The organism is Deltaproteobacteria bacterium, from assembly GCA_020848905.1.
Lineage (GTDB): Bacteria > Myxococcota_A > Polyangia.
Genome location: JADLHG010000063.1, coordinates 1 through 90,930 on the forward strand (window position 1 = coordinate 1; position 90,930 = coordinate 90,930).

The 90,930-nt window shown below is 70.3% G+C and carries 85 protein-coding genes; 59 read left to right on the plus strand and 26 right to left on the minus strand.

The window, feature by feature from the left end; genetic code table 11:
- Positions 1 to 259 (minus strand): transposase (locus IT371_27460; GenBank protein MCC6751420.1); only part of this gene is annotated, 259 nt, incomplete at its 3' end.
- A 308-nt stretch (positions 260 to 567) separates the two neighbouring features.
- On the opposite strand from IT371_27460, the gene IT371_27465 reads away from it, so the two are divergent.
- The 7 genes from IT371_27465 to IT371_27495 all read left to right on the plus strand — a co-directional run bounded on the left by IT371_27465 (position 568) and on the right by IT371_27495 (position 5,850).
- A complete protein-coding gene (locus IT371_27465) occupies positions 568 to 1,257 on the plus strand; it encodes a metalloregulator ArsR/SmtB family transcription factor (protein ID MCC6751421.1) in 690 nt (229 codons plus the stop codon).
- Positions 1,258 to 1,259: 2 nt separating this feature from the next.
- On the plus strand, positions 1,260 to 1,730 hold the full coding sequence (locus IT371_27470; GenBank protein ID MCC6751422.1) for a YeeE/YedE family protein: 471 nt from the start codon (positions 1,260 to 1,262) through the stop codon (positions 1,728 to 1,730).
- Positions 1,727 to 2,182 (plus strand): YeeE/YedE family protein, encoded by a 456-nt coding sequence (locus IT371_27475; protein MCC6751423.1) that lies wholly within the window; start codon positions 1,727 to 1,729, stop codon positions 2,180 to 2,182. Before IT371_27470 ends, IT371_27475 begins: the two co-directional genes overlap by 4 nt.
- A gap of 12 nt (positions 2,183 to 2,194) precedes the next feature.
- Positions 2,195 to 2,935 (plus strand): MBL fold metallo-hydrolase, encoded by a 741-nt coding sequence (locus IT371_27480; protein MCC6751424.1) that lies wholly within the window; start codon positions 2,195 to 2,197, stop codon positions 2,933 to 2,935.
- Positions 2,936 to 3,012: 77 nt separating this feature from the next.
- On the plus strand, positions 3,013 to 4,215 hold the full coding sequence (locus tag IT371_27485; protein ID MCC6751425.1) for an MFS transporter: 1,203 nt from the start codon (positions 3,013 to 3,015) through the stop codon (positions 4,213 to 4,215).
- Positions 4,194 to 4,808: a methyltransferase domain-containing protein gene (locus IT371_27490; protein MCC6751426.1), complete on the plus strand. Its 615-nt coding sequence runs from the start codon at positions 4,194 to 4,196 to the stop codon at positions 4,806 to 4,808. The genes IT371_27485 and IT371_27490 overlap by 22 nt, the downstream gene beginning before the upstream one ends.
- 199 nt (positions 4,809 to 5,007) lie before the next feature.
- Entirely contained in the window at positions 5,008 to 5,850 is an 843-nt protein-coding gene (locus tag IT371_27495) for a class I SAM-dependent methyltransferase (protein ID MCC6751427.1), read from the plus strand.
- A 191-nt stretch (positions 5,851 to 6,041) separates the two neighbouring features.
- Here the strand turns inward: IT371_27495 and IT371_27500 are convergent, their stop codons facing one another.
- A complete protein-coding gene (locus IT371_27500; GenBank protein MCC6751428.1) occupies positions 6,042 to 6,752 on the minus strand; it encodes a PTS sugar transporter subunit IIA in 711 nt (236 codons plus the stop codon).
- Positions 6,753 to 6,895: 143 nt separating this feature from the next.
- Here IT371_27500 and IT371_27505 point away from each other — a divergent pair, with 143 nt between their 5' ends.
- From IT371_27505 to IT371_27545, 9 genes are read left to right on the plus strand one after another with little or no spacing between them, the layout of a single operon-like run.
- Positions 6,896 to 7,291: a hypothetical protein gene (locus IT371_27505; protein MCC6751429.1), complete on the plus strand. Its 396-nt coding sequence runs from the start codon at positions 6,896 to 6,898 to the stop codon at positions 7,289 to 7,291.
- A 53-nt stretch (positions 7,292 to 7,344) separates the two neighbouring features.
- Positions 7,345 to 8,055 (plus strand): PTS sugar transporter subunit IIA, encoded by a 711-nt coding sequence (locus tag IT371_27510; protein ID MCC6751430.1) that lies wholly within the window; start codon positions 7,345 to 7,347, stop codon positions 8,053 to 8,055.
- 25 nt (positions 8,056 to 8,080) lie between these two features.
- Positions 8,081 to 10,039: an oxidoreductase gene (locus IT371_27515; protein ID MCC6751431.1), complete on the plus strand. Its 1,959-nt coding sequence runs from the start codon at positions 8,081 to 8,083 to the stop codon at positions 10,037 to 10,039.
- Entirely contained in the window at positions 10,024 to 12,015 is a 1,992-nt protein-coding gene (locus IT371_27520; protein ID MCC6751432.1) for a hydrogenase, read from the plus strand. The genes IT371_27515 and IT371_27520 overlap by 16 nt, the downstream gene beginning before the upstream one ends.
- Positions 12,012 to 12,932, plus strand: a complete 921-nt coding sequence (locus IT371_27525; GenBank protein ID MCC6751433.1) for an NADH-quinone oxidoreductase subunit H — start codon at positions 12,012 to 12,014, stop codon at positions 12,930 to 12,932. The genes IT371_27520 and IT371_27525 overlap by 4 nt, the downstream gene beginning before the upstream one ends.
- Positions 12,933 to 12,935: 3 nt before the next feature.
- The gene (locus IT371_27530) at positions 12,936 to 13,577 is read left to right on the plus strand and encodes a hydrogenase (GenBank protein MCC6751434.1); all 642 of its coding nucleotides are present in this window, start codon (positions 12,936 to 12,938) and stop codon (positions 13,575 to 13,577) included.
- A 3-nt stretch (positions 13,578 to 13,580) separates the two neighbouring features.
- Complete coding sequence (locus IT371_27535; protein MCC6751435.1) at positions 13,581 to 15,017, plus strand: hydrogenase; 1,437 nt, start codon at positions 13,581 to 13,583, stop codon at positions 15,015 to 15,017.
- Entirely contained in the window at positions 15,014 to 16,534 is a 1,521-nt protein-coding gene (locus IT371_27540) for a hydrogenase (protein MCC6751436.1), read from the plus strand. Before IT371_27535 ends, IT371_27540 begins: the two co-directional genes overlap by 4 nt.
- Before the next feature lie 8 nt (positions 16,535 to 16,542).
- Positions 16,543 to 17,352: a 4Fe-4S dicluster domain-containing protein gene (locus IT371_27545; GenBank protein ID MCC6751437.1), complete on the plus strand. Its 810-nt coding sequence runs from the start codon at positions 16,543 to 16,545 to the stop codon at positions 17,350 to 17,352.
- A 30-nt stretch (positions 17,353 to 17,382) separates the two neighbouring features.
- Here the strand turns inward: IT371_27545 and IT371_27550 are convergent, their stop codons facing one another.
- Together IT371_27550 and IT371_27555 are read right to left on the minus strand one after the other, a co-directional pair.
- On the minus strand, positions 17,383 to 19,287 hold the full coding sequence (locus tag IT371_27550) for a DNRLRE domain-containing protein (GenBank protein MCC6751438.1): 1,905 nt from the start codon (positions 19,285 to 19,287) through the stop codon (positions 17,383 to 17,385).
- Between the two features lie 141 nt (positions 19,288 to 19,428).
- Positions 19,429 to 20,400 (minus strand): carbohydrate binding domain-containing protein, encoded by a 972-nt coding sequence (locus IT371_27555; GenBank protein MCC6751439.1) that lies wholly within the window; start codon positions 20,398 to 20,400, stop codon positions 19,429 to 19,431.
- Between the two features lie 139 nt (positions 20,401 to 20,539).
- On the opposite strand from IT371_27555, the gene IT371_27560 reads away from it, so the two are divergent.
- On the plus strand, positions 20,540 to 21,862 hold the full coding sequence (locus tag IT371_27560; protein ID MCC6751440.1) for a sigma 54-dependent Fis family transcriptional regulator: 1,323 nt from the start codon (positions 20,540 to 20,542) through the stop codon (positions 21,860 to 21,862).
- A 35-nt stretch (positions 21,863 to 21,897) separates the two neighbouring features.
- Here the strand turns inward: IT371_27560 and IT371_27565 are convergent, their stop codons facing one another.
- Positions 21,898 to 22,611: a tetratricopeptide repeat protein gene (locus tag IT371_27565; protein MCC6751441.1), complete on the minus strand. Its 714-nt coding sequence runs from the start codon at positions 22,609 to 22,611 to the stop codon at positions 21,898 to 21,900.
- Between the two features lie 2 nt (positions 22,612 to 22,613).
- Positions 22,614 to 23,981 carry a protein kinase gene (locus IT371_27570; GenBank protein MCC6751442.1) on the minus strand — a complete coding sequence of 456 codons (1,368 nt, stop codon included), beginning with the start codon at positions 23,979 to 23,981 and terminating at the stop codon, positions 22,614 to 22,616.
- Positions 23,982 to 24,254: 273 nt separating this feature from the next.
- On the opposite strand from IT371_27570, the gene IT371_27575 reads away from it, so the two are divergent.
- From IT371_27575 to IT371_27590, 4 genes are all read left to right on the plus strand, one after another.
- Positions 24,255 to 25,721: a hypothetical protein gene (locus tag IT371_27575; protein ID MCC6751443.1), complete on the plus strand. Its 1,467-nt coding sequence runs from the start codon at positions 24,255 to 24,257 to the stop codon at positions 25,719 to 25,721.
- Positions 25,722 to 25,840: 119 nt separating this feature from the next.
- Positions 25,841 to 26,503, plus strand: coding sequence for a sigma-70 family RNA polymerase sigma factor (locus IT371_27580; GenBank protein ID MCC6751444.1), 663 nt, complete (start codon positions 25,841 to 25,843; stop codon positions 26,501 to 26,503).
- Positions 26,500 to 27,096 (plus strand): hypothetical protein, encoded by a 597-nt coding sequence (locus tag IT371_27585; GenBank protein ID MCC6751445.1) that lies wholly within the window; start codon positions 26,500 to 26,502, stop codon positions 27,094 to 27,096. The genes IT371_27580 and IT371_27585 overlap by 4 nt, the downstream gene beginning before the upstream one ends.
- A gap of 35 nt (positions 27,097 to 27,131) precedes the next feature.
- Entirely contained in the window at positions 27,132 to 27,446 is a 315-nt protein-coding gene (locus IT371_27590) for a hypothetical protein (GenBank protein ID MCC6751446.1), read from the plus strand.
- Between the two features lie 31 nt (positions 27,447 to 27,477).
- On the opposite strand, the gene IT371_27595 is transcribed toward IT371_27590, so the two are convergent.
- The 3 genes from IT371_27595 to IT371_27605 all read right to left on the minus strand — a co-directional run bounded on the left by IT371_27595 (position 27,478) and on the right by IT371_27605 (position 30,206).
- Positions 27,478 to 28,329, minus strand: coding sequence for a methyltransferase domain-containing protein (locus IT371_27595; protein MCC6751447.1), 852 nt, complete (start codon positions 28,327 to 28,329; stop codon positions 27,478 to 27,480).
- Between the two features lie 26 nt (positions 28,330 to 28,355).
- Positions 28,356 to 29,156: a hypothetical protein gene (locus IT371_27600; protein MCC6751448.1), complete on the minus strand. Its 801-nt coding sequence runs from the start codon at positions 29,154 to 29,156 to the stop codon at positions 28,356 to 28,358.
- A 240-nt stretch (positions 29,157 to 29,396) separates the two neighbouring features.
- Positions 29,397 to 30,206: a hypothetical protein gene (locus IT371_27605; GenBank protein ID MCC6751449.1), complete on the minus strand. Its 810-nt coding sequence runs from the start codon at positions 30,204 to 30,206 to the stop codon at positions 29,397 to 29,399.
- Between the two features lie 326 nt (positions 30,207 to 30,532).
- Here IT371_27605 and IT371_27610 point away from each other — a divergent pair, with 326 nt between their 5' ends.
- Complete coding sequence (locus IT371_27610; GenBank protein ID MCC6751450.1) at positions 30,533 to 31,171, plus strand: hypothetical protein; 639 nt, start codon at positions 30,533 to 30,535, stop codon at positions 31,169 to 31,171.
- A gap of 1 nt (position 31,172) precedes the next feature.
- On the opposite strand, the gene IT371_27615 is transcribed toward IT371_27610, so the two are convergent.
- The gene (locus IT371_27615) at positions 31,173 to 31,622 is read right to left on the minus strand and encodes a hypothetical protein (protein MCC6751451.1); all 450 of its coding nucleotides are present in this window, start codon (positions 31,620 to 31,622) and stop codon (positions 31,173 to 31,175) included.
- Positions 31,623 to 31,641: 19 nt separating this feature from the next.
- Positions 31,642 to 33,291 (minus strand): hypothetical protein, encoded by a 1,650-nt coding sequence (locus IT371_27620; GenBank protein ID MCC6751452.1) that lies wholly within the window; start codon positions 33,289 to 33,291, stop codon positions 31,642 to 31,644.
- A gap of 100 nt (positions 33,292 to 33,391) precedes the next feature.
- On the opposite strand from IT371_27620, the gene IT371_27625 reads away from it, so the two are divergent.
- Both IT371_27625 and IT371_27630 read left to right on the plus strand, forming a co-directional pair.
- Positions 33,392 to 33,841 carry a MarR family transcriptional regulator gene (locus IT371_27625; GenBank protein ID MCC6751453.1) on the plus strand — a complete coding sequence of 150 codons (450 nt, stop codon included), beginning with the start codon at positions 33,392 to 33,394 and terminating at the stop codon, positions 33,839 to 33,841.
- A gap of 109 nt (positions 33,842 to 33,950) precedes the next feature.
- Positions 33,951 to 35,468 (plus strand): alpha/beta fold hydrolase, encoded by a 1,518-nt coding sequence (locus IT371_27630; protein ID MCC6751454.1) that lies wholly within the window; start codon positions 33,951 to 33,953, stop codon positions 35,466 to 35,468.
- On the opposite strand, the gene hemG is transcribed toward IT371_27630, so the two are convergent.
- The 4 genes from hemG to IT371_27650 are packed head-to-tail and all read right to left on the minus strand — an operon-like array spanning position 35,384 to position 40,889.
- Positions 35,384 to 36,802, minus strand: a complete 1,419-nt coding sequence (gene hemG / locus IT371_27635; GenBank protein ID MCC6751455.1) for a protoporphyrinogen oxidase — start codon at positions 36,800 to 36,802, stop codon at positions 35,384 to 35,386. The genes IT371_27630 and hemG overlap by 85 nt on opposite strands.
- Positions 36,802 to 39,237 carry a hypothetical protein gene (locus tag IT371_27640; GenBank protein MCC6751456.1) on the minus strand — a complete coding sequence of 812 codons (2,436 nt, stop codon included), beginning with the start codon at positions 39,235 to 39,237 and terminating at the stop codon, positions 36,802 to 36,804. Before IT371_27640 ends, hemG begins: the two co-directional genes overlap by 1 nt.
- 45 nt (positions 39,238 to 39,282) lie before the next feature.
- On the minus strand, positions 39,283 to 40,392 hold the full coding sequence (locus IT371_27645) for a YncE family protein (protein MCC6751457.1): 1,110 nt from the start codon (positions 40,390 to 40,392) through the stop codon (positions 39,283 to 39,285).
- Positions 40,393 to 40,427: 35 nt separating this feature from the next.
- Positions 40,428 to 40,889: a hypothetical protein gene (locus IT371_27650; protein MCC6751458.1), complete on the minus strand. Its 462-nt coding sequence runs from the start codon at positions 40,887 to 40,889 to the stop codon at positions 40,428 to 40,430.
- A gap of 202 nt (positions 40,890 to 41,091) precedes the next feature.
- Here IT371_27650 and IT371_27655 point away from each other — a divergent pair, with 202 nt between their 5' ends.
- From IT371_27655 to IT371_27665, 3 genes are all read left to right on the plus strand, one after another.
- Positions 41,092 to 42,351, plus strand: a complete 1,260-nt coding sequence (locus IT371_27655) for an alginate export family protein (GenBank protein MCC6751459.1) — start codon at positions 41,092 to 41,094, stop codon at positions 42,349 to 42,351.
- 86 nt (positions 42,352 to 42,437) lie between these two features.
- Positions 42,438 to 43,586, plus strand: a complete 1,149-nt coding sequence (locus tag IT371_27660; GenBank protein MCC6751460.1) for an NnrS family protein — start codon at positions 42,438 to 42,440, stop codon at positions 43,584 to 43,586.
- 41 nt (positions 43,587 to 43,627) lie between these two features.
- Positions 43,628 to 44,725 carry a hypothetical protein gene (locus tag IT371_27665; GenBank protein ID MCC6751461.1) on the plus strand — a complete coding sequence of 366 codons (1,098 nt, stop codon included), beginning with the start codon at positions 43,628 to 43,630 and terminating at the stop codon, positions 44,723 to 44,725.
- A 28-nt stretch (positions 44,726 to 44,753) separates the two neighbouring features.
- Here the strand turns inward: IT371_27665 and IT371_27670 are convergent, their stop codons facing one another.
- Positions 44,754 to 46,193 (minus strand): FAD-binding oxidoreductase, encoded by a 1,440-nt coding sequence (locus IT371_27670; protein MCC6751462.1) that lies wholly within the window; start codon positions 46,191 to 46,193, stop codon positions 44,754 to 44,756.
- Positions 46,190 to 46,588, minus strand: a complete 399-nt coding sequence (locus IT371_27675) for an SCP2 sterol-binding domain-containing protein (GenBank protein MCC6751463.1) — start codon at positions 46,586 to 46,588, stop codon at positions 46,190 to 46,192. The genes IT371_27670 and IT371_27675 overlap by 4 nt, the downstream gene beginning before the upstream one ends.
- A gap of 194 nt (positions 46,589 to 46,782) precedes the next feature.
- Between IT371_27675 and oah the strand changes: the two genes are divergently transcribed.
- The 8 genes from oah (at position 46,783) to IT371_27715 (ending at position 56,413) form a co-directional block, all read left to right on the plus strand.
- The gene (oah, locus tag IT371_27680; GenBank protein MCC6751464.1) at positions 46,783 to 47,880 is read left to right on the plus strand and encodes a 6-oxocyclohex-1-ene-1-carbonyl-CoA hydratase; all 1,098 of its coding nucleotides are present in this window, start codon (positions 46,783 to 46,785) and stop codon (positions 47,878 to 47,880) included.
- Positions 47,877 to 48,644: an enoyl-CoA hydratase/isomerase family protein gene (locus tag IT371_27685; protein ID MCC6751465.1), complete on the plus strand. Its 768-nt coding sequence runs from the start codon at positions 47,877 to 47,879 to the stop codon at positions 48,642 to 48,644. The genes oah and IT371_27685 overlap by 4 nt, the downstream gene beginning before the upstream one ends.
- Positions 48,641 to 49,807, plus strand: a complete 1,167-nt coding sequence (gene bcrC / locus IT371_27690) for a benzoyl-CoA reductase subunit C (protein ID MCC6751466.1) — start codon at positions 48,641 to 48,643, stop codon at positions 49,805 to 49,807. The genes IT371_27685 and bcrC overlap by 4 nt, the downstream gene beginning before the upstream one ends.
- A 2-nt stretch (positions 49,808 to 49,809) precedes the next feature.
- Positions 49,810 to 51,123: a benzoyl-CoA reductase subunit B gene (gene bcrB / locus IT371_27695; GenBank protein MCC6751467.1), complete on the plus strand. Its 1,314-nt coding sequence runs from the start codon at positions 49,810 to 49,812 to the stop codon at positions 51,121 to 51,123.
- Positions 51,120 to 52,397 carry a benzoyl-CoA reductase subunit A gene (gene bcrA, locus IT371_27700; protein ID MCC6751468.1) on the plus strand — a complete coding sequence of 426 codons (1,278 nt, stop codon included), beginning with the start codon at positions 51,120 to 51,122 and terminating at the stop codon, positions 52,395 to 52,397. The genes bcrB and bcrA overlap by 4 nt, the downstream gene beginning before the upstream one ends.
- A complete protein-coding gene (bcrD, locus tag IT371_27705) occupies positions 52,394 to 53,242 on the plus strand; it encodes a benzoyl-CoA reductase subunit D (GenBank protein MCC6751469.1) in 849 nt (282 codons plus the stop codon). Before bcrA ends, bcrD begins: the two co-directional genes overlap by 4 nt.
- A gap of 150 nt (positions 53,243 to 53,392) precedes the next feature.
- Positions 53,393 to 54,739: a hypothetical protein gene (locus IT371_27710; protein MCC6751470.1), complete on the plus strand. Its 1,347-nt coding sequence runs from the start codon at positions 53,393 to 53,395 to the stop codon at positions 54,737 to 54,739.
- A gap of 3 nt (positions 54,740 to 54,742) precedes the next feature.
- The gene (locus IT371_27715; GenBank protein MCC6751471.1) at positions 54,743 to 56,413 is read left to right on the plus strand and encodes a right-handed parallel beta-helix repeat-containing protein; all 1,671 of its coding nucleotides are present in this window, start codon (positions 54,743 to 54,745) and stop codon (positions 56,411 to 56,413) included.
- Between the two features lie 32 nt (positions 56,414 to 56,445).
- On the opposite strand, the gene IT371_27720 is transcribed toward IT371_27715, so the two are convergent.
- The 3 genes from IT371_27720 to IT371_27730 form a co-directional block, all read right to left on the minus strand.
- Positions 56,446 to 56,853, minus strand: coding sequence for a hypothetical protein (locus tag IT371_27720; GenBank protein MCC6751472.1), 408 nt, complete (start codon positions 56,851 to 56,853; stop codon positions 56,446 to 56,448).
- Positions 56,854 to 57,129: 276 nt separating this feature from the next.
- Positions 57,130 to 57,381: a membrane protein insertion efficiency factor YidD gene (gene yidD / locus IT371_27725; GenBank protein ID MCC6751473.1), complete on the minus strand. Its 252-nt coding sequence runs from the start codon at positions 57,379 to 57,381 to the stop codon at positions 57,130 to 57,132.
- 229 nt (positions 57,382 to 57,610) lie between these two features.
- Positions 57,611 to 58,012, minus strand: a complete 402-nt coding sequence (locus IT371_27730; GenBank protein ID MCC6751474.1) for a hypothetical protein — start codon at positions 58,010 to 58,012, stop codon at positions 57,611 to 57,613.
- Between the two features lie 363 nt (positions 58,013 to 58,375).
- Here IT371_27730 and IT371_27735 point away from each other — a divergent pair, with 363 nt between their 5' ends.
- The 3 genes from IT371_27735 to IT371_27745 all read left to right on the plus strand — a co-directional run bounded on the left by IT371_27735 (position 58,376) and on the right by IT371_27745 (position 61,394).
- Positions 58,376 to 59,107 carry a hypothetical protein gene (locus IT371_27735; GenBank protein ID MCC6751475.1) on the plus strand — a complete coding sequence of 244 codons (732 nt, stop codon included), beginning with the start codon at positions 58,376 to 58,378 and terminating at the stop codon, positions 59,105 to 59,107.
- 20 nt (positions 59,108 to 59,127) lie between these two features.
- On the plus strand, positions 59,128 to 60,501 hold the full coding sequence (locus IT371_27740) for a tryptophanase (GenBank protein MCC6751476.1): 1,374 nt from the start codon (positions 59,128 to 59,130) through the stop codon (positions 60,499 to 60,501).
- 305 nt (positions 60,502 to 60,806) lie between these two features.
- Positions 60,807 to 61,394: a hypothetical protein gene (locus tag IT371_27745; GenBank protein ID MCC6751477.1), complete on the plus strand. Its 588-nt coding sequence runs from the start codon at positions 60,807 to 60,809 to the stop codon at positions 61,392 to 61,394.
- Between the two features lie 45 nt (positions 61,395 to 61,439).
- Here IT371_27745 and IT371_27750 read toward each other — a convergent pair whose 3' ends face one another.
- Together IT371_27750 and IT371_27755 are read right to left on the minus strand one after the other, a co-directional pair.
- Entirely contained in the window at positions 61,440 to 62,915 is a 1,476-nt protein-coding gene (locus tag IT371_27750) for a hypothetical protein (protein ID MCC6751478.1), read from the minus strand.
- Between the two features lie 25 nt (positions 62,916 to 62,940).
- A complete protein-coding gene (locus tag IT371_27755; protein MCC6751479.1) occupies positions 62,941 to 63,369 on the minus strand; it encodes an acyl-CoA thioesterase in 429 nt (142 codons plus the stop codon).
- 179 nt (positions 63,370 to 63,548) lie between these two features.
- On the opposite strand from IT371_27755, the gene IT371_27760 reads away from it, so the two are divergent.
- The gene (locus IT371_27760; protein ID MCC6751480.1) at positions 63,549 to 64,400 is read left to right on the plus strand and encodes an alpha/beta hydrolase; all 852 of its coding nucleotides are present in this window, start codon (positions 63,549 to 63,551) and stop codon (positions 64,398 to 64,400) included.
- Here IT371_27760 and IT371_27765 read toward each other — a convergent pair.
- Positions 64,397 to 65,158: a hypothetical protein gene (locus IT371_27765; GenBank protein ID MCC6751481.1), complete on the minus strand. Its 762-nt coding sequence runs from the start codon at positions 65,156 to 65,158 to the stop codon at positions 64,397 to 64,399. The genes IT371_27760 and IT371_27765 overlap by 4 nt on opposite strands.
- 65 nt (positions 65,159 to 65,223) lie before the next feature.
- On the minus strand, positions 65,224 to 66,105 hold the full coding sequence (gene cyoE, locus IT371_27770) for a protoheme IX farnesyltransferase (GenBank protein ID MCC6751482.1): 882 nt from the start codon (positions 66,103 to 66,105) through the stop codon (positions 65,224 to 65,226).
- A 363-nt stretch (positions 66,106 to 66,468) separates the two neighbouring features.
- Here cyoE and IT371_27775 point away from each other — a divergent pair, with 363 nt between their 5' ends.
- From IT371_27775 to phnD, 11 genes are all read left to right on the plus strand, one after another.
- The gene (locus tag IT371_27775; protein ID MCC6751483.1) at positions 66,469 to 67,905 is read left to right on the plus strand and encodes a hypothetical protein; all 1,437 of its coding nucleotides are present in this window, start codon (positions 66,469 to 66,471) and stop codon (positions 67,903 to 67,905) included.
- Entirely contained in the window at positions 67,895 to 68,041 is a 147-nt protein-coding gene (locus tag IT371_27780; protein MCC6751484.1) for a hypothetical protein, read from the plus strand. Before IT371_27775 ends, IT371_27780 begins: the two co-directional genes overlap by 11 nt.
- A gap of 14 nt (positions 68,042 to 68,055) precedes the next feature.
- On the plus strand, positions 68,056 to 68,583 hold the full coding sequence (locus IT371_27785) for a cytochrome c oxidase subunit II (GenBank protein ID MCC6751485.1): 528 nt from the start codon (positions 68,056 to 68,058) through the stop codon (positions 68,581 to 68,583).
- 39 nt (positions 68,584 to 68,622) lie between these two features.
- Complete coding sequence (locus IT371_27790) at positions 68,623 to 70,302, plus strand: cbb3-type cytochrome c oxidase subunit I (protein ID MCC6751486.1); 1,680 nt, start codon at positions 68,623 to 68,625, stop codon at positions 70,300 to 70,302.
- Positions 70,303 to 70,333: 31 nt separating this feature from the next.
- Positions 70,334 to 71,281, plus strand: coding sequence for an SCO family protein (locus IT371_27795; protein ID MCC6751487.1), 948 nt, complete (start codon positions 70,334 to 70,336; stop codon positions 71,279 to 71,281).
- A gap of 6 nt (positions 71,282 to 71,287) precedes the next feature.
- Positions 71,288 to 73,462, plus strand: a complete 2,175-nt coding sequence (locus tag IT371_27800; GenBank protein MCC6751488.1) for a hydrogenase iron-sulfur subunit — start codon at positions 71,288 to 71,290, stop codon at positions 73,460 to 73,462.
- Between the two features lie 89 nt (positions 73,463 to 73,551).
- The gene (locus tag IT371_27805) at positions 73,552 to 74,250 is read left to right on the plus strand and encodes a helix-turn-helix domain-containing protein (protein ID MCC6751489.1); all 699 of its coding nucleotides are present in this window, start codon (positions 73,552 to 73,554) and stop codon (positions 74,248 to 74,250) included.
- Positions 74,251 to 74,387: 137 nt separating this feature from the next.
- On the plus strand, positions 74,388 to 75,173 hold the full coding sequence (locus IT371_27810) for a hypothetical protein (GenBank protein MCC6751490.1): 786 nt from the start codon (positions 74,388 to 74,390) through the stop codon (positions 75,171 to 75,173).
- A 147-nt stretch (positions 75,174 to 75,320) separates the two neighbouring features.
- On the plus strand, positions 75,321 to 77,063 hold the full coding sequence (locus IT371_27815; GenBank protein ID MCC6751491.1) for a hypothetical protein: 1,743 nt from the start codon (positions 75,321 to 75,323) through the stop codon (positions 77,061 to 77,063).
- Positions 77,060 to 78,463 carry a sigma-54-dependent Fis family transcriptional regulator gene (locus IT371_27820; protein MCC6751492.1) on the plus strand — a complete coding sequence of 468 codons (1,404 nt, stop codon included), beginning with the start codon at positions 77,060 to 77,062 and terminating at the stop codon, positions 78,461 to 78,463. Before IT371_27815 ends, IT371_27820 begins: the two co-directional genes overlap by 4 nt.
- A gap of 176 nt (positions 78,464 to 78,639) precedes the next feature.
- Positions 78,640 to 80,613, plus strand: coding sequence for a phosphate/phosphite/phosphonate ABC transporter substrate-binding protein (gene phnD, locus IT371_27825; GenBank protein MCC6751493.1), 1,974 nt, complete (start codon positions 78,640 to 78,642; stop codon positions 80,611 to 80,613).
- Between the two features lie 33 nt (positions 80,614 to 80,646).
- On the opposite strand, the gene IT371_27830 is transcribed toward phnD, so the two are convergent.
- Positions 80,647 to 81,285, minus strand: a complete 639-nt coding sequence (locus IT371_27830) for a Crp/Fnr family transcriptional regulator (GenBank protein ID MCC6751494.1) — start codon at positions 81,283 to 81,285, stop codon at positions 80,647 to 80,649.
- A gap of 344 nt (positions 81,286 to 81,629) precedes the next feature.
- Between IT371_27830 and IT371_27835 the strand changes: the two genes are divergently transcribed.
- The 9 genes from IT371_27835 to ccoS are packed head-to-tail and all read left to right on the plus strand — an operon-like array spanning position 81,630 to position 90,485.
- Complete coding sequence (locus IT371_27835; GenBank protein ID MCC6751495.1) at positions 81,630 to 81,920, plus strand: cyclic nucleotide-binding domain-containing protein; 291 nt, start codon at positions 81,630 to 81,632, stop codon at positions 81,918 to 81,920.
- A gap of 33 nt (positions 81,921 to 81,953) precedes the next feature.
- Complete coding sequence (gene ccoN / locus IT371_27840; GenBank protein MCC6751496.1) at positions 81,954 to 84,149, plus strand: cytochrome-c oxidase, cbb3-type subunit I; 2,196 nt, start codon at positions 81,954 to 81,956, stop codon at positions 84,147 to 84,149.
- Position 84,150: 1 nt separating this feature from the next.
- Positions 84,151 to 84,348 carry a cbb3-type cytochrome c oxidase subunit 3 gene (locus IT371_27845; protein MCC6751497.1) on the plus strand — a complete coding sequence of 66 codons (198 nt, stop codon included), beginning with the start codon at positions 84,151 to 84,153 and terminating at the stop codon, positions 84,346 to 84,348.
- On the plus strand, positions 84,335 to 84,988 hold the full coding sequence (locus IT371_27850; protein MCC6751498.1) for a c-type cytochrome: 654 nt from the start codon (positions 84,335 to 84,337) through the stop codon (positions 84,986 to 84,988). The genes IT371_27845 and IT371_27850 overlap by 14 nt, the downstream gene beginning before the upstream one ends.
- A gap of 3 nt (positions 84,989 to 84,991) precedes the next feature.
- Positions 84,992 to 86,455 carry a cytochrome c oxidase accessory protein CcoG gene (gene ccoG / locus IT371_27855; GenBank protein MCC6751499.1) on the plus strand — a complete coding sequence of 488 codons (1,464 nt, stop codon included), beginning with the start codon at positions 84,992 to 84,994 and terminating at the stop codon, positions 86,453 to 86,455.
- A 17-nt stretch (positions 86,456 to 86,472) separates the two neighbouring features.
- Complete coding sequence (locus IT371_27860; protein ID MCC6751500.1) at positions 86,473 to 87,024, plus strand: FixH family protein; 552 nt, start codon at positions 86,473 to 86,475, stop codon at positions 87,022 to 87,024.
- Entirely contained in the window at positions 87,021 to 87,812 is a 792-nt protein-coding gene (locus IT371_27865; protein ID MCC6751501.1) for a sulfite exporter TauE/SafE family protein, read from the plus strand. Before IT371_27860 ends, IT371_27865 begins: the two co-directional genes overlap by 4 nt.
- The gene (locus tag IT371_27870) at positions 87,799 to 90,276 is read left to right on the plus strand and encodes a heavy metal translocating P-type ATPase (GenBank protein MCC6751502.1); all 2,478 of its coding nucleotides are present in this window, start codon (positions 87,799 to 87,801) and stop codon (positions 90,274 to 90,276) included. The genes IT371_27865 and IT371_27870 overlap by 14 nt, the downstream gene beginning before the upstream one ends.
- Positions 90,267 to 90,485, plus strand: coding sequence for a cbb3-type cytochrome oxidase assembly protein CcoS (gene ccoS / locus IT371_27875; GenBank protein MCC6751503.1), 219 nt, complete (start codon positions 90,267 to 90,269; stop codon positions 90,483 to 90,485). Before IT371_27870 ends, ccoS begins: the two co-directional genes overlap by 10 nt.
- A 22-nt stretch (positions 90,486 to 90,507) precedes the next feature.
- On the opposite strand, the gene IT371_27880 is transcribed toward ccoS, so the two are convergent.
- Positions 90,508 to 90,930 (minus strand): hypothetical protein (locus IT371_27880; GenBank protein ID MCC6751504.1); only part of this gene is annotated, 423 nt, incomplete at its 5' end.

The window sequence follows — 90,930 nt, forward strand, 5'->3', positions numbered from 1 at the left end:
CGTTCGCCCGCTTCAGCTCGCGATTCTCGCGCTCGAGCTCCTTGAGCCGCTCACGCTCACCCGTCGTCAGCCCGGCGCGCTTCCCGGTGTCACGCTCGGCCTGCCGCACCCACCGCCGCAGCGTCTCCGTCGTGCAGCCGATCTTCGCCGCTATCGAGCCGATCGCCGCCCACTCCGACTCATGCTCGTCCCGGTGCTCCAACACCAGCCGCACCGCTCGCTCCCGCACCTCTGGTGAAAACGTGCTCGGTCGTCCCATGTCTGCATCCTCTCAACAAATGGAGCCTCCAGGAAAGCCGGGGCGGTTCACCTCCAGCGGAGTGCCGGTCGGTCCGACCGAGCAACTTCCGCTACTTGGGTGCCTGGGGTGGATCAGTTTCCGAGCGGCGTTTGGATCAGTTTCTGACCGGCGGGATCACTCCAGAGCGCCCAGCGCGGTGCGGAGGGCATAGCCTGGGCCGACAGAAACCGTCGAGCTGAACCGAACCCCGCGAAGAGCCGCGCGAGAATGTCAGCGGAAAATTCGCGCTTGACGTAATACTCAACTAGTCAATAGACTGCTTGATCATGAGCGATGCCGCGCACCGCGTCTTCAAGGACCGCCTCTACGGACTCTTCGCGCGCGTCGGAAAAGCGCTCGGAAATCCGCACCGCCTCGAGCTCCTCGAGCTTCTCGCGCAGGGTGAGCGGACCGTCGATGCCCTAGCGACCGAGAGCGGCCTGACGATGGCGAACGCGTCCCAGCACCTTCAGGCGCTTCGCGAAGCCGGGCTCGTGGAGAGTCGCAGGAAAGGTCTCTTCGTCCACTACCGCCTCGCCGATCCGGCGGTCTTCGAGCTGAGCAGGTCGGTGCGCACGGTGGCAGAGAGGCGGCTCGCCGAGCTCGAGCGCCTGGTCCGCGAACATTTCGGCGATCGCTCCGATCCAGAGCCGGTGCCGATGAAGGAGCTGCTCGAGAGGGCCCGCAAAGGGGACGTCGTCATTCTCGACACGAGACCCGCGCACGAGTTCGCCGCGGGCCACATCGCCGGGGCGATCTCGGTTCCGCTCGAAGACCTCCAAGAGCGCCTGCGCAAGCTGCCCAAGAGCAAGGAGTACGTCGCGTACTGCCGCGGCCCGTATTGCATCTATGCCGATCGCGCGGTCGAAGTGCTGCGGAAGAAGGGGCGGCGCGCACGGCGCCTCACGGACGGCTTCCCGGAGTGGAAGGCAGCGGGCCTGCCGGTGGAGTCCGAGACCGGGCAGGAAGGAGGCTGAGCATGATGTTCGAACGCGGTCCCTGGTACATCGCCGGTCCCCTGCTCGGGCTCGTCATCCTCGGGCTGCGCGTCACACTGAACAAGCCCCTCGGAGCACTCGGTGGCTACATCGACCTCGCGGAGAACGCGTCGAGGCCGACTCGGCTCGGTTTCCGCGCCTTCGTACTGCTCGGATTCGTCGTCGGCGGGTTCGCGTACACCGTCGCAGCGGGTCGCTTTTCACCAGAACTCACCTACGGGACTGCGGGAGGCCTCCTGCCCGCGGCACCCGCAGGACAGCTCGCGCTCCTCCTCATCGCCGGGATCGTCATGGGCTTCGGAGCGCGAAGCGCAGGGGGCTGTACCTCGGGCCACGGCATGAGCGGCATGTCCCTCGGGTCGCCCGCCAGCATCGCTGCGAGCATGACGTTCTTCGCCACCGCCGTGGCGCTGGCGCACGGGTTCGCGCTGGTCATCGGAGGGAAGCCATGAAGAGCAAGCTAGCTGGTCTGCTGTTCGGGTCGGCAGCCGGATTCCTGATCGCCTGGGCGCACCTCACGGATCCCGAGGTCATCCGCAGGATGTTGCTGCTCAAAGAGGCGGACGTCTTCCTCCTGATGGGTGCGGCGGTCGTCGTCGCGGGCATCGGCGTGCGCGTTCTCCGCTTCGCGAAGGTCCGTACAGTCGTGACCGGCGAAGCAATCGCTTGGACGGTCGAGCGACCACGTGCGCGGCACTTCGTTGGCAGCGTCTTCTTCGGAGCCGGTTGGAGCATCGCTGGCACTTGCCCGGGCCCCGTCGCCGCGATGATCGGCGAAGGACGCCTGGGCGGAATGGCTGTCGCCACAGGACTGTTCGCCGGCGTCGCGCTGCAAAACGCGCTGGAGAAGAGACGGGGCGTGGCTGCACGTACCGCCGAAGTGCCTGGCGCGGCCGGGCTGTAGAGGAGTCGAGCGATGATTTTTCGTCCCTACTACTACTTCGAAACCGGCTGCGCCGCATACCTCTTCGGATGCGGAGGTCTTGGCAAGTGCGCCGTGGTCGACGCGCACGAGCGCGACGTCGATGCCTACGCCGCGTTCGCCGCCTCGAAGGGGATGCGGATCACGCACGTGATCGACAGCCACGTTCACGCCGACCATCTTTCCGGCGGTCCCGCGCTCGCCAAGCAGGTCGGCGCGGCCTACTGCCTGCACGAGTCAGCGGACGTGGCGATCCCGTTTGAGCCGCTGCGCGACGGACAGGAGGTAGAGCTGGGCAATACGCGCGTGAAGGTGCTCCATACGCCGGGCCACACGCCGGAGAGCGTGTGCCTCGTCGTATCCGACATGGGGCGTGGACCCGAGCCATGGTTTGTGCTCACGGGGGACACGCTGTTCGTCGGCGCTGTCGGTCGCCCCGACCTGCCGGGGCGCGCGCGAGAGAACGCTGCTGAGCTGCACGCCAGCATCCACAGCAAGCTCCTGACGCTGCCTGACAACACCGAGATCTATCCCGGCCATTTCGCGGGCTCGGCGTGCGGTGCCGGCATGAGCGGCAAGCCATCGAGCACGACGGCCTTCGAGAAGCGCTGGAACCCGCTCCTCGCCAAGACGCGCGCCGAGTTCGTGGACGCCCTGGCCGACGTGGCGCCGAAGCCTGCCGAGATGGATCGTACGCTCCTGACGAACCAAGGCCGGTCGGGGCCGCGGCCGTGAGCACCGTTCGTCTCGGCCTCCGTGAGAACCTCGCGCAGTTCTCGCTGCTCGTGGTCGTCAACGCCCTCGTCGGTGCGATGGTGGGGATGGAGCGCACCATCCTGCCAGCGATCGCGGAGCACGACTTTCACCTCGCCGCTCGGGCGGCCATCCTGTCGTTCATCGTCGTCTTCGGCGTTACGAAGGCGTTAGCCAACTATCTCGCGGGTCGCCTCTCCGATCGGATGGGCCGCAAGCATGTTCTCGTCGCGGGCTGGGTGATCGCGGCTCCCGTTCCCTTCTTGCTCATGTGGGCGCCGAGTTGGAGCTGGGTCCTCTTAGCCAACCTGTTGCTCGGCGCGAGCCAAGGGCTGACTTGGTCGACGACGGTCATCATGAAGATCGATCTCGCGGGAGCGAAGAATCGAGGCCTCGCGATGGGCTTGAATGAATTCGCTGGGTACTTCGCCGTCGCGGCATCTGCGCTCGCGACCGGGTGGCTCGCCGCGAGCTACGGCCTGCGGCCACTGCCCTTCTCCCTGGGCATCGGCTTCGTCGCTGTCGGTCTCGCGCTCTCCGCGCTCGTCATCCGCGAGACCAAGGACCACGCGACACACGAATCGCGCCTTCGTGAGCACGGGACGGACGCTCGACCAACGCAAGTCGAGGTCTTCTGGCGTACGACGCTCCTTGACCGAAACCTCTCGAGCGTCAGCCAGGCGGGGCTCGTCAACAACCTCAACGACGGGACGGCGTGGGGCCTCTTCCCGCTCTTCTTCGCGACCGCGAGTCTCAGCCTCGAGCAGATCGGCGTCCTCGCTGCCGTCTATCCTGCAACGTGGGGCGTCCTTCAGCTCGGAACGGGCGCGCTATCCGACGTTCTCGGTCGGAAGTGGCTCATCGCGGCGGGGATGTGGGTTCAGGCGGCCGGCATCGCGATCGTGATCCTGTCGTCCAGCTTCGGTGGCTTCGCCCTCGGGGCTGCGTCTCTCGGGGTCGGCACCGCGATGGTCTATCCGACGCTGCTGGCCACCATCGGAGACGTTGCGCACCCCTCGTGGCGCGCCTCCTCCGTCGGGGTGTACCGGCTCTGGAGGGATCTGGGCTACGCCGTCGGCGCGGTCGTGGCGGGCGTGTCGGCCGATGCGTTGGGGCTGCAGGGCGCGATGTGGATCGTCGCCGCGCTGACCTTCGCCTCGGGCGTGTTCGCAGCGGTGAGGATGACCGAAACGCTTGGCTCGAGAACCCCGTTGCCGAAAGGGGAGAGGAGTGAATCAGCATGGCCATCGCCTGTCCGATAGATCTCGACACTCGAAGGCTTCGTGACGAGATCCAATCCATCTATGCACGCGTCGCGGAGGATCCCGCGGGCGACTTCCATTTCCACCGGGGACCCGCCTATGCGGCAGAGCTTCTCGGGTACGAGCGCGGGACTCTGGCGGCGCTGCCGGACCAGACCACGGCCTCGTTCGCCGGCGTCGCGAACCCACACCGGCTCGGTCCGATCGGCGAAGGGCTGACCGTGGCCGACATCGGGTGCGGCGCGGGCATGGACCTGCTCCTGGCAGCGAAGGCCGTCGGTCCCCGCGGCCGCGCGATCGGTGTCGACATGACGGCATCGATGGCCGACAGGGCGCGTGGCTCTGCTCGCGCTGCGGGCCTCGAGAACGTCGAGGTGCGCCTCGGGGACGCCATGTCGCTTCCGCTCGAGGACGCGAGCGTGGACGTGGTGCTCTCGAACGGCGTCCTGAACCTGACGCCGGACAAGTCGGTCGCCTACGGTGAGGTCTTTCGAGTCCTCAAGCCCGGCGGGCGCTTCCTCTACGCGGACATCATCGTGGGCCACGAGCTCTCCGAGTCGGTTCGAAGAGACATCGACCTCTGGACTGGCTGAATTGCCGGTGCTCTCCCGGAGGGAGAGCTCGTCGAGGTCCTCGCGAGGGTCGGGTTCTCGGAGGTGGAGCTGAAGGAGCGGTTCGACGCGTTCCGCGGTACGAGCAAGGAGCGCATCGCCCGGAAGTACGGCGTCGTGGGGGTTAATGTTTTCGCGCGCAAGCCATGATGCTTGCCGATCACGGACAAGGGAGGCGGACATGCAGTCGGAAACGAAGCAGGAGCAACTAGCGAATCCGAACCAGGCGCTCTGGGAGAAGGGCGACTTCACGCGCATCGCCGAGACCATGCGAGAGAGCGGTGAGGCGCTCGTCAAGAGGCTCGAAGTCACGACGGGCCTCAAGGTGCTGGATCTCGGATGCGGCGATGGAACGACGGCGATTCCAGCGGCGAGACTCGGCGCGGACGTGCGGGGCGTCGACATCGCGAGAAATCTCGTCGCCGCGGGCAACAAACGCGCGAAGGCGGAAGGCCTGACGAACTGCCAGTTTCAAGAAGGAGATGCGTCCAACTTGCACGACCTGACGGACCGGTCCTTCGACCTCCTCGTCAGCAGCTTCGGCGCGATGTTCGCGCCGCGGCCCTTCGACGTGGCCAAGGAGATGGTACGCGTAACGAAGCCCGGTGGTCGGATCGTGATGGGGAACTGGATCCCCAACGACCCGACCCTCGTCGCGCAGATCCTGAAGATCAGCTCGTCGTATTCCCCGCCGCCGCCGGAGGGCTTCATCAGCCCGATGACCTGGGGAGTGGAGGACAACGTGGTCGAGAGGTTCGGGGGGGCCGGTATCTCCAAGAGCGAGATCTCGTTCGCTCGAGACACGTACACCTTCAATTTTGCTGGAACGCCCGTCGAGTTCGTCGACGCCTTCCGGAGGTACTACGGCCCGACCATGAATGCCTTCGCCGCCGCCGAGAAGAATGGTCGAGCCGACGACCTGAAGCGGGAGCTCGATGCGCTCTTCACCAGCCAGAACAAGAGCTCGAGCACCAGCTCGACCTCCATCCCGGCGACCTTTCTGCGCGTGACCGTCTCACGCTGAGCAGAGGCGTGAGGCCGCACAGTCCTCCCGCCGAACGGCGCCGGGTCACTCGGCTTGGCCCCTCTCGCCACCCACCGCCCAGCAGCTCCTCGGGCAGATCCGTGTGTGGTCTCGGCTCTCCGGGGTTGGTTTCGGCCCTCCGGGGTTGGTCTCGGCCCTCCGTGGTTTCGGCCCTCCGGGGTTGACACCCTTCACCCCCCGGCCGTGAGCGCCGGCTCCAGCTTGCGCTCGGCGTCGGCCAGCAGCCCGTAGATTCTCGCCGCATCCGTTGCCGCCAGCAGCGAAGGCACCACCTCCCCCTGCGAGAGCATCTGGACCAGCTTGGCCAGCCAGGGCAGGTGGAGCGCGTCGTACTTCAGACCGAACACGAAGAAGAGGTGCGTGGGCTTGCCATCCAGGGCGTCGAAGTCTACCCCGGTGCGTGAACGCCCGAGCACCATGAAGGGCTTGACCACCTGCTCGGGATGCCGCCTGAGCGTGTGGAGGAACGCGAGCCCGTTGCCGATGGCGCTCGGCATCACGTTCTCGCGCTGGATGAGCGCTCCGACGAACCAGGTCTCGTCGCGGACCAGCCCGAGCTGCTGGGCATGCGCGGCAAGCTCCACGATGACGGAGGTCTTGGTCTTACCCGCGAGCTCGGGCAGGACGTGGGCCGGCTCGAAGCAGCTCGCGAGCGCGAGCATCCGACGCGGCACCTCCGGCCGGGCGGACTCCACGTAGCGCGGCGTGATGCCGAGCATCTGGTCGTCGAGCCAGGTGTCGATCATCGCCTTCCGGAAGCGCCACTGGTTTCCGACCTTGACGCCCGGCAGCGTGCCCTCCTGCACCAGCTTGAGGACCGTGCGCTCGTTGACGTTCAAGTACGCGGCGAGCTGCTTGATGGTCATCAGGCGGTCTTCCATCCACACCACCTTCCTTTGCCGAGACCAGGACCGCCTGAGGGCCCAAACTTGACACCTTACGTTTCCTTACGTAGAAATACGTCCGTTGTCAATAACAGGGGTAGGATGCCCTGCGATGGCGTTGTTGTCGTAAGAGGCGATGGGTGCCCAGGCTGACGCGCATTTTGCTGTTTCACGAGGATAGTGCGGCCTCCGAGTCCCTGCGCTCGCGGCTCGTGAGCGAGGGTTTCGACGTCGCGACCTCGCGCACCTTCCTCGAGGCCGCTCCGCATCTCATGGCCGGACGAACGGACCTGCTTCTCATCCAACTCCCGGAGACCGAGTGGGTGCGGAACGCGATCCTGACCGAAGTCCGCCGCGCCCATCCCGCGCTGCCGATCGTGGCTCTGACGCCGGCCGTGTCGCCCGAGCTCGGCCAGGTGCTCGCACGCCTCGGCGTCGCCACGGTGCCTCCGACGGGCGATGGCTGGACGGGCCTCGTGGAGACGCTGCACCGGGCGCTCAAGGCGTCCGATCCCGCGTCCGGAGGTCAACGCTAGATGGCCTTTCCAGCTCCGACGCTCGGACGACGCAGGTGGCCGGAGGCGTCCCGATGTTTCTGACCGTGCGCGAGGCTGCGGCGCTGCTCGCGGTCACCGAACGCCAGGTCTACCGCTGGGTCGGGGAAGCGGAGATCCCGTTTCAACGCGTCCGCCATCAGGTGCGGTTCAATCGTACCGACCTCCTCGAGTGGGCTATCGTGCGCCGGCTCCCCATCTCGCCCGAGGCGCTCGACGCGAACCTCGACGCGGAGGACCGCACCCCCAGCCTGATGCAGGCCCTCCGGGTGGGCGGGGTCCACCACGACGTGCCAGGTACCGATCGCAACTCGGCTCTGCGCGCGGCCGTGGAGCGAACGCCGACGCCGGCGAGCTTCGACCGCGAGTTTCTCGTCGAGGTGCTGACGGCCCGCGAGAGCGCCGTCTCGGCGGCCGTGGGTCACGGGATCGCGATCCCGCGCGTCCGGCAACCGATCGTCGCGCCCGGCGTGGCTCCTACCGTGAGCGTGTCCCATCTACGATCGCCCGTGGCCTCCGGCGCACCCGATGAGACGCAGATCCAGACCATCTTCCTCATCGTGAGTCCCACCGTCCGGGCCCACCTGCAGATGCTGGTGCGCCTGGGGCGCGCGCTCCTCGACCCGGCGTTTCGCGCGGCGGTCGAGCGCCGTGCGACGACGGAGGAGCTGGCCGCGGAGGCGGGACGGCTCGAAGTGGCTCCTCCGCCCGAGCCGCCACCCCATCGCGCCGAGGGAGCCGATTGACGTGAGCCCTCTTGCGCTCGTCCTCATCGCGGCCGGAGCGATCGCTGGCACCGGCGTCCTCGCGCTGCTCCTGCATCGCGTCCCGCGCGCGGCGACGTCCGTCGCGGTTCTGGGTGCGGTGGCCGGTGGCGCGCTCGGCCTCTTTGCGGTGGTCCAGGTCCTGCGCGGTGGGGTCTCGGCCGCCATCGCCGCGCCGTGGCGCATCCCCGGTGGAGCCCTGCTCCTCGGGATCGACCCGCTGAGCGCGTTTTTCCTGGCCCCGATCTTCGTCGTCGGCGCACTGTGCGCGGTCTACGGCCGCAGCTATCTCGGCCCCCGTCCCACGCAGGGCGGGGAGCTCAACCTGCTCATCTCCGCCATGACGCTCGTGCTCGTCGCCCGGCAGGCCTTGCTCTTTCTGGTGGCCTGGGAAGCCATGACGCTCCTCGCCTATCTCCTCGTCACCGTCGATCACGGCGAGGCCGAGGTCCGGCGCGCGGGGCTGGTCTACCTCATCGCCTCGCACGTCGCGGTCGTCGCGCTGCTCGCCCTGTTTCTCGCGCTCGGCACGCGGAGCGGCGGCTCGCTCGACTTCGCCTCCATTGCCGGCGCGTGGCGCGGCGCCCCCTCCGGCACCGCGGGGATCCTCGTGCTCGCGCTCATCGGCTTCGGCGTCAAGGCGGGCGTCGTCGGACTTCACGTGTGGCTGCCGGTGGCCCACGCGGCTGCCCCGTCGCACGTCTCGGCGCTCATGTCGGCCGTGGTCATCAAGCTGGGACTCTACGGGATCCTTCGCACGACGCTCCTCGTCACTCCGGGCTCCTGGTTCGGCGTCGTGCTCATGCTCCTCGGCGTCATCGGCGCCTTCCTCGGCATCGCCCTCGCGCTCGGCCAGCGTGACCTCAAGCGCATCCTGGCCTACTCCAGCGTCGAGAACGTCGGGATCATTCTCGTCGGCCTGGGCCTCGGCTACTGGGCGCAGGCGCGGGGCGACGCGCGGCTCGCTGCGATGGGCTTCGCCGGCGGCCTGCTCCACATCTGGAACCACGCCGCGATGAAGGGGCTCATGTTCTTCGGCGCGGGCAGCGTCGTGCACGGCGCCGGGACGAAGGACGTCGAACGTCTGGGAGGTCTCCTGCGCCGCATGCGCTGGACCGGCCGGGCGCTCATCCTCGGTGCCGTGGCCATCGCCGGACTCCCGCCGCTCAACGGCTTCACCGGGGAGTGGCTGCTCTACGGAGGGCTGACCCAGTTCGGGATGTCGGGGCGGTCGCCGTCCAGCCTGGTGGCGATGGGCGGCGCGGTGGCTCTCGCCTTCGTCGGGGGGCTGGCGCTGCTGTGCTTCGTGCGGCTGGTGGGGGTCGTCCTACTGGGCACGCCGCGCGACGAGGGCGCCGCGCACGCCCACGAGTCTCCCGCAGGGATGACGGTGCCGATGTGGATCCTCGCTGCCGCGTGCGTCGTCGGTGCCGTGGCAGCTCCCGCCCTCGTGTCGGCCCAGACGCAGGTCCTCGCCGAGCTCTACCCGGCGGCCGGGCTCGACCTCGGCGCCGCCGCGAGGTTTCTCTCCCCGCTCGTGATCGTCAATCTGGTGCTCTTCGCCACGATCGCCTTGGCGACGGCGCTCGTGTTCCGGCGCGTGGACCGAACGCAGCTCCGCGAGACGTGGGGTTGCGGCTACGCGGCTCCCACCTCCCGCATGCAGTACTCCGCGCGCGGCTTCTCCGAGTTTCTCACCGCGCGGGCCCTGCCGCGCTGGTGCCGCGGCCAGCTGCGCGTGCGACCGCCGGAGGGAGTCTTCCCCGCCGACGCATCCTTCGACAGCGACGGGGGTGACCCGCTCACCCGCGGAGTCTACGAACCGCTCCTGCTCCGCACCGGCCAGCAGTTCTCGCGCCTGAGGTTTCTGCAGCAGGGCAACCTGAACATCTACCTCGTCTACGTGCTCGCCGCGCTGGTCGGTGGGCTCACGTGGGTCGCGCTTCGCGACTGGTCGAGCTGGTGAGCGAGAAACTTCTCATCGCGTCGATCGTACTCGCGGGCTTTGCCGGCGTGCCCGGACTCTTTCGTCCCCGCGACGGGCGCGCGGGGGAGCGCCTCTTCGTCGGACTCATGACCCTCGCCGGCGTGTGCGCCTGCCTCGGGGCCGTGGGTGCGCTCGCGCTCGGTTGGTCGAACGAGCTCGCCGTCACCTGGCTCGTTCCGGGGGGGCAGCTAGTCATTCGCGTCGACGCCATCTCGGCCATGTTCGTGCTCCAGATCGCCGTTCTCGCCGTGCTCGGCGCCTGGTACGGGCTGGAATACTGGCCGCAGCGCGGGCACCGCGACAATGGGCGCAAGCTGCGCACCTTCTTCGGCGCAGTGACCGCCGGCATGCTGCTGCTCGTGATCGCCAGGAACGCGGTGCTCTTTCTCGTGGGCTGGGAGATCATGGCGGCCTCCGCGTTTCTGCTCGTCAGCACCGAGGACGAGAAGCCGACCGCGCGAGAGGTCGGCTTCGTCTACCTGCTCGCCACCCGCGCCGGCACGCTCTGCCTGTTCGCGATGTTCGCCCTCCTCGGCGCCGCGGGAGGGTCGCTGAGTTTCGACGCGTGGCCCCGCGCCCTCGCCTCGCCCCTGCGCGACGCCATCTTCGTGCTCGGCCTGTGCGGCTTCGGCCTCAAGGCCGGCCTCATGCCGCTCCACATCTGGTTGCCCGGAGCGCACGCGAATGCACCGAGCCACGTCTCCGCGGTCATGTCCGGCGTGCTGATCAAGACGGGGATCTACGGGCTCGTGCGTCTCACGGCCTCGTGCGAGCTGCCTCCGCTCTGGTGGGGCTACGCGCTCATCGGCGCGGGGGTGGTCTCCGGAGTTCTCGGCGTGGGCTTCGCCATCGGGCAACACGACCTCAAGCGCCTGCTCGCGTACCACTCGGTCGAGAACATCGGCATCATCTGTCTGGGGCTCGGTGTCGCGCTGCTGGGGCGCAGCCTCGGGCGGCCCGGTCTCGTGGCGCTCGGCGTGGCCGGGGCCCTGCTGCACGTCTGGAATCACGGGCTCTTCAAGGCGCTGCTCTTTCTCAGCGCCGGTTCGGTGCTGCACGCCACCGGCACGCGCGAGATTGATCGGCTCGGGGGACTGTGGCGTCGCATGCCTCGCACGGGACTCGCCTTCCTCGTGGGTGCGGTGGCGATCTGCGGGCTTCCGCCCCTCAACGGGCTCATCAGCGAGCTCCTGGTCTACCTCGGACTCTTCCGTACCGGCGCCGAGGGGGGCGGCCCCTGGATGGCCGTGGCGCTGGCTGCCCCCGCGCTCGCTCTCGTGGGCGCGCTGGCCGTGGCCTGCTTCGTGAAAGTCTTTGGCGCCGTCTTCCTCGGGAACGCGCGCACGTCCGACACCGAGCGCGCGCACGAGTGCGGGCCGACCATGTGGGTGCCGATGGCGATCCTCGGCGGGACCTGCGCCTTCATCGGCCTCGCCGCGCCGCTCGTCGCGCGCGTGCTGGACGTGGGCGTGAACGCCTGGGCCGGGGCCGCCGCGACCTCTCCGATGCCCGCCCTGAACCGGATCGCGCCCCTGGTCTGGGTCTCGGCCACGAGCGCAGCGCTCCTCGTGGCGATCGCCCTCTTCGGCATGCGGCTCGCCCGACGAGCGCGCGCTCGCGCCGCGGCACCCGAGGTCGGGACCTGGGACTGCGGCTACGCGGCCCCCACCTCCCGCATGCAGTACACCTCCTCCTCGTTCGCGGAATTGCTCGTGGGCCTGCTCGCGCCGGCCCTGCGCCCGAGCCAGCACTCGCCTCGCCTCGCCGGGCCCTTCCCGGCTCCGGAGGGCTTCCACAGCCACGTGCCGGACACCGTCCTGGATCGGGCGCTCCGGCCGAGCTTCTCCTTCGTCGCGCGGCTCTTCGGGCGGCTGCGTCCGATCCAGCGCGGCAACGTGCATCTCTACCTGCTCTACATCCTCGGGACGCTCGTCGTCCTCCTCCTCTGGAGATGACCGTGGCCTACCTGCACCTCGCCATCCATCTCGCGCTCGTCTTCCTGCTTCCGCCGCTCTCCCTCGGCGTGATCAACAAGACCAAGGCCCTCTTTGCAGGACGCGTGGGACCGCCGCTCCTTCAGCCCTACTACGACATGGCCAAGCTCTTCCGCAAGGGCACGGTGCTCAGCCAGACGACCACCTGGGTCTTTCTCGCCGGGCCCGCCGTCGGGCTCGTGACGACCATCCTGGCGGCGCTCCTCATCCCGCTCGGTGGGCATCACGCGCCGATCGCCTTCGACGGAGACTTCGTCCTCTTCGCCTACGCGCTCGGGCTCGGCCGCTTCTTCACCATCGCCGCGGCCCTCGACACCGGCTCCGCCTTCGAAGGGATGGGGGGCGCGCGTGAGGCCACCTTCTCCTGCCTCGCCGAGCCGGCGGTCTTCTTCGGGTTCCTCGTGCTGGCTCGCGCCTCGGGCTCCTATTCCCTCTCGGGGATGCTCGGCCCGACAGTGGCCACGACCTGGTCGAGCGCGGGCGCCGCGCTGGGGGCGGTGGTGGTGAGCTGGTTCGTGGTCCTCCTCGCCGAGAACAGCCGCATCCCTTTCGACGACCCGAACACGCACCTCGAGCTCACGATGATCCACGAGGTCATGGTGCTCGACCACAGCGGCCCCCCCTTCGGCATGATCCTCTACGGGGCGGCGATGAAGCTCTTCGTCTTCGGCGCGATGGTCCTCGGCGTCGCCATGCCGCTCGGGGGAATGGACCCCTGGGCCTCGTGGGGCGTCTTCGTGGCCGCGACCCTGCTCCTGGCCATCGCCATCGGTGTCGTCGAGTCGATCATGGCGCGCTTGCGGTTGCCGCAAGTGCCGAGTCTTCTCGTCGCCGCGTGCCTGATCTCGGCCTTCGGCGCGGTTCTACTGGTGAGGTGACGGATGTTTGCTGCGGTCGATCCCCTCCTGGTCTCGATCCTGATGCTGAATTTCCTCGTCCTCGGGACGAGCCGCCTGCGCTCGGCGATCAACGCCTCGGCGATGCAGGGGGCGCTGCTGGGAGCGCTCACGGTCTTCGTGCACGGCAGCTTCTCCGCGCGCCCGCTCGTCGTTGGTGCGGCCGCGATCGCGATCAAAGGCCTGCTCATTCCGGCGATGCTTCATCGCGCGCTGCGGGACATCGCGATCCGGCGGGAGATCGAGCCCTACGTCAGCTTCGTGACCTCGCTCGTCCTCGGGGCCGTGGCGACCGGAGCGGCGGTCCTCTTCGCCGACCGGCTGCCCCTGGCTGCCGAACATCAGGACGTGCTCCTCGTGCCGGCGTCGCTCGCCACCGTGCTCACCGGCTTTCTGATCATGTCCACGCGGCGCGAGGCCATCACGCAGGTCGTGGGCTACCTGGTGCTCGAGAACGGCATCTTCATCATGGGGCTGACCCTCCACGACGCTATGCCGTCGCTCGTCGAGGTCGGCGTGCTGCTCGACCTGCTCGTCGCGATCTTCGTCATCGGGGTCGTGATCAACCACATCAGCCGCGAGTTCGCCTCGCTCGACGTGGCGCGGCTCGACACGCTGAAGGAATGATCGATGGCCATCGCGCTCTTCCTCGCACCGCTGCTCTTCGCGCTGGCCGCGTTCGTCGTGCCGTCGCCCCGCGTCCGGCCGTGGCTCGTGCCCCTCGGCGCCGCCGTCCACCTCGGGCTCACGATCGTGGCGCTGCGCGGAGTCGGCCCCATCTCCGCCTTCGACGGCTGGATCGTCCTCGACAAGCTCGGCCGCGTGGCGCTGCCCCTCGTGTCCACGCTGTTCTTCGCCTGCTCGCTCTACGTGCCGACCTACCTGGGTCTGCGCGCCGAGCGTCCCAATAGGCTCTTCTGCGGCGCGCTGCTCGCCTTCCTCTCGATGATGACGCTCATCACCATCTCGCACCACATGGGGCTCATGTGGGTGGCGCTGGAGGCCAATACGCTCGCCTCGGCGCCGCTTCTCCTCTTCAACCAGAACGCGCGCTCGCTCGAGGCGACCTGGAAGTATCTCGTCGTCGGTGGCGTCGGCATCGCGCTCGCGCTGCTCGGGTCGTTCTTCCTCGCCTACGCGGCGCTTCACGCGGGTCTACGCGGCTCGCTGCTCATCGACGATCTGGTGCAGCAGGCGCCGATGCTCTCGCGGCCGTGGCTCCACACCGCGTTCATCGTGCTCTTCGTCGGGTACGGCACGAAGATGGGGCTCGCGCCCATGCACACCTGGAAGCCGGACGCGTACGGCGAGGCGCCCGGGCTCGTGGGAGCGCTCCTCGCCGGTGGCCTGACCACCTGCGCGTTCCTCGCCCTTCTGCGCTTCTACCAGGTCTGCTCGGCTGCCGGCGAGGGCGCCTTCGCTCGCGAGCTGATGGTGGTGATCGGCCTCCTCTCCATGGCCGTGGCGGGGGTCTTCATGGCGCGACAGCGCGACTACAAGCGGATGCTCGCCTACTCGAGCGTGGAGCACATGGGCATCCTGGTGCTGGGCATCGGGATCGGCGGACTCGCCGCGTTTGGCGCCATGCTCCACCTCGTGAACAACGCCCTGACGAAGGGGGTGATGTTCATCGCGGCGGCGAACATCCATCGGGCCTACGGCACCAAGACGACCGACACGGTGGGGGGGGCGCTGCGCCGCGTTCCGGCGTCGGCCGCGCTCTTTCTCGCCGGCTTCTTCGCGGTGACGGGCTCGCCCCCCTTCGGCCCCTTCTTGAGCGAGTTCACCATTCTCAGGGGAGCCTTCGCCGCCGGGCGCTACGGCGTCGCTGCGGCCTTTCTGGGGCTGCTCTTCGTCGTCTTCGTGGGGATGGGTGGCACCGTGCTAGCGGTGGTGCAGGGGACGCCGCGCGAGGACCTGCCCGACACGGGCTTTCGCGACAGCATCGGCACCGTGGGTCCCGCGCTGATCCTGCTCATCGCGGTGGTGGTCCTCGGCGTCTGGGTGCCTCCGGGCCTGGACGCGGCGCTCAGGGACGCCGCGAACCTGGTGGAGACGGGACGATGACCGCCCCCTTCCGGACCGTGGCCAACGGCGACGTCCTACCTCGGGCGGAACTTCCACGCCTCGAGCTCGGCGCCTTTCGCGAGGCGGTGCTCGGTGCTCGGAGTCGCGGCCGCCGCGTGAGCGCGCTTTTCGGGGTGCCTGAGGCAGCTGGGCTCGCCCTCTATGCGGTGCTCGCGGACGACGACGCCGGACTGCTCGAGTGCGCCTCGGCCGCGCTCACCGAGGACGCCTTTCCGTCCATGACGCCCGAGTGCCACGAGGTGCACCTCTTCGAGCGCGAGCTCGCCGAGCAGTGGGGCGTGGTGCCGACGGGGCATCCGTGGCTCAAGCCGGTGCGCTTCCACCCGAGCTACCGTCCGGGGCACGACGCCTGGGACCGCACTCGCGAGGCCGCTCCCGTCGTCGGCGTGACGGACTTCTTCCGGGTGGAAGGGGAGGAGATCCACGAGGTGGCGGTCGGCCCGGTGCACGCCGGCGTGATCGAGCCCGGGCACTTCCGCTTCCAGTGCCACGGCGAGCACGTCTACCACCTCGAGATCTCGCTCGGGTATCAGCATCGTGGCCTCGAGCGCAAGCTCGTGGGCGGCCCCGAGAAGCGAACCATCCATTACATGGAGACGCTCGCCGGCGACACGAGCGTCGGCCACGCGACGGCGTACTGCCAGCTCCTCGAGGCGCTCGGCGGGCGGCGCGCCACCCCGCGGGCCTACGCGCTCCGCGGGATCGCCCTCGAGCTCGAGCGGCTCGCGAATCACACGGGCGATCTCGGCGCGCTGGCGGGCGACGTGGGGTTCTTGCCCACCGCTTCGTACTGCGGTCGCCTGCGGGGCGACTTCCTCAACATGACGGCTCTCCTGTGCGGCAGCCGCTTCGGGCGCGGCCTCGTTCGCCCGGGTGGGGTGGCCTTCGACGTGGACGACGCGCGCACCGCCGAGCTCGGGAGGCGGCTCGAGGCGGCGGCTCGCGATGTCCGGAACGCGGCGCAGCTCCTCTGGGGAGCGCCCACGGTGATGGCGCGCTTCGAGGATACGGGCCACGTGACGGCGGAGCTCGCCGCAAAGCTGGGGCTCGTCGGGCCCGCGGCGCGTGCGAGCGGCTTGCGGCGAGACGTGCGCAAGACGCACCCGACGGGGATCTTCCAGCTGGTGCATATCCCGCTCTCGGTGGCCGAATCCGGCGACGTCTTCGCCCGCGCGTACGTGCGGTGGCTCGAAATAGAACGATCGATCGATTACGTGCGCTCCCAGCTGCGCGAGCTGCCGGCAGGCGCGGCACGGCGGGAATGCCCGGCCCTGGCGCCAGAGTGCCTCGCGGTCTCGCTGGTCGAGGGGTGGCGGGGCGAGATCTGCCACGTTGCGTTGACGGACGAGCTCGGCCGGTTCGCCGCCTACAAGGTAATAGATCCTTCGTTCCATAACTGGACCGGGCTCGCCATGGCGCTCCGGGACCAGCAGATCTCGGACTTCCCGCTCTGCAACAAGAGCTTCAACTTGTCGTACTGCGGACACGACCTCTAGGTGACCAGATGTGGCGCATCCTTTTCAGTCGCCTGAAGCAGGGCCACCGCACGGCGGCCTACCCCGTCGCGGCGCCGGCGCTCCCCGACCGCCTTCGCGGACATCCCGTCGTCGATCCGACCCGCTGTCCCAGTGGTTGCCAAGCCTGCGTGGAAGCCTGCCCGACCGACGCGGTGCGCGTCGACGACCAGGGGCTGGGGCTCGACCTCGGCCGCTGTCTCTTCTGCCAGGAGTGCGTGAGCGCGTGCCCGGAAGGAGCGATCCGTTACACGACCGAGCATCGGATGGCCGCGCGGCGGCGCGAGGAGCTCGTCCTGCGCGGGGCCGTGCTCGAGCGGGCCCAGGCCCTCGACGCCAAGATGCTCCGCCTCTTTCGCCGTTCGCTGAAGCTCCGGCAGGTGAGTGCGGGGGGCTGTAACGCCTGCGAGGCGGACGTCAACGTGCTCAGCACCGTCGTCTTCGACCTCGGGCGCTTTGGCATCCAGGTCGTGGCCTCGCCCCGCCACGCCGACGGGCTGCTCATCACCGGTCCGGTCACCGAGAACATGAAGCTCGCCCTGCAGAAGACCTACGACGCGGTGCCCCCCCCGAAGATCGTCATCGCGGTCGGCGCCTGTGCCATCTCCGGAGGCCCCTACGCGGGGCACGCGGAGCAGCACGATGGCGCGGGCGCGGTGGTCCCGGTGGACCTCTTCATCCCCGGCTGCCCGCCCCATCCGCTCACGATCCTGGATGGCCTCTTGGCGCTGCTCGACCGGCTCGGGCCCAAACGCGTGGCGGGCGCCGCGACGTCGGGATCGGCCATGGACACCCCCTGACGGGATGGATTGCGGCCAAGGTGGGCGCGCCTACCGGACGAGCCGCGCGTAGTGCGTGGCGTACATGAAGCCCATGCTGCGGCCGGGATCGCCGGAGGCGCTCACGGGGAGCGGCCAGGGGACGGCCGCGCCGGGCTCGGGTTTCAGGCTATCGGGGAGGGTGTTGCCGAAGACGGGCTTGGCCCAGGTCATCACCGCGGCCACCTGCCAGACGTCGTTACCCGACGGGGGCCAGCTCTGCTTGCCGTCGTGCGAGGAATAGGCGAAGAGGAGCGCGCGTAGCAGGGCGTAGTTGCCGAGGGCGAAGACGTTCCTGAAGCCCAGGTGGTCGGCGGACCAGGCCACGGCGATGTGCGGCCCGAGCCCTTCGTAGCTGTAGTTCGTGTAGGTGGGCGGCCACTCGGGGCCGTTGGTCGCGCGGTACTGGTCGGCCAGGTAGAGCCCACCCACGCCGTGACCCTGGTAGCTCACCCCCGCAGGCATGATGCCGATCGGATCGCTCTTGCCGCCCGGCTGGAGCGTCTGCCAGTTGTCGCCCGAGCCCAGGCCGGTGAGCTTGAAGACGTGGTTGGTCTTCGCGCCGCCCCAGGTGGGCTCGCCCATCGCCTTGGCGTGGGCCTTCACGACGGCGTTCACCGCGGCGAAGTCCTCGTTGAGGTAGGCCGTGGACATGAGCGACCAGCGGCCGTGCGCCGGCTTGTTCGGCAGGTGGAGAAGGGCGGCCTGCTCGACGGTGACGCCCTCGGGGAAGACGTAGACACGCACGGCCCGATGGAGCGCGCTCCGCAAGGCGGTCGGGCGGTAGTCGATGAGGTTCGCCGAGACGGCGATGAGCGGAAGGTTGCGCTGGGCCCACTTGATGTCGTCGTTCTTCTGCACGTCGATCGCCTGGCGCACGGCCTCCGGCACGCGGTCGAGCTCGGCGCGGAGCTGCGCGAGCATGGTCTGGTTGCTCGTGCGCAGACCGACGATGGCCCGCGCGAACATGGCTCGCGTGGACTTGCAGTCGTAGGAGCCGGCCCCGCCCGCGGTCCAGGTCAGGTCCTTGACGATGTCCATCGGGCTGCCCGCCCAGGTGACGAGGCTGCTCCACGACGCGTTGGTGGTCGGGATCTGCAGGATCTCCGCAGGAGTCAGCCAGAGCCCGCCCTGCCGGTAGGCGAGCGAGATCGGCCCGATCCCGCCCGTCGACGCTGGTGGCGGTGGTGGCGGGGACACGCCCTGGTCCGTCGACGGGGGAGGAGGTGTCACGCCGTGATCCGGCGTCGGAGGTGGGGGCGTCGCGCCGTGATCGGAGGAAGGCGCTCCCGCATCGAGGCTCGGCGCCGAGCCCGCGTCCACCATGCTCAGCGAGGAAAAGACCAGCCGCGGCGCGTGGGCTCCCTCGCGGCTGCTGTAGTAGGCGCTGTTCGAGGAGTGGCTGGCGATGGCGAAGCTATAGGTGCCCCGCCCCGTCACGACGCGCGTCACGTCCACCTCGACCCAGGTCCCCTCCGACACAGGTCCGAAGCTCCCCACGGCGCTCGATGGGAGCGCTGGGGCGTTGCTCCAGCTGATGGAGCCCTCGGACCAGGTGCTCGGCACCACGAAGAGCGCTCCCCCGTCAGGGCTGGCGTCGAGCACGAAGAGCGCGAGACGGACCGCGCGCACGCCGGCAGGCAGCTCGCCCACCTCGAACTTCACGTAGCTGCGATGGGCGCTGCTCGCCTGGCGGACCCGCAGGCTGGGGCCGCTGCCGTAGTTGCTTGCCGGGTAGGCCGACGAGACCTTGGCGTCGGCAACGGCGACGAGCGCCGGGTCGCTGCCCAGTGCGTAGGCGCTCACCTGCTGCTGGACGGGCTCGTAGCTGTCGCTCTCGTCGACCTCGGGTGCGCATCCCGGGCCAGCGAGCGACAGCGCGGCGATCACCGAGAGCCTAGCGAACGATCGGTACATGCGGGCTGCTCCTCGAAGGGTGAGGAGAGCTAGAGCAATGCACGTGCCCGCGGCGGCTTCATCGGATTTCAGCGGCTTGGCGTGAGGCCGGTGCGAGGGGCGGGGGCAAGCTTGCCTCCGGGGCAGCCCCAGGCGAAGGCGTCACGGGCCGCGCACGACGCACACCGCGTCCAGGTCGAAGCAGCGGCCGTCGGGGGCATCGCGCGCGCTGAAGTAGACCTCGAGCCCGGCCGACCCGGCTTCCAGGATCGTGTAGGTCGTCGAGACCTTGCCCCAGGTCGGGCCGGCGAGCAGCCCCTGCGCCTTGCTCTGGCCGACGTGGTTGCCCGAGGGGGACCGCTCCCTCATGACCGGCACGACCTCCTGCGGGCCCGCCGGCGAGCGCACCCAGGCCTCCACGCGATAGGTTTCGCCCTGCCGGGGGCTCTTCACCGTGTCCGGGCTGTCCGAGATGGTGAAGAGCTTCGGGGAACCCGAGGGGAGCTTGCAGGTCCGGCCCGCGAACTTTCCGGTCAGGCCGCCCTCGACGCGCGTGATCTCGCCGCCGTTCGACCACCAGCCGGAGACGTCGGTTTCGAAGTCGCCGTTCGCGGCGAGGTTGCCGGGGCAGGCCCCCGGCCCGACGGGTGCGTCGCAGGCGTCCGTCTTGCCGTCGGCGTTCTGGTCCTGCTGCGCTGGATCGGCCACCTTGGGACAGCCATCCCAGCGGTCCGGGACGAGATCGCCGTCGGCGTCGGCGAGCGGCGCGCCGAGCTCGAGCGGGACCGTCGCATCGAGGCCCGGTAGAAGCTCCAGCTCGCGGCCGCCGAAGGCCACGAGGGTGGCGCCGCGCCAACCGTAGGCGAGGAGGCGGACCCTCTCCCGACGGTCGCCGCCGTCGAGCAGCACCCGGCCGGGCAAGACGGGGGCGCTGCCGTCCTCGGGGATCGGCACCTGGCGAACCAACGCGGCCTTCGTGCCTATTACGGTAAAGGTCAGGCGTTCGAGCGGGATAATGGTGCTCGAGAGCTCTAGCCAGAGACCGCGCGCGTCGCCGCAGCCGCCCGAATAGCCGGCTAACGGGAGGATAATAAGCTCATAGAGAAATAGGGCCCGCGCCCGCGAGGCCTTCATGAAGGACACCTGTGAGGATCGAGACGCGACATCCGTACTTCGTAGCGTCCGCGTCGGCCTCGCCGTTGTCAACCGCGTGTGGCGCCGCGCCGGGCGCCGTTGGTCGAGCGCGCCGCCCATGCTAGATTCGTTTCACGCGATGTCGTCGGACACTCGGACCAGGAGCCTGGGCCTCCCGTCGCTTCTGCCGCGGCTGACCGAAGGTCGCGTCCGGATCCTCGACGGCGCCGACGGCGGTCGGCGGCTCGTGATCGACAAGGAACCGCGGGTGCTCGGGAGCGCGCCCGCGTGCGACCTCAGGCTCCCCGACGATCGCGTCTCCCACCGGCACTGCGAGGTCCGGCTCGGCGCGCGCGGCTTCCTGGTGCGCGACCTCGGCAGTCGAAACGGCACGTACTTCGAAGGGGCACGCGTGAACGAGATCGCCGTGCCGGCGGGGGCGATCCTCCAGCTCGGGCACACCCACGTCGTGCTCGAAGCGCCGGGAGAGACGACCAACCTCGACCCGAGCTCGCGCGAGCGCTTCGGCCGACTCGTTGGGCAGAGCGTCCCCATGCGGCGGGCCTTCGCGTTGCTCGAGCGCGCCGCGGCCGCGGACGTGACGGTGCTCCTCCAGGGCGAGACCGGCACGGGCAAGGAGCTCGCCGCCCGCGCGCTGCACGACGAGAGTGCGCGTCGTGGCGGCCCCTTCGAGGTCTTCGACGGCGGCGTGGTCAGCACGGCCCTTCTACCGAGTCGACTCTTTGGCCACCTGAAGGGCGCTTTCACCGGCGCGACCGAGGACCACGCGGGCGTCTTCGAGCGCGCGGACGGGGGGACGGTCTTCCTCGACGAGATCGGCGAGCTTCCCCTCGAGGTCCAGGCCACCCTGCTGCGCGTTTGCGAGGCTCGAACCGTGACGCCTCTCGGCTCGGCGGTCGCGCGACCGGTGGACGTGCGGCTCGTCGCCGCGACGAACCGAGACCTCGCCTCGGAGGTGCTGCGCGGGACCTTCCGGCGGGACCTCTACTACCGCCTGCAGGTGCTGCCCATCCGGCTGCCGCCGCTGCGCACGCGGCGGGCCGATCTGCCAGAGCTCTGCACGGAGTTGCTTCAGGACCTGGGTCTGACGGACCCCGGGCCGATCGACGGTCCGGTGCTCGCGCAGCTCCAGTCGCACCCCTTCCCGGGAAACGTGCGGGAGCTCCGCAACGTCCTCGAGCGGGCGGTGGTGCGCGCCGGGCGAGGCGCGCGCTTCTGCGACCTCGTGCTCGAGCTCGGCCCAGCGGAGCCGGGCGATGCGGGCGGGGCCGGAGGCGCGCGCTTTCAGGATCTGAAGCAGGAGACGATCAACCGGTTCGAGTGCGACTACCTCTCGCGGCTGCTCGAGGAGCACGGAGGCAACATCCGGCAGGCCTCGGCCGCCTCGGGGCTCGAGCGCACCCAGCTCAAGCGGCTCCTGCGCAAGCACGGCCTCATCTGAACGGGGCACGAGGCGACTCGACGCGACGGCGCACGTCAGGGCCGCGGCAAGTGCAGCGTGCCGAGGCTCGCCGGTGGGTTGCCTCGCGTGCCGAAGTACACGGCCGTCACGCCCGCGCCGACCACGAGCACGGCGCCGCCGAAGCCCACGATCCATTTCCAGGCGGTGGAGCGGCGCCGGGGCGGCGCAGGCGCGACGGGAGGATGCGTGAGCGGAGTCGGTGAGGGCTGCGCCAGGCGGGGAGCCGTGGGCGTCTTCACCACGGGCTGCCTCGATGGAGCTGGCTCGACGGGGGCCCGCTCGCTCGGGCCAGGCTTCGCAGGAGGGGCTGACTCCCCCTCGGAGGAACCGGTCGCTTGTCTGAGCTGGGCGAGCGTTTGCTCGACGGCGCGGCGGAGGGGGTGCGCCGGAGCCTTGCGCAGGAAGGTCTCGAGGTGGCTGATCGCCTCCTTCGGCTGGCCGAGCGCGCGGTGGCACTGCGCGAGGTTGAGCAAGAACTCCGGACGCGAGCTCAACGCGTAGCCGGCCTTGAACGCCTCGAGGGCCTCCCGGAGCCTTCCCGCCTGAAAGAAGCTCACGCCCTCTTGATGGTGCCGTCGCGCGCGAGCGGCCGAGTCGGCGCGAGCCTGGCCTTGAACGCTCGTGGCCAGGGCCAAGATGGCGAGCAGCGGGACGAGCAGCGATGACCTGACCCGCGGGCTTCGGGTCGTCGGCCCGCTCGGAGTTCCTTGGTGGAAGGCGCAGCGCATGATCATCGTCTTCGCCGGAACGGGTCGGCGAGAAAGCCGGGGCCGATCCCTTCGCCGCTCGGCTCCTTCGCCTTCGTTGTCGCGCTGGGCCGCTTCGCTCGCCGAGGCTTGCCGACCTTAGGGCGAGCCCGGGGCGAGCGCGGGGCCTCTCCGCCATCGGCCGCGCCGCGTGCCTCCGCCCGTTCGGGGCGAGGGGCGGCGTCCGCCTCGGCGCGCTCGCTCGCGACGGCGGCGACGCTCCGCGTGGGGCGCCCGTCCAAGGCGGGACGCGATCGGGTGGTCCACACGATCCCGGCGCCCCCAACGAGGAAGAGCGTGCCCGCCGAGGCGGCGAGGACCACCCACCGCCGTCGCCGCGGCGTGGATTTCGACACCTTGGCCTGCTCGACGTCGTCGCTGCCGCGGACGCGGCGGGCGCGCGGGCCGTCGGCCACCGTCGCGAGGTCGTCGCCCTCCGGCTCCTCGGCGGCGGCTGGGATCCCCGCGGCGGAGAGCGTCGTCGCGAGGTCCGCGGCGCCGAACCGTCCGTCGAGCACCTCTTCGACGGCCTCCGCCATCCGGCGCGCCGAGCTGGGGCGCAGGCTGCGGTCGCGCGAGAGCGCCTGCATCACGAGGTCGCTGAGCGCTCGGGGCACGAAGGGCTCGTGCTCTCGCGGCGGGCGGACCTCTCCGTGGAGCACGAGGTTCAGGGTCTCGAGGTCGTTGCGCCCCTTGAACGGTTGCTTTCCCGTGAGGCACTCGTAGGTCATCACGCCGAGCGAGTAGAGGTCGGTGCTCGCGTCGTGAGGCACCCCGACGTGCAGCTCCGGCGCGAGATAGGGAAGCTTTCCCTCGACGCCGGAGGTCGATGTCTCGACCCCGGCCGCGCGCGCCAGTCCGAAGTCGAAGAGCTTCACGGCACCGTCGACGCAGAGCATGACGTTCGAGGGCGACAGGTCGCCATGCGCGATCCCCTGAGGGGCCTCGGGGTGGCGCAGCTCGTGCGCCGCGGCCAGGGCGCGGGCGACCTCGGCGCAGACATAGGCCGCCGCGAGCCAAGGGAGCCGACCCCCTGCGCGCTTCAGCCAGAGCTTGAGGTCGATCCCCCGCAGGTACTCCATGACGAGATAAGGACGGCCGTCGTCCAGGTCGAGCTCGAAGACGTTGACGATCCCCCGGTGGTTGAGCGAGGCGAGCACTCTTCCCTCGCGCAGGAAGAGCTCGATGAAGCGCGGGGTGGCGGCTACCCCGGGCTGGATCACCTTGATGGCCACCTCCCGGCGGAAGCCGGCCGCCCCCTCGAGCGTGGCCAGATGCACCTCCCCCATCCCGCCGCCGCCCAGACGGCGCACGAGCGCGTACTTGCCGAGGCTCCTGCGCGAGGAGGGCATTCAGCGGCGCGCAGGGTCCAAGGTGCTGATTTTTCTTGTTTTCACAGCTAAGACGCTACCACGGCCGAGAAGACGGCTCAAGGCGGGCCGAGTCGAGTTGACGCTCTCGTCGAGCGCGCACGCGTTCGTCGCGACGACGGCCGGTGCTACGATCCCGGCCATCCATCTACGAAGCCGGAGGGGCGCGCCATGCGTGGTTGGTCTACGGTGTTCGGTCTTCTGGGGATCCTCGTGCTGTGCAGAGGGAGCGGATGTAATCCGGCGGTAGTCGTCTTGAACGAGCCCGAGTCGGGGGTTGCCGACGCGGCGCCTGATGGTCCGTCGGTCTTTCGGGACACCGGACCGCGTAGCGACGCGCCGACGGCCGACGCACCGTCCGCGGACGCGGGCCTACCTGACCGCGCGCGAGCGGATGGGCCCGTCGCCGACGCAGGAGCCTGCGGCGACAAGCTCCAGAACGGCACCGAGACCGACGTGGACTGCGGCGGGGCGAGCTGTGGTCCCTGCGACGAGCAGAGGAAGTGCGTCGCCCCCAGGGACTGCAAGAGCGGTAGCTGCACCGGAGGCCGCTGCGACGGCGTGCTCGAGGTGGCGAGCGGCGTGTCGCGCACCTTCGAGGACCTCTCCACCGCGGGCCAGGTAACGGGGATCAGCGGGGCGCAGCTCACGCTGGCGCCGGCGAGCGGCTTCGCGGCGGGGCAGGAAGCGCTCCTCATCAACCTGCAGGGCTCGGCGACGGACGTGACCTCGGTCGGGAACTGGGAGCTCGTCGAGGTGGCGTCGGTGAGCGGCGCCGTGGTGACGCTGAAGGCGGCGGTCGCGAAGAGCTACGGCAAGGCGAGCGCGAACGCCGATCTCACCGGGCAGAAGGTCTTCCTCGTGCGGGTCCCGCGCTACGCCTCGGTCACGATCAAAGGCGAGCTCACGGCGAAGGCCTGGAATGGCACGGTGGGGGGACTCGGGCTGATCGTGCTCCGGGCCACGGGCAAGCTCGTCGTGGACGCCGCGGGCAAGCTCACCCTCGGCGCGCGCGGCTATCGCTCGCTCGGCGTGAACTGCAACGGCGTGACGGGGGTGCCGGGCGAGTCCGCCTTCCCGATGCTGCCCTATAGCTGCCCGTGGACGACCACCCCGACGAAGGCCCCGAATGGGGGGGGCGGCGGCGGCGGGCTCTCGAACTGCAACGTGTACTCCTGCGCGACGCAGCAGCTCGGTGCGGGTGGCGGAGGGGCGAGCTACGGCGGGGCAGGGCAAGACGGGCAGCACAACGGGACGCAGCAGCAGGGAGGCCTCGCCGGGCTGGTCTACGGGCAGCCGGCGCTGAGCCAGGTCTATCTGGGTGCGGGCGGTGGCGCGGGCGCCGGAGGCACGAACGGTCCCGGTACGATCGTCGCCAACGGGCGGGGCGGGGGCCTGCTCCTGCTCTTCGCCGACGAGCTCGCGATCGACGGTGCCACGGATGCGAGCGGCCAGGTGGGCGGTGACAACGCGAACTGCGGCTCCGCGAACGGCTCCGGCTCGGGGGGCGGCGGTGCGGGGGGCAGCGTCTACCTCGCGGCCAGGACCGTCAAGATCACGGCCGGCAAGATCACCGCGAAGGGAGGCCCCGGAGGGTGCAAGGGGGGCGGCGCCGGGGGCGTCGGCCGCATCCGGATCGGCTGCACGACGCTCAACGGCACGGCGTGCCCCGGGGCAGACGCCAATCTGACCACTCCGCCCGCGTACCTCGTCGGCCCGTAGAATTTTCCCAAAAGAGGGACAAAGGACTGGGGGGGCCGCGTCCATCTAACAGGGACGCCGCCGGAGGGCACGGAAGCTCCACCGCGGCCGTATCACGAGCTGCGCCCAAGGAGCGACGTGTGAAAGGGCCCCGGTTGACCGACGACGAGGTGCGCGGCGCGCGGGCCGGAGAGCTCGCTCCCACGGATGCGGGGTCCGCTCTGCCGTCGCACGAGCTGGTCGAGCTGGCCCGGCACGGAGGACGCGAGGCCTTCGAGGAGCTCTTCCGCCGCTACCATCCCGCCGTCGTGCGGCGCCTGACGTTGCTCGGGGGCACGCGGCTTCCCGTCGCAGATCTGGCCCAGGAGACCTTCATCTGCGCGCTGCGTGCGTTGCCGCGCTATCGGGGCGAGGGGTCCTTCCTGCATTGGGTCCTGCGCATCGCCACGAATCAGGCCCACACCGCCTACCGCCGCCAGCAACCGTTCTGGCGCCTCTGGGAGCGGCCCGAGACCGAGGCCGAGGTCCCCGATGCGGGCCTGCGCGGGGCCGAGAGCTACCCCGACCTCGAAGCGGTTCACCGTGCGCTCGGTCGGCTCTCGCCCAGGCTACGCGAGGCGGTGGTCCTCTTCGAGCTGGAGGGGCTGACGCTCGACGAGCTCGCCGCAGAGCTCGAGGTCCCGCTCCACACCGCCGCGTCGCGCGTCCGTCGCGGACGTGCGCGGCTGAAGGAAGAGCTCGAGCGCCTGGGCTTCGCTCCCCTGATGTGGCCCGCGCGCCCGTGCCCGGGAGACCTCCCATGACGCGCGCCGTCCTCGTGACCCCGGGAGAGCAGACGCCGGAGCGAGCCTCCTGGCTGCGCCTCGCCAGGCAGCAAGGGAGCGCGCTCGTGGAGCGGCAGCTCGCGGCGTCCTCGCGCGCCTGTCCCTGGCAGGATCCCCCGCGCGCCTTATTCCCCCCGTGGGGCGGTTTCACGCTGGCCTGGGCGGCAGCCTTCGTCGTGGCCCTGGGCCTCGCCGGGGGGACCTGGGCCCTCGTGCGTCGCGCGGCCCGCCCGCAATCGGTCGTAGCGCCCCGGGAGGCAGCGGTCGCAGGAACGGAGCGTCGCGCGGTCCTCTCGCCGCCGCACCGGAGGCCCGCGACCGTCGAGCGCATCGCGACCGCGAGCGCGCTGGCGCCGACCAAGGAGGCCTCCCGCTCGCGCGAGCTGCTCCGCCGGGAGCGTCGGCGTCGCGCCCGCCCCGTCCCTCAGAAGGCGCCCGTTGCGGCCCCGCGCGCCGGTGGCCCGGAGACGCACGAGATGCCCGACGAGGTGATCATCGTGAGCCCGCGCGCCCGGCTCCGTCCGCTCTTCACTCCCGAGGACTTCGTACGCCGCCGGTCGGCGCGTCCGTGAAGGCCTCGGCCCGCACCCACGAAGGAGGGTCACCCATGAGATCACTGCAGCGCGTCGCGGCCGCCGGGCTCGTTCTGTTCGCCACAGGGTCCGCCTTCGCGTCGCCCCCCGTCTTGCCGCTCTCGCCGTCGCCAATGCGCACGCTGCGCACGCCCTCCGCAGCCGCCGAGTCACCCGCGAAACCGGCCCCCGTCCTGCGCGTCCGCTTCGGAGACGACGACGTGGAGGTCTCCCGGGCGCGGCCCTTCGACGACTGGGTTCTGCTCGGAGGACCGGCACGCCACGCCTCGCTCGTGCCGCTGCGCGCGAACTTTCACGCCGAGCTTTTCAAGTCGGCCGAGGATCTGTGACGGTTCGTCGGCGCTTCGCGGCGGGCGCGGGCTAGGTGCGCGCGCGCGCCTGGATGAAGCTGTAAAAGAAGACGCTGTGCGGTTCGTGGGCCACGCGGTCGAGCTCGGCCGTCATTCCGGCCACCAGCTCCGCCGAGACCTGGCCCGCGCGCTCCAGCTCCGGCGCCCCCGAGAGCAGCAGATCCGTCCAGTACGAGAGGAACTCGGCGCGCTCGCCGGGCGAACGGTTGTCGAGGTGAAAGGTCTTCACCTCCGTCTCGATCTGCTGGAAGCCCACCGAGAGCAGCAGGTTGCCGAGCTTGGCCCCCACGAAGGGATCGCCGCCGAGCTCGAGCTGCCGGTCGTTGAAGGCCATCCAGTAGCGCAGCGTGTGGGGGCTGTACGGCGAGAGGAAGAAGGTCGCGTTGAGCACCTCGTTGACGACGATCGCCGCGCCCGGGGCCAGCACGCGTCGCACCTCGGAGAGCACGCGCGCCGGGTCGGAGACGTGCTCGAGGATCCAGCAGAGGAAGGCCGCGTCGAAGGTCTCGCGCTCGAAGGTCAGGCGCATCGCGTCGCCGTGCGTGAAGCGGTAGCGCCCGGCCGCCCAGGGCACCTCGGCCAGGAAGCGCTCCGCCTCCGCGAGCTGCTCCTGGTTCCGTTCGATGCCCGTCACGTGCAGCTCGGGGAAGTGGCGCAGGAGGATCTCCGTCTGCGCCCCGACGCCGCTGCCCACCTCGATGAGCCGCCGGCGCCGCCGGAAGGGGAGGCGGTCGTGCACCATCGGCTCCAGAAAGCGGGCCTGCCTCCGGAGGCGCTGGCGTTCCCCTTCCGTGTAGCCGTGCAGGTAGCCCGAGGCCGTGCTGCGCTCGGGGGCATTCTTCTCGCCGGGGTCGGTGCTCATCTCTCGTCTATAGCCGATCGTCGCGGTCACTGACAGCGGGTAGGCGGATAGCAGGTGAAGAAGCTGCCGTAGCACTCGGCGTTCTTCGCCTTGCAGCAGCCCGCGGACATGCAGCTGCCGCTGCACACGCTCTTCAGCGTGGCGCAGTCGGTCTGGTTGCTCGGCGCCGCGGCGGGGGTCGGGCTGGGGGCGGGCGTTGCGGGCGCTGCCGGCGCGGCGGACGGCGACGAGGTCGGGTCGAGGGTGCCCCAGATCGCCGTATGCGCGCCGTCGTAGATGCCGAGCACCCAGGTCAGAGAGCCTGTGATCGAGGTATTGCACGGGGGATAGGCAAACCCAGCGGAGCCGGCAGGCACGCTCCAATTCCGCCCCTTCGCGGCCTTCCAGCCGACCTCGGTCCAATTCGTGCGGCCGCTCTCGTTCAGATAGCGAGCATCGGTACCGTTGTTGAATTGATTCTTCACCCTGATCCAGGCCGACACGCCCGCCTTCGTCGTCCAGAGCCAGTTGCCGCACAGGGCGTTGACGTAGCCCCAGAGGAAGTAGTTCACCTCGCCCGCAAAGTGACAGGTTCCTCCGACGGTGAGCGTTCCCTGTGAGGCTGTGCCGACCTCGCCGCACATGCCTTCGTTGCTCGCGACCTGGGTGGCCATGCCGCTCTCCGCGAAGGCCCATTGCTGGACATCCCATCCGGCGGCATCGTTGATGCCTTGGCAGAGCTCCGCCTGTTTCGTCGCGTCCAGCTTGGCGTACTCCGCGCTCACGGCCGCACCGAGCACGGCGAGCGCGTTGTCGGCCTGGCCACCGCACCGCACGACGCTCTGCATCCTCTCTCTGTGGCCCGGCAGCGGAGCTGGCGCGCTCTCCGACGGGGAGCTGGGATCGTTCGAGCCGCACCCGACGAGTGCGGGGCAGAGCAGCAGCCCCAGGACGACGCTTCGTGTCGAGAGGGTTCGGCCCCCGGATCGGGACGCACGGACAGCTTTCCTCATACAGACCTCACTCCGTGGCGATGGTGAAGACGTAAAGCACGAACCATGCCTCCTTGAGGTTGGCGAGTCGGGCCCTTAGCGGAGTAGCTTGGGCGGGACTCCCGAGAGGAGGTCGCCCCAGCGCGTCTCGGGGCCGGTGCGGCTCGCGAGCTGCGCAGGGAGGGCCGGGAACTCGTAGCCCGCCTGCTGCATGTAGAGCTCCCAGGGGAGCTTGGGGTAGAGGCCCTTGGCGGCCGTGACGGCGCGACGCAGCCGGTGGTAGACGAGCATGCGCTGGACGTCCACACGCGAGGATTCGCCGCGGACCCCGTTCCAGGGGTGCCACTCCAGGTCGGAGAGGCGCCGCATGAGCGGCACGTACTCGGCGTAGACCGCCGCCAGCTGCGTCTTCACCGCGAGCAGGCGCTGGGCCTCGGTCTTGTGCCGCACCTCGCCCCCTCGCCCTCGGACCTCGGCCGGCAGCTCGAAGACCTGCTCCGCCGCCGCGCGTGCGACCTTCAGCGCCTTCCGTCGAAGGGTGGGTTCCGACTGGGGGCGGTCGAGGGGAATCGCGGGCCAGAGCACGCGCTCGGTGAGATCGAGGGCCTTGTCGGTGTCTGAGGTGGCCAGCGCGCGTCGGGCCGCGATGAGGTCGGTCACCGCCTCGGCGAAGCGCGAGCGCTCCTTCGGAGGCGGTGGCAGGAGCCGCCGCTCGAGAGCCTGCGCCTTGTCCGCAGGAAGAAAGATGCGCGCGAGCTGGATGCGCGTGCGGGTCCACCAGGTCGTGCTCGCGGGGCCTGCCGCGGGGATCTTCCGGCTCGCCTGCGCGGGGTCCATCCCGAGGAGTGGAAGGGCGACGACGAGCAAGGCGAGAGTGATCGAGTGTGAGCGTTGAGCCTGGCGCATCGGATCGGTCCTTCTTCGTGGGCCTCCGCTGCAATGATGCAATGCTCGTACCTGTAACCACACGGCCTCCGGTGCGGGCGCTACCTGTGGATCCACGTAGCTGCGTGCATGGAGCAGCGTCCGGTGGCGCGCGGTGCTGGGGTCAGCTGACCCGGCCGCCACCGGCCCGGGCCTGTGGCCTCTGGCCCCCTTGGGTGCGCGGGAATCGTGCGGGCGGGTCGCTACGGCAAGGGCGCAGCCGTCGCTAACCCTCGAAGGTTGTTCTCCTTCGATCGTTGGAACGCGGCTTGCTCCAGCGCCGGCCGGGGCCTACGGAGGGACCGCTCATGCGCCGAGCCAGACCGCATCGATGGACCTGCACCCTGAGTATGTCCGCGCTGGCCTTGCTCCTCGGGCCAGCCGCACCAGCCGCGCTGGCCCGGGCGCCCGATCGCGCGCCGCGCGCGGTGCTCGAGCTGGCCACGGAGCTCCGAGCAGCGCCCCGAGGAACCACGCTCCGCCGTACGGATCCCCAGGGCGCGGTCCTCCTCGCCTGGGCCATGGGCCTGGCCTGGAGCCGCAGCGGAACCGAACGTTCGTTCGATACCCTCCTCGGCGTGCGGCGCACCACGCCCCAGGGGATGCAGGCGACGTACACCTTCGTGGACGAGCCGGGTCAGGCCCCGCGGCTTCAGCTTGCGGCCTTCGAGCACCACACGCCGACCCGGCTCCGCTTCTGGGGAGCTGGCGAGTCGTCGAACACCACCAAGGTCAGGACGCGCGACGGACGTGACCTGGTCAAGATCGTCCGGCACGCGCAGGGGCTCTGGGTGTCCACGGTCCTCGCCGACCCGCAAACCGGTGCGGGCGTGCAGTACCGCCCCGACCCGGAGCGACCCGGCCACCAGCTCGTCCGTCCGCTCGAACGCGCCATCCCCATCGGGCTGCTCTTGACCTACCCGGAGTTCTTCGGCCGACGGGACTAGGCTACGGGGCGACCGCGCCGAGCGCCTTGCGCACCGGCGGATCGAGGAGCTCCTGCTTCACCAGCGGCGCGAAGCCGTAGGCCGTCACGTCCACCGCGTAGGGGCCCTTGCGGGCCACGAGGCCGTTGTTCGAGGACCCCTGCTCCCAGTAGGAGGCGCGGTCGCCAAGGCCGCTCACCGCGGTCCTCGACGTGCCGAGGTTCTTCATCGCGAGGTCCAAGACCTGGTCTCCCGCGCTGTTGAGCGCTCCCCAGACCACGAGCTCCACCGCTGGGGTACTCGAGCTCGCCGTCGTGTAGCGGCAGAGGCGCGTCACGAGGTCGGCCGAGTAGACGGACGTTTTCGGAGCGCCGCGCGCCGCCCCGGGGAGGAGCGGCTGCAGGTCGGCGAAGGAGAGAAGCCCGCACAGAGAGAGGCGTGCGATGGACGCCGAGCGTCGAGTGCTCTTCATGAAACGCGCTCCGCGTCGGTCACGACTGGGGGGGCCGAGCATCCTCCGGGGCGAGGCGGCCCAGAAAGGCGGATACGTGCTCGAGCTCCTCGCAACGCGCGATGAAGGCAAGCTCGCGACGCTCCGCGCCCGTTCGTAGCGCACCCGCGCGCTGCGGGCATTCCTCGAGCAGCCCGCGCAGGGCCTCGAGATCGGCCGGGTCGAGCGTCTCGTCGAGCGACTCCTGCAGCGTCGCGAGCTGGCGACGGGCGCGCCAGGGCCTCCCCGCGCGCATGGCGGAGCGCACCTCGGCTATCGCGCGCTCCACCCGCCGCGCCTCGGTCGTTCCGGCGAGCGCGGCCTGCCGCGCCACGAGCAGCCGCTCAACGGAGCTCGCCGCGGCCTCGCCGAGCCGATGGAGCCGCGCCCACCCGAGGCGAAACAGCACGTCGGCCGCCACCGACGCGAGCGCGGGAGCTTGCGTCGCGTCTCGCCGCTCCTCCGTCTCCTCGAGGAGCTCGAGCCCGAGGTTGCAGATGGCCACCGCCGCCTCGGCCGCCTCGAGGGGACGGAAGGGACGACCGGCAACCGTGCAGCCCGCCACGAGCACGTTGGCCAGGTAGGCCAACTCCTCCATCCGGGAGGCGTGGAGCGCGGCGTCTCGTTCGTAGAGCGCGCGAAGCGCCCCCCGAAACGGGCCGGGGTCTCCTGCCACGCCCGGTTCGATGTGCGCCTCGAGCAGGGGCGCGACCGGTACCGGCGCGAGGACCTCCGCCTCGCGCAGGAGGTCGAGGAGGGCCCCGGGCGCGGTAGCTTGGCCCCGCCCCTTCACCGAGGGGCTCTGCCCTGCCGTCGCTTCCGCGGGCACGCGCCGTAGCTCGCGGAAGTACGCGCGCGTCACGGGGTCGCGCTCTCGGGCCTCCCGCTCCGTCGCGGGAGCGGTCCGCGCCAGAGCGAGGAAGCTCGCCGCGGCCTGCGAGGCCACGAACCCCTGCTCCGCTCGACGGTCCTCGCGCTCGGCGGCCACGTCGGTCTCGAGAGTCTCCTCGGCGGTGAGCACCGCGTAGAGACCCCCCTGCGCCTCGACGTCACCGGCCGAAAGGTGGCTACAGCGCGTGAGGATGCGCCGGAGGAGCTCGTGATGCTCCTGGTCGAGAGCGAGCAGCACCCCGAGGAGCGCGTCCCAGCCGTCGTGCCGGCGGGCGATGACCTGGAACTCCAGAAGCTCGTGGTAGGGGTGGCTGTCGAGGGCCTTGTCGAGTAGCGCCACTTCGGGACTCTCGTCGCTCAGCTCGCCGCGCAGCTCGTCGAGGTCGAGCACGAGCAGCAGCCGGTGAAGCCCGAGGGTGACCAGATCGAAGGGCAGCTCGGCGAGCTTGCGTGCCGCCAGCTCTTCCCCCGCCTCGAGCAGGACCTCGAGCCAGAGGGCGAAGCGGTCGCTGTCGAAGCGCTCCTCGTCGCCCGGACGCGCCTTCTGCCAGAGCTCGTCATCGAAGACCTGGACGAGCTGTTCGGTGGTGGCGAGAGCGACGAGCTCGCCCGAGTCTTCCAGGCCGAGGTGCCCGATGAGCTGCCCGAGCGCGCGGGCCGGGAGCGCCTGAACGGCCGAGACGAGGTCCGGTGTCTCGAGGAGGCGGCTCAGCAGCCGGTGCGAGGTCGGGCGAACGAGGCGCGAGGCAGGGTTCGTCATGTGGCGTGCTCGGGTTGAGCGCCGTGTTCGGCGCCGTAGACAGCACTCAACCATATCCTCGTCTCTTGACAGATACAAAAGATAGAGCTATCTAACTAATATGACCAAGACCACCGAGCTCTGGGAACTCGTCAAGCTGGTGTCGGAGCGCTACGGCCAGCGTCTGCAGGCCCATCGATCGGCCAAGGGCGCGGGGAGCGAGCTCTCAGCCCTGACCGTGCAGCAGTTCCAGTACTTGCAAGCGGTCGGGGCGCTGCCCGGTCCCACGGTCGGAAGTCTGGCCAGCTATTTCGAGGTCACCTCGCCCACGGCGACGTCGATCGTGAACCGGCTGGAGGGGGCGGGGTACGTCGAGAAGCGGCCGTCGGGGCGGGACAACCGGGTCCGCTTCGTGGTGCTGACCGCGCGAGGACGCAAGGTCCTGCGTGCGCAGGAGGACGCCTTTCGCGCGCTGGCCGAGGAGATCCGTGGGGCGCTGACCGCCTCGGAGCTGGCGGCGTACCAGGAGCTCACGGCCAAGGTGTGCGCGAAGCTGCCGCAGCTGGAGTAAAAAAATTTGCCACGCATTGATAGATAGAACGTTCTATATGTAGTGGCCGGCGCGGGGAATCTCGCCGGCCCCGGTAGCGACGCAGCCTGCAGCGAGAAAGGAGCTCGTCATGGAACGCAGCGCGTATCTCGCCGGAGCCCTGGTAGTCGCGACCCTGAGCGCCTCCTGCGCCGCTCCGGGCCTTTTTTCGGAGCGCGAGCTCCGAGCCGCCAACCTTGGGAGGGTGAAGATGGACAAGGACCTGGGAGAGCTCTTGGTGCCGGAGAACCGCCGCCGGCCCGGTAGTCGCGTCATCGCTCTGCGCTTCCGCCGGCTCGGGCCCCTCGACGGGCGACCGGTCCTCCTCCACTTCACGGGAGGGCCGGGGATGAGCAACTTGAAGCACCGCTATCCCGAGGCGCTCCTCGGTACCTTCACGGTGGTGGAGGTCGGCTATCGGGGGATCGATTCGTCCACCCGGCTGCGGTGCGACGGGCTGAAGAACCAGCTTACAGCGCAAGACCTCCTCTCCGACGGAGGAAAGGTCCGGATGGCCCGCGCCTTCGACGACTGTGTGCGAAGCTGGCAAGCGGAGGGGCTGGACCTGAGGGGCTACCAGCTGGCCGACATGGTCGAGGACGCGGAGGACCTCCGCCGGGCCCTGGGCGTGCCGAAGGTGCACCTCGTGGCGGACAGCTACGGTACGCGCCTCGCTCTCGAGTATCTCTCGCGTCACCCGGAGTCCGTGGTCCGCGCGGTCCTCATCGGCGCCAATCCACCGGGCCACTTCTTCTGGTCCTCCTCGGACCTCGAGGCCGCCTTCGCCGCGTACGAGCGAGTCACGGGCACGCCGGGGCTCGAGGCCGCCTTCCATCGGGTGCTCATGGGGCTGCCGGAGCGTAGCTGGGGCCTGCGCGTCGACCCCGACCGGATCCGGATCATGTCCTTCTTCCTGCTCTTCCATCGGAGCACCGCGCGCCGGGTCTTCACCGCCTTCTCGCGCGCGCACGAGAAGAACTCCACCTTCCGCCTCGCGCTGTTGTCGCTCGGCCACAATCTCGTGCTGCCGCGCATCATGGACGAGTGGGGTGACCTCTTCTGGAAGGGGCTCATCACCGACTGGCAGCCCGACGCGGACTACCGGGCGCGCTCGGCGATGTCGCCGGGACGCTTCGGCTCGCCCCTCGGAGAGCTGCTCTTTGCGCCCCCCTACGACCCGGACTTTCTCGCGTATCGGGATGCGCCGCGTCCGCTCGCCGTGACCACGCCGACCTTGATCCTGAGCGGCGCGCTGGACTTCTCGACCCCGCCGGAGAACGCCCGCAAGGAGCTCGTCGAGCGTTACTCCGCGGTGCAGCAGCTCGTGGTCCCCTCCTACGGGCACGTGGCCGACTTCTGGGCCGAGCCGCGGGCGCTCTCCCGGGTCCTCGAGCAGTACCTGCTGCGGGGGAGGGTGCCCGAGGTCGAAGACCTCCCGGACCGGAGCGCGCAGGTGCCGCGCTTCGTCACAAGGCCAGGGTTCAAGGGACACGAGCGACGGCCCTCGCGTCGCGCGACTGGCCCCTACGCCCTCGCCAGCAGCTCCAGCGCCCGCTCCGCGACGGGCCAGGCGTTGCGCGCGCAGTCGTTCACGCCGATGCCGCGATAGGCGTTGCCGGTGAGAAGCAGGCCCGGCAGCTGCGCCACGCGGGCGTCGAGTCGCTCGAGTCGCGCCGCGTGCCCCACGTTGTACTGCGGGATGGCCTGCGGCCAGCGGAAGAGGGTCACGAAGCTCGGCGCGGCTCGCACGCCGATGGACCGCGCGAGGTCCTCGCGGAGGAGCCCGAGGAGCGTGTCGTCGTCGAGGGCGGCGAGGGCACCGTCGCGTGCGCCACCCACCATCACGCGCAGGAGCACCTGTCCGCTCGGGGCCTCGCGCGGAAAGATCGACGAGCTGAAGAGCGCGCCGAGCAGGCGCATCCCCTGGCCGCGCGGCACGAGGAAGCCGAAGCCGTCGAGAGGGTGCGGCACGTCCTCGCGCCGGTAGCCGAGGCAGGCCACGTTCAGCGAGGCGTACTCGATCGCCGCGAGCTCGCCGGCCAGCGTGGGTTCGAGCGCGTGGAGCAGCTCCGCCGCGGCGTAGGCGGGCCCGGCCAGGATCACCAGCTCGGCCTCGAGCGCCTGCGCGAGTCCCGGGCCGCCCACCTGCCAGCGCGGTCCCACCCGTTCGAGGCGGGTCACGCGCACGCCGCAGCGCACGGCGGGTCCGAGGGCGGCGGTCAGCGCGTCGGTGAGCTGCTGCATCCCCGCGCCGAGAGTCGTGAGGCGTCCCGTCGGTCCCGCGCCCGCGACCCCTTGCTTGCCGCCCTTCGCGCCGCGCCGCTCGCGTCGCCGCTGAAGCTGCAGCCGTACCATGCCGCGCACGAGGCTGCCGTACTGCTCCTCGACCTCCACGACCCGCGGGAAGCAGCTCCTCACGCTCAGGCGCTCGGGGTCACCGGCGTAGATCCCGCTCTGCATCGGGTCGATGAGCCAGCGCAGCCCCTCGGGGCCGATGCGCCGCCGCACGAAGCCCGCGATCGACTCATCGCCCTGCTCCTTGCGCCGGGGGACGAAGGGCTCGCCCAGGAGCCTGAGCTTCCCCGCCCAGGGGAGGAGCTGCGAGCGCGCGAGCTTCACCGGGTGCATCGGCACCGGCTCCAGGTGATCCCGCACGAAGAGGTAGCGGTTCTCGAAGGCGTCCGAGGCGGGAAGGAGCGCCGAGCTCAAGCCGAGCGCCTCGCAGAGCTCGAAGGTGCGCGGCTCCTTGTCGAGAAACCCGGCCGGCCCCGCCTCGCAGGAGAAGCCGTCCCGCGCCACGGTCCGGATCTTTCCGCCGGCGCGGCCCTCCGCCTCGAGCACGGTCACGTCAACTTCGCGGCCCGCCTTCGCGGCCAGGCGCTGGAGCACGAACGCGGTGGCCAGGCCCGAGAGCCCGCCTCCAATCACGATGACCCGGGACATCAGCCTTCCCTCCGACGGAGCCATGGCACGACGGCCATCGCATACACCGCCGCGGCGGCGAGCGCCACCCCCGAGAAGCCGATCGCGGTGGCGAGGACGATCGCCAGCACCGAACCCACCACCGAGGCCACGGCGTTCAGGCCCCAGGCCCACGGGATGACCTGCGCGCGCGCCTGTCCTGCGTAGCGCAGGCCGAGCGGGAAGGGCATGCCGAGGACCAGCCCGACGGGGAAGATGACCAGCGCCGAGAGAGCCACGCGTGCGGCGAGGGGAAGGCCCAGCGCGGCGCGCAGGAGCACGGGGCTGCCAAGCGCCACGAGCAGGAGCAGCGCCACCGCGAGGCAGAGGATCAGCACCAGCCGGCGCGGGAGCTCGGGGAGGTAGCCCACCAGGCGCTGGCTGAGCAGGCTGCCGAGCCCCGACGAGAGGAGCAGCGCGCCGACGACCGTGGCGAAGGTGTGCACCGGCTGCCCGATGAAGAGCGTGAAGCGCTGGATGAGCGCCATCTCCACCAGGATGAAGCCGAGCCCGAGGAGGAAGAAGTAGCCGAGGAGCGCGCCCGACCCCGCGAGCCCGTAGCGCCGGCCGATCCACAAGGGGAGGAGGATGAGGAGCAGCGCGAGGAGCCCGGCCTGCGCGAGCACGATCAGCAGCACCACCTCGCCCACCGGTTGATCCTCGAGCGCCCAGCGCGCGCGGTCGGCCTGGCTGAAGACGCTGCGGAAGGTGGCGAGCGAGAGGTCGCGCCAGCGCGTCTGCTGGTTGAAGAAGGGCCGGTCGTCGGTGGCCGGGCGAAGCTGCTTCGCGCTCTCGTCGTAGAGGCGTTCGAGCGTCTCGGGGGCCGCGGCGAGGAGCTGGCGGTAGATCCCCGGTCCCGCCTCGAGCCCGGGCAGGTGCAGCACGCGCAGGCCGAAGCGGTTCAGAATCGTCGAGTCCGCGCGCACCTCCTCGGCAGAAAGCGGGGCGCGGCTCACCACGAGCACGCTGAAGAAGCTCGGCTCGGTGCCGAGCGCGTAGGCCAGCACGTGGCGCCTCGAGTCGGCCACGCCGTGCGCCTCGAGCGCCGCGCGGGCGGTGGCGGCGAGCCGCGGGAGCTGCGCTTCGGGGCGGCTGATCCAGAGGCGTCCGCGCTCGGTCAGGTGCGCGAGGTAGTCGCGCAGCGCCTCCACCGTGACGACGTAGTTCTCGGCCAGGCTCATCGCCCCCGACGCGGTGGCGGCGTTGCTGATCGTGTGCCCGGCCAGGATCGCGTCGAAGCGCTCGCCGCGCCGCCGGATGAAGCTTCGGGCCTCGTCGGTGTGGAGCTCGACCCGCGGGTCGCTGAAGATGTCCCCCACGAAGCGCGCCATCTCCGTCGCGACGAGGTCGTTGATCAGCGGATTCACCTCTACCGCCACCACGCGCCGCGCCCCCGCGCGGAGCGCCGCCGCGACGTGCCAGCCGCCCCCCGAGCCGATCACCAGCACCGATTGCCCGGGCCGCAAGATCTGCTGGCGGAAGTCGGCGAGTCCTTCCTTCCCCGTCGGCCGCCCCGCGACGCGCGGCATGCGCGTCACCGCCGTCCCGCCGTCGATCAGGATCTGCCGCCCCCACGGCGCGCGCATCACGTCCACCCGCGAGATCGCGTTCCAGCCGGTGTAGAGGCTGGCGCCCTTCTCGAGCAGCTCCTGCACCGGCACGGGCCCGAGGGTCTTGTTCTGCGAGATACGGATCGGGACCACGCGCTCGGCGTAGGGGCTCGCCGCGAAGAGCAGGAGCAGGGCCCCGACGGCCGCATAGCGCCCCTCTCGCCCCGCGAAGAAGGCCGTCGCGCCGGCCGCGAGCGCGGCGCTGGCCACGATGGCCCCCGAGCCGCCGGCGAAGCGCAGGGTCACGATCACGAGCAGGCAGCCGAGCGCGGCCCCGACGAGGTCGTAGAAGTAGATGCGGCCCGCCTGCGCGGCGTAGCGCTTGAGCAGGAGCGCCGCGGCGAGCCCGGAGAAGACGAAGGGGAGCGCGATGCACAGGAGATAGAGCGGCGCGTAGAGCAGCTGCCACGGGTCCCCGAGGAGCGAGAAGGGGGCGAACGGGATGCGGTTCGCGAGCGCGAAGCCGCCGAGCGTGCTCGCGACCTGTCCCGCGCAGAGCCAGGGGAGCGCGCGCTCGGGGGCGAGGGCGGAGAGGCGCGAGCTCAACGTGAGCAGGACCCCCGAGAGCCCGAAGCCGAGCATGGCCGTGCTGACCACGAGGAAGGCGAAGTGGTACCAGAGCGCGACCGAGAGCACGCGGGTCCAGGTGACCTGCAGGAGGAGCGTGGCGGCCGAGAGGGCGAGCAGGCCGAGCTTGAGGCGGAGCGGGGCGGAGGCCGTGTCGGCGGGAGGCTCCGTCGCGGCAGCGCCCCCGGTGGGGAGCGGCGCCGGGGGGCCGCCTCGCCGCGTGGACGATCGACGGCCCATGGTTCTAGGTCGAGAGCCCTGGTTCGGCGAGTGAACGTGGGTGCATCAGGGCATCGCACCCGTCGGGTGCAGGCAGGTCACGCCGTTCGGATTCGGCCCCACCTCCACCGTGGAGAGCACCTTGCCGCTCGTCGCGTCCACGCTCTGCAGCGTGCTGTCCACCATGTTGGTGATCCAGACGCGCGACCCGTGCTCCTCGACCACCACGCCGTGCGGGCCCTTGCCCACCTTCGCCGTGAGCTCCACCGCGCCCGTCGTCGCGTTCAGCCGGTAGAGCGAATCCCCCGTCGGCGCGCCGTTCAGGACCCCTTGATCGGCCACCCAGAGCTGCTTGCTGTCCGCCGTCGGGTAGAGCTGGAGCGGACCCACCGCTCCGGAGGGCAGGTCGAAGGTCTTGAGCTCCCGGGTCTTCAAATCGAGGCGCGCTACCTGTTTCTTGTCGAAGAGCGTGACGAAGGCCGCGCTCCCGTCGGGGAGGACGGCGGCCTGCACGGCGATCCCGTCCACGTCGACCGTCGTGACCTTGCCGTCGGCGAGGTCCACGAGCTGAATCGAGCCGTCGGTCATCCCCGCCACGACGAGCTGCTTGCCGTCCGGGGTCAGCCGCGCGCCGTGCGGGCCCGTCTTCGCCGGGAGCGCGAACTTGCGCAGGATGCTCCCGGCCGCGAGGTCTACCTCGAAGACCACGTTCGCCTCGGTCGCGGTGACGTAGGCCTTGCCGTTGCCGAGCACCACGTGCGCCAGGTGCGCCATCACGCCGAGCGGGATGCGCTTCTTCACCGCGTAGGTCGTGGGGTCGATGCCGACGAGCTGGTCGGGCTCGTTCTCGTGCCCCGTGTGCCCGCCCCCTCCGTGATTCATGTTCCCCGTGGCCCAGACGAGCCTGCCATCGGGCGCGCCCTGCACGTTGTGCACGAGCACTCCGACGGGGTGGCCGTCCTGGCTCGTGTACTGCAGCGAGGCCTTGCCGAGGAGCTTCCCGCTGTTCGCCTCCACCGCGGCGACCTGTCCCTGGTCCTCCACCGCCACGAAGATCGTGGTCGTCGAGACCGGCTTCGATACCCCCTGGTCCGCGCTGCCGCCGCCATCCGGCGCGGTCGTCGTCGTGCTGCTGCAGGCCACGAGCGCCGCGAGTCCCAAGACCGCTACCTTCATGCTCGACCTCCTCGATGTTCGCTCACGCGGGCGCGTCATCCTTCCTCGGATCGGGACGCTCTGCCGGGGTCCACGTCGAGCGAAGGACCGCGGACGCGTCGAGCGGCGAGCGCGACAAAGTACAACAGCGCCGCAACCTGCAGCAAGGTGCCGGCGAGCGTGAGCACATAGCTCGCAAGCGAGCTCGCGTGATAGGCGCCGAAGAGGCTGCGGAGCAGCGTGCCGAGGTTGAGCAGCGCGTAGAGACTCCAGCCTTGCACCGCGGTGGGCCAGTACGGCGGGTCCTTCCGCCGCGGGAACATCCACAGCGCCACGCCCATGATCATCTGCATCACGCCGCCCACCAGAATGAGATGCACGTGCACGCCCCGGTAGGCGTGCGCCCAGCCGAGCGCCGGCACGCGATGCGCGAGAAACATGGTGAGCCCGAGCAGGGTTCCGAGGACGAAGCAGACGAGCGCCGTGCGGATCATCCAGCGCAGGTAGAGGAACTTCATGCGTGGGCCTCAGAGCGGGCCTTATTGACACGGTTTTCCAAAAAATTGACTCGAATCAAGGATCAAGTGTGATCAGGTCAAGGTGCGAGTGGTCGACGAGCATAGCGTGACCTCGCACGCCCACCTGTGGATCACGCGGAGAAAGAGAATGTATCTGAGTGGACGACGGACGCCAGCGCTCATCGTTGTAGCCTCCCTTTTCTTGGTACCCGGTGCAAGTCGGGCCGCGGACGAGCTGCCGCTGCTGTCGATCAAGCTCGGCAAGAAGGTGGAGTTCATCCCGCACCTCGAGTACCGGCCGCGCTTCATCGGGCATAGCGGCAAGGACTTCAAGGCCGGCCCCGGCTATCACGCGGTGACCCACCGCGCGCGCCTCGGCCTCGAGGCCAAGCTCTTCGAGTGGGCCTCCGTGATGATCCAGGCCCAGGACGTGCGCACCTGGGGCGAGGAGCTGGACCCGCAAGGGGACTACAAGTCCGACGGTTTCGACATGCACCAGGCCTGGGCCGAGCTGCGCTGTCCGCTCGGGCTCGCGCTCCGCATCGGACGGCAGGAGATCGTCCTCGACAACGAGCGACTCGTCGGCGCCGGCAACTGGACGGATCAAGGGCGCGCGCTGAACGCCATCAACTTCACCGCCGAGCACAAGGGGCTCACGACCAAGCTCTTCTGGGCGCGCATCGGCGAGAAGGACGTCTACCAGGCCGACGACAAGGGGAACGCCGTGCGCGGGACCCCGGGGGACATCGACCTCGGCGCGGTCTGGCTGCGCTACGGCAAGCTCAAGGCGGTGCGCCCGTCGATCATGCTGATCTACGATCGGAACGGGTCGCTCCCCCGCAACCGCTTCACGCTCGGGGCCTACCTCGAGGGAGAGCCGGCCGCCGGACTCTTCTACAGCGGAGAGTTCTTCTACCAGACCGGCTGGCAGGACCAGGGTGCCGCGCAGAAGACCATCGCGGCCTTCATGGGTGCGGTGAAGCTCGGCTACACCCTCCCGGTGAAGCTCGCCCCGATGATCCAGGGCTGGTTCGAATACCTCTCGGGCGACGACGACGCCAAGGACGACAAGCTCAAGACCTTCGACACGCTGTACGGCACGAACCACAAGTTCTACGGCTACATGGATTTCTTCCTGAACCTGCCCAAGGACACGGCGAACATGGGCCTGATGGACCTCGGCGGCCGCCTGCAGGTCTCGCCCGCCAAGGGCTTCACCGTCTGGGCCGACTTCCATTACTTCTGGATGGGCAAGAAGCTCAGCACGCCCGCGGGCGGGGTGATCCAGCTCGGCCCCGAGGTAGATCTGGTGGTCAACTACCGCTACAACAAGCTCCTCGGCGCGCAGGCCGGTTTCGGCGTGATGGTCCCTACGCGCGGCATGACCTGCATCCGTGGCGGCTGCCGGGACGATCGCTCGACGGAGACGTTCGGGTACGTGATGGGCGATGTGACCTTCTAGTGCTATAGCTCTCCGGCACGATGACTACCGTCGCCCCAGGCGCGTCGTCGCCGCTACCGCAAAGACCTCCCGTCCAGCGTGGGCCGGTGCTTCTGGCCTACGGCTTCCGCGTCTTCTTTCTGCTCGCGGCGCTCCTCGGCGTCTCCTTCGTGCCGATCTGGCCGGGGGTCTTCGCCGGGCACATGCGGCTGGCGACGCCGCTCGGGCCCATCGGCTGGCACAGCCACGAGATGCTCTTCGGCTTCACCGTGGCGGTGCTGGCGGGCTTTCTCCTCACGGCGGTGCGCAACTGGACCCAGCGCATGACCGCCGAGGGATCGCTCCTCGGCCTGCTCGCGCTCCTCTGGCTCGCGGGACGGGTGGCGCTCCTCGTGCCGGCGCTCCCCTGGCAGCTCGTCATGGCGGCCGACCTCGCCTTTCTCCCCGCGCTGGCCGTTGTCGTGGCGCGCCCGATCTTCGGCGCGAAGAGCCGGCGCAACTACGCCTTCCCGGTGCTCCTCCTCGTGCTGTCCGGCGCGAACGCGCTCCTGCACCTCGCGCCGCACGGTATCGCCCCCGACTTCGGCCGTGCCGCGATCTACGTCGCGCTCGACGCGGTGCTGCTGATCATGGCCATCGTGGGGGGGCGCATCGTGCCCAATTTCACGGCCAACGCGATCCAGGGCACCTACCGCCAGCGCGGGCGCATCGACCAGCTCGCCCTCGGGGGGCTGACCGTGCTCCTCGTCGTGGACGCGCTGCCGTGGCTCCCGACCCAGGTCTCTGCGGGCGTGGCCCTCGTGACGGGGCTCTTTCACCTCGCGCGGATGCGCGGCTGGAATAGCTGGGCCACGCGGCGCGTCCCGCTGCTCGCGGTGCTGCACGCCGGGTATGCTCTCGTCGGCCTCGGGCTCCTGCTCCTCGGGGTGGCGCGGCTCTGGCCTCGCCTGCCGCTCACGGCCGCGACGCACGTGCTCACCGTGGGGGCCATCGGCGGACTCACCCTCGGTATGATGACCCGCGTGGCGCTCGGGCACACGGGCCGACCCCTCGTGCTCCCGCGCTCGCTCGTGGTCGCCTACCTCCTCGTGCTTCTGGCCACCATCGCCCGCGCGCTCGTCTCGCTCTGGCCGGCGCGCCTATACCTCGTCGCCCTCACCGTCCCCGCGACCCTGTGGGGACTGGCCTTCCTCCTCTACCTCGTCGTATACGTCCCGATACTGGTGCGGCCCCGCGCCGACGGGAAACCGGGGTAGTAGCAGGGTAGGGCCCGCCGCCGGAGGGGGGGACGATTCGCGTGCAGCCTCAGTCCAGCACCCCGGCGCGCCTGAACCCCGGAAGGCTCGCGCTCCTCTTCGGGGCCCAGCTCGCGCTCCTCTTCGCCCTGTGGGCCGGGCTCCTGCGGCTGCCCTTCGCTTGGCCGGGTATGACCGGCCGCCTGCCAGCGCTCCACGGCCCGCTCATGGTCTCGGGCTTCGTCGGGGCGCTCGTCGCGCTCGAGCGGGCGGTGGCTCTCGCGCGTCTCTGGGGCTATCTCGCCCCGCTCACCTGCCTGCTCGGGACGGCGGCCCTCCTCGCGGGGCTCGACCTCCGCGTCGGCGTCAGCCTCTACGGCGCGGGGAGCCTGCTCTTTCTTGCCGTGCAGGTCGTGTTGACCCTCAAGCAACCGAGCCTCCCCCTCTGGCTCATGGCCGCGGGGGCCATCGCGTGGCTCTCGGGCAACCTGCTCTGGCTCTCGGGGCGTGGCGTCGCCGAGGTGACGAGCCTCTGGGGCGCCTTCTTCGTGCTCACCATCGGGGCGGAGCGGCTCCTGCTCAGTCGGATTTTGCGCCCCTCCCGCGCGGCCGTAGGTCTTTTTCTCGCGCTGCTCGTCCTCTACGCGGCGGCGCTCGGTCTCTCCGCGGCGGGCCTCGCCATCGCCCCCCGACTCGTCGGTGCCGCCCTCGTTGCGCTCGCGCTCTGGCTCCTCCGCCACGACATCGCGCGTCTGAACCTGCGGCGGCCGGGCCTGCCGCGCTTCTCGGCGCTGGCGCTGCTCGGCGGCTACTTCTGGCTCGTCGTCTCGGGGGCCATCGGGCTGGCCGCGGTCGTGCCGGGGGCGGGCCTGCTCTACGACGCGCTCCTGCACAGCCTCTTCGTCGGCTTCGTGCTCTCCATGATCTTCGGGCACGCGCCGATCATCTTCCCCTCGATCCTCGGCCGCCCGATCCCCTTCACGCGCGCCTTCTTCGTCCCCCTCGCGGCCTTGCACCTCTCCCTCGTGCTGCGCGTTGCGGGCGACCTCTTCACCTTCGTCACGCTCCGTCGCGCGGGGGCCCTGATCAACACGCTCTCGGTGCTCCTCTTCTTCGGCGTGACGCTGGCCGCGCTGCGCCTGGGCCGCTCGCGGAAATAGCGCCGAGCTGCCGCGCCAGTCACGCCCCCTACGGCGCCGTGCTCAGGCAGTGCGGCGAGAGCGTCCCCGTCGGGTCCAGGAGCTGTCGCAGCCGCGCGAAGAGCTCGAGGTATCCCGCGTCGAGCCGCCCCCTGAGCTCCGGAAAGGCCCACGGAGGGATGCGCTCGGGGAGGCAGCCGTGGTCCAGCACCGCGTGCAGGAGCTCCCGCGACAGGTGCCGCACGCGCGCGACCTCCTCGGGGTGCTGCCGGCGAAAGGTGGAGATGAAGCGCAGCGCCCCGTAGTGGCCCCCCTTCATGGGACGGCCCAGCATCAGCGGGGCGAAGCCGCGGTCGGCCATCAGCGCCGCCGCGTGGTCGGCGAGCCCGTCGAAGCGACTCAGCGGTCCGTAGGCGCCGATCCAGCTCAGCCCGCCCCCGGGGGGATCGAGCAGGAAGGAGAGGCGCGTGGGGGTCTCGGCGAAGCAGGCGAAGCGCGGGTTCAGCCGCAAGAGGTCCGCGAGCGGCACGGGGGCCTCGTGCTCCACCCCGTGGTTGCGTAGCCGCTCGAGCGCGTCGTGCACGAGCGCCACCCGCAACGAGAGCTCGCGCTCCGATTGCCCCGAGAGCTCCAGGTAGAGGAAGACCTCGGGCTCCTCGGGGTCGCGCTCGAGCGGGCGCGTCTGCTCGAGGAGCAGCTTTCCCGCGGGCCAGGTCACGGCCCCCACGTCGTCGCAGCACTCGAGGCGGGCGAGCTCGCGCATCATCGCGAAGGCGCCCGCGCGCTCGTAGACCAGCACGAAGAGGTGGCGCCGCACGGCCGGTTCGGGCCAGAGCTCCAGGCCGAGCTTCGTCACCACCCCGCTCGTTCCCTGCCAGCCGACGAAGAGCCCCGTCAGGTCCGGCAGCGGGCTGTGGCCAAAGAAGCCGCCCCCGCCCGCCGCGGCGCCGGTGCGCACCAGGTGTCCGTTGGGGAGCACCACCTCGAGCCCCGCGATCCAGGTGCCCATCGAGCCGTAGCGCAAAGAGAGGTTGGTCATGCCGTCGAGCAGGCAGCCGGCTACGACCGACGAATCCGGCGGCGCGAGCGGATATCCGACCCGCAGGCGCGGCGTCTGTTCGCCGAGGCGGGCTCTCAGCGCGGCCCAGGTCACTCCCGGCTCGACGAGCGCGAAGCGGTCCTCGGCCGATACCTCGAGGATGCGGTGCATGCGCGAGAGGTCGAGGACCACGCCCCCTTCCAGCGAGAGCGTGAGACCGGAGGCGCTGCTCCCCGCCACGCGCGGCGTGAGCGCCACCTCGTGCTCGCGGGCCACGCGCAGGGCCGCTTGCACTTGGGTCGTATTCTTCGGGCGCACCGCGAGGAGCGGCTTTCGGGGCGCCTCCTCGGAGAGATCCTCCGCGTAGCGCGCGAGCGCCTGCGGATCGTAGACCACGCCGTCCACACCCAGGGCGTCCGCAAACGCGGCGCGCAGGGCGCGGAAGCTCATTCGAGCTCCGCTCGCTCGAGCACGCCGAAGCTGTTCGGGGCGCCGCGCGTGCGCAGAAGGGGTCGCAAACGGAGGAGCGCCAGGGTGTTCCCCTCCACCTTCAGGCGGCCCGAGGCGAGCGCGCCGAGAATGCCCCCCCGCAGCGCCAGGTCCACGAGCGTCTCGAGCGAGGCCGTGAGCTCGGCGTCGGGGGCGTCCACCGCCCCGCGGCGGATGGTGAAGCTCCCCTGGCCGAAGACGAGCGTGACGGCCATGCGCCCCCCGCGCACCACGACCCGGGTGAGGGGTCCGTGGGTGCGCCACCGCCGCGCCGTCAGGTTGCGGTCGATGAGCTGCGCGAGCATCAGCCCGAGCAGGTTCATCCGAGCCGGGTCCTCGATCTGCACGGCGTGCACGAAGCGCCTCCCGCGGGAGCGGCTGCAGCCTCTCGAAAGAGCCCTTTGGGCTGGCCAACCGCGCCGGGCGGTGATACCAGATCGGGCGACCGCGGCTGCTTGACCCAGGTCAAGGCGACGCCCCAGGTGTCTATGGAGAATGCGCGCCGGACAGCGCTCCCCGCGCATCGTCTCAACCCCGCAAGGAGGCCCCCGTGACCAGCTTCAAGGACCACAACCTCGTTGGCGCGTTCGGATTCGAGGAGATCCTCTACGAAGAGCGGCCGGTGCTGGATCCCTCCGGCAAGCCCGCCGCGGGGCTTCACAACGTCTGGATCATCCTGAACAACGAGAAGCAGCTCAACTCGTACACCACCGGCGCGGTCAAGGAGGTGATCCTGGCCTTCCGGCGCGCCTCGAACGACCGCCGGGCCGTAGCCGTGGTCTTCACCGGCGCCGGCAACCGGGCCTTTTGCACGGGGGGCAACACCAAGGAATATGCCGAGTACTATTCGGGGAACCCCGAAGAATACCGGCAATATATGCGTCTATTTAACGATATGGTCACGGCGATCCTGCACTGCGACAAGCCCGTGATCTCGCGCGTCAACGGCATGCGGGTGGGCGGCGGCCAGGAGATCGGCATGGCCTGCGACTACTCGGTGGCGCAGGACCTGGCCCGCTTCGGCCAGGCGGGGCCCAAGCACGGCAGCGCCCCCGACGGCGGGAGCACCGACTTTCTGCCGCTCTTTGTGGGGATCGAACACGCGATGGCCTCGTGCACGCTCTGCGAGCTCTGGAGCGCCCACAAGGCCTACCAGGTCGGGCTGCTCACCGGCATCGTCCCGGCGCTCAAGGTGGACGGCAAGTTCGTGCCGAATCCGCTCGTCTATACCGATAATAGCGTGGATGACTGGGGCCGCCCGCGGTACGGGCTCTCCAAGACCGGTGCGGACCTGGACGCCGGCAAGGCGCTCCTCGCCCGCGGCGCGGTGGACCTGTCGCTCCTCGATCAGGAGGTGGACCGCCTCGCCACCAAGCTCCTCCTGACCATGCCGGGCTGCACGAGCAAGACCATCGAGTCCATCCGCAAGCACAAGCTCGCGCACTGGGACAAGAACCGCGAGACCAACCGGGCCTGGCTCGGGCTGAACATGATGACCGAGGCGGCCGCGGGCTTCCGGGCCTTCAACGCGGGGAGCCGCGACCAGCGCGAGGTGGACTTCGTCGCGCTGCGCCGACGCCTGGCCGAGGGGGAGACCTGGACCGAGTCCTTCATCCAGTCGCTGATGCCGGCCGGAGGCCCGAAGTGAGCGCGCCCGTTCGCGTCAGCCTCGAGCGCGAGGGCCAGCTCGCGCGGCTCGTGCTGGACCGCCCGAAGGCCAACATCCTGGACCTGGAGATGATGACCGCGCTCCGCAAGGAGCTCGGTGCGCTCGGCGGGCAGAAAGAGCTGAAGCTCCTCGTCTTCGAGGGGGCAGGCGACCACTTCTGCTTCGGCGCCTCGGTCAAGGAGCACCTCCCCGCGCAGGCGGGGGAGATGCTGCGGGGTTTTCACGCGCTCTTCCGGGAGCTCGAGGCGCTCTCCGTGCCGACCGCCGCCGTGGTGCGCGGCCAGTGCCTGGGCGGAGGCTTCGAGCTCGCGCTCTTCGCGGGGCAGGTCTTCTGCTCTCCGAGCGCGCGCTTCGGCGTCCCCGAAGTGAAGCTCGCCGTCTTCCCGCCCATCGCCGCGCTGCTCCTCCCCTGGCGGACGGGCGGGGCCCGCGCCACGACGCTCGTGCTCACCGGCGCGTCCATCGAAGGCCCGAAGGCGGTCGAGCTCGGGCTGGCCGAGGCCTGCGGCGAGGACCCCGAGGCGCTCCTCGGCGCGTGGTTCGAGGCGCACCTCGCCGAGTGCTCGGCGCTCGCCCTGCGCTATGCTTGGAGGGCGGCGAGGCGGCCTATCGCCCGCGCGCTCGAGGAAGCGCTACCCGCCCTCGAGAAGCTCTACCTCGAGGAGCTCATGGCGCACCACGATCCCGTCGAGGGGATCACCGCCTTCGTGGAGCGTCGCAAGCCTGTCTGGAGGAACCAGTGAGCCGTACGGCCATCGTCGATTGGGCCCGCACCGTCTTCGAAGACCTGAACTGCACCGAAGCACGCCGATGGATCGACGCCCAGCCCGGGCGCAAGGCCGTCGGCTATCTGCCGGTCTACGCGCCGCGCGAGGTGATCCACGCCGCGGGGATGCTGCCCGTCGGCGTGCACGGCGGCGGTGACCTGGTCGAGATCATCCGTGGCGACGCCTTCTATCAATCGTATATCTGTCACATCCCCCGCTCGATCGTGGAGCTCGCGCAGTCGGGCAAGCTCGACTTCCTCTCGGGGATGCTCTTTCCGTCGACCTGCGACGTGATCCGGAACCTCTCGGGCACCTGGCAGGTCCTCTACCCCGAGCTCTACGTGCGGTACCTGGACCTGCCGCACCTGAAGAGCCCCGAGCTCGGCGGCCGCTTCTGGGAGGGCGAGCTTCGCGTGCTGGTCCGCGACCTCGGCAAGGTCGCCGGCAAGACGATCACCGACGACGAGCTCCGCGCCGCGATCGTGCACTACAACGAGGTGCGCGGGCTGGTGCGCACGCTCTACGAGCTCCGGCGCGACCGGCCCTGGAGCGTGCCGACCGAGGAGCTCTACCTGCTCATCCGCGCGGGCGAGCTGGTGCCGACCGACCTCTTCCTCGAGAAGGCGCGCGCGTACCTCGCCGCAGTGGAGGCCGAGCCCGGCCGCCCGAAGGACCGCGTGCGCGTGATCGTCGTCGGCGCCTTCTGCGAGCAGCCGCCGCTCGGCCTGATCAAGACCATCGAGCGGGCCGGCTGCTACATCGTGGACGACGACTTCATTCTCGGTAACCGCCTCTTCGCTCACGACGTACCCACGGCGGGCGACCCGGCGAAGGCCCTCGCGAACGCGCTCGTCACCGACGCGCTCGCCACCTCGGTGCTCTACGAGCCGGACCCCAAGGGGAAGGGACGTCTGATGCAGGAGCGGGTCGGCGCGGCGAAGGCCGACGGCATCATCTTCGCCGCGGCGAGCTTCTGCGACCCGGCCCTCCTCGACCGGCCGATGTTGCGCGACGGCGCCGAGGCGGCGGGGATCCCGTGCATCGCCTTCCAGTACGCGGAGAACACCGGCCAGTTCCAGCAGTTCAGAGAGCAGGCGGGGACCTTTTCCGACGCCATCAAGCTGTGGGGAGGAGCGTAAAGATGTCTCAGATCGTCACGAGCGGCCCCGGGGCGCCTGGCAAGCACGACGTCCCGAAAGAGCCGTCGATGGTGCTCCAGAAGGACATGATCGCGGCGCACTACAAGCGCCTCGAGGCGGCCCCGCAGACCAAGGAGAAGGTGATCTACACCTTCGTGCCGGGAAACCTGACGGAGCTCATCCGCTCCTTCGACGCGCTCCCGCTCTTGCCCGAGATCAACGCGCTGCAGTCGGGGATGCGCGGCAAGAGCCGGGACTACATCGCCGAGGCGGAGCGCATCGGCCACTCCGAGGACGTCTGCACCTACGTGAAGTGCGACATCGGCATGATGCGCGCGGGGAACGTGGGCCCGACGGGGACGCGCCTGCCGCCGCCGGACCTGCTGCTCCTCTCGTACACCGGCTGCTACACCTTCATGAAGTGGTTCGAGCTCCTCCGCGAGGCCTACAAGTGCCCGACGGTGTTCTTGCAGATCCCCTACCAGGGGGACGGGCACCTCGCCCCCGAGCACCGGCAGTACGTCATCGATCAGGTGAAGGCCGAGGTCATCCCGGCCATGGAGCAGGTCACCGGCAAGAAGTACGACGAGGACAAGCTCAAGCACCACCTGAAGCTCGCCGCGCAGGCCGAGGACGATCTGGTCTGGGTGCTCGAGACGGCGAAGCGCAAGCCGACGCCGATCGACGCCTACTTCGCGGCGGTCTACTACGTGGGGCCGATCTTCTCCTCGTTCCGCGGCACCGAAGAGGGTGCGGCCTACTACAAGCAGCTCCGCAAGGAGGTCGAGGAGCGGGTCACCGCGGGGCGCGGACCGGTCACGCCCGAGGGCTCGCTCGACGAGCAGAAGTACCGGCTGGTCGTGGAAGGACCGCCGAACTGGACCAACTTTCGCGAGTTCTGGAAGATGTTCACCGACGAGAAGGCGGTCGTGGTGGCCTCGACCTACAGCAAGGTGGGCGGGGTCTACGACTTCGGCTTTCGCCACGACGCGAACGACCCGCTCGGCACGATGGCCGACTACTGCGGCGGCTGCTACACGAACCTGAATCTGCCGTCGCGGATCGACATGCTCTGCACCTACGTGAAGGAGTATCAGGCCGACGGCTTCCTCATCAACTCGATCAAGAGCTGCAACAGCTTCTCCGCGGGGCAGCTCTCGATGCTGCGCGAGGTGGAGAAGCGCACCGGGATCCCGGGGGCCTTCATCGAGTCGGACCTGGTCGACCCGCGCTACTTCTCGGCGGCGAACATCAAGAACCGGCTCGAGAGCTACCTGCAGATGCTCGAGGCCCGCAAGCAGGGAGCGCACGCATGAACTGCTACGTCGGCATCGACCTCGGCTCGACGACCACCAAGGCGGTGATCCTCGACGACAACCGCCAGATCCTCGGGCGGGGGATCACGAACTCGCGCTCGAACTACGACCTGGCGGCGCAGGTGGCCCGCACCGAGGCCTTCATCACGGCCCGCTTCGGGCTCCTCCGGCGCGAGGTGGAGCGCGCGGCCGGCGCGGCGGTCCTCACGCAGCTCCTCAAGGCCTTCCGGCTGAGCCAGACCATGGTGCAGCTCGCGCGGCTCGAGGAGCTGATCCTCGAGGAGGCGCAGCGCTCGGTGGCGCCGCAGCTCCGGGGGCCGCTGAAGGACGTGGTGCACACGCTCTTCGGGCGCATCCGGGCCGAGGAGGAGACGTGGTTCGCCGAGCCGAATCCGGCGCCGCGCTCGGACTTCTTCCGCGACGCGACGGGCTCGGCCTACACGCGCATCGCCGAGGAGATTGGCGACCCGGTCGGGGTGAGCTTCGATCTGCTCGTCGGGCTCTACGACAAGTGCATCATCAAGGTGGAGAACGAGCCGCTCGAGCTCGGCTTCAAGCACCACATCGGCTCGGCGCTCGACCGCATCGGGCGGCCGGGCGCGGTGGTGGCGGCCGTCGAGGCGGCGGACAAGACGGAGCTCGTCGAGCAGAAGACGGTCGGGACGGGCTACGGGCGCGCGCGGCTCCCCTTTCCGAAGGAGCAGATCCGCTCGGAGATCCTGTGCCACGGGCTCGGGGCGCACGCCATGTTCCCCGACACGCGCACGGTGCTCGACATCGGCGGCCAGGACACCAAGGCCATCCAGGTGGACGAGCAGGGGATCGTCACGAGCTTCCAGATGAACGACCGCTGCGCGGCGGGGTGCGGCCGGTATCTGGGCTACATCGCCGACGAGATGAACATCGGGCTGCACGAGCTCGGGCCGCTCGCCGAGCGCAGCAATCGCCAGGTGAAGATCAACTCTACCTGCACGGTCTTCGCCGGCGCGGAGCTGAGAGAGCGGCTCTCCCTCGGCGAGAAGCGCGAGGACATCCTGGCCGGGCTGCATCGCGCGATCATCTTGCGCGCGATGAGCCTGCTCGCGCGCTCGGGCGGGGTGCGGGACGCCTTCACCTTCACGGGGGGCGTGGCGAAGAACCGCGCGGCCGTGAAGGCGCTCGAGCTGCTCGTGCAAGAGAACTACGGCGCGCGCAAGCTCAACATCTCTCCGGACAGCATCTTCACCGGGGCGCTCGGTGGAGCGCTCTTCGCCTATCGGGAGGCCCACGCATGAGCATCACCGCCGGAATCGACGTCGGCACCGGGGCCATCAAGGCCGTGGTGATGAAGGTCGGGGGGGGCAAGGAAGAGCTCCTCTCGCAGGTCAGCGCGCGCATCCGCAAGCGCGAGATCCACGCCGTGGTGGAGGAGGTCTTCCAGGCCGCGGTGCGCGAGTCGGCGGTCAAGACCATCGACTACATCGCGACCACCGGGGACGCCGAGGACGTGCCCTTCGCGAGCGGCCACTTCTACGGCATGACCACGCACGCGCGCGGCGCGATCTTCCTCGACCCCAAGGCCACCGCGGTGCTGGACGTGGGGGCGCTCCACGGGCGCGCGGTGAAGATGGACGCCCGCGGGCGCGTCTTGAACTACAAGATGACCAGCCAGTGCGCCTCGGGCTCGGGGCAGTTCCTCGAGAACATCGCGCGCTACCTGGGCGTCTCGCAGGCCGAGGTCGGGATGCTCTCGAAGCAGGCCCAGACGCCCGAGAAGGTCTCCTCGATCTGCGCCGTGCTGGCCGAGACCGACGTGATCAACATGGTCTCGCGCGGCATCTCGACCCCCGACATCCTGCGCGGGATTCACGAGAGCATGGCGGGGCGCTTCGCGCGGCTCCTCCGCTCGCTCGACGTGGAGGGGGTGGTGCTGGTCACCGGCGGACTGGCCTCGGACGAGGGCCTCATCGCCGCGACGCAGGACGCGCTCGACTCGGACAAGAAGGCCGCCGCACAGCCCGTGAAGGTGGAAGGGCATGCGCTCTCGATCTTCGCGGGGGCCATCGGCGCGGCGATCTGGGGGGCCTATCGCCTCGAGAAGGTCACGCTCGACGGCCCGGCCTGGCAGGCGGCGGCGTAGGCGGGATGCCACACCTGGGGTGAACGTTCCCCAGCGCAGCAGGTTTGGCCACACGGCGCGCGGGGATCCCCTCGCGCAAGCCATCAAGATCATTTCCCCGTACCTTCGGCATGCCCCTTGCTGTGGATCCCGGCATACCCGAGGTACTCGATGTCTCGACCGGTGAGCTGTCGCTACGGCGGAGGGTGTGACCTCCCCGACCGGAAGAAGCGCCCGAGCGTGCTGCTCGCGCTGGCCGTTCTCCTCGCCGCCCTGGCTCCGGCGCGGCTCTCCGCGGCGCCCGACCTGCACGGTCAGGTCACGGCGGAGAGGAAGGCGCAGCTACGCGCCGAGCAGCTCCGACCCGAGCTGCGCTATGTCCGCACCGACGTGCTCGCGCGCGCGTACATCTCGGCGCCGCTCACGATCAAGAACCGACAGGGCGAGGAGTTCACCATCGGTATCGTCGACCCGGGGAGCGCGGCGGTGGCGCGGCGCGTGAGCAACGTGCTCTCGCGATCGATCGACCTGGCGCGCTCCGGCGTCGGTGGGCACATCCCGGAGCCGATCGTCGACCGGGTGCAGGACGACATCACGAGCGTCAAGGCCGTGCAGAAGAAGTGGGCCGGCTACGGCCACCGCTTCGTCATCTCCCGCAAGTCCTCGCGGCGCCCCGGGGAGACCGAGGTCGTGGGGACCATCCTCGTGACGAAGGACCACGAGACGATCCTCTTCATCTCCGCCCAGTACGATGACCTCGTGCCGGTCCGCGACGCCCGCGGCAAGCTCGAGCACTATCGCGACCAGAAGGGCCGCGCGGTCACGCAGCGCACCCTCGACGAGACCGTGGCGAGCGCGCTTTTGCCCCTCAAGGACTACAAGCCCGACCTCTTCCACCAGATCGCAAACTTTGCATTTATTCCGGAGATTCGTGGCGGAGGGCTGGCACGGGAGGTGCTGAAGGCCGTCTCGCAGCTCATCGGCTCGGACGCGGCGGATCGCGCCGGCCGGCCGCTCTTTCCGCGGGGTGCGGCTCACGGCTTCTGGCAGATCGGCGAGCCCCCCTGGCAGGGACGCATGCGCCCGATGGGCTTTCTGGCCGACCCCTCCCAGCACGCCTACCTGCTGCCCACGGCGGCCACGGGTCCGGTCGCGCCGACCGGCACGATGCGGAATCGCACCTTCAACCGGTCGTGGAACGTGCTCGAGGAGTACTACCTGGCGATGCGGCTCTTGCTCCGCGGGGAAGGTAACGCCAGCGGACGACGGCTCAGCCCCAGGTTGAGGCGGAGATTCCACGAGCTATTGGCGACGCCGTCGATGCGTGCGGTCGCCGAGAGGCTTCAATCGCGGACGGACGCGGCCCAGATGGAGTCCGAGATCAAGCGCGCGGGGATCAAGTTCCCCAGACGGCTCCCGAGGCTCGTCCTGCTCGCGACGAATGGCGAGGCCAAGCTGCAGTACAAGTACCTCCTGGCCACCTTCGACGACGTGTTGAAGTCCGAGAAGTCGAAGTAGCGCGTGCACGACCGGCGGCCTGGAGTATTCGAGTGCTCGAAGGGGAGCGCGAGGGCGCTCGTCGCCGGCGTGCTGTTCCTCGGGGCGTGCACGAGCACGACCGCAGTCCCGACGGGTGATGACGGGGGCGTCGTCGACGGTGGCTCGGTGCCAGGCGGGGACCTGCGCACGGCCGGAGAAGGTGGGGCGACCGAGGCCGGTGGTGGCTCGGGCGACGGGTCGTCGCTCCCGGCGGGAGATGGCGGCGCGGCCCCCGGGACCGACGCTCGCCGGCGGGACGGGGCGGCGGGCGGCGATCGGGGAACCGTGGCGCCGGGCTCCTGCGCACAGACGACGCCTGCCTCGCCCGGGACCTCGGGGCGGCAGCTCTACGTCGCCCCGACGGGCAACGACAGCACGGGCGACGGTTCGCAGCAAAAGCCTCTGCGCACACTCCCTGCGGCCGGTAGCCGCGCCAAGCCCGGCGATACGATCTATCTACGTGGCGGCACCTATGCCGGCACGTCGTGGCGCTTCACGGCCGTGGGCACGGCCGCGCAACCCATCGTGGTCCTGCCCTACGCCGGGGAGAAGGTCGTCCTCTCCGGGCGCGGGGCGAGCATCGCCGAGAACGACGCGATCCTGACCATCGCGAGCTCCTCGCACGTGGTCTTCGACGGCTTCGAGCTGACGGAGTCCACGGGCCGCGGGCTCTCGGTGTACGAATCGGACCACGTGGCGATTCGGCGCTGCGTGATCCACGCCATCAAGTTCCGCGCGCTCGGGGGAGCGGGCAGCGACGTGGCCTTCGAAGGCAACGAGGTCTACGACGCGGCTACCGCGAACACGAGCGGCTCCTACGGCGGCGGCGGCTGGCCCGGGTGCGTGCAGCTCGCCCGCCGCAAGGACGGCTCGCGCTCGACGAGCATGAGCTTCGTGAACAACCACATCCACGACTGCTGGGGCGAGTGCCTGATCCCTTCCTTCGTCGACGGTCTCGTCGTCCGCGGCAACCGCGTCCACGACTGCTACAGCGTGAACGTCTACGTGGGTCACGTGCGCCGCGCGGTGATCGATCGCAACATCGTCTACACCACGACCGCCAAGTACGACCGCGTGGACAACGGCCAGACGGCGACGGGCATCCACCTCGCGCTCGAGTACTACAGTGGCGCGCCGGCCGTGCCCCTCGAGGAGATCGTGATCTCGAACAACCTCGTGCTCGGCACGGGCTCGGGGATCGGCTACTGGAGCGACCCCCAGAACAAGTCCCCCACGAACACGTACAAGAACGTGCAGCTCCTCTACAACGTGGTGATGGGGGCCAAGGGGGTGGCGATGCGCTTCCGCCCCGTGGCGAGCGGGGCGACGGCCCCGAGCGGGTGCGTGGCCCAGAACAACATCTTCTACGCCGGACAGAACGGCAGCACCCTCGAGGTGGGAAACCCGACGGGCTGGAGCTTCGCGAGCAACGACTTCCCGAACGGCGTGCCGCAGCTCGCCTCCGCGCCGGGAAACTTCGCCGCGGACCCGCAGTTCGTGAGCCCCGTGAAGGGGGGGCCCGCGGAGGGCTTCAAGGTGAAGAGCAGCTCTCCGTGCCGTGGGGCGGGCTCACCTTCGAGCGCGGCAGGGAGCGACTACTTCTGCACCGCCCGAAGCGCGAGCAAGCCGACGGTGGGGCTGCACGAGCTCTGAGCGCGCGACCCGCGTCCGTGCGCCGCCGCCGGTCAGCGCGGTCGCCGCGGCCGCCGGGGTCCTTCCAGTGCATCCACGATCGCGCCGAGCACGCTGAGTCCTCCGACGGCACCCCAGAAGAGCGCGCCGTCGGCGTTGCCGGCCTGCTGGGCCGAATGCATGAAGAGGAAGCTCGTCGCTGCCGTGACCGCGGCGAAGGCCTGATACAGGCCCCCGCGCGAGGCGCCGAGGCGCGGGCGGTGCTCCTGTATTCCTCGCCAGGCGCGCGAGGCGAGCTCGGTCGCGCGGTGCTCCAGCTGCTGTCGGAATCCTGAGCGCTGCCCGAGCGGGCTCGGCTGGCGGGGGCGCCGCTCGAGAGCCGATGCTTGCGGCAGAGCCATCGCGAGCCACAGCGTTCCGACCAGAGTGGCGCATCCCAGGCGCGTCATCCACGAAGTCATCTGCTCCTCCGCGCGATCGTCGGTGCGTCTCCGAGGCCGATGCAGCGTGCGGCGAGCTCGGCGGCGCGTCGTGCGCCCCTGGTGCAACCTTCAGTCCACAGTCGACCCGACGGGCGAGAAGGTGCGCGAGTCGGCGAGAAGATTCGAAAAGGCCAACGCGCAGCGTGCGCCGACCCAGGGCGAAGAGCTCGTGGAGGCTGTCGATCCTGGTGACCGGGGTGGCCGGATTGGCCAGTCGAGTGGCCGGCGAAGTCAGCTCGAGGGTCGGGCGGGAGGTCAGTCGTAGCGGCGTTTGAGCGGGGGCAGCTTGAACGGCGTCGGCACCGGGTCGTGGCCTCCGTCGGTCAGGCTGCTACAGCGCATCACGCGCCAGGCCGCGAGCAGACAGCCCTTGAGCGGCCCGTGCGCGCGGATGGCCTCGAAGCCGTAGTGCGAGCAGCTCGGCTCGAACTTGCACGAGATGACCCCGGGCGGCAGCTTGGCCAAGGCGCGCGAGAGGGTGAGCTGATAGAGCCGGATCGCGCCCATGAGGAGCGTGCCGGGCAGCTTCGCCGGGCGGAAGTCGGGCTTCCAAGGTGGCAGGGGCGCCGGCTCGCGTCGATGCCCGTGCCCCCTTTCTGTCTCGGCGCTCGGGGCACCCGCTCCCCCGCGGCCCGCCGCTCGCACTGCGCTGGGCACACCCATCGCGAGCAGCGTGAGCGCGAGCATCAGGGCGTTGCGAAGCGAGCGCATGGGGCTCTCCAAGAGGGTGCTCCACCTAGTAGCGGCGCGGACGCGAACTCTCGGAGGCGACGTCGCTCACGAGGCCGACGAGGTTGAGGATGCCGAGCGTGCCCCAAATGATCTGCCCGGTGCTGTCCTGCGCGTTCAGCGCCTGGGCGAAATTGATGCCGCTGATCACGGTGCCCGCCGCGGCGAACGCCTGATAGCAGCCGCCGAGCGACCGGGCGAGTCGCGGGTTGCGCTCCTGAACCCCCTGCCAGCGCTGCTGGGCCCACTTCTGCACGCCCTGGCCGATGCGCTGACGGAAGCCCTGCTGTTGCCCGATCTGCTGCTGCCGCTGCTGCCGCTCGAAGGCGAGCGCGTTGGGCGCGGCCACCGTCAGCACCATCATCCCCGCCACCGTCGCGGCCAGCACACTCGTCATCAGCTTCGACATGACACGCTCCTCCTCTTGGTGGGCGCTCGCCCAGTTCTCGTTTCGTCTACATGCGCCGCGCGATGCGATGCGCGGCGGAAGGCCCCGATTGCAACGGCGGGGCCAACGGAAGTTGGGAGAAGCCAAGGTGCCGACCTCGCGACCGAAGCGCCGTCTGCGCGGGGCGCGGCGGCGCGAGTTCGTCGCGCAGCGCTTGACCGGCATTCGGAAGGAGAGGCGACCCAATCGGCCAGGCTGGCCGATTGCGCCACCCTGGTCCGCCTGCCAGCCAGCCCCGGCGGTCGTAGATCGTGAATATCTCTGCGATCGAGTGTGGCGTGGGGTTTGCTCGTGTCTGCCCTGCTGGCCGTGTGAGGAAGCCCCATGCTGCGCGTGCGTGCCCTGAGCTCGATGGTTCTGCTGGCTGCCGTGCTCTGTCAGGCGCCGCCGGCGCTGGCGGAGGAGCGCGCCACGGGCTCGTTCTTCGACCGCCTCTGCGAGCGCTTCGAGCCTCAGGGGAAGGTCGGCCGCTTCTTCTTCCTGCTGAGTGAGGGCTTCTTGCGTAGCACCTTCGGTGCGTGGCCGCGCCGGGCCGTGGAGGTGGAAGAACCGTTCCGGCCGCAGGACCGCGCTCTGCTGGGCAAGGCGACGACCTTCGAGATCGGCATCTGGGAGGCGCTCGACGCCTCGGGGCGCGCGCTCCATACCGTGCCGGTCACGAGCTATCGGCCGGAGAACAAGCTCTCCTGGGTGCGGTCCTTCAACGCGATCCAGGCGGCGGACCTGGAGCAGACGGCCGACCAGCTCATCGCTGCGCTGCGCGGTGCGAGCGCCGAGGTCGCGACGATCCGCTACACCCACTACCATGGCCCCTTCTCCCTCGGGAATCCGTCGCGCTTCTCGTCGCTCGGCGACAAGCGGCAGAGCCACACGATTCGCGACTACTTCGCCCGCAAGGGGGTGAAGGGCGTGCGCTACGAGATGGGACTCCTCTACCGCGGCCGCTCCGGGCACGAGGGAAAGCGCCTCGTGCGCCTGCCCGAGAGCCCGCTGCCGTGGGGCGAGGCGAATCCGTTCGGGGGCCCCGTGGGCGCGTCGCCGTCGACAAAGCGCTAGGTCGGCGCTATGACCGCTCCATGAAGACCATCATCGAGCCCTTCCGGGTCAAGGTCGTCGAGCCGATCCGCATGACCTCGCGCGCCGAACGCGAGGCCATCGTCGCCGCGGCGAAGTACAACCTGTTCCAGGTGCGCGCCGAGGACGTGATCGTCGACCTGCTGACGGATAGCGGGACCTCCGCCATGAGTGCGGCCCAGTGGGGGGCGCTCTTTCAGGGCGACGAGAGCTACGCCGGTGCGAGGAGCTTCTACCGCTTCCAGGCGGTCATCCGCGAGCTCACGGGCTTCGAGCACATCATTCCCACGCACCAGGGGCGGGCCGCGGAACGCATTCTGTTCTCGGTGATGGCGGGGCCGGGCAAGGTCGTGCCCAACAACACGCACTTCGACACCACGCGCGCCAACGTGGAGGCCGTCGGCGCGGTGGCGCTCGACCTGCCGTGCGAGGAGGCGCGAGACCTCGGCTCGCAGGCGCCCTTCAAGGGCGACGTGGACCTTGCGGGCCTGGCGCGCTGCCTCGAGGAGAACCCGGGGCGCGTGCCGCTCGTGATGGTCACGGTGACCAACAACTCCGGTGGTGGGCAGCCGGTGTCGCTCGCGAACCTGCGGGCGGTGCGCGAGCTCTGCACGAAGCACGGCGTGCCGCTCTACCTGGACGCGGCGCGCTTCGCCGAGAACGCCTATCTGATCAAGCTGCGCGAGCCGGGGCAGGCGGGGCGCTCGGCGCGCGAGATCGCCCGGGAGATGTTTCGCCTCTGCGACGGGGCCACGATGAGCGCCAAGAAGGACGCGCTCGTGAACATCGGCGGCTTCGTGGCCACCAACGACGGGGACGTCGCCGCGCAGATGCGCAACGTGCTCATCCTCACGGAAGGGTTTCCGACCTACGGCGGGATGGCGGGGCGGGACCTCGAGGCGATCGCAGTAGGTCTCGACGAGATTCTCGACGAGGACTACCTGAACTACCGCTTCGCCAGCACGCGCTACCTGGGGCAGCACCTGACGGAGATGGGCATTCCGCTGATGCAGCCGGTGGGGGGGCACGCGATCTACATCGACGCGCGCCGCATGCTGCCGCACATCCCGCCGCTCGAGTACCCCGGGCAATCCCTGGCGGTGGCCACCTACGTGGAGGGGGGCGTGCGCAGCGTGGAGGTCGGGAGCGTGATGTTCGGCCGACGCGACGAAGCGACCGGCGCCGAGACCGCTGCCCCGCGGGACCTCGTACGCCTGGCGATCCCGCGGCGGGTCTACACGCAGAGCCACATCGACTACGTGGTGGAGGTGATGCAGGAGGTCCATCGGCGCAAGGAGTTCTTGCGCGGGATGCGCATCGCCTGGCAGCCCCCCGCGCTGCGCCACTTCTCGGCCCACTTCGAACCGCTGACCTGAGGCCGGCCGCCCCGTCGGCCCCGGCGCCTGCGGCTCTCCCGTCCCTCTGCCGCAGCGCGTCGCGAGGCCCTTCGCGCCGCCCTCGAAAACCATCCAGCTGGCGCCGAGGCCAGCCGGAGGCCCTCCCCGCGCCGCGCAGAAATCAACCCGGGTGAGTTCGGAGAATCAACCCGGGTGCGGGGAGAGAGGCGGAGCGGTCGCGTGATTACGGGGCCTTGAGCGGTGACGAGGGAGAGGCGGAGGTCCCGAGCCGGATGGTACGCGCGTTGCCTTCTCCCCCGGGTGCGGACCCCGAGGAGGCCCCCATGCGTCGCGTTCTAGGCACTGCTCTCTGCTTCGCGCTCGTTCTCGCCGCGGCTGCGGCGTGGGCCCTGCCGGCCCACAAGCGGGCCCCGGCGGGCGGCCCTTCCCCGAATCTGCGGGTGAGCGTGGCGCGCCAGCTCCGCCTCGAGGTGGGCCTCTTGCCCGAGCTCGGCCAGACACGGCGTGCGCAGGGCGGCGCTCTCGGCCGGGCCGTGCGTGCCCTGCCGCTCGCGCAAGTGAAGCGCCTCGGTGCGCTGCTCGCCGACCCGACGCATGCGATCTTCGCCTACGGTACCGCGGTTCACGTCACGGCCGGCGGCACCCGCGCCACGTTCGAGGTGAACAAGGGTGCCGTGACGGTGCGCGCGCTGGCCGAGCTCGTCGTGGAGGAGGGGGGCGAGACGGGCCTCGGAGGCGGTGGCCTTGCCGACCTGCCCGCGCAGCCGGCGCAGATCCGCGGGCGTACCCGCCCCGCAACCTTCCGTTTCACCGCCCCGCGCGACGCCGGCCGTGGCGTCCAGGCGGTGGTCGTAGAAGGCACCGAAACCGGCCCGAACGCCGACACAGGCGGCCTCTTCGACCTCAGGTAATCGGCGTCGCTCGGCCGCTCCGCTGGAGCGATCGAGGGACACTCCCTACGGAGTGAACTCGATCGCGCCGATGTCCACGCCCGCGCCGACGGGAACCGTGGTGCCCTTCACGTCGCTCGTGTAGCCGGCCTGGATCGCCGCCGTGCTGCCGGTGTCGATGGCCGGGCTCCCCGCCTTGGGCGCGAAGTTGCCGCCCGCGGCGTTCGCGAGCAGGGGATCGATCTTCTTCGACGTCGCGGCGATGGTCGTCCCGCCGGCATCGACGGTCGGCGTGCCGCCCGTGCGCCAGTAGATGTTGTGGCTCTCGGTGCACCCTCCGGGGGCGTAGAGCGACTTCCAGTTCCCCCAGAGGATGTTGTTGCGCGCCTCGAGCAGCTTCGGGTTGCAGCGCGGGCAGAGGAGCGCTTCGGCCTCGGTGCCCGTCAGGTAGGCCGTGTTGTTCAGCACGCGCGCAGCGACGCTCGTTCCGGCGGGATCGGCGGAGCGAACGGCGAGAAACAGGGCGCGCTGGTCCTTCGTGTTCGACACCAGGTTGTACACGATCACGTTGTCGGCGCTGACCTTGCCCGCGTCCCAGCCGACCTCGGCGAACACCACCTCCTGCGTGGCCGTGTTGTGGTGCACCACGTTGCGCCTGCCGCCGTAGATCTCGACCGATGACCCGTCCTGACCGAAGTCGTACGAGCAGAAGGCGGCGTTGCCGGAGAAGGTGTTGAACGCGACCTCGTTGTCGTCCCCGTTGATCAGCACGCCCCACGCGCCGGAGTCGTCTTCGCCCCCTTGCGTGTTCTGCGACATGTTCACGTTGTCGGTGAGCTGGCTATTGAGGATGCGGTTGTGGTGCGACCCGGTCGCGACCAGCGCGCCCACCGTGAGTCGCGACGCGCGGCAGTTGCGCATGGTGTTGTAGGCGCCGGCGTTGAAGGCGAAGCCCACCCGCCAGCCGGTGGGGCAGTTGGGGCGGGAATCGGGAGGGGCGTCCGCCGTCACGTCCAGGTCTTCGAAGGCCTGGTACGAGCCGGTAACGACCACCACGAGCCCGTCGCTGTCGCCGTTCACGATGCGCGGCCGGTCCCCGGTGCCGAAGGCGCCGACCACCACCGGGCGCGCCGCCGTGCCCGTCCACTTCGCGAGCAGCGGCCCCGCGAAGGTGCAGGCGCGACGGAGGAGCAGCCGGTCACCGGCCGTGAGAGGCAAGCTGTTTGCCTTGCCGAGGGTCTTGATCGCGCTCGATGGAGAACGCCCGTCTCGAGTGTCGAGGCCGGCGGTGCAGTCCACGTAGTAGACCCGCCCGCTCGACGCGCCGTCACCTCCGGGTCCTGCTCCGTCTCGCGCAGGGCCCCTGTCAGAGATCCCCGCGTCGGGCACCGGAGGGCAGGGCGAGTTGCCGCAGCTCCAGTCCGCGAGGGGGGTCGCGTCGTAGAGGTTGCTCTTGCCCGCGCAGCCGCCGGCAAGGGCCGCCAGAAGCAGCCAGACGAATCCTTGGTGCCTCGGCAGGTCTAGCGCCCGGCCTCTGAACATGCGCCTCCTCTCACGGGTGGGATGACTATTCTATTCGGGAGGAGTCGACCCCCGCAAGGGCGGCGTCGAGCGCGGCGCGAAACTCCGTCGGCAGGAGCCGCGGGCGGCGGTCCTCGCCGACGTGAACCATCGCAGTGTAGCCCTCGGCCAGGAGCGCGAGCCCTTCGTCCGGACCGTCCACGCGATGCACCCGGTGTCCGATGCGAAAGCCCTTGCTGCGGACCTCCTCGACGAAGGAGTGCACCTCGAGCAGCTCGTCGAAGCGGGCCGAGGCGCGGAAGCGGCAGTGCGTCTCGGCGATCGGGATGCGCCAGTCGTAGGGCAGGCCGAGCTCGCGGAACATCTCGATCCGGCCCACTTCGAAGTACACGAAGTAATTGTTGTAGTAGACGATGCCGGAGGCGTCGGTCTCGGCAAAACGCACGCGCGTGCGCGTCGAGAAGGTGCGGTGCACGGAGCCTTTCTCGCCAGAGGTGGCCCTCGTGTCAAGTGCCGCCGTGCCCCTTCGCCCCGCACGGCGGTCGCGCGCTCGAGATTCGGATCCGGCGCCCGATTCCCGCACGGTCAGGCCACGACCGCCCCTGATATCGTGGGCGAAAACCCTGGCACCGGCCGTGCTGACGTCCCTCCGCGATGCGACGGGCTCTCCCCCTCTGCGTTGCGACCGGCTGCCTGACTCTCCTCGCCGGCACGGCCTCGCTGCGCGCCGAGGCGCCCCCTCGAGGCTATCCGAGCGGGCGACTCGAGGAGCACCTCCGGCCGGCGCCGCGGATCGAGGACCGTCGGGTGACGGTCTACCTTCCACCCGGCTACGACGCCGAGCGCGTCCGTCGCTACCCGGTGCTCTACCTGCACGACGGACAGAACCTCTTCAGCGCGAACGCGCCCTACGGCGGCTGGGCCGTCCAGCACACGGCCGACCGGCTCCTCGCCGCCGGGCGCATCGAGCCCGTCATCGTCGTGGGGGTCGAGAGCCACGGCCCGCGGCGGATGTGGGACCTCACGAGCTGCGACGACCGACGCTACGGCTATCGCGGCGGCGGAGCGGAGGCCTACCTCGACTTTCTCGAGCACGACCTCAAGCCCTGGGTGGACGCACGCTACCGCACGCGAGCCGGGCCCGAGGACACGGCGATCGGCGGGTCTTCCCTCGGAGGGCTGGTCTCGCTCCACGCCGGGCTGACGCGCGCGCACTGCTTTCGGCGGATCCTCGCCATGTCCCCGTCGCTCTGGTGGAATCGGCACGAGCTCGAGGGCCGCGTGCGTCGGGCGGCCGAGCTGCCGCCGATCGCGGTCTACCTCGACAATGGGAACTTCGAGGACGGCCGCCGCGGCGCCGAGCGCTTTCGCGACCTCTTACAGCGCAAGGGTCTGGGCTACGGCGAGCGGCTCTGGCACTGGACCGAACCGGCGGCCGAGCACACCGAGGCCGCCTGGCGCGAGCGTCTCTGGCGCGGACTGGAGGCGCTCTTCCCGTCGCACTAGCGGAACGAGCCGGCGGTACAGTCCCTCGGAAAGAGACTCGCGGGGTCCGCCGCGCCGGCCGTGTTGCAGTCGTAGTACTTCTTCGTCGCGTTCCAGCCGCACTTCGGGCTCGCGGTGCAATCCGCGCGATAGAGCTTGCCCCAGTCGAGCGGCACGCCGTCCTTGCCGATCATGGGCTCGCACCAGTAGAGGCGCTCGCCGTAGCAGCACCCCTCGAGCGGCAGGTTCTTGGCGGAGCAGGTGATGATGGTGATGCAGAGGCCGTACTGCGAGGTCACGAGCAGATCTTCGCCGCAGGTCTGGTCGATCGCGCAGCTCCCGCAGCTTCCGCCGCAGCCGTTGCTCCCGCACACCTTCGGTTTGCCGTCGGGGCGGGTGCACTTCGGCTTGCAGCCCCCGTCGGTCTTGACCCCGCTGTCCCGGAGCATGTTGGGGCGCCCGTCCCCTTTGGTGATCCCGCCGTCTCGGAGGGGAGGCGGGGGAGGCGGCTTGAAGTCGGTCGGGATCTTCGGTCCATCCGACCGGCTCAGCCGGGCGTCGGTCGTCGGTCCGCTCGGTCCGTCGGACGTGGCGCCGTCGCTCCGCCTCGCGCCGTCGCCGCGCGCGCCATCTGCGGCGGCCGGCCCGTCGGTCTGCGCGCCCTGATCGGTGATCCGGCCATCTCCGCTGACGGCGGGGAGGGAGCTGCATGCGGCGAGCGCTCCGACCCCAAGCAGTGCACAGATGACGCGACCTCTGACACGGTGGTTACGACCCACGGTGCATCCTCGCTGGCCTGTTTGGTGGCCCGTGTATCCACGATACCACGGACTCGTTGCTGGACTCAGCCGACGAGCCGATCCACGAGGGTGACGAGCATCCACCCCGGCAGGTAGGCGAGCGAGGCGAAGAAGAGCCGCCGGTCCCACGGGCGCCCCTCGGTGGCGCGCAGCCCCTGAACGGCCAGCACCGTGAGCCACGCTCCGAGCAGCGATGCGCCGACGAGGTAGACGCGTCCCGCGGTCCCCAAGGGGACGAGGAGCAGACTCGCGGACAAGAGCGCCGCGGCGCTGATCGCGGCGTGCCAGCGCGCCACGCGGTCCCCCCAGACGAGCGGCACGGTCTTGATCCCCGCGCGCGCGTAGTCCTCTCGCCGGAGGAGGGCGATGGCGATGAAGTGCGGCAGCTGCCAGAGGAAGAGCACGCCGAGGAGCACGAGTCCGGGGGCCTCGATGCGGCCGCGCGCGGCGGTCCAGCCCATGAGCGCCGGCATGGCCCCCGGGATGGCGCCGACGATCAACGCCCAGGGGGTGCGGCGCTTGAGCGGCGTGTAGGCCAGCACGTAGAGCGCGAGGGCCAGCGCGCCGAGCCCGGCGGTGAGGAGGTTCGTGCCGAGGACCAGCGCGGCGATGGAGCCGGCGCTCAGGCCGAGGCCCACGCCGAGCGCGACGCCCGCGCCGAGGCGTCCCGCGGGGAGCGGGCGACCGCGCGTGCGCTCCATCAGCCCGTCCCCCTCCCGCTCCAGGAGCATGTTGAGCGCGTTCGCGGCGGCCACGGCGAGGGCGGTGCCGATGAGGGTCCAGACGACGGTGGCAAGCGAGAGCTCGGTGCGGCTGAGCCAGAGCCCCCCGGCCGCCATGAGCACGTTGGTGACCGTGATCGTGGGCTTGGTGAGCGCGAGGAGATCCCCGAGGAAGGAGCTCTCCGTGTCTCGCTCAGCGCCCATGGGCCTCCCGAGTCAGCGGCACCCCCGCGGCCTGGACGGTGGTGCCATTCTCACGACCGGTTTGCGGACGGACGCCGGTGGCCCATTAGTAGCACCGCCCGTGTGTGCCGGCCATAGGGAGGAACGGCGAGGCCCCGCCGGTGCCCGCGCCCGCTGCGTCGCGCACCTCAACCTCAGGGAGGATACCGGTGGCGCGTATCGGCCCGCGCTTGACCTGCGGCAAGGTTGCGGCCCCTCGATTGGTTTAATAGAGTGCTGCGGTCACGGAGGCGGTGGCACGAAACTCGCTCTGCGACAGCGCGCCCCGGATCGAGATCGCGGCCCCGCGGACTGGCGACCCAGCTCGGGGGCTTGTGGAGAGGGATGGACCAGCGCATCGACCCACGCACCGATCGAGACGCCCAGCTCGCCGCGCGCCGCTGGTTCGGCCTCGCCGTGGGCAGCCTGATCGTCGCGGGCCTGCTGTCCCTCCTGCTCGTCGTCGCGCGCATGCCCCCCTTCAGCGCGTGGATCAGGGACCCCCTCTTCTTCAAACGCAGCCTGGTGGTCCACGTGGACCTGGCCCTGGTGGTCTGGTTCTACGCCTTCATCCTCTGTCTGCTCCACACCCTCCCGTCTCGCCGCTCCCTCTCGCCTCTCGCGCGCTACGCGCCGGCGGCCGGCTTCGTCGGGATGCTGGTGATCGTCGCGGCGGCGGGCGCGTCGGGCGCGCAGCCCATCCTGTCGAACTACATTCCGATGATCGACCACCCGCTCTTTCTCGGCGGGCTCCTCCTCTTCGGCCAGGCCGTCCTCGCGGGCGTGCTACAGGGGCGGCTCCTCCCGGCCTTCGAGGTGCCCGTCGGCTTCTTCCCGCTTCCCGACGCTGCGCGGCCCGGCCTCCGCGCCGCGGCGCTCGCCCTCCTCGTGGCGGCGCTCACCTTCGTGGCGAGCGGCCTCACCACGCCGCGCCTCCTCCCCGCGCAGAGCTACTACGAGTTCGTGGTCTGGGGCGGAGGGCACGTGCTCCAGTTCGCGAGCGTGGCGGGCATGCTGTCGGTCTGGATCATCTTGCTCACGCCGCTCCTCGGCGCGTCGCCGGTCAGCCGCCGCACCGCGACCCTGCTCTTCGGCCTGCTCACCCTGCCCCTCCTCGTGGCGCCCCTCTGGGGGCTCGAGGGCGCGAACACCGTGGCCGTGCACACCCGCTTCACGCGGCTGATGGAGTTCGGCATCTTTCCGGTGGTCACGATCTTCGTCGTGCTGTGCGTGGCCGCGATCTGGCGCGCGCGCCGCGAAGGACGCCTGCGGACGGCGGAGGTGGGCAGTGGGCCGCTCGTCGGCTTCTTCGTCAGCGCCGGGCTGACGGTCCTCGGCTTCGCGCTCGGGGCGATCATCAGCGGGTCGAACACGCTCATTCCGGCGCACTACCACGCGTCGATCGGAGCCGTGACGGCGGCCTTCATGACGGTGACCTATCGCCTGCTCGGTCATCTGGGCATGCCGCTCGAAGGCCGGCGCGTGCAGCGTCTGGCCACCTGGCAGCCGCTCCTCTTCGGCGTGGGGCAGTTCGTCTTCGCCTGCGGCTTCGCGCTCGCCGGTGCGCAGGGGATGCTGCGCAAGACCTATGGCAGCGAACAGCAGATCCGCGGCGCGCTCGATTACCTGGGCCTCGCCGTGATGGGGGTCGGCGGGCTCGTGGCCGTCGTGGGGGGCCTGCTCTTTCTCGGACTCGTGACCCTGGCCTGGCGCCGTCGTGCGACCGCCGCACGCGCGCCCCTCTTCGCGCACCGTCTACAAGGAGATACACATGGGAAGTGAAGCCCGACCCCTCGTGCAGAGGGTCCTCGACAATCCGTGGCTCCTCTTGCTCCTCGGTATTCTCATCCCCTTGGTCTCCTACACCATCTGGGGATGGGTCGAGCTGTGGAACATGGGCCCGGCCAAGCTGCCGTGAAAGGGAACTAGACGATGAGCATTCATGCACCTCCAGCAGATTGGTTCAAGGCGCCCTCGGGCGGCGAACGGGTCTGGATCGGCCTCGCGGTGATCTGGTGTCTCGTGCTCTCCGCGATGATGCCGTACTGGCACTTCAAGGGAAAACAGAACAGCACGGGCGAGTCGTACAGCGTCAAGCCGATGGACTTCTTCAACCGCGTCGAGACCTTCGTGAAGGCCGGCAAGGTGGCCGACGAGAAGGGCGTCCCCGTGGTGACCGCCGCGCCGGGAAGCGACATCTACCTGCTCGGCCGGATGTGGCAGTGGCACCCGATTCTGAAGATCAAGAAGGGGCAGACCTACCGACTGCACGTCTCGTCGATGGACTTGCAGCACGGCTTCTCGCTCATGCCGTTGAACATGAACTTCCAGGTGCTGCCGGGCTACGATCACGTGCTCACCATCACCCCCACCGCCGCCGGCGACTATCCGATCATCTGCAACGAGTTCTGCGGCATCGGGCACCACCTGATGACCGGCAAGATCATCGTGGAGGAGTAGGGGACAACCATGGCCCAGGGAAACTTCGCGCCCAATGAGATGCGCAAGTGCGACACGACGGGGTTGCCCGTCTGTCTGCACGCGCAGCGCTACATCAAGCTCAACGCCGTCTTCGCGGTGATCTTCCTGCTCGTCGGGGGGATCGCCGCGCTTCTGCTCGGCCTCACCCGCTGGCCGGCCGTCCACCTGCTGCCCGCGGACTGGTACTACCGGATGGTGACCGTCCACGGTCTGAGCATGCTGATCTTCTGGATCATCTTCATGGAGATCGCCATCCTCTACTTCGCCGGCACGACGCTGCTCAACTCGCGTTTGGCCTCGAAAAAGATCGCCGCCCTCTCGTTCTTCCTCATGCTGGTCGGGGCCCTGATGGTCGAGACGATCATCTGGATGGGCAAGGCCGACGTGATGATGACCTCCTACGCGCCGCTCAAGGCCCATCCGGCCTTCTACCTCGGCATCATTCTCTTCGCGGTCGGTGCGATCTTCGGCGTGGCGAACTTCTTCGGCTGCCTCTACATCGCGAAGCGCGATAAGACCTACGAGGGCTCGGTGCCGCTCGTGGTCTTCGGCGCCACGGCTGCGGCGATCATCGCGGCGGTGACCCTGCTCCACGGCGCGATCGTGATGATCCCCACCTTCCTCTGGTCGGTCGGCGTCCTCGATAAGATCGATCCGGCGTGGTACCGCATCACCTGGTGGGGCCTCGGCCACATGTCGCAGCAGATCAACGTCTGCGCGATGGTCTCCGTGTGGTACTTCCTGGGCACGCTGACCACGGGGGCCAAGCCGCTCAACCAGGCGGTCTGCCGCGTGGCCTTCATGCTCTACATCCTCTTCATCAATCTCGCGTCGGCCCACCACCTCCTCGTGGACCCGGGCGTCGGCGCGGGCTGGAAGATCTGGAACACCTCGTACGCCATGTACCTCGCGGTCCTCGCCTCCATGATCCACGGCTTCACCGTGCCCGCCTCGGTCGAGGTGGCCATGCGCGGCAAGGGGCACGATCGCGGTCTCTTCGGCTGGCTGGCCGCCGCACCGTGGGGGAACCCGGGCTTTTCGGGCTTCTTCCTCTCGCTCGTGATCTTCGGCTTCCTCGGCGGCATCACCGGCGTGACCCTCGGAACGCAGCAGATCAACATCATCGCGCACAACACGCTGCGCATCCCGGGGCACTTCCACTCCACCGTCGTGGGCGGAACGACGCTGGCCTTCATGGCGCTGGCCTACTACGTGGTGCCGCTCATCTTCCAGAAGGAGTACCCGGCCAAGGCCCTGGCGCGCATTCAGCCCTTCCTCTTCGCCATCGGCATCGTGCTCGTCTCCGTGGGCATGTCGTTCGCCGGTTCGTACGGCGTTCCCCGCCGTCACTGGGACGTGGAGTTCTCGGGCGCGCAGCTTTCCGCCGGTTTCACCTCCGGCGCGCACCTGATGCTCGGCCTCGTCGGCGTTGGCGCGATCCTGGCCTTCACCGCGCTCTTCATCTTCATCGGGCTCACGGTGTGGGCGGTCTTCTTCGGCCGCTCGAACGCGGGGCGCGCGATGGAGAGCTGGGGCGAGGTCAAGCCGGCCACGGCGAGTGCGGCTCCTGCGGCGCACGGCCACGACGGGCATCGGACCCCGGGCACCATGGTGCTCGCGCTGGTGCTGCTCATCTCCTTCGCGGTCTACTACTTCGCCAACTGGAAGGCCCTGGCCGACGTCTGGCACGTGAGGTAGTTTCGTCGTAACCCCCCTGGAGTACCCCCCCATGACCACGCAGACCCTCGAAGATCGGCGGACCCGCCCGCTGGTCTGGGTGCAGCACGTCCTGTCGAGCTGGCGCCTGCCGATCTTCGTCCTTTCGCTCTTGCTCTTCCTCAACCTGCTCCTGCTCGCGCTGCTGCTTCTGCCCGCCTCGGGCAGCAAGCTCGGCGCCTTCGCCGAGGACTTCCGCATCTGGTGCTTCGGCTACGATCCTCTGACGGGGCGCCACAGCGTGACCCAGATCGTGGCCGTCTTCAGCGAGCCGGTGATTCTCGCGCTCATCATCGTGGGGGTGTGGTGGACGCCGCTCAAGGGCCTGCTCGCGGGGCCCAAGCGCGCGGCCCTGCCCTGGGTGGGAGCGGCCCTGGCCCTCGCGGTGGGGGCGGCGGTGCTGGTCACCACCATGGAGCGGACCCAGGCCGGCGGTCCGCAGCCCTTTCCCGCGGAGAGGTTGCGGGTGGCGCTCCATCCGCCCGCCTTCGAGCTCACGAATCACACGGGTGAGAAGCTGAGCCTTGCGGCGCTGAAGGGGAAGGTCGTCCTGATCACCGCCGTCTACGCCACGTGCGGCCACACCTGCCCCATGATCCTCGGGCAGGCCAAGCGCGCGGTGGCCAAGCTCTCGGCCGCCGAGAAGAGGGACCTACGGGTCATCGGCATCACGCTCGACCCCGAGCGGGACGACCCGAAGGCCATGGCCTCGATGGCGGCCGGTCAGGAGGTCGAGGCGCCGCTCTTCAACCTGCTCTCCGGAGAGTCGAAGCTCGTGAACCGCATCCTCGATGAGCTCCAGGTGGCTCGCAAGCGCGACAAGAAGACGGGCGTGATCGATCACGCGAACGTCTTCTTCGTCCTTGACCGCCGTGGCAAGATTGCCTACCGGTTGACCCTCGGACCGCAGCAGGAGCGGTGGCTGGGAAGCGCGCTGAAGGTCTTGCTGCGAGAAAGCTAGGCAGTATTGCTCGACAAAGTCCCCTGCGACGACGCGAGCGCCCCCGACGGCGCGGCGCCCAGCTCCGCCACGGAAACCGCTTCGCCCCCCCCCGGGGAGCCGAAGCTGCCGCCCTTGCCCGGGCCCGTCGTCAAGCACACGAGCGCCATGCCGCCGGTTCGGGGCCAGGTCTTGCTCAAACCGGTCGACCGGGGCCTGACCTGGCTCGCCGACCTCGTGCGTCGCGCGGTCCCCGACGAGGTGAACCCGGTGATCCAGACCGGCGCCGTGGCGAACATCTCGTTGCTCATCGCCTGCGCCACGGGAGTCCTGCTGCTCATCTGGTACAGCTCGAGCGTGCACCAGGCGCACGAGTCGCTCGAGGCCATGCGCCAGGCGCCGCTCACCGCGCAGCTCGTGCGCTCCCTCCATCGCTACAGCTCCGACGCCTGCATGCTCTTCGTGGTGCTCCACGCGTCCCAGTACTTTTTCGCGCGCCGCTTCACGGGGGCGCGGTGGCTGGCCTGGATCACGGGGCTCTTCCTCATCGGCTCGCTCTGGTTCGTGGGCTGGCTCGGCTACTGGCTGGTCTGGGACGAGCGGGGCAAGCAGGTGGCGCTGGCCTCGGCGAAGCTGCTCGACGTGCTCCCCATCTTCGCCGACCCGCTCGGCCGGTCGTTTCTCACCGACTCGAGCGTCAACTCGCTCCTCTTCTTCATGGTCTTCTTCTTCCACATGCTCCTGCCGCTCGGCATGGGCATCGCACTCTGGCTGCACATCACGCGCTGCAGTCGGCCGAACTTCCTCGGTACCTGGAAGCTGGCGGCGTGGGTCCTGGGCTCGCTGGTGGTGCTGTCGCTCGTGCTGCCGGCCTTCAGCGTCGGCCCGGCGAAGATGCTCGCGCCCCCGACGAAGCACGGCATCGACTGGTGGTACCTCATGCCCATCGCCTTCGCCGACCGGCTGAGCGGCGGGATGCTCTGGGCGCTCACCCTGCTCGTCTCGCTCGTGCTCTACGGCGCCCCGTGGTGGATGCGCAAGGCGCGGGTGCGGCCGGCGGTGGTCAGCGAGGAGGCCTGCACCTCCTGCGAGAAGTGCTACAACGACTGCCCCTACGGCGCGATCTCCATGGTGCCGCGCAGCGACGGTCGGAACTACCCGAGCCGCGCGCAGGTCGACCCGAGCCGCTGCGTGGGCTGCGGCATCTGTGCCGGGTCGTGCGACTCGGCGGGGATCGGGCTGCCGTGGTTGCCAGTCTGGGATCAGCGTCGCCGCATCGAGTCCTGGGTCGAGGAGCAGACCGCAGGGGAGAAGAAGCCCTACCTGGCGCTCGTGTGCGCCGAGTCGGCGGGCCAGGGGCTCTCCGTGGAGCCGGAGAGCGGCGCGTGCAGCGAGCTGCCGGGCTACCGCGTGCTGCCCATCCCGTGCTCGGGCTGGGTGCATCCGCTGTCGATCGAGCGGGCGCTGAAGCGCGGCGCGGAGGGCGTGCTCGTGGTCGGCTGCAGCCCCGGCGGCTGCCGGTACCGCGAGGGGGGAGCCTGGACCGAGCTGCGCCTCGCGGGGCAGCGAGAGCCCGTGCTGCGACACGACAAGGTCGACGCGGCGCGCGTGCGGTTTCTGCGCCTCGATTCCCCCGAGCGCGGACGTCTCGTCGAGGAGGCGCGGGCCTTTCGGGAGGGACGGTTGAGCTCGCAGCGACGGAGCGTTTCCCGCATGCGGAGCGTTCCGGCGGGTGCCGCGATTGCCGCGGCCTTGGGCGCCGTGACCTTCCTGCCGAGCGACCTCGCGTACAGCACGCCGCCGCGGACCTCGGCCGAGCTGCTCGTGTCGGTCAAGCATCCGGGGCGCGCCGGCGACCAGTGCCGCAAGGTCAGCCCCGAGGAGCTGGCCAAGCTCCCGCCGCACATGCGCAGGCCCACGATCTGCGAGCGCGGCCGGGCGTCGGTGCGCGTCCGGGTCAGCGTGGACGGTCGGGTGCTGCTCGAGCGGCCCTTCGCCCCGCGGGGGATCTTCGGCGACGGCAACAGCATCGCCATCGAACGGTTCCCGGTGGCCTCGGGGAAGCACCGCGTGGTGGTGGAGCTCGGCGAGACCCGCGACCCCAAGGAGTGGAGCTTCCGCAGCGAAAAGGAGGTCACCTTCGAGGGCCTGGTCCGCCGCGTGGTGCTCTACGACCGGCTGGCGGGTTTCACGTGGCATTGAGCTGCGTGGCCGCAGGTGCGGCGCGCCGTCTCGGCCAGTTTCTGGCGACGCATTGGCTAAACTAAAGCCTATCCGCTATAATTTAGACAATGGTCGTTGCTGGCCGCTTACGCACACATCCCGTTCTCTCCGTAGCAGAAGCAGCCCTCCAGCTCCGGCGGAATCCGGCCCGGGTTCGGGCGATGATCGCGGCCGGGCTTCTCGACGCGGACAAGATCGGGGGCCGATGGCTGGTCCACGCCGATAGCGTCGAGCGGCGACGGGAAGCGCAGGTTCAGCCGGGACGACTCTTCAGCGCCAGGAGGGCCTGGGGGGTTCTCTTCATCGCGGCCGGGATGCGTCCCGACTGGCTGGCCCCATCGGAGCTCTCGCGGCTCAGGCGCCGAGTGAGGGAGGTCTCCCTCGAGGATCTTTCGCCTCGGCTGCGTAGCCGGGCCGTGCTTCATGGGCTGCGGGCTCATCCCTCCGACCTGCCGCGAATCGCCGAAAACCGCTCCCTCGTGCGCGCTGGGATCAGCGCTGCCCCTCAATACGGCGTGGACCTCGCTCCCTCCGCCGGCATGCTGGACGGGTATCTCCCGGCCAAGCGCTTGGCCCCCCTCGTCAAGAAGTACGCCCTCCAGCCCGGCCCGAAGCCCAATCTGATTCTGCGCGTCGTACAGGGCACGTGGCCGTTCGAGGCCGGCATCGCCATGGCTCCCGCGGTTGTCGTTGGCCTGGATCTGTTCGAGTCGGATGACCCTCGCCTCCGGCGGGCCGGCCGGGAGTTGCTGCGGAGGGCGCGATGATCGATCTGGTCGCCCAGGACGCGCTCACGGCGGCCATCTGGGACCGGCTCCTGATGCGACGGAGCGATTCTCTCATCAAGTCGGCCCGCGGTGGTTCGTGCCTCCGGCGCCCCACTTGCGCTACCATTTGACGCTGCATGACCTTCCGAGGATGGATCGGCCGACGAGCCTGGGTTGCGATCGCGCTGGTCGGGATGGGGTGCGAGCGAAACGGCTCGCCCGCGAGCCTCTGTTCCCCGCCCGCGCCGTGCGGGTTGCCCTGCTGTACGAGCGCCGAGGAGTGCCGGGCGAGCGTCTGTGAGGGTGTGCTCTGGGTCTGCCGCCGCCTCGGCGACGAGAGCTTCGGCTGGGTCGAGAACGGCCAGCGCTGCGTGGCGCCCCCGACGGACGGCGGCGGGGGGCCGGTCGACCTGCGCATCGGGGCGAGGGACGCTTCGCCCGACAGGCTTCGCGCGGACAGCCAGACGAGCTGCACCGGCACCTCGTGCGGGGCCCACGCCGCGTGCGGCAGCGCGGGGTGCGGCTGCGTGAAGGGCTACGCGAACCTCGACGGCCGCTGGGACAACGGCTGCGAGGCGCTGCACCCGACCTGCGCCGCGAACAACTGCGACGCCTGCCCCGACGGCTACTGCGGGGTCAACGCGCGCTGCACCGATCGCGGCAAGTGCCGCTGCGCGAGCGGCGCGTGGCGCAACCTGGACGAGGACTGGAAGAACGGGTGCGAGACGCCGTCCATCGACTGTCGTCCGGACAACTGCAACGCCTGCTACACGGCGTACTGCGGCCCTCAGGCCCAGTGCCAGATGAGCATCTGCGGCTGCGATACGCCGGGGTACGCGAACTGCGACGGCCTCTGGGAGCAGAACGGGTGCGAGTGCAAGGGGACCTGCGGCGGCGACGGGAAGTGCCGGCCGAGCCCCTGAGCGCGCCCTGACGGCGGGCCGGAGAGAGGCTCGCCTGCGGGCCGGAGAGACGCGCGCCTGCTGCCTGGCATGACCCCTGCGGATCGCCCGCGATCACAAATGCCTCGCAGCTAGCCCGCTACGTGGGGGCGTGGTAACACACCGCCGATGGCCCTCCAGGCCTCCACCGTACGCCGCGTAGAAACGCTGCTCGCGCCCCGGGGAGAGCTGCGGGCGCTCGCCGCGTGGCTCCTCGGGCTGCGCTGGGTGGCGGTGGCCGCGCTCGTCGTGGTGGTCGTCCTCTCCACCTCCGTGAGTCATCGCGTGGGCGAAGGGGCTGCGGCGGGTCTCTACGGCCTGGTCGGCGTGCTCGCGGCCTTCAACGCCGCGCTCTCGGTAGCCGGGCCGAGCCGCCTCGCCTCCGAGCTGGCCCTCGGCCTGCAGATCGGCGGCGACGTCTTGATCCTCGGAGGGCTCGTCCACCTCGCCGGCGGCATCGCGAACCCCTTCTCCGGCTTCTTCGTCTTCCACGCGGTCATCGCCAGCCTGGTGCTCAAGCCGACGCAGGCGGCGCGCTTCGCGGCCTTCATCGCCGGCTTCGTGTTGCTCCTCACGGCGGCCGAGGCCTCGGGGTGGCTCGCGCCGAGCTGTCTGCGCGACGCGCGCGGGATCTGCCAGCCCGCCGGCGACGCGCTCGAGCTGCTGGCCTACGGCCTCGGGGTGTCGGTGCTCGTGGCCGGGTGCGCGGCGATCGTGATCGCGCTCCACGCGCAATCGCGGCGGGACCGCGACGAGCTGCGCGAGGCCACCGAGCAGCTCGCCGCCGAAGCCGCCAGACTCGACGGCGCGCGTTCGGAGCTGGCCGTCGCGCAGGAGAAGCTGCAGTCCATCGTGCAGTGCATGGCAGACGCCGTGATCTTCGCCACCCCCGATGGCAAGGTGCTGCTCCACAACAAGGCCGCGGCCGAGCTCTGGCAGGGTGAAGCTCAGGTGCCCCTCCACGCGCTCGAGGTCTGTCACACGCCGGCCTCCTGGGCTGCGGTCATGGCGAAGGTACAGGACCCCGCGCCGATCGAGGAGCACCCCGTCTTGCAGCTCAACGGTCGCGCGTACGAGGCCACCTACGCCCGGGTAAGCGGGCCGGCCGAGGAGCTCTACGGAGTCGTGATGGTGGCGCGTGACATCACCGAGCGCCTGGCCGAGCAGGCCTCGCACGTGCAACGCGAGCGGATGGCCACCGTGGGGCGTCTGGCCGCTGCTCTGGCGCACGAGCTCAACAACCCGCTCGGGGCCATCGCGCTCTTCACCCAGCACGCCCTCAAGCACCTCGACCCCGGCGTGCCCCTGGCCGACCACCTCGGCACGGTGATGCGCAACGCGAACCTCTGCAAGAAGATCGTGCGCGACCTGCTCGAGTACGCCCGGCAGCGCCCTCCCGAGCGACGGGAGCTGGAGGTGCGTGACCTCCTCGACGACGTGGTGCGCACGCTGCAGCCGCAGGGCCAGCAGTCGCGCATCCTGCTGGTGACCGTCGTGCACGAGGGCGTTTCACGCCCGATCTTCGGCGACCCGGACCAGCTTCGACAGGTGCTGGTGAACCTGGGGCTCAACGCCATCGACGCCATGCCCGACGGAGGACGGCTCGTCTTCGCCGTGGACCGACTGCCCGATGGCGGCGTGCGCATCGACGTGCGCGACACCGGATCGGGGATCGCTCCCGAGGAGCTGGAGCGCGTCTTTCAGCCCTTTCATACCACCAAGGCCGAGGGGACGGGGCTCGGCCTGGCCGTTGCGCGCGACCTGGTCGCGGCGCACGGTGGACGGATCGACCTGACGAGCGACCTCGGGCGAGGGAGCACCTTCTCGGTGCTGCTGCCCGCGGCGCTCGAGGTGGCGGGAGAGGCGGCATGAGGAGACACTCGCGGATCTTGATCGTGGACGACAAGCGAGATCTCGCGCAGGGCGTGGCCCTGATCCTCGGGGAGGTCTCGACGGAGATACGGATCGCGCACAGCGCGGAGCAGGCGCTCGACCTGCTGGAGGAGGCCCCGGCGGACCTGATGTTCGCCGATATCAAGATGCCCGGGATGGACGGTCTCGGTCTCCTCCGGCGCGTGCGCGAGGCGTATCCGCGCGCGCGCGTGGTGCTCTTCACCGCCTACGGGACGATCGAGTCGGCCGTGGAGGCGATGAAGCTCGGCGCCTACCATTACCTCACGAAGCCTTTCTCCAACGACGAGCTCCTGCTCATCGCGCAGCGGGCACTCAAGGAGCTCGGCGACGAGGACGAGATCGCGCGCCTCCGGGCCGAGCTCGAGGAGAAGCACGACTACTGCGGCATCTACACGCGCGACCACCGCATGCTGACCGTGATCGACACGCTGCGGCGCATCGCCCCCTCGGCGGCGTCCGTGCTGATCCGCGGCGAGAGCGGGACCGGCAAGGAGCTCGTGGCCCGCGCGCTCCACTGCCAGAGCCCGCGCACCGACAAGCCCTTCGTGGCGTTCAATGCTGCGGCCGTGCCCGAGACGCTGGCCGAGGCCGAGCTCTTCGGCGCGAGGAAGGGCGCGTACACCGGCTCGGATCGCGACCGCAAGGGGCTCTTCGTCGAGGCCGAGGGGGGCTCGCTCTTCATCGATGAGCTGGCGGGGATGCCGCTCTCGCTGCAAGGCAAGCTCTTGCGCGTGCTGCAGGAGCGCGAGGTCCTGCCCGTCGGTGCGAGCAAGCCGATCCCGGTCGACGTGCGCGTGGTGAGCGCGCTCAACGTGGACCCCTTGAAGCTCGTCCGCGAGGGACTCCTGCGCAAGGACCTCTACTACCGGCTCTCCGTCGTGCGGCTCCACGTGCCGCCGCTGCGCGAGCGGGTGGAGGACATCGCGCTGCTCGCGAACCTCTTTCTCGAGCGGCTGGCGCGCGAGCAAGGGCTGGGCCACCGGCGCCTGTCCCCGCGGGCGGTGCGGCTCCTCGTCTCGCACGACTGGCCGGGGAACGTGCGCGAGCTCCAGAACGTGATCGAACGCGCGGCGCTCCTCGCGCGAAGCGACGAGATCGGCCCGCGCGAGATCGTCCTCGAAGACGACGACCTCGACTGGGAGCCGGGCGGCGAGGAGGGGCTCTCCTACGAGGAGGCCAAGCGGCGCGTGCTCGAGCAGTTCCAGCGGCGCTACGTCGAACGCATCCTGGCCCAGAGCGACGGGAACATCAGCGCGGCGGCTCGGGGGGCGGGGATCACGCGCGTCGCGCTGCACCGCATCCTGAAGCGGCTCGGCGTCGAGGCCGCGGGCGATGGAGACGACGACCCCGCCGGGTAGCTGTTCTACACAGAAACACGTTGTTGGGTGACTGAACCTGGTCGCATTGGCCGTGAGGCGCCCGGCAGGCCAGGAGCGCAGGCGCGACACCGCCTGCCGGGATGGATCGCGGCCAAGGTGACCAAGTTTGGCAGTTTGCCCGCTTCGTCGGGCGCATGCCATGATCGGCCTGCTGCATGGCGCTCCCCCGTCCCCGTCAGCTCGGCTCGTTCGAACTCCTGGCCCGCCTGGCCAAAGGTGGGATGGCCGAGATCTATCTGGCGCGGCCGGTCGGTGCGACCGACCTGAGCGGGCTCGTGGTGGTGAAGCGGGTCCTGCCGCACCTGGCCGAGGAGCGGCGCTTCGTCTCGATGTTCCTCGAGGAGGCGCGTCTCGCGGCCAGCCTGAAGCACCCGAACGTGGTGCGCGTCGTGGAGGTCGGCGTCGAGGCCGGCGAGTACTTCATGGCGCTGGAGTATTTGCCCGGGCCCAGCGTGGCGAGCATCAGTCGGCGGGCGCGTCGAGCCCAGACGCCGATTCCGCTGCCCATCGCGGGCGAGATCGTCTGCCAGATCGCCGACGGGCTGCACGCGGCGCACGAGCTGCGCGACGCGAAGGGGCGCCTGCTCCAGGTCGTGCACCGGGACGTGAGTCCCCACAACCTGATGCTCGGCGAGGGCGGCGTGATGAAGCTCCTCGACTTCGGCATCGCCAAGGTCAGGGACTCGGCCGTGCACACGAGCACGGGCCACATCAAGGGCAAGTTCCCCTACATGTCTCCCGAGCAGGGGCTCGGCGAGCCGCTCGACCGCCGCTCCGACCTCTTCTCTCTCGGGACCGTGCTCTACGAGCTGCTCGTCGCACGCCGGCTCTTTCAGCGGCCGAGCGACCTGCTGACGCTCAAGGCGATCACCGAGGAGAAGGTGCCCTCGCCCCGATCCATCCTGCCGGAGCTGCCCGAAGGCGTCGAGCGCGTGGTCTTGCGCTCCCTCGAGCGGCACCGCGAGGATCGCTTCGCCACCGCGGCCGAATTCGCGGCGGCGCTGCGCGAGGCGCTCTCGGGCCTCGGGTTAGAGAGCTCGCCCGAAGGGGTGGACGCCTGGGTGCAGGCCTCGTGCCGCGACCTCGTCACGCCGCGGGCGACCGCGCTGCGGCAGCTCGCGGAGCGTCCTCCGAGCGAAGAGGTGCCGGTGCTCGAGGACTTCGTGACGCGGCTCAGCACGGCGCCCGACCTGGTCACGCGCGCCTCGCGCAGGCGGCGTCGGCAGCTCGGTCGGCGTTTCGGCCCGCGCTTCTGGTTCGCGGTGGCGGTGGTCATGCTGGGCTGCGCCGGGGGGATCTTCGCCCACCTCTTCCTGCGGAGGTCGCGCCTCGAAGGCCCGCCGCTGCGCTTCGCCATCGCGCCGTCGTACCCGCCAGCCGTTCTGCGCACCGAGATGGCGCCGCTCGTCGGGTACCTCGAGCGCGCAATCGGTCGCCCCATCGAGCTCGTGGTCCCCGCGACGTACGGGGCCACCACCGAGCTGCTGCTGCGCGGCGAGGCCCATTTCGGCGACATCCCACCGCTGCAGTTCGTGCGTGCGCGTGCGGGCCGCGCGCAGCTACAGCCGCTGGCGGCCTACAGCTACGAGGGGGCGCGCACCTATCAAGGCTACCTCGTCGTGCGCGACGACAGCCCGCTCCTCGAGGCGAAGGGCCTGAAGGGGCGCCGCCTCTGTTACGTCGAGCGCGGGTCGGCGAGCGGGTATCTTCTCCCGCGGCAGTTCTTGCGGCAGGCGGGGCTCGACCCGGATCGCGATCTGCCTGCGCCGCGTTTCAGCGGCACGCATCCCGCCGTGCTGGAGGACGTGCTCGCCGGGCGCTGCGACGCGGGTGCCGTCTACTCGGGGGCCACGCTGAGCGCCTCCGTGATGGGCATGCCGAGCTCGCGGCTGCGGGTCCTGGCCGTCACGGGGCAGCTCCCCTACGATCTGATCTGTGCCGCGCCACAGCTCGCCCCGGAGCTGACGCGCGCCCTCGCTCGCGCGCTCCTCGCGCTGGAACCGCGTCGCGATCTGGGCCGCGCCACGATCGGCAACATCTACCGCGTGAGCCGCTTTCTGACCGTGCGCCTCGAGGACTTCGCCGCGGTGGAGGCTGCCGCGCGGGCCGACGGCCTCCTCAGGCGCTGAGAGAGGAGCGCCGGGCGAGAGCCCCGGAGGGGGTCAGACGTCCGAGACGAGCTCCGTCTCGTCGAGGAGCGCGTCTAGGTCGGGGACGGTGACGATGCGGCCGGCGAACTTGGCCACGCCCTCGTCGGTGAGCACCCGGATGGTGCGTGCAATCGTCTCGGGGCGGGTGCCGACCATCGACGCCAGATCCTGGCGGGTGAGGGGGAGCTGGATGGTCAGCGTTCCGTCCTCGGTCACCGAGCCGAAGCGATCCTTCAGCGTCAGCAGCAGGTGGGCGAGGCGCGCGCGCACGGAGAGCGTCGAGGCCTGGAGCCGCGCATCCTCGGCCTCTTCGAGGTCCGTGGCCAGGCGCAGCAGAAATTTCTGCCCGAGCGACGGATTGCGCTCGAGGAGCAGCGCCACGCCGGACTTGTCGATGAAGCAGATGCGCGCCGGCGTGAGGGCCTCGGCGGACGCGCTGTAGCCGCTGCCGGAGAAGAAGGTGCGGTAGCCCAGCGTCTGCCCGGGGTGGGCCAGCCGCACGAGCATCGAGTTGCCGTCCGCGTCGGTCTTGCGCACCCCGACCGTTCCGTCCTCGATGCAGTAGATCCCGAGGCACGGGTTGCCCTGATAGAAGATCACCTGGCCGGTCTGGTAGGTGTTGTAGATCTTCAGCCGGTCGAGCAGGCCCACGTCCTCGTCGCGGAGGGCGCACCACTCCGAGCGGTCGCGCCGCTGGCAGGTGTAACAGCTCTGAGCTTTCCGACCAAAACTAGTGCTATGGGGGCTCATGCACGTCTGCCCTTGCGCTTCGGCGGTGAGGCGGGGTCGTTCTGTTGACGGCGATCAAGCAGACCGTTGACCTCACCCAAGGAGACTCTCAACACCCTCCCCTAGCATGCCCTTTAGACCGCCCGCCGCCGCGGGGAGGTTAGGTCGTGACCCTAAACCGCGTAGAGCATACAGCGTTCGTGACCCACGTCAATGCGTTACAGGCGCTGGCCGGGGTGACTAAACTCTCGCTCCCGGCGGGACAAGTGCTCGTTTACCAAGACCACTTTTCGCGCGGGCTCTTCGTGGTGACCCGCGGGAGCCTTCGCGTCTGCCAGCAGGGCAAGGACGCGGCGCAGCCGAGCGAGCTCATCGAGAGCGCGGGAGATGGACCGCTCGTGGTGCCGTCGCTCCTTGACCTCGATCAACCTGCGAAGGCGACGATCGAGACGCACACCGACGTCGAGCTCTTCTACATCCCGCGCAGCGTGGCGCTTGGCGCGGGAGCGCAGCTTTCCTGGCTCGAGGCCGGAACCCGGAGGGCGGCTGGCGCGTAGCAGTACCCCGAAAGGGGCACCCTCGCACACGCCATGCATTCACGCCTCGAGTCGTTCACCTACGACGACAAATCGGTCCGCCGTTTTCTGCTCGCCACGCTCGTCTGGGGGACGGTGGGGATGCTCGTGGGGCTCTGGATCGCCCTCGAGCTCGTGAGCGAGAAGCTGAACCTGGGCCTTCCGTGGCTCACCTTCGGCCGGCTGCGTCCGCTGCACACGAACGCGGTCATCTTTGCCTTCGCGGGCAACGCGATCTTCGCCGCGGTCTACTACTCGAGCCAGCGCCTGCTCAAGGCGCGGACCTTCAGCGACCGACTGAGCGCGCTGCACTTCTGGGGGTGGCAGGCGATCATCGTCGCCGCGGCGGTCACGCTCCCGCTCGGCTACACCCAGGGCAAGGAGTACGCCGAGCTCGAGTGGCCCATCGACCTGGCCATCGCGGTCGTGTGGGTCGTCTTCGCCGTCAACTTCTTCGGCACGATCGCCAGGCGGCGCGAGCGCCACCTCTACGTGGCGATCTGGTTCTACATCGCGACCATCATCGCCGTGGCGGTGCTGCACATCTTCAACAGCCTCGTCGTGCCGAGCGGCCTGCTCAAGAGCTACTCGATCTACGCCGGCGTGCAGGACGCCTTCATGCAGTGGTGGTACGGGCACAACGCGGTGGCCTTCTTCCTCACCACGCCCTTCCTCGGCCTCATGTACTACTTCATGCCGAAGGCGGCGGAGCGGCCGGTCTTCTCCTATCGGCTGTCGATCGTCCACTTCTGGACGCTGGTCTTCATCTATATCTGGGCCGGGCCGCACCACCTGCACTACACCGCGCTGCCGGGCTGGGCCTCGACGCTCGGGATGCTCTTCTCGGTGATGCTCTGGATGCCCTCCTGGGGGGGGATGTTGAACGGCCTGCTCACCCTCCGCGGCGCGTGGAACAAGGTCTCCGAGGACCCGGTCCTCAAGTTCTTCGTCGTGGGCGTGACCTTCTACGGCATGTCCACTTTCGAGGGTCCGATGATGTCGGTGAAGAGCGTGAACGCGCTCTCGCACTACACCGACTGGAACATCGCCCACGTGCACGGCGGCGCGCTCGGCTGGGTGGGCTTCATGATCTTCGGCATGGTCTACTGGCTCGCGCCGCGGCTCTTCCAGACGGAGCTCCACAGCAAGCGGCTCGCGACGACGCACTTCTGGATCGGCACGCTCGGTATCGTCCTCTACGTCGTCTCGATGTGGACGGCGGGGATCACGCAGGGCCTCATGTGGCGGGCCTTCGACGAGACCGGGCGGCTCGCGTACCCGGACTTCGTCGAGACCTTGACCAAGCTCGTGCCGATGTACTGGGTCCGCATCGTGGGGGGGACGCTCTACCTCACGGGGATGCTCCTCTGCGGTTACAACATCTATCGGACCTGGCGCGCGCGGCCGGCGACCTACGCCGAGCCGGCCTACGAGGCGGCGCCGCTCTCGGCCCAGGTCGAACACCACGCCCCGGCGGCGGGCGAGGCGAGGCCGGGCTTCCTGAGTCTGGCCTGGCATCGCACCTGGGAGGGGCTTCCGCTGACCTTCACCGTGCTCGTGATCGTGGCGGTGGTCGTGGCGTCGCTCTTCGAGATCCTGCCCACCTTCCTCATCCGGTCGAACGTGCCGACCATCGCGTCGGTCAAGCCCTACACGCCGCTCGAGCTCGCGGGGCGAGACCTCTACGTGAAGGAGGGCTGCTACAACTGCCACTCGCAGATGGTGCGCCCCTTCCGCTCGGAGACCGAGCGCTACGGCGAGTACAGCAAGGCGGGGGAGTTCGTCTACGACCACCCCTTCCAGTGGGGCTCGCGGCGCATCGGGCCGGACCTGCACCGCATCGGGGGCAAGTACCCGCACCTCTGGCACGTGCGGCACATGCAGGACCCGCGCTCCACCTCGACGGGCTCGATTATGCCGTCGTACCCCTGGCTGCTCGAGAACCCGCTCGACTTCGACGTGATCCCGAAGCGCGTGGACGCGATGGTCATGCTCGGCGTGCCCTACGGCGCGGCGGTGACGCGGGCCAAGGAGCTGGCCGTGGCGCAGGCCGAGGAGATCGGGCGCGAGATCGCGAAGCAGGGCGGGCCGGCCGGGCTCGAGCGGAAGGAGATCGTGGCGCTGGTCGCGTACCTGCAGCGACTCGGCACCGACCTCAAGGGCGGCTCGGGTCGCGGCGCGGGGAGCGCCCTGGCGAAGGCGGAGAGGTGACATGCGACTCAGCGACGTAGTGGGTCACTCGGGCCTGTCGGGCTACGCGCAGGTCGCGCTGATCTTGTTCGTGCTGGCCTTCGTCGGAGTCGTGCTCCGCGTCGTCGCGCGCCGCTTCAGGGCGGACGACCAGCGGACCGCGCGCCTGCCCCTCGACGACGGACAGCCCTGCACGGAGAGCCGCCATGAGCGCGCCTGAGCTGAACCAGATCCGGGACCACGAGTTCGACGGCATCAAGGAGTACGACAACCCCACGCCGCGCTGGTGGACCTGGGTCTTCGTGGTCAGCATCGCCTTCTCGCTGGTCTACTTCGTCTGGTACCACCTGGGCGGCCCCGGACCGTCGGCGGAGAAGGAGTACGAGACGGAGATGGCGGAGGCCAAGGCCAAGGGGCGCGGCGGGGCGGTGGGCGCGACGGCGGTGGCCACCGAGGCGGAGCTCGCGGCGCTCGGCAAGGACCCGGCGGCGATCGAGGCGGCCAAGGGGCTCTTCGCGAAGAACTGCGTGGCCTGCCACGGGGAGAAGGGCGAGGGGAAGATCGGCCCCAACCTGACCGACGACTTCTATCTGCACGGCGGGCGGCGCGCCGACCTCTTCAAGGTGATCCGCGACGGCGTGCCGGCCAAGGGGATGATCCCGTGGGGGACGGCGCTGAAGCCCGAGGAGCTCAAGCAGCTCGCGGTCTACGTGGCGAGCCTGCGCGGGACGAACCCGCCCAACGGCAAGGCCGCGCAGGGAGAGAAGGCCGCACCGCTCGAGGCGGAGGGGGCGGAGAAGGGGTCCGCTTCCGACGCCGCGGTGAGCGGGAAGAGTCCGGCGGCGGAGGGGGGAGGGTAGCGCGTGCGTGCCGTCTCCGGACCCGTTCCGGTCGCGCGGGCGGAGGCCTCCGGAGGCCCGACGCAGGGCGCGCCGACGACGAAGGGACTCCCGCCCCAGGCGGCGCAGCCGGTGCTCTCTACGCTGAACCAGGACGGGAGCCGCCGCGCGCTGCGGCCGCGTCTGGCCGAGGGGCGCTACTACCGGGCGCGGCTCGTCCTGGCCTGGGCGCTGATCGCGCTCTTCACCGTGCTGCCGGTGATCCACGTGCACGGGCGACCGCTCGTGCTCCTCGATCTGCCGCGGCGGCAGTTCTTCCTCTTCGGCAGCACGTTTCTGCCGAGCGACACCGCGCTGCTCATGCTGCTGCTCCTGATCGTCGTGGTGACGATCTTCCTGCTCACCGCGCTCTTCGGGCGCGTCTGGTGCGGCTGGGCCTGTCCGCAGACGGTGTACCTGGAGTTCGTCTACCGACCGATCGAACGCCTCTTCGAGGGCTCTCGGCCGGAGCGGCAGAAGCGTCCGGGGCTGCGGCGAGCGGCGAAGCTCGGGGTCTTCGCCCTCTATTCGGTGGTGGTGGGGAACGTCTTCCTCGCCTACTTCGTCGGGGCGAAGACGCTCTGGCAATGGATGCAGCGCTCGCCGTTCGAGCATCCGAGCGCCTTTCTGATCATGGCGGGGACCTCGGCCCTGATGTTTTTCGACTTCGCCTGGTTCCGCGAGCAGATGTGCATCCTCGTCTGCCCCTACGGGCGGCTGCAGTCGGTGCTGCTCGACCGGAGCTCGCTCATCGTGGGCTACGACGCGGCGCGGGGCGAGCCGCGAGGGAAGGCCGGCAGCCGCGCGGCGCGCGCCCAGGGGGGCGGGGAGGGGCGCGGGGATTGCGTGGACTGCCGGGCGTGCGTGGCCGTGTGTCCGACGGGGATCGACATCCGCGGCGGCCTGCAGATGGAGTGCATCGGCTGCACGCAGTGCATCGACGCGTGCGACGCGATCATGGAGAGGGTGGGGCGTCCGAAGGGGCTCATCCGCTACAGCTCCCAGGAGGGGCTCGCGGGCAAGCCCGGGCGGCTGCTGCGGCCGCGCGTCGTGGCCTACCCGCTGATCCTGGTCGTGCTGGTGGGGCTCTTCGGCCTCGCGCTCTCGGCGAAGCAGCCGGCCGAGGTCACGGTGCTCCGCACGACGGGCGCGCCGTTTGCCGAGGTGGGCGCGAATGAGATCTCGAACCCGGTGCGGGTGAAGATCTTGAATCGCACCGACCGGGCGCAGCGCTATCGCCTCGCGCTTCAGGGAGCGAAGGACCTCCAGCTCGTCGCCCCCCAGAACCCGGTGCCGGTGGAAGCCGGTCAGTCGGCGGTGGCGACCTTCTTCGTGCTCTCGCCGCGGGCGGCCTTCGTGGGCGGCGAGCGCCCGGTCGCGATCGTGGTGAGCGACGACCGCGGCTTCCGGAAGGAGCTGACGCATCGCCTGCTGGGGCCGGGCCGATGAGCGCGACGGGACGAGCGGTGCGCGGTCGAGCCTGGGTCTGGCCCGTCGGCCTCGTGGCGGTGCTCGGGGCGGCTGTGCTGGCGAACGTGATCCTCTTCGTCACGGCGAACCGCGACGCGAGCTTCGCCATCGAGCCCGACTACTATCGGAAGGCGCTCGCCTGGGACGAGAAGCTGGCCCAGGACCAGCGCAACACGGCGCTCGGCTGGCGTCTGGCCTGCGAGCTCGTGGCCGAGGGAACGCGTGGCGAGCTCGTGGTGCGGCTCGCGGAGCGCGACGGGCAGCCGCTCGGGGGGGCCAAGGTCCGCGCGGTGGCCTTCCACCGGGCGCGCGGAGCGGAGCGGCGCACGCTGACGCTGCGGGAAGTGGCCCCCGGGACGTACGGAGCGCGGGTCGAGCCGGTGCGGCCGGGGCTCTGGCAGCTCGAGGTCGAGGTCGTGCGCGGCGGCGCCCGCTTCGTGCAGGTCGCCGGGGTGGAGCTCGGCGCGGCCGGCAGTGGACGAGGGAGCGGGGCCCGGAGCGAGCGCCGGAGCGGGAGCGGGCTCGCGAAGGCGACGGGGGCGCGATGACGGCGATGCTCCTCGCGGCCCTCGGTGCGAGCCTCTTCGGGAGCCTCCACTGCGTGGGGATGTGCGGGCCCTTCGTCGGCTTCTACGCGGGGAGCTCGCCGGGGTCGAGGGGGAGCGCGGCGCTCTTCGGTCACCTCGGGTACCACGGCGGGAGGCTCGTCACGTACCTCGCGCTCGGCGCGGCGGCGGGCGTCTTCGGTCGCGGGCTGAACCTCGTCGGGGAAGGGGCGCGCGTCCCGCACGCGGCGGCGATCCTGTCGGGGGCGCTGATGATCGTCTGGGGCGGGGTCGGACTGCTGCGCGCGCTCGGCGTGCGTCTCGGCCAGGGGGGCGCGGCGGCGCGGGTGGCGGCGCCGCTGCGCAGGGTGGCCCGAGGCGCGGCGGGTCGGCCGCCGGCCGTGCGAGGAGCGCTCCTCGGGCTTCTGACCACGCTCCTCCCCTGCGGCTGGCTCTACGCCTTCGTACTTGCGTCCGCCGGGACGGGGAGCGCGTTTCGCGGCCTGGCCGTGATGGGCGCCTTCTGGCTCGGCACGGTTCCCCTGCTGCTCGGGCTCGGCCTCGGGCTGGCCCGGCTCGCGCGCCCCCTCGGCCGCGCGCTCCCGGTGCTCACCGCGCTCGTCGTGCTCGGCCTCGGCGTGGCGGGGCTCCTGCGCCGCGGACTCATGGTCTCGCCGGTCGAGGCCGCGCGGACGCCCGCCGCGGTCCACGCGCCGAACGCCGCCGCGTCGTCGCAGACTCCGGAGTGGGCCGCGCCCTCCGTTCCAGCGTGTCACCATGCCGACCGCTGAGCTGACGCTTTCCGCCGGCGGGCCGCTGACGGAGCGCTCCTCCGCCACGGCGTGCTGCGCGCATTGCTCGCTCCCCGTTCCGGCGGGTCTCGTCGACGAACGGGCCGAGCAGCAGTTCTGCTGCGCGGGGTGTCGCACGGTCTTCGCGCTGCTCGGTGACCTCGGCCTCGAGCGGTACTACGCGCTCGCCGAGGGGGCGGAGCGTCGTCCGGCGCGCGTCTCCGGCCGGAGCTACGCCGAATTCGACGACCCGACGTTCCAGCGCCTCTACTGCCGCGGCCTCCCGGGAGGCGAGCTGCAGATCGAGCTTTACCTCGAGGGGGTGCACTGCACGGCCTGCGTCTGGCTCGTGGAGCAGTTGCCGCAGCTCGCGGCAGGCGTCCTCGAGGCGCGCCTCGAGCTGCCCCGGTCGATGGCGCTCGTACGCTTCGATCCGCGGGCGACGCCCCTGTCGCGCGTGGCGCAGGCCATCGATCGCCTGGGATACGCGGCGCATCCCTACCGAGGGGTGGACCTGCGCGCCGTGCGGCGGAAAGAGGACCGCCGGCTGCTCATCCGGCTGGCCGTCGCGGGGGCCGCCGCCGGCAACGTGATGCTCATGGCCTTCGCGCTCTACGCCGGGATGTTCGAGGCCATGGAGCGCGCGCACGAGGAGCTCTTCCGCTGGGGGAGCCTCGTCATCTCGCTGCCGGCGGTGCTCTACGCGGGGAGCCTCTTTTTCTCCGGGGCGTGGGCCGCGCTGCGGGCGCGGCGGCTGCACATGGACCTGCCGATCGCCCTCGGCCTCTCGGTGGGACTCGCCTCCGGGGTGGTGAACACGCTGCGGGGGCGGGGCGAGATCTACTTCGATACGCTCACGGTGCTGGTCTTCCTCCTGCTCGTCGGGCGATGGGTGCAGCGCCGGCAGCAGCGCGGTGCGGCCGACGCCGCGGAGATGCTCTACTCGCTGACGCCCACCTCGGCGCGGGTGCTCGAAGGCGGCAGCGTGCACGAGCGCCCGGTGGAGACGCTCGTCCCCGGCACCCTCGTGGAGCTACGCGCGGGCGATTCGGTCCCCGCCGACGGCGTCGTGCGCGAGGGGCGCTCCGAGGTGAACGCCGCGTGGCTGACCGGAGAATCCCGCCCCGTCGCGGTCGAGCCCGGCGAGCCGATCCACGCCGGGACCGTGAACCTGAGCGCGCGCCTCGTGCTCGAGGTCTCCGCGGCCGGCGAAGCCACGCGCGTGGGGCGGCTCGTGCGGCACGTGGCCGATGCGGCGCGCCGGCGGGCCGAGGTGGTGCTCCTGGCCGACCGGCTGGCGGGAGTCTTCGTGGCCGTGGTCCTGTTCCTCGCGGCGCTGACCTTCGCGCTCTGGTACGGGCGCCACCCCGAGGCGGCCTTTGAGCACGCCGTGGCGCTCCTCATCGTGACCTGTCCCTGCGCGCTCGGCATGGCCACCCCCCTCGCGATCAGCGCGGCGATCGGCCGCGCGGCCAAGGCGGGGATCCTGGTCAAGGGGGGCGATGCGCTCGAGCGCCTCGCGCGCCCGGGGAGGATCTACCTCGACAAGACCGGGACGCTCACCGTCGGGAGCACGGCTCTCGTGCGCTGGGCCGGGGACGAGACGCTCCAGCCGCACGTCGCGGCGCTCGAGGCCCAGTCGGCGCATCGGCTGGCGCGTGCCTTCGTGGTGTCGGTAGCGCCGTCGCACGCGCTCGCGGAGCCGGCCGTGACCGAGGTGCGCGAGACCTTCGGCGCCGGGATCGAGGGCCTCGTCGAGGGACGCGCGCTGCGCGTGGGCTCGCCGGCCTTCGTCGCGCCGGACGGGGAGCTCCCCGCGTGGGCCAGCCGGTTCGTCGAACGCGCGGCGGCCAAGGCGCAGACGCCGGTGCTCGTCGCCGAGGAGGGCACGGTCGTGGCGGCCGCGAGCTTCGGGGATCCCCTGCGTCCCGAGGCGAAGGCCACCGTGGCGAGCTTGCGGGCTCTCGGCTTCGAGGTGCGCCTCCTCTCGGGGGACCACCCGGCCGTGGTGGAGCAGGTGGGGCGAGAGCTCGGGCTCCCTCCCGCGGCGTGCGAGGGCGGAGCCGCCCCGGAGCGAAAGCTCGCGGTGGTAGAGGAGGCGCTGCGCGCCGGTCCGGTCGTGATGGTGGGGGACGGGGTCAACGACGCGGCGGCGCTCGCGGCGGCCACCTGCGGCATCGCGGTCCACGGGGGAGCCGAGGCGAGCCTCGCCGCGGCGGACCTCTTCATCGCGCGGCCGGGGCTCTCGGCGGTGGTGGACGCCGTCACGGGAGCGCGCGCGGCGCTGCGCGTGGTGCGCCGGAATCTGCTCTTCGCGCTCGGCTACAACGTGCTCGGCACGACGCTTGCGATGACCGGGGTGCTGAACCCGCTCCTCGCCGCTCTGATGATGCCGGTGAGCTCGCTGACCGTGGTGACGAGCTCCTACCGCGCGCGAACCTTTGAGGACCGCTCGTGTCGGTGATCTACCTGCTTCTGCCCCTCGCGCTGCTCCTGGCTGGTGCGGCGGTCGCGGCCTTCATCTGGGCCGCGCGCAAGGGGCAGCTCGACGACCTGGTGACGCCTGCCGTGCGCGCGATCCTCGACGACGCGCCGGCCCGCGAGCGTCCGACGGTCGCGCCCCCCGGCGACGAGGCGCCCGACCCCGCCGCCTTCGGGTGTGGTCCACGATGATCGGTCATGCGCGTCTCGAAGCTCAGCGTCCTGGAACTTGGTCTGTACGCAGCCTCCCTCGAAGCTTCCAGCCCGTGTGCAGGAGCCAGGTTCGCGGCTCGCCGACTGTAGGCTCTCCCGACGGCGGCACCGGTACGACGTCCTTCCAGCCGCCTACGAGATAGCGCGCCGAGGAGCACGGATCGAGCTCGCGCCTGGGCACCCACTTGCCGCGCTCGGCGCAGTGCTTCCGTCGGTTCTGGAGCACGTAGGCGACGGCGTGCCGAGTCTCGCTCGGCGTTTTCAAGATGCGCTGGTGGTAGCGGTCGGCGAAGACCCGCCCGTGCCGCCCGAGGCGGTCGTTGAGTCGCCGGGCGAGGCGAATCGCCAGGCCCCTGAGCCCCTTCATCAGGACGTCCCGGTCCTTGGCCTCGGTGATGAGGTGCAGGTGGTTCTTCTGGATCGA

Coding starts and splice junctions, on each gene's coding strand:
- IT371_27535 (MCC6751435.1), top strand. CDS start 13,581: ATGGCCATCGCGCTCTTCCTCGCACCGCTGCTCTTCGCGCTGGCCGCG.
- IT371_27595 (MCC6751447.1), bottom strand. CDS start 28,329: ATGAGCACCGACCCCGGCGAGAAGAATGCCCCCGAGCGCAGCACGGCC.
- yidD (MCC6751473.1), bottom strand. CDS start 57,381: ATGGGCGCGATCCGGCTCTATCAGCTCACCCTCTCGCGCGCCTTGGCC.
- ccoN (MCC6751496.1), top strand. CDS start 81,954: ATGCATTCACGCCTCGAGTCGTTCACCTACGACGACAAATCGGTCCGC.
- IT371_27545 (MCC6751437.1), top strand. CDS start 16,543: ATGTGGCGCATCCTTTTCAGTCGCCTGAAGCAGGGCCACCGCACGGCG.
- IT371_27570 (MCC6751442.1), bottom strand. CDS start 23,981: ATGCCCTCCTCGCGCAGGAGCCTCGGCAAGTACGCGCTCGTGCGCCGT.
- IT371_27810 (MCC6751490.1), top strand. CDS start 74,388: ATGACCTTCCGAGGATGGATCGGCCGACGAGCCTGGGTTGCGATCGCG.
- IT371_27750 (MCC6751478.1), bottom strand. CDS start 62,915: ATGTTCAGAGGCCGGGCGCTAGACCTGCCGAGGCACCAAGGATTCGTC.
- IT371_27775 (MCC6751483.1), top strand. CDS start 66,469: ATGGACCAGCGCATCGACCCACGCACCGATCGAGACGCCCAGCTCGCC.
- bcrA (MCC6751468.1), top strand. CDS start 51,120: ATGAACTGCTACGTCGGCATCGACCTCGGCTCGACGACCACCAAGGCG.
- IT371_27495 (MCC6751427.1), top strand. CDS start 5,008: ATGCAGTCGGAAACGAAGCAGGAGCAACTAGCGAATCCGAACCAGGCG.
- IT371_27670 (MCC6751462.1), bottom strand. CDS start 46,193: ATGAGCTTCCGCGCCCTGCGCGCCGCGTTTGCGGACGCCCTGGGTGTG.
- IT371_27610 (MCC6751450.1), top strand. CDS start 30,533: ATGCGCCGAGCCAGACCGCATCGATGGACCTGCACCCTGAGTATGTCC.
- bcrD (MCC6751469.1), top strand. CDS start 52,394: ATGAGCATCACCGCCGGAATCGACGTCGGCACCGGGGCCATCAAGGCC.
- IT371_27555 (MCC6751439.1), bottom strand. CDS start 20,400: ATGAAGGCCTCGCGGGCGCGGGCCCTATTTCTCTATGAGCTTATTATC.
- IT371_27720 (MCC6751472.1), bottom strand. CDS start 56,853: ATGACTTCGTGGATGACGCGCCTGGGATGCGCCACTCTGGTCGGAACG.
- IT371_27550 (MCC6751438.1), bottom strand. CDS start 19,287: ATGTACCGATCGTTCGCTAGGCTCTCGGTGATCGCCGCGCTGTCGCTC.
- IT371_27865 (MCC6751501.1), top strand. CDS start 87,021: ATGACGGCGATGCTCCTCGCGGCCCTCGGTGCGAGCCTCTTCGGGAGC.
- IT371_27850 (MCC6751498.1), top strand. CDS start 84,335: ATGAGCGCGCCTGAGCTGAACCAGATCCGGGACCACGAGTTCGACGGC.
- IT371_27585 (MCC6751445.1), top strand. CDS start 26,500: ATGACGCGCGCCGTCCTCGTGACCCCGGGAGAGCAGACGCCGGAGCGA.
- IT371_27870 (MCC6751502.1), top strand. CDS start 87,799: ATGCCGACCGCTGAGCTGACGCTTTCCGCCGGCGGGCCGCTGACGGAG.
- IT371_27465 (MCC6751421.1), top strand. CDS start 568: ATGAGCGATGCCGCGCACCGCGTCTTCAAGGACCGCCTCTACGGACTC.
- IT371_27745 (MCC6751477.1), top strand. CDS start 60,807: ATGCGTCGCGTTCTAGGCACTGCTCTCTGCTTCGCGCTCGTTCTCGCC.
- IT371_27590 (MCC6751446.1), top strand. CDS start 27,132: ATGAGATCACTGCAGCGCGTCGCGGCCGCCGGGCTCGTTCTGTTCGCC.
- IT371_27600 (MCC6751448.1), bottom strand. CDS start 29,156: ATGCAGAGCGTCGTGCGGTGCGGTGGCCAGGCCGACAACGCGCTCGCC.
- IT371_27710 (MCC6751470.1), top strand. CDS start 53,393: ATGTCTCGACCGGTGAGCTGTCGCTACGGCGGAGGGTGTGACCTCCCC.
- cyoE (MCC6751482.1), bottom strand. CDS start 66,105: ATGGGCGCTGAGCGAGACACGGAGAGCTCCTTCCTCGGGGATCTCCTC.
- IT371_27740 (MCC6751476.1), top strand. CDS start 59,128: ATGAAGACCATCATCGAGCCCTTCCGGGTCAAGGTCGTCGAGCCGATC.
- IT371_27650 (MCC6751458.1), bottom strand. CDS start 40,889: ATGAAGTTCCTCTACCTGCGCTGGATGATCCGCACGGCGCTCGTCTGC.
- IT371_27525 (MCC6751433.1), top strand. CDS start 12,012: ATGACCGTGGCCTACCTGCACCTCGCCATCCATCTCGCGCTCGTCTTC.
- IT371_27540 (MCC6751436.1), top strand. CDS start 15,014: ATGACCGCCCCCTTCCGGACCGTGGCCAACGGCGACGTCCTACCTCGG.
- IT371_27630 (MCC6751454.1), top strand. CDS start 33,951: ATGGAACGCAGCGCGTATCTCGCCGGAGCCCTGGTAGTCGCGACCCTG.
- IT371_27625 (MCC6751453.1), top strand. CDS start 33,392: ATGACCAAGACCACCGAGCTCTGGGAACTCGTCAAGCTGGTGTCGGAG.
- IT371_27735 (MCC6751475.1), top strand. CDS start 58,376: ATGCTGCGCGTGCGTGCCCTGAGCTCGATGGTTCTGCTGGCTGCCGTG.
- IT371_27790 (MCC6751486.1), top strand. CDS start 68,623: ATGCGCAAGTGCGACACGACGGGGTTGCCCGTCTGTCTGCACGCGCAG.
- IT371_27470 (MCC6751422.1), top strand. CDS start 1,260: ATGATGTTCGAACGCGGTCCCTGGTACATCGCCGGTCCCCTGCTCGGG.
- hemG (MCC6751455.1), bottom strand. CDS start 36,802: ATGTCCCGGGTCATCGTGATTGGAGGCGGGCTCTCGGGCCTGGCCACC.
- IT371_27730 (MCC6751474.1), bottom strand. CDS start 58,012: ATGTCGAAGCTGATGACGAGTGTGCTGGCCGCGACGGTGGCGGGGATG.
- IT371_27490 (MCC6751426.1), top strand. CDS start 4,194: ATGGCCATCGCCTGTCCGATAGATCTCGACACTCGAAGGCTTCGTGAC.
- IT371_27485 (MCC6751425.1), top strand. CDS start 3,013: ATGGTGGGGATGGAGCGCACCATCCTGCCAGCGATCGCGGAGCACGAC.
- phnD (MCC6751493.1), top strand. CDS start 78,640: ATGGCGCTCCCCCGTCCCCGTCAGCTCGGCTCGTTCGAACTCCTGGCC.
- IT371_27785 (MCC6751485.1), top strand. CDS start 68,056: ATGAGCATTCATGCACCTCCAGCAGATTGGTTCAAGGCGCCCTCGGGC.
- IT371_27510 (MCC6751430.1), top strand. CDS start 7,345: ATGTTTCTGACCGTGCGCGAGGCTGCGGCGCTGCTCGCGGTCACCGAA.
- IT371_27530 (MCC6751434.1), top strand. CDS start 12,936: ATGTTTGCTGCGGTCGATCCCCTCCTGGTCTCGATCCTGATGCTGAAT.
- IT371_27815 (MCC6751491.1), top strand. CDS start 75,321: ATGGCCCTCCAGGCCTCCACCGTACGCCGCGTAGAAACGCTGCTCGCG.
- IT371_27480 (MCC6751424.1), top strand. CDS start 2,195: ATGATTTTTCGTCCCTACTACTACTTCGAAACCGGCTGCGCCGCATAC.
- IT371_27640 (MCC6751456.1), bottom strand. CDS start 39,237: ATGGGCCGTCGATCGTCCACGCGGCGAGGCGGCCCCCCGGCGCCGCTC.
- IT371_27620 (MCC6751452.1), bottom strand. CDS start 33,291: ATGACGAACCCTGCCTCGCGCCTCGTTCGCCCGACCTCGCACCGGCTG.
- IT371_27760 (MCC6751480.1), top strand. CDS start 63,549: ATGCGACGGGCTCTCCCCCTCTGCGTTGCGACCGGCTGCCTGACTCTC.
- IT371_27820 (MCC6751492.1), top strand. CDS start 77,060: ATGAGGAGACACTCGCGGATCTTGATCGTGGACGACAAGCGAGATCTC.
- IT371_27560 (MCC6751440.1), top strand. CDS start 20,540: ATGTCGTCGGACACTCGGACCAGGAGCCTGGGCCTCCCGTCGCTTCTG.
- IT371_27805 (MCC6751489.1), top strand. CDS start 73,552: ATGGTCGTTGCTGGCCGCTTACGCACACATCCCGTTCTCTCCGTAGCA.
- IT371_27475 (MCC6751423.1), top strand. CDS start 1,727: ATGAAGAGCAAGCTAGCTGGTCTGCTGTTCGGGTCGGCAGCCGGATTC.
- IT371_27615 (MCC6751451.1), bottom strand. CDS start 31,622: ATGAAGAGCACTCGACGCTCGGCGTCCATCGCACGCCTCTCTCTGTGC.
- IT371_27845 (MCC6751497.1), top strand. CDS start 84,151: ATGCGACTCAGCGACGTAGTGGGTCACTCGGGCCTGTCGGGCTACGCG.
- IT371_27500 (MCC6751428.1), bottom strand. CDS start 6,752: ATGGAAGACCGCCTGATGACCATCAAGCAGCTCGCCGCGTACTTGAAC.
- IT371_27605 (MCC6751449.1), bottom strand. CDS start 30,206: ATGCGCCAGGCTCAACGCTCACACTCGATCACTCTCGCCTTGCTCGTC.
- bcrB (MCC6751467.1), top strand. CDS start 49,810: ATGTCTCAGATCGTCACGAGCGGCCCCGGGGCGCCTGGCAAGCACGAC.
- IT371_27565 (MCC6751441.1), bottom strand. CDS start 22,611: ATGCGCTGCGCCTTCCACCAAGGAACTCCGAGCGGGCCGACGACCCGA.
- IT371_27780 (MCC6751484.1), top strand. CDS start 67,895: ATGGGAAGTGAAGCCCGACCCCTCGTGCAGAGGGTCCTCGACAATCCG.
- IT371_27795 (MCC6751487.1), top strand. CDS start 70,334: ATGACCACGCAGACCCTCGAAGATCGGCGGACCCGCCCGCTGGTCTGG.
- IT371_27645 (MCC6751457.1), bottom strand. CDS start 40,392: ATGAAGGTAGCGGTCTTGGGACTCGCGGCGCTCGTGGCCTGCAGCAGC.